Consider the following 113,498-nt stretch of genomic DNA (forward strand, 5'->3'; position numbering starts at 1 on the left):
TGGGGTTCCTGGTCACGTTCGTCTTCGGCGGCCTCACGGGCGTCATGCTCGCCTCACCCCCGCTGGACTTCCCGACCTCCGACACCTATTTCGTGGTGGCGCACTTCCACTACGTGGTCTTCGGCACCGTCGTCTTCGCGATGTTCTCCGGCTTCCACTTCTGGTGGCCGAAGTTCACCGGCAAGCTGCTCGACGAGCGGCTCGGCAAGATCACCTTCTGGACGCTGTTCATCGGCTTCCACGGCACCTTCCTGGTCCAGCACTGGCTGGGCGTGAACGGCATGCAGCGCCGGATTCCGGACTATCTGGCAGTCGAGGGCCTGACGACGCTCAACTCGCTGTCGAGTGTCTTCTCTTTCGTGCTCGGCCTGTCCTTCCTCCCCTTCTTCTACAACGTGTGGAAGACGGCCAAGTACGGCAGACCGGTCGGCGCCGACGACCCGTGGGGCTACGGCCGCTCACTGGAGTGGGCCACCTCCTGCCCGCCCCCGCGCCACAACTTCGTGGCACTGCCCCGGATCCGCAGTGAGTCCCCCGCGTTCGACCTGCATCATGCCCCCTCACCGGCAAGGGAGTTGACGGCCCGGTGAGCCACGACACCCGCACACTCCTCAACGACATCGAAGGTCACCTCCTCCTGGCCGCCACCCGCGTGGAGGGACGCACCGCCGCCACACGCTTCACGGCTCCGCTCCACTGGCTGACCGACGCCCAGCGGGAGGAGGTGGAGCGCCGCTTCGAGACGGAGTACCTCACCCTCGCCCACACCTCGTGGCAGCGCACGGCGACCCGCGCCGCGGAGCTGAGACACGAGTACGAGAACACCTACCGCGGCCTCCGACGCCGTCTGCTGGCCTGCTGCCTGCTGGGCGGCGCCGCCATGACCGCGATGACCGTCGCGCTGCTCCTGATGTGATCATGCCGGGCGCGACCGGCGTGAAGTCGCCGTGGAACACGGGTCTTTCGCGCGGGCGGGTGCCTTGAGACGCCATACTGACCGGCGTGCGCGTAGCGATCATGACGGCGGGATCCCGGGGCGACGTGGCCCCCTACACCGGCCTGGGGCACGGTCTGGCCCGCGCCGGACACGAGGTCACCCTGGTCACCCACGCCCGGTTCGAACCGCTGGCGGCGCGGTCCGGGCTCCGGTTCCACCCGTTGCCGGTGGACCCGCGGGCCGAGCTGGAGTCCTCGCGCGGGCGGGGGCTGCACCGCAGTGCGACCGGTGCGGGCAAGCTGGTGCGGGTGGTGGCGATGGCACGGGCGCTGGCCGGGCGGATGACGGACGACCTGGTGGCGGCCGCCCGTACGAGCGACGCGCTGCTGATCGCCGCCTCCCTCGGCCCGCTGGGGCACACCATCGCCGAGGGGTTGTCGCTGCCGAGCATGGGCGTGCACCTCCAACCCCTCTCCCCCACCCGGGAGTTCGCTCCTCCGATGCTGGGCGTCGGCTCCTGGGGTGCCGTCGCCAACCGCGTCGCCGGAGCGGGGGTGAGCCTCGCCCTCGAACAGGTATTCGCCGCGGCCGTGCCGCCCTTGCGGACCAGGCTGGGACTGCCCCGCGCGCGCACGACCGCGGGACTGCGGGCCCGGGAGCGGCAGGGCTGGCCGGTGCTGCACGGCTTCAGCCCGCTGGTGGTCGCCCGGCCGCACGACTGGCGGGCGGGGCTGGACGTCACGGGCTACTGGTGGCCGTACGACGGCCAGGAGCGGCTCCCGTCGAAGCTGGAGGAGTTCCTCGACGCCGGGCCACCGCCGGTCTTCGTGGGGCTGGGCAGCGCGACCGTACCGGATCCCGGACGTCTCGGCGCCGAGATCGTGCGGGCCTTGCGGGCGGCGGGCCTGCGCGGGGTGATCCAGCGGGGCTGGGCCGGACTGGAAGCCTCCGGCGACGACCTGCTGACCGTCGACGAGGTGCCGCACTCCCTGCTCTTCCCCCGCACTGCGGCGGTCGTCCATCACGCCGGGGCGGGCACGACGGCAGCCGGACTGCGGGCGGGCGTGCCGGCCGTGCCGGTGCCGATCCAGTTCGACGAGGCGTTCTGGGCGGCGCGGCTGGTCGGCCTGGGCGTGGCCCCCCGCGCCCTGCCACTGCGCCGCCTCACCGCCGACACGCTCGCCGCGGCGCTCGGAGAGGCCATCCGTGATCGCGGGTACGGGCAGCGGGCGCGAGAGCTGGGGGAACGCATCCGGGACGAGGACGGGGTGACGCCGGTGGTGGACGCGGTGAATCGGCTGGCCGGCTAGGCGACTCGCGCCCTGCGCCACCCGGCGAGCATCCGGACTCGCCCCGACGCCTCGACGCGGACTGGTACGGACGGCGTCAGATCTCCTGCGGCCCCCACCCCACCGGCTGCAGAATGCCCAGCAGCTGCCGGACCAGTTCGTCGACCACCTCGTCCAGGGTGGCCTCCACCCACCCCGCGTTCCAGTCGTGCAGCAGGCCGTTGACACTGCCGATGAAGGCCGTCGCCGCGAGCTGGTAGTCACGGGGCGCCGCCTCCCCGCGCGCGACGGCCGCCTCCGCCTCGGCGCACACGAGCCGGACCCAGCGGGCGCGCCGGGCCAGCCGCTGTTCCTCCAGGCGCGGGCTGACGCCGATGATCTCGACGAAGGTGATACGGACACGGCGCGGGTCGGCGGTGACGTTCGCGGCGTACGCGCGGAAGATCGCGGCGGCGCGCTCGGCAAGCGGCAGGTGCTCGGCGCCGGTCACCGCGGCGATCACGGCCTGCTCGGCCCAGTCGTTGACCTGGAGGTGCAGCGCGGCCAGCACGTCTTCGAGGGTGCGGAACTCCTCGTAGAACTGGCGGGTGGACAGTCCGGCGGTCTCCGAGAGCGCGGCGACGGTGGTGGCGCGGTATCCCGGCACGTCGCCGAAGAGCTGGAGCGCGGCGTCCAGGAAGCGGCGCCGCCGCTCGGCCTGGCGCTGCTCGGCCGTCTTACCGCCGTAACGGCCGGTCGGGGCCTTGAGCCTGCCCGCCACCCGTACCTCCCTCTCCCGCCCCGAGTCCGATCATCCGCCCCACCGCCAATTTTGTCGTGTACGCAGTCTTGTGGAGAAGGGCACCCCCTCCTTACTTTGCAGTAAGTTGAATCTGAATCCAACCGTGTTCAGATCCTCCGCACCGATTTCGCCTGCGTTTTGGCATGTCCCACTCATGCCGTCATGTCCCCCATGCCCCCATCTCAGAGGAGAGAGCAGTCATGCCTGCTATCAGACCCAGGCACCTGTGCTCTGTGGCCGCCGCCCTCGTCCTGACCGTCACCGCTCCCGCGACCTTCGCCGCCGCCTCGGACAGCTCGGCCGCGGCCCTGCGCGAGGTGATGTTCGTCGGCAACAACTGGGACGGCACCGCCGACGTCATCAAGTCGACCGGGGACTTCGCGAAGGTCGGCCGGATCAACGTCATCCCCGACAAGGACCAGCGGATGGCGGAGATCAACGCCGATCCGATCAAGTGGATCTACTTCATGGCCATCCGCAACAGCGTCGGCGAGGGCCACGACCAGTTCGTGGACGACATGTACTCCACCCCCGACGGCACGTCGGTCGTTGTCTCGCGGCCGAGCTTCGCGGACGTCGTCTCGATCGACCTGGCCACCGGTGGCATCAACTGGCGTTTCCCCGTGTCGGGTTACCGCTCGGACCACATGGCGGTCTCCCCCGACGGCAAGCGCGTCGCCGTGTCGGCGTCGACCGGGAACAAGGTCCACGTGCTGGACATCGAGACCGGCAAGGAGCTCGGTTCCTTCGGCACGGGCGACAAGCCGCACGAGAACATCTTCACCAAGGACGGCAAGTACATCTGGAACATGGCCATCGGAGACGTCAACACCGACTCCGACGCCCCGTGGCTGGACTGGACGAAGGGCAACCGCCTCATCACCGTCGTGGACGCGACCACCTACCGGCAGGTCAAGGTCATCGACATGCGGCAGCGGCTCGACGCGATCGGCCTCAAGGAGCACTCCGACGCGGTGCGTCCGGCCGTCTTCTCCCCGGACGAGTCCAAGCTGTACTTCCAGGTGTCGTTCTTCAACGGCTTCTTCGAGTACGACATCGCCACCGACAAGATCACCCGGACGAAGACCCTGCCGAAGAACCCCGCGACCAGCGACGACCGCACCACCTTCGTCAACGACTCGCGCCACCACGGCATCTCGATGAAGCCCGACGGCTCCAAGCTGTGCGTGGCGGGCACCATGGACGACTACGCGACCGTCGTCGACCGCGCCACGCTGCAGGAGGGCCCGCTGGTCCCGGTCGCCAAGCCCTACTGGGCGACCGTCAGCGGCGACGGCAGGAGCTGTGTCGTCTCCGAGAGCGGCGCCGACCAGGTCACGGCCATCGACTTCGCCACGGGGCGCAAGACGGTCTCCGTGCCGGTCGGCGACCACCCGCAGCGCGTACGCCTGGGGCATGTGGGCGCGGACTGGACGGGGACGGCCTCCTGACCCGACCCCGCCCTGTCCGACCCGGCGGTTCACCGGCCCATCGACCCTCCCCTCCCGCGGGGCCTCGGCCTCGGCGGAACGGGAGGGTCGTCGGGGTTCAGCCGACCCGCTGCGCCGCCCACGCCGACAGCTCGGTGCGGGCGGCACTCAGCAGGCTCGGCGCGGGGGCCGTGGTCCCGTTGGTCACCAGCGCGTAGTGCAGGACTCCGTCGTCGAGTGCGGTGAGCAGCAGGCGGCGGCTTCCGGTGCCGCCCGGTTCGGGGGCCGTGGCGATGGGGGTCGTCCTGGTGTACGCCGGCGGGGCGTAGGAGGTGCCCAGGTCGGAGACGACCGTGGTGGTGGAGGTCGGGAAGGAGGCAGGCAGGTGCAGTTCGGTGGGCGCCGAGGTGCCGTCCGAGCGCCACAGCAGCAGCCCGTACTGCCCCGAGCCCACCAGCCGGGAGACGTTCGGCAGTGAACTCGGCACCGGGTTCCAGGTCAGGGTCGTGGAGCCGTCGCGGGAGCGGTCCTCGTAGGTGAAGGCCACGGTCGAACCGGCGGTGGCGCTCGGGTAGACGCGGTCCAGCAGCCGGGCGTCCTGGCGCAGCACGGCCGTCCCCGAGTCGTTGAGACCCACGGCCGACAGGTCCTCGTCGTTCCAGGCGTCCCCGGTGGTGAGGACCTTGTCGGGATTGCCGTTCATCAGCTCGTGATGACGCCCGTTGTAGATGTCCCACTGCCACTGCGAACCGGAGAGCACCGGGCCGGACCCCTTCGGGTTCGACCACCAACTCGCCCCCGGCAGGCGGGAGTCGAGCGCCTGGTACATCGCCTTGAGGACGGTCGGTGCCTTGTCGGAGACGTTGCCGGCGAGCGGGTGCCCGAACTCGCTGACGACGGCGGGGGTGTTCGTCGCGGCCGCGCGGTCGCGGACGGTCCCGAAGTCGCCGGCGTACTGACCGTCGGCGGCCTTCCCCCACATGAAGACGCCGGAGATGGCCTTCTGGTCGTAGAAGTGGGTGTTGAAGACGTAGTCCGGGCCGAGCGTGCCGGCGTCGAGGAGTCCGCCCTCCTGCTTCTGGAAGTCGAGGTTGGCGTTCCAGAAGAGGTTCGGCTCCACGAAGGCGGGCTTGTCCTGCCAGCCCGCCGCGTCCATGCGGGTGCGGAACCTCTCGTAGAAGGGCCACAGCACGTCGCGTTCCCAACCGCGGCTGGTCTGGCCGGAGTCGTACACGCCGGCGTGCGGCTCGTTGTAGGGGTCGAAGCCGACGACGCCCGCGAACTGGGCGGGGCTCGCGTTCTGTTTGATGTAGGCCATCGTCTTCTGGGCGGTGGTGAGGAACGCGTCCTGGAGACCGTACGCGTTGTGCCAGAAGTCGTACGTCGCCTGCTTGACGGCCTCGTTCTGGGTGATGTTCTGGCCCCAGAACAGGCAGATCCCGCAGTTCTCGTCCGGGTAGTCGCCGGCCTCCACGGCCCACTGGGGCGCGCCGTCGCCCGTGTACCAGCTGTCCGGATCGAACAGGTGCCGGGAGTACAGGTCCTGATGGAAGTCGGGGTAGACGCGGATGCCGGCGTCGAGGAAGGCCTTGATCTGGGCCGTCGCGGCGGCCAGGTAGGTGGTGCTGACCTGGCCGCGCACGGGTTCGGCGTACGCCCAGGAGAGCAGGAAGCGGACCGTGTTGCCGCCGCCGAGGGCGCGCAGCGCGGTGGCCGACTTCCTCGCGTCGGCGACGGAGGCGAAGGGCAAACCGTTGTTCTCGGCCAGTTTGGTCTCGCCGGAGACGTTGTAGCCGCGCAGGACGACCTCACGGCCTTGGCCGTCGGTGAAGCGGCCGTCCTGCACGGTGACGGCGGTGTCGTCGAACCAGAGGGAGTCGGGGAGGGCTTCGGCGGTGGCGGGTCTCACGCCCGTCGCCGTCAGGAATCCGGAGAGGACAACCAGAACAACGAGCAGACGCGCGCGTATATTCGGCATGTCCATTACAGTCCGGTGATTTCGGGACAACGTCAACACTTCTGACTGTTGAGTAAGTTTCTACTTCGCTGCCCGAAGTCTCACGTGCCCACCCGGCGGGTCACGTTCAGCAGGTACTCCCTGCGGTTCAGCGGGTTGTTGTCCGTGCGCGGCCTGCGCGGCGCGGTGCCGTGTGTGACGGGTTCGTAGTGGTCGAACGCGCTCTCCAGTTCGCCCTCTCCCCGGGTGAGTCCCGGAAGCCGCTGTTCCAGTTCATGTACCCGGTGCGCCGGGACCACACCCTCCAGGACACAGAGCTCGCCACGGGTCTCGGTCGTCCGCGGGACGGCCCGCAGCGCGGCCAGGACCGGCAGCAGGCCGCCGAGGGCGTCCGCCGGGGCCTCGAGCCGGAAGCGGTGCACCGGCTCACAGACCCGGGTGCCCGCGCGCCTGAGCGCCTCGACGAGGACCAGCGGGGTCAGGCCGCGGAAGTCGGCGCCGGTGCTGGACATGCTCTTGTCGAAGCCCTGGTGCGAGTGGCTCTGGCGGGGCCAGTAGCCGCAGTGGGTCATGGTGACCGTGCAGTCGACGACCTGCCAGCCGTCGAGTCCCTGTCCGAGGGTGTCCCGCACGGTGTCCTCGACGGCCTTGAAGAACGCGTACGGCATGGACCCGAGCTCCACCTCCAGGCGGAAGTCGATCCCCGAGCCGGTCGGCGCGGGGTCGACGCGCAGGCCGACGGTGGCGAGGAAGGGGTTGGCGTCCTTCTTGATGAACTCGGCCGCCGCCCCCGTCCCCGCCGGCCGCTCCACGCACAGCGGCGTGGTCTGGCGGAAGGTCACGTCGAGCCCGAACTCGTCGGCGAGGGTGGCCTGGACGACCTCCTTCTGCACCTCGCCGTACAGCGACACGGAGGTCTCCCGCCGTACCTCGTCGTGGCGCAGGCCGATCAGCGGGTCCTGCTCGGCGAGCCGGGTGAGGGCCAGGTGGAGGGCCCCGCCGTCCGTTCCCGGCCCCGGGACGACCACGGTCTCCAGGGTCGGCGGCGCGAAGAACTGCCCGTGCGCCTTGCGGAGTTCACCGAGGGGGTCGCCGATCCTGATGTCGGCGAGGCCCCACACCTTGGCGATCCGGCCGGCGGACACGGTGTCCCGGCGGACGTGGGTGCCGTGGTCGAAGACGCTGATCGCGGTGATCCTGCCCTCCTCGCGGAGGTCCCCGAGGGGGACGTGGGCGCGGGTGCGGAGGGTTCCGGAGAAGATCCGCGCGTACGCGACCTTCTCCCCCGCCGGACCCCGCTCGACCTTGAAGACGGTGCCCGAGAGCGGACCGTCGGGGTCCCCGTCGGCGGCGGGCAGCAGTTCCTTGACCCCGTCGATCAGCTGGTCGACGCCCGCGCCCGTGACGGCGGAGCCGAAGTACACCGGATGGACCACGGCCTGCCGGGTTCCGTCGACGAGGGCGGCACGGAGCCGGGCGCCGGAGAGGGTGCCCTCGACATAAGCGCCGAGCAGGTCGTCGTCCTGCTCGGCGAGGACGTCGAGCGCGGCCGGACCGAGGCCGGGGACGAAGTGCGCGCCGGGGGTGCCGAGCCGGGCGGCAGCGCCCATCGGCACCGCGGAGGGCGTGAGCCGTTCGACGATCGCCCGCAGCACACGGTCACAGTCCGCGCCCCGCCGGTCGATCTTGTTGACGAAGACCAGCGTGGGGATGCGCAGCCGTCGCAGGGTCCGCATCAGGACGCGGGTCTGCGCCTGGACCCCCTCGACGGCCGAGACCACGAGCACGGCGCCGTCGAGGACGCCGAGCACCCGCTCCACCTCGGCGATGAAGTCGGGGTGGCCCGGAGTGTCGATGAGGTTGACCGTCACGTCGTCGACCGCGAACGACACGACGGCGGACTTGATGGTGATGCCGCGCCGGCGCTCCAGCGCGAGGGTGTCGGTCTGCGTGTTCCCGTCGTCGACGCGGCCGATCTCGTCGATCACACCGACCGAGTGCAGCAGCCGCTCGGTCAGGCTGGTCTTACCTGCGTCGACGTGCGCGAGAATTCCGAGGTTGAGCAAGTGCACGAAGCGTCATGTCCTTTGGAGTGAGGGTGATTCCTTCCTGGGCGGACATGAACGGTGCTCGCATTGCTGCTCCTGGATCGTGCGGCGACAAGGTCACCTGAAGTGCACCAGGTGTGGGCTCCCTGCCGCAACGCATTAAGCGCGGGGTCGGTCGTCTCCAGGAGCCCCACCATTCCGTTCGGTGGCCGGAAACGGCGAGCAACCGGATTGCCGGCACGGTGCGGAGGGCTGGTGCGGAGGGCCGGTGCGGAGCGGCTGGGAGCGTGGCAGCCGGTGCGAAGCGGCCAGGAGCGTGGCAGCCGGCGGTGCCCGTGGCCCGGATACGACGCTCGCACCGCCTCGCGCACCACGTGACCTGGGCCGATACGCGCGCAGCCCGACCCCTGGCGGCCGAACTCGCGGCGGCGCTGCCGAGCGTGGACGCTGTGAGGGGAGCCGAAACGGCTTGAGCAGGAGGAGCGGATCGTGCGTGACATTCTCCCGGTGCTGAGCGGCTGGTACGCGGACCGCACGCCCTTCGGCCTGGCCACGGTGGTCGCGGTCAGCCGCAGCACGCCGCGCGATCCCGGTGCGGCCATGGCCGTCGGTCCGGGTGACGAGGTCGTCGGCAGCGTGTCCGGCGGCTGTGTGGAGGGGGCCGTCTTCGAGCTCGCCCGGGAGGTGGTGGCGGACGGGGCGGCGCGCCTGGAGACCTTCGGTTACAGCGACGCCGACGCCTTCGCGGTCGGCCTCACCTGCGGCGGCGAGATCACCTTGCTGGTCCGGCCCGTCACCCCCGAGACCGACCCGTCCTTCGGCGCGGTCGCCGAGTCCGTCGCCGCGGGCCGCCCGGTGACCGTTTCCACGGTGACCGACGGCCCGGCGCCGCGCGGAACCACGCTCGCGGTGTGGCCGGACCGGGTCGCCGGCACCCTCGGCACGCCTGGCCTGGACGCGGCGGTCACCGCTGACGCGCGCGGCGAGCTCGCCCTCGGCGCCACGGGCGTCAGGCACTACGGACCACACGGCGAACGCCGTGAGGACGCGGTCTCCGTCTTCCTGCACTCCTTCGCGCCCCCGCCGCGCATGCTGGTCTTCGGCGCGATCGACTACGCGGCCGCGGTCGCCCGCGTCGGCGACTTCCTCGGCTACCGCGTCACGGTGTGCGACGCCCGCCCGGTGTTCGCCACGCCCCGGCGCTTCCCCGAGGGCGTCGAGGTGGTCGTGGACTGGCCGCACCGCTACCTCCGGGCCACCGGCACCGACGACCGTACGGTGATCTGCGTACTCACCCACGACCCGAAGTTCGACGTACCGCTGCTGGAGGAGGCGCTGCGCCGGCCGGCCGCCTACATCGGGGCGATGGGCAGCCGCCGTACCCACGAGGACCGCATGCGACGCCTGACGGAGGCCTCACTCACCGCGGCCGAGCTGGCCCGGCTGCGCTCCCCGGTCGGGCTCGATCTCGGCGCCCGGACACCCGAGGAGGTCGCCGTGTCCGTGGCCGCCGAGATCGTCGCGCTGCGCTGGGGCGGCAGCGGCGTCCCGCTGACGCGGACCGCGGGAGCCATCCACCCCGCCGACTCATGACCCGGCCCTCAGGCGCCGTGGCGCCGGTGGTCCTCCACCACCGCGTCGAGGTGGCTCAGGGCCGCGGTCACCCGGGCGGGGTCCGCCTGGAAGAACGGGTCGTCCGGCACCGGCAGCGACCCCGCCACCGCCCAGCCGCGGCCGCGCGCCCAGGTCGCGTCGTCCAGGCGGATCTCCTCCCGGAAGGCGTCCCGCGCCGAAGCGGGCAGGAGCTTCCAGGCGGGCAGCAGATCCACCGCGGGATCGGCCACCGCCAGCGTCCCGAAGTCGATCACCGCGCTGAGCCTGCCGTCCACGGTCAGCAGGTTCCCCGCGTCGAGGTCCCCGTGGATCCACACCGGCGGCCGGTCCCAGGCGGGGGCCGCGAGCGCCGCCTCCCACACCTGTGTCAGCGGGTCCGTGTCGACCAGGCCCGACTTCTTCAGCGCCTCGAGCTTGGGCCGTACGCGCGCTTCGGCGGCCAGTGAGTCCCGCTCGTCGCCCATCGGCACCCCGCGGAAGGCGTTGCTGTCCTGGGGACCGGGTCCGCCGGTGGCGTCGACCGACCGCAGGCCCCTGAGGAACCCGGCGAGGTCGCGCGCGGCCCGGACGGGGTCGGCCAGTCCCCCGGTCGTCGCCGTGTCACCCTCCAGCCAGCGGTACACCGACCACGGGTACGGGTAGCCCTCGCCGGGCTCACCCCGCGCGACCGGCTGGGAGACCGGCAGCGGCAGCCGCGGGGCGAGGTACGGCAGCCAGCGGTGTTCGCGCTCCACCTGGCCCGCCCAGCGGGCGTGGCGCGGGAGCCGCACCGACAGGTCGGGCCCGAGCCGGAAGGTGGCGTTGTCCATGCCGGACTGCCGAACCGGGGCGAGGGGCAGCCGCGCCCACTGCGGGAACTGGGTGGCGAGCAGACGGCGTACGAGGGAAGCGTCGATCAGCACGCCGTCCAGTTCAGCGGGACGCCGGGCGAGCGTCCAGCGAATTAGGTGTGTGGGGCCGCTCGGCAGGGGTACGCGGCGCGCAAGGGATGAGGGCAGCGTGCCCTTGTCCGCACCTCCGGCCAGGAAGGAGGTCCGTGGCAACGCATACGCACAGCACCCGGGCCGCTTCCCCTACACGGAGCGGCCCGGACCTACCGCGCACCGCCCCCTACCGCGGGGGCAGGCGGTGCAGTCGTACGTCCGAGAGGCGGCCGTCGGCCACCGCCGCGGTCATGTAGGTGCAGTGCGGCTGACGGCGGCGGTCCGTCGGCGAACCGGGATTGAGCAGCCGCAGTCCGCCGGCGGTGGTGGTGTCCCAGGGGATGTGACTGTGCCCGAAGACCAGCACGTCGACGTCGGGGAACCGGGCGGCACAGCGTGCCTCGCGTCCCTGGGCGGAGCCCGTCTCGTGGACGACGGCGAAGCGCAGGCCGCCGAGTTCGGCGTACGCCACCTCGGGGAGCCGGGCGCGCAACTGTGGCCCGTCGTTGTTGCCGTACACGGCGACGAGCCGGGCGCTGCGGCGCTCCAGCAGGTCGAGCGTGGCCACGTCGACCCAGTCCCCGGCGTGGAACACGGCGTCGGCGCGCGGGAGTTGGGCGAGCAGGGGCGCGGGGAGCTCCTTGGCGCGCCGGGGAAGGTGGGTGTCCGACATGAGGAGGAGGCGCACACCGCCAGGCTACCCGCGCGGGGGCGGCACGGAGGGACACGCAAGTCCGTCACTCGGGGACACGCCGGGCGTCCTCACCGGAGGGCCGAGGCGGGAGAACGGGCCCGGTGGGGTTAGCATCTGCCCACGCGTACCAGCGAAATCACCCACGGCAAGCGACCTGAGGGGGCCCGGAGCCCGATGCCGGTGAAGGTCAGCGTCATCGTTCCCGTTTACAACCCGGGGACATACATCGAGGACTGCGTCGCCTCGTTGCTGAGGCAGTCACTGCCTCCCGACGAATACGAAGTGATCTTCGTCGACGACGGTTCCACCGACGAGACACCCGCCCGCCTGGACGAGGTGGCCGCCGAGAACACTCTGGTGACGGTCGTCCACCAGCAGAACTCCGGCTGGTCGGGCAAGCCACGCAACGTGGGGATCGCCGCCGCCCAGGGCGAGTACGTGATGTTCGTCGACAACGACGACTACCTCGGCGACGAGGCCCTGGAGCGGATGTACGACTACGGAGTCGCCAACGGCGCCGACGTGGTCATCGGCAAGATGGCGGGCAAGGGGCGCCCGGTGCCGGTGGAGCTGTTCCGCCGCAACCATCCGCGCGCCACCGTCGAGAACGCCCCGCTGATCGACAGCCTCACCCCGCACAAGATGTTCCGCCGGGCCTTCCTCGACGACATCGGTCTGCGCTTCCCCGAGGGCCGGCGGCGCCTGGAGGACCACGTCTTCGTCACGGAGGCGTTCCTGCGCGCGGACAACGTCTCCGTGCTCAGCGACTACGTCTGCTACTACCACGTCAAGCGTGACGACGCGTCCAACGCGGGCTTCCAGCGCTTCGACCCGGGCGGCTACTTCAAGAACCTCCGCGAGGCGCTCGACGTCGTCGAGGAATACACCGAGCCGGGACCGCTGCGTGACCGGCTCCTGCGGCGCTGGCTGCGCAACGAGATGGTCGAGCGGATGCGCGGGCGGCGGCTGCTCGCCCTGCCCGCGGACTACCGCAAGGAGATGTTCGACGAGATCCACGGGGTCGTCGTCGAGCGCTTCGGGCCCGGTGTGGCCGCCGGCCTGCAGCCGACGCAGCAGATCGTCGCCGCGCTGATCGCCGCCGACCGGTTCGACGACGTCGTGGCGTTCGCCGAGTGGGAGGCGTCCGTCGCCCTCAAGGCGACGCCCGTCGACGTCCGGTGGGAGGACGGCGCGCTGCGGATCGGCCTGTCCGCCGAGTACACGGTCGGCGGTGAGCCGATGACGTTCCCGGCCGGCCCGGCCGGCACCTCGCCGTCCGGCGCGCCGAAGGACGTGACCGAGGCGGTCGCCCGGGTGGCGGCCGACAGCGTCGCCCGTTTCGGTACGGCCACGGCGGACCTGCTGCTGCGTCAACGCGCCACCGCCGCACAGTACTTCCAGCCCGTCGAGTTCACCCGGGAGATCGTCCCGGTGGAGGAGGGCGGGCGGGTCCGGCTGGTGCTGCGCGCCACGGCCGTCGTCCGTCCCGGCACCGCGGCCGACGGCGCTCCCGTCAACGCGGGCCTGTGGGACTTCTTCGTTCGGGTGAAGCTGGGCGGCTGGACCAAGGAGGGCCGGCTGGGGCCGGTTCGACCCGTTCCCCGCAAGGACCGCACGGCCACCTCCGCCGGTGTGGCGGGCGGCCGCGTGGTCCTGCCGTACTGGACCGATCCGCAGGCCCATCTCGCCCTGGACGTCGACCGCGCCACCAAGCGGCTCGGCCTCGCCGCTGTCACGCCCCAGGACGTCACCGTCAGCGGTGACGGGCTGCGCGTACCGCTTCCGCTGCACGTGCCCGGCGACACGGACGTGCTGCTGCGGCTCACCTCCACCGCCGCCCGTGAGGTCCCCGGCACGCTGTCGCCGGACCCGAACGGCTCCGGGGCGGTGCTGGAGGCCAAGCTGCCGGCCGGTGACCTGGAGGGACCGACCTGGCAGGTCGCGCTGAGCCTCGCCCCGGACGCCGACGAACCGCGTTTCCTCCCGCTGCCGTTGGCCCTGCGGGTCACGGCGGGTGGTGTGCAGGTGGTGCGCCCGGTACGGCCGGTGCGTCCGCCCGGGCCGGGCACCGCGCAGCGACTGGTGCGCAGGGCGCGGCGGGTACTCGGACGCGTCCGCCGGAAGGCGGCCCGTCGGATCAAGGCTTGGAGGGCTTGAGAGCGTGCGATCACTGGGGATCGAAGGGGCCTGGGTGCTGGAGCCCAAGGTCTTCCCGGACGAGCGGGGCACCTTCCACGAGTGGTTTCGTGGCGAGGAGTTCCGTGAGGCCACCGGCTACGACCTGTCGCTGGCGCAGGCCAACTGCTCCGTCTCGAGGCGGGGCGTGCTGCGCGGGGTGCACTTCTCGGACGTGCCGCCCGGTCAGGCCAAGTACGTCAGCTGCGTGCGCGGCGCCGTCCTCGACGTGGTGGTCGACCTGCGCGTCGGCTCACCCTCGTTCGGGCAGTGGGAGGCCGTACGGCTCGACGACGACAACCGGCACGCCGTGTTCCTCGCCGAGGGGCTCGGGCACGCGTTCATGGCCCTGACCGACGACGCGACCGTGGTGTACCTGTGCTCGACCGGCTACGCGCCGAACCGTGAGCACGGGGTGAACCCGCTCGACCCCGCGCTCGGCCTTCCCTGGCCCGAGGGCATCGAGCCGCTGCTGTCCCCGAAGGACGCGGAGGCGCCGTCGCTGGCCGAGGCCGAGGCGTCGGGTCTGCTGCCGTCGTACGCGACCTGCTCGGCCTACTACAAGGACCTGCGCGGCGGACCGCTCGACGACTGAACGTGAGTCGGCCCCCGGCCGCCGACCTGCCCCTTCGGGTGGTCGGCGGCCGGGGGCCGTCTTTGTGGGCCGGCCGGCTCAGCGGCCGGGCGAGACCTGCTCCAGGGCCTTGCGCAGCGGGTCCCAGCCGCGGGAGCGGCGGACACCGAGGTTGCGGGCCTTGGTCAGCGGACCCCAGAAGGGGGCTTCGAGCAGTTCCTTCGCCGGGACCGCCCGTACCCGCTCCAGGACCGCCTCGGGCACCTTCTGCGGGTCCGGCACGTTGAACTCGGCCATGATCTCGTCGTACTTGTCGTGCAGCACCGTGTTCTCCGGGTCGGCGCCGAAGACGACAAGCTGACCGGTGGGCTGCGTGTCGACGTGGACGGTGACCAGGTCCGGCCGGTAACGGTTGAGGATCTCGGCGACCTTGTAGACGTCACCGGTCCAGGCGCCGGTGTGCCGGTCGCGGGCCGCCTCGTCGATGTTGCGGGGCAGCATGTCGTCGAGCACGATCACGCTCGACCAGTCGGAGTGCTTCTCCACGTTCATGAAGTCACGCAGCGCGTACTCGAACAGGTGCATGCCGTCGATGAACGACAGGTCGAGGGTGGTGCGCCGCCAGTAGCCGATCGGGCTACGGCCCCGACGCAGGTTGCGCACGGGGTGGCGGCCGCCCTTGAGGTGACCGAGGGGGTTGTCCCGGGCGAAGAAGTCGTCGCTGGTGGCCTTCACCAGGTGGACGTCGCACCGGATCTCGGTGACCACCTTGAAGGCGGGGTCGATCGCGATGCTGGGGACGCGGGACAGGGTCAGGCTGCGACCGTCGTTGACCCCGATCTCGAGGTAGTTGCGGTTGGCGCTGACCTTGTGCAGCTCCCGCAGGAACTCATGGCGTTTCACGCAGGGGACTCCTTGCGGATCCGGGGAAGGGCTTCGTTCAGGGCGGAACGCCAGTCACGCAGCGGCGGCAGACCGAGCAACTGCCAGCGGCCGTGCGCTAGGGCGCTGTAGGCGGGACGGGGCGCGGGCCGGGAGAAGGCCTCGCTGCCGACGGGGCGCACCCGGTCGGGATCGGCGCCGAGGAGGTGGAACACCTCGCGCGCCAGGTCGTACCAGGTGGCCTCGCCGGAGTTGGTGGCGTGCAGGACACCGCTCGCGTCGCGGCCGATCCGGGGGCCGAGATCGGCGATCCGGGCGGCGACGTCCGCGCTCCAGGTGGGCTGGCCGCGCTGGTCGTCGACGACGTCGACGGTGTCGCGGCGGGCTTCGAGTTCGGTCATCGTACGGACGAAGCTGCGGCCGTGGACGCCGTAGAGCCAGGCGGTGCGCACGACGGCGGCGGCGCCGGGGAGTTCACGCAGCACGGCCAGCTCACCGGCGAACTTGGTACGCCCGTAGGCGGTACGTGGGGCCGGCTCGTGGTCCTCGGGGTAGGGGGTGCTGCGGGCGTCGCCGTCGAAGACGTAGTCGGTGGAGACGTGGACGAGTCTCGTGCCGTGTGCGGCCGAGGCGCGGGCCAGCAGACGCGGCCCCTCGCCGTTGATCAGCAGCGCCCGCTCCTCGTCGGTCTCGGCGTCGTCGACGGCCGTGTACGCGGCGCAGTTGACCACGATGTCGGGCCGGTGCTCGGCGAAGACGCGCTCCACGTCCTCGGAGCGGGTGATGTCCAGCGCGGCACGGTCGAGGCCCGTCACCTGCTCACCGCGTCCGAGGAGTTCGTCGACCATGTCCTGGCCGAGCATGCCGCCCGCCCCGGTGACCAGCCACTTCATGACGTCACCTGCTGTGCGGCGCGGCGCTTGAGCGGCTCCCACCAGGCCCGGTTGTCCCGGTACCAGGCGACGGTGTCGGCGAGGCCGGCCGCGAAGTCGTGCCGCGGCCGGTAACCGAGCTCCTCGCGGATCTTCGTGCAGTCGACCGAGTAGCGCAGGTCGTGGCCCTTGCGGTCGGTGACGTGGTCGACGCGGTCCCAGTCCGCCCCGCAGGCCTCCAGCAGCAGGCCGGTGAGCTGCTTGTTGCTCAGTTCGGTGCCGCCGCCGATGTTGTAGACCTCGCCCGCGCGGCCCCTGGTGCGCACGAGTTCGACGCCCTGGCAGTGGTCCTCGACGTGCAGCCAGTCGCGGACGTTGAGGCCCTCGCCGTAGAGCGGGACGTTCTTGCCGTCCAGGAGGTTGGTGATGAACAGCGGGATGACCTTCTCGGGGAACTGGTGCGGCCCGTAGTTGTTGGAGCAGCGGGTGACGCGGACGTCCAGGCCGTGGGTGCGGTGGTAGGCGAGGGCGAGCAGGTCGGAGGAGGCCTTGGAGGCGGAGTACGGGGAGCTGGGCCGCAGCGGGTGCTCCTCGGGCCAGGAGCCCTCCTCGATGGAGCCGTAGACCTCGTCGGTGGAGATGTGCACGAAGGTTCCCACCTCGTGCCGCAGAGCCGCGTCCAGCAGGGTCTGGGTGCCGACCACGTTGGTCAGGACGAAGTCGTCCGCCCCGGCGATCGAGCGGTCGACGTGCGACTCCGCGGCGAAGTGCACGACCTGGTCGGCCTCGGCCATGAGCTTGTCGACGAGCTCGGCGTCGCGGATGTCGCCCTGGACGAACTCCAGTCGGGGATGGTCGAGTTCGAGGTTGTCGAGGGTGCCGGCGTAGGTGAGCTTGTCGAGCACGGTGATCCGGGGTGCGTCGGATGCCTCGCCCGCTTCGCCCGCGAGCAGGGTGCGGACGTAGGTCGAGCCGATGAACCCGGCGGCGCCGGTGACGAGGAGGTTCATGTGTGGATCTGCACCTTGCTGTGGTCTCCGAGGACGAGTCGGTGGGCGCTGGGCACGTTGGGGGCCGGGGTCACCTCGACGTGGCGGCCGATCAGGGAGGACTCGATCCTGCCCACGCCGTCGATCGAGGAGTTCCGCAGCACGATGGAGAACTCCACCTCGCTGTCGGTGATCCGGCAGTTCTCCGCGATGGAGGTGAAGGGGCCGACGTAGGAGTCGCTGACCAGGGTTCCGGCGCCGATGATGACGGGACCCACGACGCGGGAGCCGACGATGCGCGCCCCCTCCTCCACGATGACCCGTCCGACGGTCTCGGACTTGTCGTCGACCTCGCCGTCGATCCGGCGGTTCATGGTCTCCAGCACCCTGCGGTTGACCTCCAGCATGTCCGCGACGTTCCCGGTGTCCTTCCAGTAGCCCTGGATGACGGTGGAACGTACGTCGGAGTGGACGTCGATGAGGTGCTGGATGGCGTGGGTGATCTCCAACTCGCCGCGCCAGGACGGCTCGATGGAGCGCACCGCCTCGTGGATCGCGGAGGTGAACAGGTACACCCCGACCAGAGCGAGGTCGCTCTTGGGGTTCTCCGGTTTCTCCTCCAGGCTGATCACCTGGCCCTGCGGGTCGAGTTCGGCGACACCGAAGGCGCGGGGGTCGGGGACCCGGGTGAGCAGGATCTGGGCGTCGGGCCGGTGGGTGCGGAACTCGTCGACGAGGCCGGTGATGCCACCGACGATGAAGTTGTCGCCGAGATACATGACGAAGTCGTCGTCACCCAGATAGTCCTGGGCGATCAGCACCGCGTGGGCGAGACCTAGTGGGCGTTCCTGGGGGATGTAGGTGATCTCCAGGCCGAACTTCGAGCCGTCACCGACGGCTTCCTGGATTTCGGCGGCGGTGTCACCGACGATCATTCCGACGTCGGTGATGCCGGCTGCGGCGATCGACTCCAGGCCGTAGAACAGGACAGCTTTGTTGGCAACGGGCACCAGCTGTTTGGCCGAGGTGTGCGTGATCGGCCTCAACCGTGTACCGGCGCCGCCGGACAACACGAGAGCCTTCATCTGCGTCACCTTAGCCCGGTCGAACGGACCATGGCGAGTGCGTGGCTTGCGTGTTACGCCCGGTTGGGCGGTAGGTCAGTCCTCACCCCGGTAGATGTTCCCCTCGGCGGGTGGCTGCACCGCGTGCGGCGTGGCCCCGTCCTCCAGGGCGGGCAGGCAGGTCCGCAGCGGGGGTGCGCCGCGCAGCCGGCGGGCCCTCGACCAGCCCGTCTCGGGCCTGCGGGCTACGGGTTTCTCACTGGTCTGCGCGGTCACTGCGCTTCATCTTCCTTCTGCGTCCGGTCTGCCCTCGGCGCGGTGCGGGTCAGGGGCCCTGTGTCGGGTCGGATCGTGGCTCCGGGTGCCCGGCCCCGGTCCGGTCAAACAGGCGCGCGAGCGGGTACCTCCTGTCGCGGCCCGTTGACCTCAGGTGTTGGGCCTGGCCACGCTGATGTCGCCCAGGGCGGACTCCGGGTCGCGTTCCATGGCCAGGTCGGCGAGGGCGACGATGCCGACGGGATGGCCGTTCTCGACGACCGGGAGCCGGCGTACGGCGTGCTCGCGCATCAGTTCCACGGCGTGTGACAGGTCGTCCTCGGGGCCGACGGTGACCAGGTCGTCGCTGCACGCGCCGATGACGGTGGTCTGATCGGGGTCGCCGCCCTCGGCGAGCGAGCGGATCACGAGGTCCCGGTCGGTGACCAGGCCGCGCAGCTCGTCGCCGTCGGTGACGAGCACGGCGCCCAGGTCCTCGTCCCGCATGATCCGGGCCACCGCCGTCACGGAGGTCCGCGGTTCCACGGTGACGGGTGCGGCGGTCATGATGTCGCTGACGTGCTGGGTCATGACGTCTCCTCTCGGGGTTCTCGTCGCCCGGGTACCCGCGGGGACGCTCCCTGGTCATCCCTCCAGCGAGATCTCGCTCCACACCTGCTTGCCGCCGCTGACGGGCACCGTCCCCCAGGCCGCCGACATGGCCTCGACCAGGAGGATGCCGCGGCCTCCGGTGGCCTCCCAGCCGATGCTGGTGGGCTTGACGGGGGTGCGCGGCGAGGAGTCGGCGACGGCCAGGCGCAGCCGGTGGTTGATCAGGGTGAGGTCGAGCCGGACCGGGCCTTCGGTGTGCACGAGGGCGTTGGTGACGAGTTCGGACACGACCAGGAGGACGGCGTCCATGGCGTCGTCCTCGATGCCCCACGTCCGCAGGGTGCGCCGGGAGAAACGGCGGGCGTGCCGGACGGCCTCCGGGACGCGCCACACCGTCCAGCTCTCGCGCTGTGGGAGGGAGGCCATGCCGTCGTAGCGCATCAGGAGCAGGGCCACGTCGTCGCTGCGGCGGGCGTTGCCGAGCAGGGCGTCGGCGACGAGTCCGAGGTGGGCGGGATCGGAGACGGCCAGCTCGTGGGCGAGGCGGTCGAGGCCCACGTCGATGTCGGCCTCGGTGGACTCGACGAGGCCGTCCGTGGTCAGGGCGAGGACCGTGCCGGGCTGCAGCCTGAGCGGGCTCATCGGGAAGTCGGCCTGGCTCACCACGCCGAGCGGCGGGCCGCCCTCGGACTCGGGGATCTCCGTACCGCCATCCGGGTGACGCACCACCGGCGGGAGGTGGCCGGCGCGCACGAACCAGGCGGATCCCTCCTCCAGGTCGACGTCGACGTAGGCGCAGGTGGCGAAGAGGTCGGTCTCCATGTCCATGAGGAGGCGGTTGGCGTGCGAGACCACCACGTCCGGAGGGTGGCCCTCGACCGCGTAGGCGCGCAGGGCGGTGCGCATCTGGCCCATGAGGGTGGCGGCGCCCGCGCTGTGGCCCTGGACGTCGCCGATGACGAGGGCGACGTGGTTGTCGGGCAGCGGGATGACGTCGTACCAGTCGCCGCCGAGCTCCAGTCCCGCCGTGCTCGGCAGGTAGCGGGCGACGGCGACGGCGCCGGGCAGTTTGGGCAGGCGGCGCGGCAGCAGCTGGCGCTGGAGCATGCCGACGAGTTCGTGCTCGGCGTCGAAGGCGTGGGCGCGCATCAGGGCCTGGCCGGCGAGGCCGGCGGAGGCGGTGAGCAGGGCGCGTTCGTCGGGGCCGAAGTCGTGTGGGGCGTCCCAGCCGATGAGGCAGGCGCCCGCCATACGGCCCACGCCGGGCAGCGGCAGCACGGCGAGGCCGCCGGGGCCGACCTCGGCGAGGGCGGGCTCCAGGGCGGTGCCGGCGGGCCAGATCTGGGCGCGGCCCTCGCGCAGGGCGGCGCCGAGGGTGGGCATGGCGCGCACGGGCGCGTCGGGCCATTCGGAGCGCCACTCCATGCGCCACAGCTCGGGCCAGGACTCCGGTTCGGGCGGGTCGAGGACGGTGACGACGAGCCGGTCGCCCTCCAGCTCCGCGAGGGCGATCCGGTCGGCCCGCAGGGGTCCGCGCAGCGCGGAGACGACGGCCTGGCTGACGTCACGGACGGTGCCCGCGATGGCGAGGGCGGCGGCCAGGCGCTGCACGCGGGCCACGTCAGTGACGTCGGAGCGCAGCTTGGAGGCGTCGCCGACGGTACCCACGAGCCGGGCCGGGCGGCCGTCGCCGCCGGGCAGCATCCGGCCGCGCAGCCTGAGCCATTTGGGGGGTCCGGTCGGCTGCAGGACGCGGAACTCCAGCTCGCGCTCGCCGATCGACATGTGGCCGGCCTCGACCACGGACATCAGCGAGGGGAGGTCCTCAGGCACGGTCAGGCCGAGCAGGGTCTCGACCTTGCCGTCGAAGGCGTCGGGGGCGAGGCCGAACAGTTCCAGGATCTCCTCGCCGACCTCGACGCGGCCGGTGTCCATCGCGAGGCTGAAGGAGCCGGCGGGCAGTTCGCCGGTCTCGACGTTCTCCTGCGGGGTGGGGCAGGCGACGGCGTCGGCGATCAGTTCCAGGCACTTGCGGTCGTCGGCGTCGAAGCCCTGGGCGCCCTCGCCGAGGGCGAGCAGACAGGCCCCGCCGCCGTCTCCGTGCGTGGGCAGGGCGGCCAGGTGGTACTCCCGGGAGGGTGCCCGCCGGGACTCGGCGAAGGCGGCGAGTTCCTCGGGGTGGAGCCACATCGGGCGTCCCTCGCGCAGGGCGTCGGCCACCGGGGAGCGGCCGGAGCGGTCGTAGGTGTCGCGCAGCCCGTACAGCGACCTCGGCACACCGGCGCACCCGACCAGACACAGCAGGTCGCCGTCCTCACCCGGCGCGTACACGGCGGCCAGGGTCGCGCCCGCGAAGACGAGCGCCTGTTCGAGGACGCTGTGGAGCCTTTCCGGTGCGTCCGGACCGTCCGTGAGCGTTTTGAGGGCAACTTCGGCACGCAGCGTTCTCGTTCCGCGTCCCGCAGCGCCCTCACTGACCACGTTGGCCATTACAGCGCTTATGCGGCACCCGCGCAGCCCCTGTGACCGTTCCATGGAGTCCGCGGGCCGTGAACGCTCGAAACCCGTCGAACATGTCTTTACGCATGCGTTCCGCACGGTGATCTCGTGACAGTCGTGACTGTCCGTGGCCGTGCGCCCACTGGAAAGCTCGGTGGCGGTTCCACGGAGGGGGACGCATGGACAAGCGCTACGAGGTGTACGCACTCGCCGACAGACACTTCTACGAGACGCCGGACCGGCTGTCCGTGGCGGGCGGCGAGGCGGTGCCGCTGTACGAGACGGCGCGCCGCGAGGTGCCCGAGGGCTGGGGCTCGGCCCGGATCGGCGACTGGCTGACGCTGACGCCGCTCACCGAGGACGGCACGCCGCCCTCCGGTCCGGCCCAGGGCTGGAAGATCCACGCCTCGGCCACCCGGGCGAACGCGGAGCAGATCGCCGCGATCGTGTGGGACTACTGCGTGCCCCGCCGCATCCCGTTCAAGTTCGTGCCGGGCCCGCACCTGCTGCACCTGCGCAACACCAAGTACGCGGGCCGTGACGGCAGCGGCAAGTTCGTCACCCTCTACCCGGCCGACGAGGAGCAGCTGCACGAGGTGCTGTGCGAGCTGGGCAAGCTCCTGGAGGGCTTCGAGGGGCCGTACGTCCTGACCGACCTGCGCTGGTACGACGGTCCGCTGTACGTCCGCTACGGCGCCTTCGCGCGCACCTTCGTCGTCGACGAGCGCGGCTCGCTCGTGCCGGCGGTACGCGACGGCGAGGGGCGGCTGGTGCCGGACCGCCGGGCACCCTCCTTCCAGGTGCCTGAGTGGGTGACGCTGCCGGAGTTCCTCAAGCCGCATCTGGCCGCCCGGAACACCACGACGGTGGGCGAGCTGCCCTACCGGATCGAGAAGGCACTGCACTTCTCCAACGGCGGCGGCGTCTACGCGGGCACCGACATCCGCGACGGCAGCAAGGTCGTCCTGAAGGAGGGGCGGCCACACGCGGGCCTGGCCTCCGACGGAGCCGACGCGATCGCACGGCTCGAGCGGGAGAAGTACGCCCTGGAGCAGGTGTCGGGGACCGGCGTGGTGCCGGAGGTGCGGGACTGGTTCACGCTCGGTGACCACCGGTTCCTCGTCATGGACTTCCTGGAGGGGCGACCCCTCAACTCCTTCTTCGCCGAGCGGCATCCGCTGCTCACCCCGGATCCCGATCCGGAGGCGGTGGCCGCCTACTCGGCGTGGGCGGTGCGGATCCACTCGGCGGTGGAGCGGGCCGTGGCGGCGGTGCACGCCCGCGGGATCGTCTTCAACGACCTGCACGTCTTCAACATCATGGTCGGTCCCGACGAGGAGTCGGTGTCCCTGCTCGACTTCGAGGCCGCGGCGCCCGTCTCCGAACAGGGCCGGCAGGTCGTCGCCCACCCCGGGTTCTTCGCCCCGCCGGACCGCACCGGCGTCGACGTCGACCGGTACGCGCTGGCCTGCCTCCGCCTCGCCCTGTTCCTGCCGGTCACCACGCTGTTCGTGGTGGACCGCGGCAAGGCCGCCCACCTGGCGGAGGTCATCGCCCGTCAGTTCCCGGACGTACCGAAGGAGTTCCTCGACGAGGCGGTCGCGGAGATCACGCGGGACGTGGCGGTGCGCCCCGCCGCGCCGCCGGTGTCCTTCGTGGAGCCCGGGGACTGGCCCTACAGCCGCGACTCCATGGTCAAGGCGCTCCTCGCCTCGGCCACCCCCGAGCGCGACGACCGGCTCTTCCCCGGCGACATCACCCAGTTCTCCGACGGCGGCGGCCTCGGCCTCGCCCACGGCGCGGCCGGTGTCCTGTACGCGCTGGAGGCGGTCGGCGCCGAGCGGTACGACGAGGGCGAGCGCTGGCTCCTCGACCGCACCGCCCCGCCGCCGGTCGGCACACCGCTCGGTTTCTACGACGGCCTCGCCGGCGTCGCCCACGTCCTGGACCGGCTCGGCCACCGGCAGCGCGCCCTCGACCTGGTCGACGGGATCCTGAGGGAGCGCTGGCAGAACCTCTCCTCCGACCTCCACGGCGGGCTGGCGGGGCTCGGCCTGGTCCTGGGCGGCCTGGCCGACACGACCGGCGAGAAGGACCTCGCCGAGCGGGCCGCCGAGGCCGCGCGGATCCTCGTACGGCGACTCGCGGAGCCGCTCGCGGACACGCCCCGGCGGCGCGCCGGACTCCTGCGGGGCTGGAGCGGGCCCGCGCTGTTCCTGCTGCGGCAGTACGAGCGGACCGGCGAGCCGGAGTTGCTCTCGGCGGCCGGCACGGCGTTGCGCCGCGACCTCGCGTGCTGTGTGACCCGCGAGGGCGGTGCGACGGAGGTCGACGAGGGCTGGCGGACCATGCCCTACCTCGGCGACGGCAGCGCGGGCATCGGGATGGTCCTCGACGACTACCTCGCCCATGCCGACGACGACACCGGGGAGTTCGAGCGCGCCCGCGCGGGTGTGCTGATCGCCGCCACCTCCCGCTTCTACGCCCAGCCCGGCCTCTTCCAGGGCCGCGCCGGGATGATCCTGCACCTCGCCCGCACCACCGCGCCCGGCGCCGGAGCCGAACGGCTCGGCCGGCAGATCGCCGGGCTCGGCTGGTTCGCCATGTCCTACCAGGGCCAACTGGCCTTCCCGGGACACCAGATGATGCGGCTGTCGATGGACCTGGGCACCGGAACGGCAGGGTGCCTGCTCGCGCTCGGCGCGGCCCTCGACGACCGGGCGAGCGCTCACCTGCCGTTCCTGCCGCCGCTCCGGCGGCCCACAGAACGCGGCTCCGCAATCTGACGGAGTCGTGACCCAACCCCGTCCCCACGGTGGACGACACCCAGAGGAAGGAAACGAGATGGCACTTCTCGACCTGCAGACGATGGAGTCCGACGAGCACACCGGCGGCGGCAACAGCACGCTCAGCCTGCTGTCCTGCGTCAGCGCGGCCAGCATCACGCTCTGTCTCTGACGAGTAGCGAGCCACCGCGGCCCCGGGCTGTCCGCTCCCTCGGGGGCGGGCCGCCCGGGGCCCTGTGCACCACCCCGGATGTGAGGCCGCATGACCACCTGTGCCGAAGACGACCTGGCGGCGTCGGCCGCCCGGCACAGCATCCTCCACTGCGTGGTTCTGTGCCTGGCGAGCACGGCCGCGACCGGCGCCGGTCTGCTGCTGCCGGCCGCGCTGGGCCGGGCCCTGGACCTGCTGCTGGCACACGACCCGGCGACCCGCTGGGTGCTGTACTGCGCCGGACTGGTCCTGCTGCTCGCCCTGCTCGACGCCTGCCAGACCGTACTGAGCGGCGCGGTCGACGCCCGCACCACCGCCTGGCTGCGCCGCCGGCTGACCGGGCACGTCCTGGACGTGGGCCCGCGGGCCGCCGCCCGCTTCGGGCCCGGCGACCTCGTCGCGCGTCTGGTCGGCAACGCCGCTCAGGCCGGTACGGCACCGGCCGCCCGCGCCACGCTGGTCGCCGCGCTCGCCGGACCGGTCGGCGGCGTCGTGGCACTGTGCCTGATCGATCCGTGGCTCGCGGTGGTGTTCCTCGCCGGTGCTCCCGTGCTGGCCCTGCTGCTGCGCACGCTGTCCCGGGACACCTCGCAGTGCGTGGCGCACTACCAGGAGGTGCAGGGACGCATCGCGTCCGCGCTCGCGGAGGCCGTCGCCGGCCACCGCACCGTCGCCGCGGCCGGCACGACGGACCGGGAGACCGCGCGGATCCTGCGACCGCTGCCCGAACTGTCCCGGGCCGGCCACCGTATGTGGCAGGTGCAGGGGCGCGCGGCCGGGCAGGCCATGGCCGTCGCACCGCTGCTCCAGCTCGCGGTGGTGGCCGTGGCCGGGGTGCTGCTCACCCGCCACCGGCTGTCGGTGGGCGAGGTACTGGCCGCCTGGCGGTACGCGGTCCTCGCGGCCGGCGTCGGCGTGCTGGTCGGACAGCTCGCGGGACTCGCCCGGGCCCGGGCCGCGGCCGGACGCCTCGGGGAGGTCCTCACGGAGCCCGCACCCGCCTACGGCCGGCGCCGACTGCCTCCCGGCCCCGGCCGGTTGGAGCTGCGCGGGGTGACCGCCCGGCGCGGCGGACGGACCGTGCTCGACGGCGTCGACCTGGTCGTGCCCGGCGGAACGACGCTCGCCGTGGTCGGCCGGTCGGGCGCGGGCAAGTCGCTGCTCGCCGCGGTCGCCGGACGACTCGCCGACCCGGACGCCGGCGAGGTTCTGCTCGACGGGGTGCCGCTGCCCGAACTCACCCACGACGCCCTGCGCCACGCGGTCGGCCACGCCTTCGAACGCCCCTCGCTGCTGGCCGGCACCGTCGAGGACACGATCGGTTTCGGCCTGCCCTCCCCCTCCCCCGCCCGTATCCGGGAGGCCGCCCGCACGGCCCGCGCGGACGACTTCGTGCGCCGCCTGCCGCATGGATACGCCACCCCGTGCGCCGACGCCCCGCGCTCGGGCGGCGAATCCCAACGCCTCGGTCTGGCAAGGGCGTTCGCCCACGGCGGCCGCCTGTTGATCCTCGACGACGCGCTCTCCAGCCTCGACACGGTGACGGAGGCCCACATCACGAAAGCGCTGGTGACCGGTGGTCCGGGCAGCACCCGGCTGCTGATCGCCCACCGGGCGGCCACGGCGGCGAAGGCGGACGCGGTCGCGTGGCTGGACGGAGGGCGGGTGCGAGCGGTGGGACCCCACCAGGAACTGTGCCGGGAGGCGGGATACCGGGCGGTATTCGGGGAGTTGGCGCCGGAGGCCGAGGAGGGGGCCTCGTGACCGGGCCGGCCGGAGGGGGGACCGGGGCGCCCGCCGTCGGCGCCGAGGTCCCCTCCGCCGGTGCCGAGGGAGTCAGTCGGCTCGGGGTCCGTTTTCTGCGGGAGCGGTGGCGGGTTCTCGTCCGGCTGGGCGGCTGGTCGGTGCTGGAGACCGGGCAGACCTTTCTCACCGGGTACGCGCCGGCCCGGGCTCTGGACGACGGGTTCCTCGCCGGGCGGCCGGAGACCGGGCTCGCCTGGCTCGGCGTCGCCGGGCTCGGGGTCGTCGTCGGCGCGTACGGCACCGCCCGCGTGTACGCCGCGGTGGCCGCGCTGGTGGAAGCACTGCGCGACCGGCTCGTCGCCCGGGTGGTCTCGCGTGGGGTGCGGGAGGCGGACAGGGGGGCGCTGTCCGGGCTCACCCAGCAGGTGGAGATCGCCCGGGACACGTTCGCCGGGCTGGTGATGGTGTCGCGGTCGTTCCTGTTCACCTCGGTCGGCGCGCTCATCGGCCTGTTCTCGCTCGACCCGCTGCTGCTGCTCGTCGTCGGGCCGCCGCTGCTCGCCGGGGTGGCGCTCTTCGCGGCGACGCTGCGGCCGCTGGCCCGCCGGCAGGAGGCGTTCCTCGTCGCCGACGAGGCCCTGGCCGACGATCTCGGGACCGTCTGCCCGGGGCTGCGGGACATCACCGCCGCCGGTGCGGAACAGCGGACCGCCGCCGACACCGGGCGCCGCATCGACGCCGAGCTGCGGACCGCGCGCTCCCTCGCCCACTGGAGCGTGCTGCGCGTGGTCTCCCTCGCCGTCGGCGGTCAGCTCCCGATCGTGCTGCTGCTCGCCGCCGCTCCTTGGCTCCTCGCCCACGGCGTCACCACCGGCGCCCTGGTCGGCGCCCTCACCTACGTCACCCAGTCCCTGCTCCCCGCCCTGCGCAACCTGGTCCACGGGCTGGGCACCAGCGGCTCCCGACTGGTGGTGGTGCTCCGGCGGCTGGTGCGCGGCAGCCCGGCGGGAAACGGCCCGGAGGACCACCGCGCCCCGAGTCCCGCCGGCCGGCACGAGGCAGGTGCCCAGGACGCCGGGCGCGGGACCGGCCCGGCCGTCCCGCCCAGCCCGGAGACGGATCCCGGCCCCGACCACACGCCCTGCCCCGCTGCAGCGCGCGAAGCCGACGGCAGGGGGCGCGAGGGGGCGCCCGTCGCCGGGACGACTCCGTCACCCCGGAACCCCCGCCACCGCTCTGCCCCCGGCCCCGACTCCCCCGCGCCCCGCCCCGCCCCCAAGACGTCCACCGACCCGGCGGACAACGCCCCCGTCCTCTCCCTCTGCTCCGTCACCTTCGCCTACGGCCCTTCCGCAGCCCCCGTCATCGACGGCCTCGACCTCACCCTCCCGCCCGGCGCCCATCTGGCCGTCGTCGGCCCCAGCGGGATCGGGAAGTCCACGCTCACCGCGCTGGCCGCCGGGCTGCTGGAGCCGCGGGCGGGCACGGTCAGGGTGTGCGGGCTGCCGGTGGCGGAGGCGGGCACCCGGCGGGTGCTCATCCCGCAGGAGGCGTACGTCTTCACGGGCACCCTCGCCGAGAACCTCGGGTACCTGCGGCCGGAGCCGGTGCCGGAGGCGGAGCTGCTCGCCGCGGCGGAGACGGTCGGGCTCGCCCCGTTGCTCGAAACGCTGGGCGGGCCCGCGGGCCGGGTGGATCCGGCGGCCCTCTCCGCGGGTGAGCGCCAGCTCATCGCGCTCACCCGGGCGTTTGTCTCGTACGCCCCGCTGGTCCTGCTCGACGAGGCGACCTGCCACCTGGACCCGGCGGCGGAGGAGCGGGCCGAGCGGGCCTTCGCGGCCCGGCCGGGCGGCACTCTGGTCGTCGTCGCCCATCGGATCAGTTCGGCCAGACGGGCCGACCGGGTGCTCGTCATGGACGGCCACCGCACGGCGTACGGGACGCACGACCGGCTGCTGCGGGACTCCGCGCTCTACCGTGATCTCGTCGGTGGCTGGGCACCCGTACCGTCCGGCCGGTCAGAGCCAGCCCTCGCCCTGCGAGATGCGGATCGCGTCGATACGGTTGCGGGCCCCGGTCTTGCGGGTGATGGCCGCCATGTAGTTGCGCACCGTCCCGTGGGACAGGTGCAGGCTCCCGGCGATCTCCGCGATGGAGGCCCCCTCGGCGGCCAGGGATAACACGCTGAGCTCTCTGTGGGTCAGCGGCATCTGCGCGGCCTTGAGGAACCCGAAGCCCAGCGAGTCGTCGACGAAACGTTTTCCCTCGGCGACCCGGCGGATCCCGGTCACCAAATTCTGCGGTGAGCCCTCCTTGTCCACGTAGCCGAGCGCTTCCGCCTCGACGGCCCGTTTCAGCAGGCCGGGCCTGCTCGCGGCAGCCAGCACCAGCAGCGAGGGCCGCACCGGGTCCGGGCCGTGCGTACGGAGTTCCCCCAGCGGCGGGATGCCGTAGGTGTCCACGCACTCCAGATCGGCCGCGCAGACGTCCGGCCGTACGGACCTCACGTGTCCGGGCGCGCCGCGCCACGGGGTGTCGTACACCCTCAGGTCGGGTTCCCCGCGAAGCCACTCCGCCAGGACCGATCGCACCAGACACGCGTCATGCACCAGAAGCACCCGGATCACTGCCACCCCTTCAGCTCGCCGTACGCCGGTTCTCGGTGTAAGCGCGTGCCCCATTGTTCGCTTCCGTGACCGTCCGCGGGCGCGGAGAACCGGCCATCGGGATGCGCGGGGGCGCACGCGAGGCGCCCGTACGCTGCGCCGCGCTTCGACTGAGGGGGCATGATCGCGGACGGGCTGGGTACACAGCCGGCTTCGCCGTGCCGCGGGCATTCGTGTGCCCTGAGCGGCCCTAGGGCAGGGCCCTAGGCCCGTCCCCGGGCCGCTCGCCGTGCGCGATGCGCCGCCAGGGGGGAGATTTGAGCTCTGGGACAGCCGCCGCTCGGCCCGGCGAGGAGGTGGTCGGCATGTCCGACGGGCACATGTCCGCACATGCGCCGGCGGCGGGCCGCACGCGCGTCGGCCGGCCGCTGCTGTCGCTGGCTCTGGCGTCGATGATGGACGAGGTGCACGCGCACTCCGGGGCGGTCTACCTGCTGGCGGACAACGCGCCGGTGCTGGAGATGGCGGTGATGGCGGGGCTGCCCCGGGCGTTCGCGGCACCCTGGGAGCGGGTCGGGCTGAGCGCGCCGATCCCGGTCGCCGAGGCGGTGCGCGAGCGGCGGCTGGTCTGGGTGGGCGGCGAGGAGGAGATGGCACGCCGCTACCCGCGCATCTCGGTCGTGCTGCCCTACCCCTTCGCGCTGGCTGCGGTACCCGTCGCGACCGAGTCCACCGAGTACGGCGCGGTCTTCGTGACCTGGCCCGGATCGCATCCGCCGGAGCTGTCCGACCGGGAGCGGGACCACCTCACCGCCGCCTGCGACCGGCTGGCGCTGCGGCTGGAGCGCGCCGCCGAGGACAGCATCCCGCTGCACGCCGAACCCGATCTGCTCGCCGCGGCGACGGTGGGCGGCGTGAGCGGTGTGGCCGGCACGCTCGGGACGGTGGAGGCGGCGCGGATGGTGGCGCGGCTGCCGTACGGGCTGTGCTCGCTCGATCTGCACGGGCGGGTCGGCTTCGCCAACCCGGCCGCCACCGAGCTGATGGGTGTGCCGGTGAGCGAGTTGCTCGGCTCCCATCTGTGGGGGGCGGTTCCCTGGCTCAACGACCCGGCGTACGAGGACCGCTACCGGGCCGCGCTGCTCAGTCAGCACACCACGTCCTTCGTGGCCCTGCGTCCGCCCGGCGACTGGCTGTCGTTCCGGCTGTATCCGAGTACGACCGGTCTGAGCGTGCGGATCAGCCGGGCGCGGGCGGTGGCTGAGATGAACCGGGCCGGGCCGCAGCCCGGTGACGCCCCGTCCCGGCTCGTGACCATCTCCCAGGTGCTGAGTCTGGCGGGGGCGCTCACCGAGGCGGTGAGCGTGCAGGACGTGGTGCAGCTGGTCGCGGACGAGATCGCGCCTGCCGTCGGCAGCCAGGCCCTGGTCGTCCTCGGTTCCCGGGCCGGCCGCCTGCACGTCCTGGGCCACCGCGGATATCCGGATCCGCACCTCGTGGAGCGGTTCGACGGGCTGCCACTGCTCGCGCAGACGCCGGGCGCGCACGTCCTGACCAGCGGGGTGCCCGCGTTCTTCGACTCGCAGGAGGAACTGGAGCGGCTGTATCCGGCGCGGCACGAGACGCCCGACGGCTTCGCGTCCTGGGCGTATCTGCCGCTGATCGCCTCCGGCCGTCCGGTGGGCACGTGCGTGCTCGCCTACGCCGAGCCGCACCCCTTCCCCGCGGACGAGCGGGCGGTGCTGACGAGCCTGGGGGGTCTCATCGCCCAGGCTTTGGAGCGGGCGGTGCTCTACGACGTCAAGCACCAGTTGGCACACGGTCTGCAGGAGGCGCTGCTGCCGCACTCGCTGCCGCTGCTGCCCGGCATCGAGGCGGCCGCGCGCTATCTGCCGGCCACGCAGGGCATGGACATCGGCGGCGACTTCTACGACCTGGTGCCGACGCAGGGGCTGGCGGCGGCGGTGATCGGGGACGTGCAGGGCCACAACGTGACCGCGGCCGGGCTGATGGGGCAGATCCGTACCGCCGTGCGCGCGTACACGACCGTCGGGCAGGAGCCCGAGGAGGTCATGCGCAGCACCAACCGGCTGTTGATCGACCTCGGTTCCGATCTCTTCGCCAGCTGTCTGTATCTGCGGCTCGATCCGGGCCGGAGGCGGGCCGTGATGGCCCGGGCGGGGCATCCGCCGCCGCTGCTGCGCCGGCCCGACGGGCGGGTGCGGGTGCTGGATCTGGCCGGCGGCCCGCTGCTGGGCATCGACGGCTCGGCCACCTATCCGACGACGGAGGTGGATCTCGCTCCCGGCAGTGTGCTCGTCCTCTACACCGACGGACTGATCGAGTCACCCGGCGTCGACATCGAGGACGCGCTCGCGGCGCTCGGGCGGCGGCTCGCGGAGGTCGGGGACCGGCCCCTGGACGAGCTGGCCGACGAACTGGTGCGCCACAGCGCGGCCACCCAGGAGCGCATCGACGACATCGCGCTGCTGTTGCTGAGGGCGCGGCCCGAGAGCTGACGCGGGCCCGCGCGGGCGGGAACGAAACGGTCCGGCCCTCCCGCCGGAGGGCCGGACCGGTCTACCGCCGACCGGACCACGAGGGGCCGGACGGCGGGTCCGCGTCGGCTGCCGAGCCGACGCCGACGTCTTCGTTCCCGAAGGTGTACCGGCGCGTCGAGAGCGGCTCAGTGGGGGCGAACCGCTCTCGACGCGGGACTCAGTGGGTCTCGGTCAGGCCGGAGCCGTCCTCGACACCCGTTCCGGTGTCCTCGCCGGCTCCGGCTTCCTCGCCGCCGACCTCTTCACCGGCGCCTGCCTCTTCGCCGCCGACTTCCTGACCGGCACCGGCCTCCTCGCCGCCGACCTCCTCGCCGACGCCCGCTTCCTCACCGGCGCCGGCCTCCTCGCCCGCGCCCGCTTCCTCGCCGGCACCGGCCTCCTCGCCCGCACCGGCCTCCTCGCCGCCCGCGGCGTCACCGGCGCCGAGTGTGGCGCCGACCGCGGCCAGCGCGGTGGTGACCGGCTGGAAGAAGGTCTCGCCGCCGACCGTGCAGTCGCCGCTGCCGCCCGAGGTCAGGCCGATCGCGAGACCGTCCTGGGTGAACAGGGAGCCGCCGCTGTCGCCGGGTTCGGCGCAGACGTTGGTCTGGATGAGCCCGGTGACGGTGCCCTCCGGGTAGTTCACGGTGGCGTCCAGACCGAGGACCTCGCCGTCGCTGAGCCCGGTGGTGCTGCCCATCCGGATCACCGCGAGGCCCACCTCGGCGTCCGCGGCCTGGGAGATCGCGACGGTCTGGCCGTCGCCGGTGTTGACGTCGCTGGGTGCCTCGGTCGCCGGGTCGTCGTACTTGACGAGTGCGAAGTCACCTTCACCCGGGAAGGTCGCCTGGTCGACGGTGGCGATCGGCTCGCCGCCCTCCGCGTCGGCCCACGCCTCCTCCGCGACCCCGCAGTGACCGGCCGTCAGGAAGGCGGGGCTGCCGTCGCCGGCGGTGACGTTGAAGCCCGCCGAGCAGCGGGCACCGCCGCCGAAGATGGCGTCGCCGCCGGAGAGGAACGTCTTGAAGGTACCGGCCGACTTCTTGATGGTGGCCATGCCCGAGCCGAGGCTGTCGACGGTCGACTCCAGGGTGTCCCACTTGTCGCCGGTGACGGTGCTGTCGGCGGTGACCAGGATCTTGTTCGTGCGGGGGTCGACGGCCCACGCCGTACCCGGAATGGTCGCCTCGGACTTCAGCGTCTGGGCGCCGGCCTCGAGTTCGCGGATGCTGTTGTCGACCTCGCGGACGGCTACACCCGCCTTCTTCGCCTGGACGATCACGTTGTTGTTGTCGCCCGGTACGACGTTGACGACGAGCTGCTGCTGGTCGGCGTCGTAGTAGGAACCGGCGAAGGCGTCACCGAGCAGCCCGGCGAGCTGCGAGGCGAGATCCGGCGCGTCAGCCGCCTTGAGGGTCTTGGGGGCGGCGGCCGCGCCGCCCGAGGCGCCGTCCTGGGAGGCGTTGGCGTTCGGCAAGAGGATCGCCGCCGCTCCGAGCGCTGCGATGCCGCCTGCCGCTATCGCGGCCTTGCGCTTCGGAATTCGCTTGTGACTCAAACTTCTCGACCTCCTGAGGGACCGGAGTCTGCTGCCGCCGTGCGGCAGTTGATGGGGCGCCTGGATGGCAGTGGGTACGCACGGTGTGCGCGGGGCGTTCAATTCCGTTTCGGCGCGCGCCGCGTTCGAGACCGAATCGGCCACGGCCGGCTCCCTGCGGGCCGGCGCGGGGAACAATCCCCCATATGACGATGACCACCGCCGAAGCCGACAAGATCCTCGCCGACAACTTCGCCCCTTGGGTCCTCGAACTGGGCCTGCGTGTAGCGGCGTTGGGAGACGACCGCGCCGCTCTGCGTCTTCCCTGGTCGGACCGCCTGTCGCGGGAGGGCGGCGGGCTGTCGGGACAGGCCCTGATGGCCGCCGCGGACACGGCGACCGTGATCGCCGTGTCCGCGGCCCGGGGTGCCTACGGGCCGATGACCACGGTGCAGCAGTCCACGTCCTTCCAGCGCGCGGTGACCGGTTCGGATGTCCTGATCGAAGCGGTCGTCACCAAGCTGGGCCGCCGGATGGCCTTCGCCGACATCGTGATGACCGACGAGGGGTCCGGACAGATCGCCGCACGGGCGAGCACGGTGTACGCCCTGCTGGGGTGACACGGTGAGCGACCGGCCCGTGGCTTTGCGTCGCGAAGAGCGGTCTGAATCCTGACTCCAGGGAATCTGCACATCGACTGCCCAGGGCGGGCACCTCGTGTGAAGGACCTGCGCAAGCCGAGGTGCCCCCGCACGTCATTGGCGCGGAGTGTCGGATTCGCCGTCGCTCCGACGGGGGTCCTTATCTGCACATCGCTGTGTCACATGCGAAGAAGTCGCCACCATGGCGTGCGCAACCCTGCACGCTTGGGTGCGCATGAGGCACAAGTGCCCAGGTGAGACGGGTGTTTGAGTGGAAGCCCGGACCCGCAGCGTGCTTTGATCCATCGCACCGCAGGGGCCGCCCAGGGCTTTCCGGCAACGGGAGCCCGGCACCTGCGGAGGCGGCCGTCCGTCTGTCCCCCAGAGGGGGCCGCTCCCCCCTTGAGAAATACCCATATGAAGGGAAGTTCCATCATGAACTCCACCCCCCAGGTTGAGACCGTCGAGATCGCCGACGCTGACCTCGACAACGTCTCCGGCGGCCTTGCCGTGAACGCCCTCGGCACCGTCACCGGCCTGGTGGACGGCATTGCCCCGGTTTCCGGCCTGGTCAACACGGCCGTCGGCACGGTCGAGGGTGCGACCGGCCTGAACACCGCCCCGGTCACCAGCCTGGTCGCCGGTCTCTGACCGCACCTTTTTGTGATCGTTGAGTCCCGGAGCCGTACTCGGCTCCGGGATTCTCGGTTGCCGTAGACCACCCGGCTCACGTGAGCCGGTCCTTCCTCGTGCGCAGGTGAGGGAAAGTTCCGTGCAGTTCCGCCAACAGGCCCTCGCCAAGCTCCAGTCGCCTGAGGAGCTCGACCTTCCGGTGCGTTTCGCCCGCCCGCAGGGCTGGCTCGTGCTGTCCGTGACGGTGATCGTCATGGCCGCCGCGTCCGTGTGGGCGGTGACCGGCTCGGTCGCCTCCACCGTCAGCGCGCCCGCCATCCTCACGCACGGGCAGGGCAGTTACATCCTGCAGAGCCCGGTCGCGGGCCAGGTCACCACAGTCGTGGCGAAGCAGGGCGAGCGGCTGCCCGCGAACTCCCCGGTACTGAAGGTCCGTACGGCCGAGGGCGAGACCGTCGTCCGCACGGTCGCCGCGGGCCGCGTCACCGCGCTCGCCGCCACCATCGGCCAGATCATCCAGACCGGCGCGAACGTCGCCGCCGTGGAGAAGGTCGCCAAGGCCTCGGACCCGCTGTACGCGACGGTGTACGTCTCCGCCGAGAACGCGGCCTCCATCCCCTCCGACGCCGCCGTGGACCTGACCGTCCAGTCCGTGCCCACCCAGGAGTACGGCGTGCTGCGCGGCCATGTGAAGACGGTGGACCGCTCCGCCCAGTCGGCGCAGCAGATCACCGCGTTCCTCGGGGACAGCCAGCTCGGCGAGCAGTTCACCAAGGACGGCCGGCCGGTCGCGGTGCTGGTGAGGCTGGACAAGTCGTCCGGCACGAAGAGCGGTTACCAGTGGTCCTCCAAGGACGGGCCGCCCTTCGCCCTCACCTCCATGACGATGGCCGACGGTTCGATCCGGCTGGCCGATCAGCGCCCCGTCGATTGGCTGCTGCCGTGAGTGCCGCCCAGGACACCAGAAGCAGGCGCCGCGCCGCCCCGCCCAAGCGCCCGGTCCCCACGGGGAAGGCGAAGACCGTCCGCACACCCACCGTGCTCCAGATGGAGGCGGTCGAGTGCGGTGCCGCGTCCCTGGCGATGGTGCTCGGCCACTACGGCAAGCACATCCCGCTGGAGGAGCTGCGCATCGCCTGCGGTGTCTCCCGGGACGGCTCACGGGCCAGCAACCTGCTCAAGGCGGCCCGCAGCTACGGCCTGACCGCCAAGGGCATGCAGATGGACACGGCGGCCCTCGCCGGGGTGAAGACACCGGCCGTCCTGTTCTGGGAGTTCAACCACTACGTCGTCTACGACGGCATGGGGCGCCGCTTCGGCCGGCGCGGGGTGTACATCAACGACCCCGGCAAGGGCCGCCGTTTCGTGCCCATGGAGGACTTCGACGGCAGCTTCACCGGTGTCGTCCTGGTCATGGAGCCCGGCGAGGACTTCACCAGGGGCGGGCGCAAGCCGGGCGTGCTGGGCGCGATGCCGGCCCGGCTGCGGGGTACGGCCGGCACGATGCCGGCGGCGGTTCTGGCGAGTCTGCTGCTGGTGCTGGTCGGCGCGGCGGTACCCGCGCTGAGCCGCACCTACATCGACATGTTCCTGATCGGTGGCCAGACCTCCCTGCTCGGCGTGCTGTTCGCGTCGATGGGTGCGTCCGTGCTGCTGACCCTGGTGCTGACCTGGCTGCAGCAGGCGAACCTGCTGCACGGCCGGATCATCTCCTCCACCCTGTCCAGCGCCCGCTTCCTGCGCCATCTGCTGCGGCTGCCGGTCACCTTCTTCTCCCAGCGCAGCCCGGCCGACCTGGTGCAGCGCCTGCAGTCCAACGACCAGGTGGCCGAGACGCTGGCCCGCGACCTCGCGGCGGCGGGCGTGGACGCCGTGGTCGTCGTCCTGTACGCGGTACTGCTGTACACGTACGACCCCCAGCTCACCTATCTCGGCATCGGCGTGGCCCTGCTGAACGTGGTGGCCATGCGGGTGGTCATCCGGCTGCGCGCCACCCGGACCGCGAAGCTGCGCGCCGACAGCGCCCGGCTCACCAACACGGCGTACACCGGCCTGCAGTTGATCGAGACGATGAAGGCGACCGGCGGCGAGGACGGCTACTTCCGCAAGTGGGCCGGGCAGCACGCCACCACGCTGGAGGAGCAGCAGCGGCTCGGGGTGCCCAGCGCCTGGCTGGGCGTGGTCGCGCCGACGCTGGCCTCGCTGAACAGCGCACTCATCCTGTGGATCGGCGGGATGCGGGCGGTGGAGGGCGGTATCTCGGTCGGCCTGCTGGTCGCCTTCCAGGCCCTAGTCACCCGCTTCACCGCCCCGATCACCCGCCTCAACGGTGTCGCGGGCCGTATCCAGGACTTCGCCGCCGACGTGGCCCGGCTCAAGGACGTGGAGAACTTCCAGGCCGACCCGCTCTACGGCCGTCCCGGCTCCGCCGACTCGACGCGCCGTCTGCAGGGCCACGTCGAGCTGCAGAACATCACCTTCGGCTACAACCCGCTCGACAAGCCCCTGCTCACCGGCTTCGACCTGACCGTCGGCCCGGGCCGGCAGGTCGCGCTGGTCGGCGGTTCGGGCAGCGGCAAGTCCACGGTGTCCCGGCTGATATCCGGCCTGTACGCGCCCTGGGAGGGTGTGATCCGGATCGACGGGCAGCGCATCGACGACATCCCGCGCGGGGCGCTGGCGGCCTCGGTCTCCTTCGTGGACCAGGACGTCTTCCTCTTCGAGGGCTCGGTCCGCGACAACGTGGCGCTGTGGGACCCGTCGATCCCCGACGACGCCGTGGTGGACGCGCTGCGGGACGCCGCCCTGTACGACGTGGTGACGCGCAGGCCCGGTGGCATCCACAGCAGGGTCGAGCAGGACGGCCGCAACTTCTCCGGCGGTCAGCGCCAACGCCTGGAGATCGCCCGGGCGTTGGTCCGCAGGCCCAGCATCCTGGTCCTCGACGAGGTCACCAGCGCCCTGGACGCCGAGACCGAGCTGGTCGTCATGGACAACCTGCGCCGGCGCGGCTGCGCCTGTGTGGTGATCGCACACCGGCTCAGCACGGTGCGTGACAGCGACGAGATCGTCGTACTGGACCACGGCACGATCGTGGAGCGCGGACGGCACGAGGAGCTGGTGGCGCGCGGCGGCGCGTACGCCGAGCTGGTCAGGGAGCGGTGAGATGACGACCGCACACGAGGGAGACCTCGTTCTGGGCGCGCTCGGGTCCATGGGCAGGCCCGTCGACTGCGCAGGCCTCAACCGGATCGACCTGGAGGGCCCGCAGGTGCTGTGGCTGGTCGCGGCCGGTGCCGTGGACCTGTTCGCGGTCGGCGCCGAGCAGCAGGGCCACTGGCACCATCTGGGCCGGCTGGAGGCGGGCTCGCTGCTGCTGGGACCGGTCGCTGGCCCCGAGCACACCCTGGTCGCCCGCCCGCTGCGGGACTGCGTGGTACACCGGATCGGTCTCCGCGAGCTGTACCAGCCCGCGGACACCCAGACGTGGTCCTACGACGAGTACGGCAACCCCCAGTACGTACCGCCGACGACGAGCCCGCTGGAGTACGCCCTCGCCCTGGGCGTCGGCCGTTCGCTGTCCATCCTCTTCCAGGCGCCGATGGCCACCGACCGGGCGGCCGCTCCCACGGACGACGACGTCTTCTGGATGCAGGTCCCGCCGGGCAGCGTGCAGTACGGCTCGCTGTACGGGGCGGAGGCCGCGGCCGACCTGCTGATGGACCCGGCCGTGTGGCAGAGCATGGTCGACCAGCAGTACCGGCTGCTGACCACGCTCGACCGGTGGATCGAGCAGCTGGAGCACACGCACGAGACGCGCACGGCCGCCGGGATCAAGGCCGGTGAGGCGGTGCGCGTCCAGGCCGACCAGACCCTGCTGGCGTCGATCGGCAAGCGGTCCTCGCAGCGGGCGACGGCCGCCGACGCGGACGCCAGTCACGCGGCCTGCAGGCTGGTCGCCCAGGCGGCCGGGATCCGGCTCATCGAGACCGCCGGGGCCGGCAGCGAGAGCGACCGCCTCGACCCGGTCGAACGGATCGCCCTGGCGTCCCGGGTGCGGACCCGGTCCGTGCGGCTGGAGGGCCGGTGGTGGCGGGACAACGTCGGTCCGCTGGTGGGTCACCGGGCCCTGTCCGGCGCGCCGGTCGCACTGCTGTGGCGGCGCGGCGGCTATGTGTCCGTGCACCCGGCAACCGGGCGTGAGACCCCGATCGAGAAGGCCAACGCGGAGGAGTTCGAGCCGCGCGCGGTGATGTTCTACCGCCCGCTGCCCGACCGCGGCCTCAGCCCGCTGGGGCTGCTCCGCTTCAGCATGCGCGGCACTGCGGGCGATCTGTCGAACCTGATGATCAGCGGGCTGGTGACGGTGGCGATCGGGGCGTTGGTGCCGATCGCCACCGGCAAGGTGCTCGGCGAGTACGTGCCGAAGGCCCAGAGCGATCTGATCGTGCAGGTCTGTCTGGCCGTGATGATCAGCAGTGTGGTGGCCGCGGCCTTCATGCTGATGCAGAACCTGACCATCCTCCGACTGGAGGGCCGGATCGAGTCGACGCTCCAGCCGGCGGTCTGGGACCGGTTGTTGAGACTGCCGACGAAGTTCTTCACCGAGCGCTCGACCGGCGAGCTGGCGAGCGCGGCGATGGGCATCAGCTCCATACGCCGGATGATGGCGGGCATCGGCCCGGTGGTCGCCCAGTCGGTGACCGTGGGCGCGATGAACCTGGGGCTGCTGTTCTTCTACAGCGCCTCGATGGCGATGGCGGCGATCGGCATGCTGGTCGTGATCGCGGCGCTCTTCCTGGGGCTCGGGCTGTGGCAGGTGCGCTGGCAGCGGCGGCTCGTGGTCCTCGGCAACAAGCTGAACAACCAGGCGTTCCAGACGCTGCGCGGTCTGCCCAAGCTCAGGGTCGCGGCGGCCGAGAACTACGCCTACGCGGCCTGGGCCTCGGAGTTCGCGCGCAGCCGTGAGCTCCAGCAGAAGGTGGGCCGCATCAAGAACCTCACCACGGTGATGGGCGCGGTCTACCTGCCGCTGTGCACCCTGGTGATGTTCATGCTGCTGGCGGGCCCGGCCCGTGGGGCGATGTCGGCGGCCGCGTTCCTCACCTTCAACACCTCGGTGACGATGCTGCTGACGGCGGTCACCCAGCTGACGGGTGCCTTCGTCTCGGCGGTGGCCGCGCTGCCGCTTTTCGAGGAGATCAAGCCGGTGCTGGACGCCACGCCCGAGGTACGCACGGCGAGCACCCGGCCGGGTCTGCTCTCCGGGGGGATCGAGGCCCGGCGCCTGTCGTTCCGCTACTCGGACGACGGCCCGCTGGTCCTCGACGACGTGTCGTTCGACGTACGGCCCGGCGAGTTCGTGGCGATCGTCGGCCCGAGCGGCTGCGGCAAGTCGACCCTGCTCAGGCTGCTGATCGGCTTCGACCGTCCGGTCTCGGGCAGTGTGCTGTACGACGGCCAGGACCTGGGCGCCCTCGACCAGTCCGCCGTGCGGCGGCAGTGCGGGGTGGTGCTCCAGCACGCGCAGCCGTTCACCGGCTCCATCCTGGACGTCATCTGCGGCACCGAGCCGTACACGCCGGAGGAGGCGATGGCGGCGGCCGAGATGGCGGGGCTCGCCGAGGACATCCGGCGGATGCCGATGGGACTGCACACCATCGTGTCGGGCAGTGGCGCCATCTCGGGCGGTCAGCGCCAACGTCTCATGATCGCGCAGGCGCTGATCCGGCGGCCGCGCATCCTCTTCTTCGACGAGGCCACCAGCGCCCTCGACAACGAGACACAGCGCACGGTCATCGAGAGCACCAAGGCCCTCAACGCCACCCGGATCGTCATCGCGCACCGTCTGTCCACCGTGCTGGACGCGGACCGTGTGATCGTCATGGAGGACGGCAAGGTCGCCCAGCAGGGGCCGCCCGCCCAGCTTCTGGCGGACACCGGGGGCCGGCTGCACGAGCTGGTCCGGCGCCAGATGGCGTGACCCGCGGACGGCCGCCCCACCAGGTGGGGCGGCCGTCGTCCAGGTCCAGTCCAGGTCCAGGCCCAGGTCGGGTGGGTGCCCACTGCGCGTCCTCAGCGAAACTTTGCCGTTTCGCTTGATGTGGTCTAATCTCGACGTGTACGAAACCGTTTCGTTTACGTACTCGTTACCTTCGGACGACTTTCCCTGGAGTGGTTCCCCATGTCCCAGAAGACTCTGACCCCGAGCGGCCCGGAGGACGCCGAACTGGCGTCGTCCGAGTCCGGCTCCAAGCGGTGGTGGATCCTCGCCGTCGTCGCACTCGCCCAGCTGATGGTGGTCCTGGACGCCACCATCGTGAACATCGCGCTGCCGTCCGCCCAGGCCGACCTCGGGTTCTCCGACGGCAACCGGCAGTGGATCGTCACCGCGTACGCCCTGGCGTTCGCCTCCCTGCTCCTGCTCGGCGGCCGGATAGCGGACCTCTTCGGACGCAAGCCCGCCTTCCTCATCGGTGTCGTCGGCTTCGCCGCCGTCTCCGCCCTCGGCGGTGCCGCGACCAACTTCGAGATGCTGGTCACCGCGCGCGCCCTCCAGGGTGCCTTCGGCGCACTCCTCGCGCCGGCCGCCCTGTCCCTGCTCAACACGACGTTCACCGACGCCACCGAGCGGGCCAAGGCGTTCAGCGTCTACGGTGCCATCGCCGGCGCCGGCGGCGCGGTGGGCCTGCTGCTCGGCGGCATCCTCACCGACGCGCTCGACTGGCGCTGGACGCTGTACGTCAACGTCGTCATCGCCGTCGTCGCCTTCGCGGGCGGCTGGCTGCTGCTGTCCAACAAGCGCGACGCCGCGAACTCCAAGCTGGACGTGCCGGGCACCGTCCTGGTCGCCGCCGGTCTGTTCTCCCTGGTCTACGGCTTCTCCAACGCCGAGACCCACGACTGGGACTCCCCCGCCACCTGGGGCTTCCTGATCGCCGGCGGTGTCCTGCTGGCCGCGTTCACCTGGTGGCAGACCCGTGCCGCGCACCCGCTGCTGCCGCTGCGCATCCTGCTGGACCGCAACCGCGCGGCCTCCTTCCTGGCCGTGCTGATCTCCGGCGCGGGCATGTTCGGGGTGTTCCTCTTCCTCACCTACTACCTGCAGCTGAACCTGGGCTTCAGCCCCACCAAGACCGGTGTGGCGTTCCTGCCGATGGTCGCCGCCCTGATGGTGGCGGCACAGCTCAGCACCACGATGCTGGTGCCGCGGATCGGACCGAAGGCGGTCATCCCGCTGGGCTTCGCGGTCGCCGCCGTCGGCATGGCCTGGCTGACCGGGATCGGTGTCGGCTCCGACTACGTGTCCGCCGTGCTCCCGCAGCTGATCGTCATCGGCGTCGGCCTCGGTCTGGTCATGCCGCCGGCCATGCAGCTGGCCACCGGCGGGGTCGCGGCCGAGGACGCGGGTGTCGCGTCCGCCACGGTCAACGCCATGCAGCAGGTGGGCGGTTCGATCGGTACGGCCCTGCTGAACACGCTGGCCGCGAGCGCGGCGACCGACTACCTGACCGGCAAGGACGCCACCAGCAAGCTGGTCCAGGCCCAGGCCACGATCGAGAGCTACACCACCGCCTTCTGGTGGTCGGCCGGCTTCTTCGCCGCCGGCGCGCTGATCGCCTTCCTGCTCTACCGGCGCGGGGTGCCCGAGCAGGACCCGGACGCGGCACCGGTCGTCCACATGTGATCCGGCTCCACTGAGCCGCGCGCAGGACCGAGGGGCCGCCGTCCGCAGGGAGACGGCGGCCCCTCCGCGCTGCCCCGGCCATGCCGGCCGGGGCAGCAAGCTGCCGCCGTGGGACGACGGTCCGGCACCGGTGCCGGTCGGCACCGCGCTGCCTACGTGCCGTGCCCGCCGGTGGCCGCGGATCAAGTCATGGCACGGGCGCTGAAGTTGGGCCGTCCGCCGACTGGGTACGCACGAACCATGCGAATCAGCGTGGTGGACGTGGGATCCAACACGGTCAGACTGGCCGTCGCGGACGCGAAGGACGGGGTGCCGCTGCCGGTGCACACCGCCAAGTGGCGGCTGAGGCTGTCCGATCAGGTGAAACCCGGTGGGCCGGTGCCGGAGGAGGCGGTCGAACGGCTCGTGGGGGCGGTCGCCGAGGCGAGCAGGACCGCGGCCCGCTGGGGCGCGGCGGCCCCGCTGGCCTTCGCGACCGCGGTGGTACGCGGCGCCCCCAACCGTGAGGAGGTGCTGCACACCGTACGAACCCGGACGGGAGTGGGCCTGTGCACCCTGCCCGGCGAGGTGGAGGCGGAGCTGTCCTTCCTCGGGGCACGGCGCTGGATGGGCTGGCGGGCGGGGCCGCTCGCCCTGCTGGACATCGGGGGCGGCTCGCTCGAAGTGGCCTTCGGGCGCGGCCGGATGCCGGACTTCGTGGCCTCGCTGCCGCTCGGCGCGGGCCGGCTGACCCATGAGTTCTTCGAGGGCCAGGACCCGCCGGACCCCGACCGGGTCCGGGCGCTGCGCCGCAAGGTCCGCCATCAACTACGGGACGTGGCGGCGCGGATCCGGTGGGAGGGACCGCACACCGCGGTGGCCACCTCGCGCACCTTCCAGCAGCTCGGGCGCCTGTGCGGGGCCCCGCCCGGACGGCACGGGCCTTTCATGGAACGGCAGTTGCACCGGGACGACCTGCGCGACGCGGCCCTGCGTCTGGCCACCCTGCCCGCCGCCGAACGCGCTCTGCTGCCCGGCATCTCCGCGCCCCGCGCCATGCAGAGCCTGGCCGGAGCGGTGGTCGGGCACACGACGATGAAGCTCACCGGGATCAACACGCTCACCCTCTGCCCGTGGGCGATCCGCGAGGGCGTACTGCTGCGCCACATCGAGGACGGCGCGTCATGGTGGGCGGAGATCATGCGCCGCAACGAGGAGACCGCTCCCCTGGACCCGGTGCCGCTGCGCATCGCGAGTGCGACGAACTGACCGCGCGGGACGGAAGCCCGGGGAGCCGAGCCAACCCCGGAGAACAGGAGAGGACCATGTCCGACGCCCGGAAGCACGACCGTGGCGACGCCAAGCACCACAGCCGGACCGACGAGCCGCCGCGGACGGCGCTCGAAGAGGTCCTGCGCGAGGTCGAGGACGCCGAGGCCCGTACGCACGACTCCGCCGGGCAGCGGCGGCACCGGGGCGAGGCCGCCGAGGCCGTCACCCCGAACACCCGCGCCCAGGAGGAGTCCGAGGGCGAGTGACCTGCTCCGGCGGCGCGCCCACCGGGCGCGCCGCCAGGGTGTTCGGCCATAGCCCGCCCGGCCCGGACCGGCGAGCCCCAGCCCGGCGAGCCCCGGCCCGGCGTTGCCACCATGAGGATCACTGCCCGGAGCACACCCCACCCCGAGTTCAACGCGCGTGGATGGCAGGTGACGCCCGGGGTACCCGGGGCGCATGCCACACGTGAGCCAGGAACCACGGCTGCCCTCCGCCCGCGGGCCGGTGTCGGCCGCCGTCGCCGAGTATCTGCGGGGCAGCGGGCCGCTGCCGGGCCATGCGGAGATCGCGGACGCCGCCGCGTACGGCGACGACCTCCAGCTCGCCCTGTACCTCTGCTACGAGCTGCACTACCGCGGCTTCGACGGCGTCGCCCCGGACCTCGAGTGGGATCCGGACCTGCTGCGCACCCGGGCCGCTGTGGAAGACCGCTTCCTGTCCGCCCTGCGCGCGGACACCGCCGTACACGAGAGCGTGGACGCCGCGATCGCGGAACTCCTGGTGGAACCGGTCGACGGCAGCGGCGTCAGCCACTACCTGCGCAAGGAGGGCGAGCTGTGGCAGGTGCGCGAGTACGCGGCCCAGCGCTCCCTGTACCACCTCAAGGAGGCCGATCCGCACGCCTGGGTGCTGCCGCGCCTGTGGGGCAGGGCCAAGGCGGGAATGGCGGCGGTGGAGTTCGACGAGTACGGCGGTGGCCGTGCCGACCGGGTGCACGCGAAACTCTTCGCCGACCTGATGACGGACCTGGGCCTGGACACGACGTACGGCCGCTACCTCGACGCCGCCTGCGCCGAGCTGCTGGCCACGGTGAACCTGATGTCCCTGTTCGGGCTGCACCGGTCCCTTCGGGGCGCGCTGGTGGGCCACTTCGCGGCGGTCGAGATCACCTCCTCGCCCGGCTCACGGCGGCTGGCCGAGGCGATGCGACGCACCGGCGCGGGGCCGGCCGCCGAGTTCTTCTACGACGAGCACGTCGAGGCCGACGCGGTGCACGAGCAGGTCGTACGCCACGAGGTCATCGGCGGGCTGCTCGCCGAGGAACCACAGCTGGCGGCTGACGTGACCTTCGGGATCGACGCGACGGGCCACGTCGAGGACCTGCTGGCCGCCCGCCTGCTCTCGGAGTGGCGGGCCGGGCGGTCCTCCCTGCGGTCTCCCGTTGACATGGAAAGTCCTCATATCTCCTGAATGTCGGGGTACCCGGGCCAGGTGAATCCACTGGTACTGCCACTGGTCCTCCCAGGTGTGTACGCCCCGCAGGAGGACACCGCCCTACTGGCCGGAGCCCTGGCCGAAGAGCCGCTCGGGCCGGGCGCCGACGTCCTCGACGTGGGCACCGGGTCCGGCGCTCTGGCCGTCGAGGCCGCGCGCCGCGGCACCCGGGTGACCGCGGTGGACGTGTCCTGGCGAGCGGTGTGGACGGCACGGCTGAACGCCCGGCGGGCGGGCGTAGCGGTGAGCATCCGGCGCGGGAACCTCTTCGAGCCCGTTCAGGACCGGTTGTTCGACCTCATTCTGGCCAATCCGCCGTATGTGCCGGCCCCCATGGGCGTGCGGTTGCCGCGCGGCCGGGCCCGGGCCTGGGACGCGGGTCGCGACGGGCGTTTCGTGCTGGACCGGATCTGCCGGGAGGCACCCGCCCTGCTGCGGCCCGGCGGCGTCGTCCTGATCGTGCACTCCGCACTGAGCGATCCCGGCCGGACGCTGGAGCATCTGCGCTCGGCCGGGATGAAGGCGTCCGTGACCCGGCGGCGGCACATCGCCTTCGGTCCGGTGCTGCGGTCGCGGGAGGGCTGGCTGCGCGAGCGCGGGCTGCTGTCCCCCGTCGAGGAGAAGGAAGAGCTGGTGGTGGTCCGTGCCGAACTCCCCGTCTGACCGGCCGCGCCGGATCACCGTGCAGCGCCGGGGCCCCCTGTTGGTGGAGGGCCCGGTGGAGGTGGAGCTGGAGGACGGCACCACGGTCTCCTCCGACCGCTTCCGCGTGGCGCTGTGCACCTGCCGCCGCAGCCGGCGGTATCCGTGGTGCGACACCAGCCACCGCGACCGGCCGCACCAGCGCGACGCGTGAAGCACGACGCGTGAAGCACGACGGCGCGCGCATGACCTGAGGGGACGGCGGGCGGCCCCACTCCGCCCGCCGGCCCCCCGGTGCGGGATCACAGGTTCTCGCGAGCAGGGGCGGCACTCCCCATCTGCGGGCCCCTCGGGACACTCACGGGAACGTGCGATCCCGGTCTCAGAAGGTGAAGACGCTGTTCCCGTGGGAGCTCTTCACGCACTCGTTGGCGAAGGTCCGCTGATACGAGACACGCTGGCCGCGCCAGACGCCGTCCACGGTGACCACCACCGGGTCGTACTCCCTCGTGCACAGGACGTCGTCCCGGGCCGCGAGGGCGTCGAAGTCCCCGTCGGCGGCACGCAGTTCCGCGCACGCGGAGGCGGCGGCAGGGTGGGTGCCGGAGGGAGTGGGGGCGCAGCTCAGGGTGACCGCGCGTTCCGGAGTTATGGTGGCGGCGCTGTCGCCGTGACCCGTGGTGAGCACCAGGGCCGAGGGGGCGTAGAGCGAGGCCGGGGTGGCGGGTTCGGCGAGGGCGGCGCCTGCCAGGGGGCCGCAGACGGCGGTGGCCGTCAGACCCAGAATCGCTGCCCAGCGCGCGGTGTTCCGCATTGTGTGCATCCTTCCGCTCGGTTCGACGAGATGTCGGTACGCCGCGATCCGGCTCGATCGGTGCCGGTGCGGCGAGCGCGAGTCTGCCGAGTCCGGCACCGAAACTCACATCGACCCCACCGCTTTCAGTAACATTGCGTATTGAATCAGTGGCGTGAAGTAACAGAATTCGAACGCCTCAAGCCTGTAATCGCACGGGTCTTGATCGCGGGATCCGGCCGAATGGCCGGTATCCCCTCGCCGGGCAATAGGCCTGAAACATTCCGCTTCAGCCGTGGGCGCACTCCTGCTCCGCCCCTTGCGTTCCCTCTCGAACGGAGTAATCGTGATTACATGATTACAACAGAGCAGCGAGAAGAACTGCGCGGCTGGTTCGCCGGCCGCCTGCCGGACGACCTCTTCGAGGCGCTGGTCGAGGTCACGGCCGACCGCGAGGAGATCACCGTCATCGGCCGCGTCCCGGTCCCCCGGTCCGCCGACGACGTCTCGGACGCCGAGCGGGAGGCGACCGTGCAAGGGCGCGTCCAGGAGTTCCGGGAGCGCACCCGGGAGACCCGGATCGCCGTGGCACGGGAGGCCGAGCACCGGTTCGGGCGCAAGGTGTCGTGGGGCGTGGAGTGCGGCGGCCGGCGGGTGCTGTTCACCCATGTGGCGGCGCCCGTGATGACCCGGCTGCGCCAGCCCGAACGCCAGGTCCTCGACACCCTGGTCGCCGGCGGCGTCGCCCGCAGTCGCAGCGACGCCCTCGCCTGGTGCGTCCGCCTGGTCCAGCGCCACACCGACGACTGGCTCGCCGAACTGCGCGACTCCCTCGAACACGTCCAGCGGGTCCGCGCGCAGGGACCGGACACCGAGCCCGCGGATTCCACGACGGACACCGAGTGAGAGGGGGGCGGATGACGCGGGCCTGACCCTCCTCGTCCCCGGCGGGCGAGCCCCCGCGTACCGGCCGGTATGGTCGGGGCGACGCGGCTCGGCGAGGAGAGGCGGGGCGGTACGCATGGGCAAGCACTGGGCGGACTTCCAGTACGAGATCTACCTGAACGGGATGTCGGGCGCCGTACCGCGCCTGCCCACCGATCTGACCCGGCTGGAGGAGCTCACCGAGCAGCGGCTCGGCCCGGGCCCGGTCGGCTACGTGGCGGGCAGTGCGGGCGACGGCAGTACGGCCCGCGCCAACCGGTCCGCTCTCGAGCGCCGCCGGATCGTGCCCCGCATGCTGCGGGACGTGCGCGAACGGGACCTGTCCGTCGAGGTGTTGGGCCGCGCCCTGCCCGCGCCGCTGGCTCTCGCGCCGGTCGGGGTGCTGTCCATCATGCATCCGCAGGCCGAGCCCGCCGCCGCCCGGGCCGCGGCCGCGCAGGGCGTGCCGTACATCCTGTCGTCGGCGTCCAGCACGCCGATGGAACAGGTCGCCGAGGCGATGGGGGACGCCGAGCGCTGGTTCCAGCTGTACTGGCCCAAGGACCCCGAGGTGGCCCGGAGTTTCCTGGACCGGGCGAAGGCGGCCGGGTTCACCGCGCTGGTCGTCACCCTCGACACGCCTCTGCTGTCCTGGCGGCCCCGCGACCTCGACCAGGCGTATCTGCCGTTCCTGCACGGCGTGGGCACCGCCAACTACTTCTCCGACCCGGCGTTCCAGGCGGGCCTGGCCAAGCCGGTGCACGAGGACCCGAACGCGGCGGTGATGCACTTCGTCGGCATGTTCTCCGATCCCGGCAAGACCTGGCCGGACCTAGCGTTCCTGCGGGAGCACTGGGACGGGCCGATCGTCCTCAAAGGCGTGCTGCACCCGGACGACGCACGGTTCGCCGCCGACGCGGGGATGGACGGCGTGGTGGTCTCCAACCACGGCGGCCGGCAGGTGGCCGGCTCGGTCGCGGCGGCCGACGCGCTGCCACGGGTCGCGGCAGCGGTCGGCGACCGTCTGACCGTCCTGTTCGACAGCGGCGTCCGCACCGGGGACGACGTCTTCAAGGCCCTGGCTCTCGGAGCCGAGGCGGTACTGCTCGGACGGCCCTACGTCTACGGCCTCGGACTCGACGGCCAGGCGGGCGTCGAGCACGTGATCCGCTGTCTGCTCGCGGAGTTGGACCTCACGCTGGCCCTGGCGGGCCACGCCACCCCGGCGACGGTCGGGCCCGAGGACCTCAACGAGGAGCCCGCCTGAGCGTCGGGGTGGCGGTTTACACCCCCTAGGTCCGGTCGGACAGTTCCGCCGGCCGGGCGCCGGGGGTCTTCGTCCCGGTGACCGACAGCGAGCCGGGAGTGGCCGTCGAGGCCGGACCGGCCAGCCAGCGCTGCTCGGCGGAGCCGTCGCGGACCTTGACCACGATGTCGGCACCGGGGTCGCCGGAGGTGGCGGCGAGCGCGAGCTGCTCGTCCCAGCGGGGCAGCAACTCGCCCTGCACGGTGAGGTCGTAGCGCACGTCGTCGGCGCGCTTCGTCTTCTCGCCGGCGCAGGTACCGAGGACGACCACCCCGGCGTCGGCGTGCGAGTCCAGGCAGAGGTCGGGGTCCGCCACGCTGCGCAGCAGCCCGTCGCTCTCGTACGACCACTGCTGGGCGGGCGCGGACGAGCAGGCCGCCAGTTCGGTCCCGGCCCCGGACCTCGGTTCGCCCTCGACGGCGAGGCACAGGTCGGCGTCGATGTTGCGCAGCGTGGTGCGCCCCGGCGCGGTGGGGAGCTGAGCGGTGCCGGAGGAGGCGCCCGGCGGGGCCTGCGAACCGGCTCCCGGCGCAGCGCCCACGCCGCCGTTGGCGCTGGTGGAGGCGGCGGGGTCGACGCCGTCCTCACCCGACAGACCGGCCACCAGCACGGTCGCGAGGAGTCCGGCGGAGGCCAGGCCCGCGCCGGTCAGAAGCGTTCGTGAGGAGCGCAGGCCGCGGGGCATGCGGCGGCCCGCGGCGGAAGGCCCCGGCAGCAGCCGCCGGCGTCCGCCGCCGTGCCGGGCGGAGCCGCGGGTGTCGGACGACTCCTGGCTGCGGCCCGGCCGGGTCTCGAGATAGCTCCCGGCACCCCAGCCGAGCACCGCCTCGGCGAGCAGTGCTCCCAGACCGCCCTCGAAATGGCTCAGTTGTTCCGCGGCGTTTCGGCAGAAGCGGCACTCCCCCAGATGCTGCTGGACATCCGGCAGCAGGGCCCCGCCCCGGCGAATCGGCACATCGAGGAGTCGGTTGTAGAAGCGGCAATCCTTGGTCGGCGCGAGTTCCCGATGGGCGAGTACACAACCCTCGCGGAGTTTTTCACGCGCCTGTTCGAGAGCCGCCGACGCGGTGTCGGTGTCCAGGCCCAGGAGAGCTGCGGGGACTCCAATACCCTCCGCCTCCACCTCGACGTGCCACAGCAAACACCGGGCGAGTCCGGGAAGGGCGTGGAATGAACGCTCCGCCAACTTGCGATGTTCGGGCGTCATCGACTTGGCCGCGCGCATACCGCGGCCCCCGGAGGGTTTCCCCAACTCGGGCAGCAGCCCGGATATCCGGTCCTCGGCCGCCCACTGTCTGGTCAGGTCCCGTACGGTCACGAGTAAGCGCGGACGCAGCGCCACGGCGGGCTCGCCGAGGGTGAGGCGGTCGAGGACCTGGTGGAAGGCCGCGGCGGTGACCATGGAGGCGGTCTCCCCCGGGCCGTCGACGCAGATCGCCGCGTACTCGTGGGCGGGCTGCCAGTGCCGCGTCATGAGCAGCGCCACAGACTGGCCGACCTCGACATCCGGCCGGCCTCTCAACGCGACGCCGAGGCTTTCGTCCGATTCCTCGGGAACCCCGCCGGGCGGGGGGTAGGCGGGACGAGGGGGGTGGGGGGTGGGCACTGAGCGGGTTCCTTCCCACGCGCGTGGAACACAGAAGTTCTGGTTGCCGGAAAGGAGCCCGGACCGGCGCGTACCTTTCGGGCGTGGGCGTGGGGAGTGTGAATTCACCGACTTCGTCCGCCCCGGTTCCCCACGGGGTGAATGCGGGCCGGCCCTTACCCCCCACACCGGTTGTTCACCCTTGCACAAGTCACTCACGACCAACAAGGCGCCCGGGCAACATCCACATCATTGAAGGAAAGTCAGATTCGGCCGCGGGCCCGGGCGACTCTCCGGGGTTCGTATCGCCTTTCGCTCCCCGCATGCGCCCCGTGTGAATCACGCGCACACGCCGAAGCGGTACGCACTCTTCCTGCGCACACCTCCGAGCAGTGCACTGGAACCGGCCTTTCCTCGGAGGCCCCGCGCAGGACTGCGGCTCTCCTGCGCGCAGCAGGCCGCCGGCCCCGTTCCTCCGCCCTCGGCCGGCGGCCCCGGGGTGGGCGGGGGGGGGTGCGACGCCCCGGGGAGCGTCAGATCTGCCAGGAGCGCAGCCGGTCGGCCGCGCCGTACACGTCCGTCTTGCCGGAGATCAGGTCACGGGCGAGGTCCACGAGCGCGCCGTACGGCGGGTCCATGCCGACGCCGCTGACGAACATGTACGCCACCGCCGTCGCGCAGGCGAAGCGGGCGTTGGCCGACGGCAGCGGCTTCAGCAGGGCCAGGGTGTGCAGCAGCGCGGCGGCCCGCCAGGCCGGGTCGGAGTCCACGCCCAGGCGCGGCGGGTCGACGCGGTGCCGGGCGACGGCGGCGACCAGGGCGGAGAAGTCGTTGATCGTGGGCTGGTCGGGCAAAACCTCTTCGTGCCGCTGGAGCAGCCAGGGCACGTCGATATGGACGACAGCGACCATGGGTCAGGCGACCCGCCCCTCGCTCTTGACCGGCGACTCGTCGTCCGGGAAGGCCTCGGCGAACTCGTCGGCATGGGACGCGAAGAAGCGGCGGAACGCCTCCGCGCCCTCCTGCAGCGCACGGTGCCGGGCGATGTCGGCGGCGGCCGCCTCCCGGACGAGGGCCTTCATGGACGTACCGCGCTCCTTGGCGATCTGCCGCAGGTCCTCTAGCTCGCGGTCGCTGAACTCCACGTTGAGAGCTGGCATGCCCCTACGGTACCGCGAGGGTACTTATGCGTAAATACCCGCAGGTCAAGCACACTACTGTGTGGTACCGACGGCACCGGGAAGCCGGGCCAGGCACCCGCCGGGCGAGAAACCGGAATCGTCTTGGACCACGGCCGGTGAGGGGCTCCATGACCGCGCTCATGGAGCCCCCGCTACCGCTTGGCCCGGCGGCTACTCCTGGTCCGCCACGAAGGAGGCCATCCGGGTCAGGGCCGAGTTCCAGTTGATGGTGTGCTCGTTCGTCGACCACGACTGGATGTCGTCGATGTAGCAGAACTGGCCGACGCAGCCCTGGAGTTTGCCCTGCGCGAAGGGGTCCTGGATGCTCGAGTTCGGTCCGCCCGCGAGGGTCCCGTCGGGCGGGGCCGGCAGGCTCGGGTCGAGCTGGCGGGCGTACCAGCGGCTGTGCTGGTTGTGGGCGGCGACCTCGCCGTAGCCGGTCACGTACGACATGTTCAGCGCGTTGCGTCCGAAGACGTAGTCCATGCTCTGGACGGCCCCGTCCCGGTACTTCGCGGCGCCGCTGATGTCGTACGCGGTGGCGATGACGACCGCGTTGTGCAGGATCTGGTGGTTGGAGCCCCAGTCGTAGAGGTTGTCGGCGGGGGCGTAGGGCATGCCGTACGGCTGAGCTTTCAGGGTGGTCAGATAGCGGTCCGCGCCCTTGATCACCGACTGGCGCACCTTGTCGCGGCCGGGCAGTCCGCTCGGCACCGTCGCGAGGTCGAGGCGGGCCGCCGCGGCCGTCCTGGCCCAGTCGTAGCCGAGCGGGCCGAAGATGTCGGCCGTGTGCACGGGCGAGGCGAGGACGTGGTCCGCGAACGCCTTCTCCCCCGTGGTCAGGTACAGCTCGGCGGCCGCCCAGTAGAACTCGTCGGTGGCGTCGGAGTCGGCGTAGGCACCGCCGCCGATGCCGTCGTTCGGGTCGGCGTACATCGCGGGGTGCGCCCGGGCCGCCGTCCAGGCCTTGCGGGCGGCCGCGAGGGCCTTCGCCGCGAACGCCTTGTCGTAGGGCCGGTACAGGCGCGCCGCCTGCGCGGCCGTCGCCGCCAGGTTCAGGGTGGCCTGGGTGCTCGGCGGGTGCAGTTCGCGCTTCTGCGGGTCCTCACCGGGCAGCAACGGCAGGCCGGTCCACTGCTCGTCGTGCACCTTGTGGTGGGCCATGCCGGCCAGTGGCTGTCCTTCCGGCACCTGCATCTTCAGCAGGAAGTCGAGCTCCCAGCGGACCTCGTCGAGGATGTCCGGCACCTTGTTGCCGCTCTCCGGGATGGCGAGGGAGCCGTCGCCCAGCTTGGCCGGCTGCCCGGTGCGGGCGATGCGGGACCGTTCGTAGGTGCTCAGCAGCTCCCAGGTGGAGATGCCGCCGTTGACGACGTACTTGCCGTGGTCGCCGGCGTCGTACCAGCCGCCGGTGACGTCGAGCGTGTAGTCGCAGACGCCGGGCTGACAGGGCACGTTCGAGTCGCCCTGGTTGGGCGCCACGTCGACGTGTCCGGCCGCGCGGCCGTAGCCCGGACGCAGGTCGTCGCGGATCGCGATGCCGCTGCGCTGGGGGTAGTAGTACTTCACGGCGTCCAGGCGCAGCTTCTCGTAGGCGCCCGTACCGATGTCGAAGGGGTGGCTGGTCTCGCCGTCGGCGACCAGGGTGAGGCCGGTGCCCCGCTTCTTGTAGGCGCCGAAGTCGATCGAGTGGACGTTCTGTCCGGAGGAGGCGTCGGTGCCGCGCGGCACGGTCGTCCCGTGGGCGACCACCGCGCCGCCGGAGTTCTTGAGCTGCCAGGGCAGTTTCGCACTCGCGTCGGTGACCAGCGTGGCGTTCTTCGGGCCGGCGGGCAGATAGGCGACCTGGTTGACCCGCACCCGGGGCCCGGTGTCGGGCTCGTAGACCTCGGGCGGGACCCCGCCCAGCAGCGACACGTCGTCCATACAGAAGCGGAACGGGTCGGCGCTGCCGCCGAGTTGGAAGCCGACCTGGCCCTGAGCGGTGTCGACGGGCGAGGTGAACGTGTAGGAGTAGGAGTTCCCCGACACGCTGAGCTGCGGGGTCACCTCGAAGTAGGTGTCGTACGGCGCGACCGACAGGCCGACGATCGCGCGCACGACGTGTCCGTCGGGCGTGCCGTTGGCGGTGAAGGAGAGCTTGTACGACTCGCCCTTGACCAGGGTGAGGTCGTTCTGGCCGACCGCGGCGTCCCAGCGGTTGGCGGTGCCGCCCGGCACGTCCGCGCACAGCTGCCCCTCGGACAGACCGGCGGTGACGTTGCTGGACGCCCACCAGGGGGCGGTGGTGGTGTCGAAGGTGCCGTTCTCCAGCTGCTCGACCTCGTCGGCGGCGGCGCCGGGGGCGGGGAGGCCCACGAGTGCCGTCGCCACCAGGGCGGTCAGGGACAGCAAGGCGGTTCTGCGTCGTTTCACGTCTGGGCTCCTCGGGGGAGGTGCGGGGTGACGCTCGTCGTGGGAGCGCTCCCAGAAGCGGACGCAGGCCATGTTTGTTCCAGGCATGACACCCCGTCAACGGTCCGGACGGGACTGGTTTCCCGTCCGGGCCGTGATGTCACCGGTTCAGCCGGCCGGCACCTCCAGCCTGCTGATGCGTATCCCTCCCCGGGCTTCGCCGGGATGGGCGCTGGTCAGCGTGAGGCGCAGCCGGGAGCCGCGGGCGGCGTCGAAGGTGATGACCGTCGGTTCGTCCGAGGCCGTGCCCCAGTCGACGGACGCTCCCTCCACGGGCAGATACCGGTCGCCGTCCCACACCTCGGCCTCCACGGAGGCGGGCAGGCTGTGGGCCGCGCCCAGGGTGAAGGAGACCTCCGCCCGCGCGAAGGTGCGGGTCCGTCCGAAGTCCACGCAGACCCAGTCCTCGGCCCGGGCGCCGCTGAACGCGGGCAGCAGGGCGGTGGCCGCCTTGCTGAAGGCGTTGGACCAGCCGGTGGCCGGGTCGCCGTCGAGCATCGCGGCGGGCAGCGTGTCGGGGCGCCCGGAGTAACTGGCGTCGGCGTGGGGGTGGTTCGGGGGCGCCGGGTGGTCGGGCTCGAAGGCGGACGCCGGGGTGGTGGCCGCCGACCGGGCGTGCGTGGTGCGCACGGTGGCGGTGTCCGGCCGAAGGCCCGCCACGCGGGCGGTGACCTTCAGGGCGCCCGGTTCGGTGCCGGACCGCACGATCGCGAGGGCCTTGCCGTTGAAGGCCGTGCGGGTGCTCGCCTGGTAGCGCTCGGCGCTCTCCTCGCGTCCGTTGTCGAGCCCGGCGAGTGAGCCGCCGCGCACGGTGAAGGAGATCAGGTGCTCGGCGTCGGGCACCACCACCCCGCGGGCGTCGACGATGTCAGCGGTGACGAAGAGCAGTGAACGGCCGTCGGCGGGAAGGGACTTGCGGTCGGCGGTGAGCCGTACGGCGTGCGGTTTCCCGGCGGTGCGCAGGACGTCGGTGGCGACCACCTTGCCGCCCCTGCGTGCCACCGCCTTCAACTCGCCCGGCCGGTAGGGCACCTTCCAGGTCAGGTGGAGTTTGCCCGCGCTGCCGTTCGGGCTGGTGTAACTGCCCGGATAGGGGCCGTCGATGAAGGTCTTGTCGTCGCCGGTGGCTTCCGTGGTCTCCAGGTAGGCACGGCCGTCGGTGGTCTTCTTCGTGTCGAAGTTCCGGGTGCCGAGGGACCTGCCGTTGAGGAACAGCTCGACGGTGGCGACGTTGGAGTACGCCCACACCTCGACGGTGTCGCCCTCCTCGTGGTTCCAGGTCATCGGCAGCAGATGGACCATGGGCTCGTGCGTCCACTGGCTCTGGAACAGGTAGTACATGTCCTTCGGGAAGCCGGCGGTGTCGACCGCGCCGAAGAAGGACGCCTTCACCGGGAAGACGTCGTAGGGCGTGGGTTCCCCGATGTAGTCGATGCCCGACCACAGGAACTCACCGGTGAACCACTTGCGGTCCCGGTCCTTCTTGTGGCCGTACTCGCCGCTCATGGTCCAGGAGGCGAGGTTGTTGTCGTACGACGAGGTCGCCCGCCGGCCAGGCGTGTGGTTCTCGCCGGTGTTGAGGCGCTCCGGCTCCTGGTAGGCGCCTCGGGTGGAGGTCTCCGAGGACGACTCGGACTCGAAGAGGAACAGGTGCGGGTAGCGGGCGTGCAGGGCGTCCACCGACTTGGCGGTGTTGTAGTTGAGGCCGAGGCCGTCGATCTTGGCGAGGATCAGGTCGCCCGGGGAGCCCTCGGCGGGCACCGTGCGGTGCCGGTGGGAGCCGATCACGACCGGGCGGGTGTCGTCCGACGCCTTGACCGCGGCGATCAGCCGGTCGGCCATGGCGAGGCCGGAGGTCGAGGTGAACTCGGAGATCTCGTTGCCGATCGACCACATGACGACGGCCGGCGAGTTGCGGGCGGCCAGCACCATCTCGGTGATGTCCCGGTGGGCCCACTCGTCGAAGAACCGACCGTAGTCGTAGCGGGTCTTGGGGCTCTTCCAGCAGTCGAAGGCCTCCACCATCATCACGATGCCCAGCTCCTCGCAGACCTCGATCATCTCCGGGGAGGGCGGGTTGTGGGAGGTGCGGAAGGCGTTGACGCCCATCGACTTCATGATGGTCATCTGTCTGCGGATCGCGTCGATGCTGACGGCGGCGCCGAGCGCGCCCAGATCGTGGTGCAGGTCGACGCCCTTGAGCTTGGCGTAGCCGCCGTTGAGGTGGAAGCCCTCGTCGGGGTCGAGGCGGAAGGTGCGGATGCCGAAGGGGGTGCGGTAGGTGTCGACGGTCTTGCCGCCGACCCGCAGTTCGGTCTCCAGGGTGTAGCGGTGAGGGGCGGCGAAGTCCCAGAACTCGGGTCTGGGGACGGTGAGTTCGTGGGTCTCGGTCGCCTCGGTCTCGACGCCGACCGTGGTGGCCGTACGGGCCACCGTACGGCCCGCCGGGTTTCTGATCCGCGAGCGGACCTCGACCTCGCTCGCGGTGCCGGTCCCGTTCAGCACGGAGGTTCGTACCCGGACGAGCGCCCGCTCGTCGGTGATGTCCGGTGTGGTGACGTACGTGCCCCAGCGCGCCACCCGCACCGGTTCCGTGACCACCAGGCGGGCCTCGCGGTAGATGCCGCTGCCCGAGTACCAGCGGCTGCTGGGGAGCCGGTTGTGCACCTTGACCGCGATCACGTTCTCGGTGTCGCCGTCGGTGTGCAGCAGGTCGGTGACGTCGAAGGCGAACCCGGTGTAGCCGTAGGGGTGACGGCCCACCTCGGTGCCGTTGCAGTAGACGTGGGAGTCCATGTAGACGCCGTCGAACTCCACCGATATCCGCTTGCCGGCCAGGGCGGGCGGCAGCGTGAAGGCGAGGCGGTACCAGCCCAGGCCGCCGGGGAAGAACCCGGTCCCGCTGGTGGTGCCGTGCTGCGTGGTCGGCGCCAGCTCGATGCTCCAGTCGTGCGGCACCGCCACCTCGCGCCACGCCGAGTCGTCGTACCCCGGGGCGGCGGCATCGGCGTACTCACCGGTCGGATCCGTGATCCCGCCCGGGTTGACCAGCGCGAAGCGCCAGCCGTCGCGCAGCGCGACCGTGCGGCGGCCGGACGCGGCCCCGGAGGCCTCGGCGGCCGACGCCGCCGAGGTGCCCAGGAGCGCTCCGGTCGCCGGAGCGGCGGCGGAGGCGAGCAGAAGCGATCTGCGAGTGACCGTCATGACGGCTCTCCCTCATCAGGGCCCAGAAGTACTCACAACTGATCGTGAACAAACAGATTCTGACGTGATGCCACGCGAACCCGTCAAGGGTGCGGTGAGCCGCTTCCGCCCCAGGCGTCACATCGGCCGGATTTCCCCCTTGACCACCGCTTTCCGGCAGATCCCGCCCGCACAGGGGTTCCGGTCCGCGCGAGAGCGCGACCCACTAGGCTGGGAACGATGTGGCGCGCCTGTTCACTGTGAGTGTCCGCGATGGAGTGGCGACGATGAGTCCGGTGTATCCGTTCGACGATGCCGCGACAGCGCGGGCTGTCATCGACGACGCGGGCACGCTGGTCGAGTGGAACGAGGGCGCGCGCCTGCTGCTCGGCTGGCCGGCCGTCGAGGTCGTGGGCCGCCCGGCGACGGACCTGCTGGTCAGCACCGGCCAGGACGCCGTGCGGATGCCCGAGCGGGCTCGCTGGGACGGCACCCTCACCCTGCGTCACCGCAACGGCTCGACGGTGGCCGTCTGGCTGCTCGCCCACCACAAACACGCGGCGGACGGCTCCCGCCACTGGCTGGTGGTCACCCCGCTGACCGGCGACGGCCCGCACGCGCCCGACGACCCGCTCGACCGGGCCGAGCTCGTCCAGTCACCGTGCGCCGTGGCGATCTACGACGAGCGGCTGCGGCTACGGCGGATGAACAGCGCCATGGCCGAGGTCCTCGGACTGCCCGAGGAGCGGGTGCGGGGGCTGCGGGTGCCCGAGATGAGCGGCCGCCCGCAGAGCGACGACATCGAGCAGCACCTGCACCGGGTGCTCGCCACCGGCCGGGGCCACGACGTGCGCACGTACGTGCCGATCGGCGGGGACGGCCGGATGAACGCCTGGCTGGCCCGGGTGGCCCCGATCACCGACGTCAAAGGACGCGTGCGGGGGGTGTGCGTGGCCGCGCACGACTTCACCGACCAGTACCAGGCCCAGGAGCGGCTCCAACTCGTCAACGAGGCCAGCGTCCGCATCGGCACCACCCTCGACGTCACCCGGACGGCCCAGGAGCTGGCGGACGTCTTCGTCCCCGCCCTCGCCGACTTCGTCAGTGTCGACCTGCTGGACCCGCCGGAGGCCGGGGGTGAGCCCTTCACCGGCCGGCCGACCGCCCCGGTGCGGCTGCGCCGGGCGGCCCACCGGTCCGTGAACCCGGGCAGCCCTGAGGCGGTGGCCAAGCCGGGCCAGCTCGAGGTCTACCCCACCCCCTCCCCCCAGGCCGACTCCCTGGAGGCCGGCCACACCATCGTGGCGTCGACGGAGACCCGCGACCTCGTCGAGTGGCTGGCCTGGGACCCGGTGCGCGCGGACCGGGTCAGGGAGTACGGCATCCACTCCACGATGTCCGTGCCGATCCAGGCCCGCGGCCAGACCCTCGGCGTCGCCGTGCTGACCCGGTTTCGGCGTCCTGACTCGTTCACGCCGGACGACGTCCTGCTGGCCGAGGAGGTCACGGCCAGGGCGGCCGTCTGCATCGACAACGCCCGCCGCTACTCCCGCGAGCGGGAGACCGCCCTCGCCCTGCAGCGCAGTCTGCTGCCCCGCTCGCTGCCGAGCACCGCCGCCGTGGAAGCCGCCTCGCGTTATCTGCCGGCCGCCCGCGCGGGCGGTGTGGGCGGCGACTGGTTCGACGTGATCCCACTGTCCGGGATGCGGGTCGCGATGGTCGTCGGGGACGTCGTCGGCCACGGCATCCAGGCCTCGGCCACGATGGGCCGGCTGCGCACCGCCGTCCGCACCCTCGCCGACATCGACCTGGCCCCGGACGAGCTGCTGACCCACCTCGACGACCTCGTCGTACGGCTGTCCGCGGAGGCCGGCGGCGACGGCAGCCCCGGCGAGGTCGGCGCCACCTGCCTGTACGCGGTGTACGACCCGGTGTCGCGGCGCTGCACCCTGGCCCGGGCCGGGCATCCGGCACCGGTCATGCTGCCGCCGGGCGGGCCGCCCCGGGAGGTCGACCTGCCGCCGGGGCCGCCGCTGGGTCTGGGCGGGCTGCCGTTCGAGTGCGCGGAGCTCGAACTGGCCGAGGGCACCGTGCTGTCGCTCTACACCGACGGGCTGATCGAGACCCGCGACCGGGACGTCGACGCCAGCCACGCGCTGCTCCGCGACGCCCTCGCGGCGCCCTCCGGATCGCTGGAGGAGACCTGCGACCGGGTCCTGCACGGCCTGCTCCCGCCGGGCGGCGCGCTGGACGACGTGGCGCTGCTGCTGGCCCGCACCCGGGGGCTGCCCGCCTCCCAGGTCGCCACCTGGGACATCCCTGCCGACCCGGCACTCGTCGCGCCGATCCGCAAGCAGGTCGTCGCCCAGCTCGCCCGCTGGGACCTGAGCGAGGTGACGTTCACCGCCGAGCTGGTGGTCAGCGAGCTCGTCACCAACGCCATCCGGTACGGCGCCCGCCCCATCAGGCTCCGGCTGATCCACGACGAGACCACCCTGATCTGCGAGGTCTCGGACACCAACCACACGGCTCCGCATCTGCGCCGCGCCAAGACCTGGGACGAGGGAGGCCGCGGTCTGCTGCTGGTGGCCCAGCTCACCCAGCGCTGGGGCAGCCGGCACACCACCGACGGCAAGACCATCTGGTCGGAGATCTCGCTCGTCGACGAGGAGTGAGCCGGGCCCCGGCGCCCGCGGTGTCCCGGGGCCCGCGGTGTCCGGGGCCTGCGGTGTCCCGGGGGCACCGGCGTGTTCACCTCGTGTGACGGGATACCCGGGTGACGGGATACCCGCGTGCGAGCTTCCGGGAGTGTGGACGGACATGGCGAACACGTCCCAGGGTGTGCGACGGGCGGCACTGCTCGCGAGCGCGGCCGCCGCGCTCGGCCTGCTGACCGCATGCGGCGGCGAAGACGGCACGGGGGGCACCGCGCAGAGGGTGGCAGGTACGCCCGCGGCCGAGAACCCGTCGCCTTCCGTGAGCCCCCGCTGTCACACCTCGCAGCTGCGCGCCTTTGTCGGGCGCAACGACCCGGGAGCCGGGCAGTGGAACTTCCCGATCGTCCTGACCAACACCTCCGGCCGCGGCTGCACCGTGCGCGGCTACCCCGGCGCCGCCTTCCTCGACGCGTCCGGCAAGCAGCTCGGGCCGGACCCGAGGCGCTCCCCCGCCACTCCCGTGACGGTCACGCTGGCGCCCGGGGCGAGCGCCTGGGCCGGGCTGACGTTCTCCCACCCGGAGGTCAGCGGGGCACGGTCCGCCACACCGGCATCGCTGCTGGTGACCCCGCCGGGCGAACGGGAACCGCTCAAGGTCGCCTGGACGGCCGGGCGGGTACCCGTGTCCGGCAACGCCTCCACGGTGTTCCTGACCGCCTTCTCCCCCGGCACGGCTCCCTGAGCCGGTGAAGCGGGCAGCACCAGGGCCCGGCGGGCCGCGGGCGGGCACCCGGACCCAGGCGGCGGCCTCTTACCATCGCCTGGTTTGATGGCCCGGCCCCATTTGGTCAAGCATTGAAGGATCAAGCCCTGAACGCCCCGCTCGCCGAAGCCCTGTCCGTCATCCTGCTCGTCGCCGTCCTCGCCTGGGCGGTAGTGCGCCCCTTCGGCTGGCCGGAGGCGGTGATGGCGGTTCCCGCGGCGGGAGTGGCCATCGCCACCGGGGCGATCTCCCTGGAGCACGCGCGGGCGGAGGCCGAGCGGCTCGGCCCGGTGGTCGGATTCCTCGCCGCGGTACTGGTGCTCGCCCACTTCTGTGACGTCGAGGGTCTCTTCCAGGCATGCGGGGCATGGCTCGCCCGCCGGGCGGCCGGGTCACCCGGGCGGCTGCTGACCGGGGTGTTCGTCCTGGCCTCGACGATCACGGCCGTGCTCAGTCTGGACGCCACCGTCGTGCTGCTGACGCCGGTGGTGTTCGCCACCGCCGCCCGCATGGGTGTCCGGGCCAGGCCGCACGTCTACGCGTGCGCGCACCTGTCCAACACGGCCTCGCTGCTGCTGCCCGTCTCCAACCTCACCAACCTGCTGGCGTTCACCGCGAGCGGGCTGAGCTTCACCCGGTTCGCGGCGCTGATGACGCTGCCCTGGCTGGTCGCGATCGTCGCCGAGTACGCGGTCTTCCGGCGCTTCTTCGAGGCCGACCTGTCGGAGGTGGTCCACACCCCCGACACCGCCGAGGCACCCGAGCTGCCGGTGTTCGCGCTGGTCACCGTCGCCTGCACGCTGGCCGGGTTCGTGGTGACCTCCGCCCTCGGCGTCGAACCGGCCTGGGCCGCGCTGGCGGGGGCGCTGGTGCTGGCCGGCCGGGCGCTCCTGAGGCGCAAGGCCGGGCCGCTCAACGTGGTGCGGGCGGCGGCGCCGGGGTTCCTGGCGTTCGTGCTCGCGCTCGGTGTCGTGGTGCGCGCGGTGGTCGACAACGGCCTCGCCGACGCGCTGCGGCAGGCGCTGCCCGACGGGACGGGCCTGCTCGCGCTGCTCGGCCTCGCCGTGCTGGCCGCCGTCCTGGCGAACCTGATCAACAACCTGCCCGCGGTGCTGGTCCTGCTGCCGCTGACCGCCGCCGCCGGGCCCGGCGCCGTCCTCGCCGTGCTGCTCGGCGTGAACATCGGGCCCAACCTGACGTACGCCGGTTCGCTGGCCACGCTGCTGTGGCGGCGCATCGCGCACGAGCAGGGACACGACGTCCGGTTGCAGGAGTTCACCCGGCTGGGCCTGCTCGCCACACCGGCCGCGCTGGTGTCCGCCGTGGTCGCCCTGTGGGCCTCGCTCCAGGTCGTCGGGGCCTGACCGGGCCGGCCCCGAGAGCGGAGGCCGGGGCGTCGGTCAGCGCCCGCCGGGGCCGGGCCCGTAGCCTCCCCAGCCGCCGTTCTGGCCGCCCCCCGAGCAGTAGTACGGGTTGTAGTAGCAGGGCCCGTCCGCGGGGTAGGGGTACGAGGGCGTCGGCGTGGGCGAGGCCTCGGGGGACGAGGGTGTCGCGGACGGCGTGGGCGAGGCCTTCTTCGGAGTCGGCGTCTTCGAGGGCTCGGGCGCGGGCTGCGGGGTGTCGACGGGCCTGCTGTCCGCGCCCCAGTTGACGACCTCCATCTGGAGGTCGGTCTTCGAGGTGTCGATCACCCAGCGCTGGGCGGGGGCGTCGTCGCGGGACTTCAGGACCAGCGAGCCGCCTCCGTCGGTGGCGGCGGGGGTCAGGGCCAGGTCCTGGTCCCAGCGCGGCACCAGGATGCCCTGGAGGGTGAAGTCGTAGCGGACGTCCTTGCCGTCCGTCTCGGCCGTGCCCCGGCACGGGGCCAGCCGCACCGAGTAGCCGAGGTGGGAGTCCAGGCACAGGTCGGGGGCGTCCGCGTTGCGCAGCAGCCCGTCCGGCTCGTACCGCCACTGCTGGGCGGCCTCCGAGGAGCAGTCGGTGAGCTCGGTCTCCGCGCCCTCGACGGCCTTCTCGCCGACGACACCCACGCACAGCCCGGACGCCACGTTGTGCAGTCGGCCGCGCAGGGTTCCCTGCTCGGCGTCGGCGGCACCGGCCCAGGACGGGTCGGCGGTCGCGCTGCCCGGGTCGGCGTCGGGCGCCCCCGAGGTGCGGTCTTCGTCGGCCTGGCCGGTGCCGTCGGAGGTGCCGAGGGAGGACCACAGGACCAGGGGAAGGACGACCAGGCCGCTCACGGTCAGGACGGCGGCGCCCAGGTTGCGTCGGGCCGCGCGACGGGCGGCCTTGTGGGCGGAACGCCGGGAGGCGGTACGGGGACCGGCCGGTGGTGCGGAGGGACGGGACGGGGCGCCGGGGACGGTCGAGGGGTCCGGGCCGGGGCCGGCCGGGGGCGCCGGGGTCGCTCGAGCGGGCGTCTCGAAGGCGTCGAAGGCCACGGTCGCGGGGGCGGCGGCGTCGCCCTGGGCGGCCGGGGCCGGGGCGGCTTCCGTCGCCGGCATGAAGGACTCCCCCACGAAGGGCGGGCGCTGGGCCAGGGCCTCCGCCTCCCTCTCCGTGTCGTCGGGAACGTCCTGCGCGCGTGCGCGTGCCTCCACATAGGCGTGGGCCGCCCAGCCGAGGACCGCCTCGGCCAGGGCCTCGCCCAGGCCCTGGTTGAACTGGTGCAACTGGTCGGCGGTGTACCGGCAGTGCTTGCAGCGCTCCAGGTGCCCGCGCAGATCGGTGTCGATGTCGGCACCGCCGCGCCGGTAGGTCACGTCGAGCAGCCGGAGGTAGTGGCGGCACTCCTGCTCCGGGGCGAGTTCGCGGTGGACCTGGAGGCACTCCTCACGCAGGCGCTCGCGGGCCCGCCCCAGTTCGACGCGGGCGTCCTCCTCCTGCAGGCCCAGCAGTGCGGCCGGTACGCCGAGCGGTTCGGCCTCGACCTCGGTGTGCCACAGCACGCAGCGGGCCGTCTGGGGCAGCCGCTGGAAGGCGCCGGACAGCAGGCGGCGGTCGGCCGGCGGCAGCAGCCGGGCGGCGGCACGCTCCCCACCGCCGGCCTCGGTCCGCAACTCCGGGTGCAGCAGCTCGCGTCGGCGGTCGGTGTCCCACTCCGCCGCGATGCGGCGCACGGTGACGAGAAGCCGGGGGCGCCAGGCGGACGTCGGCCCGTTGTGCCGCAGCGTCTCTCCGAAGAGCCGGGTGAAAGCGGCGGTCGTGAGCATTCCCGCCGGGCGAGCGCCGTCCGTGCACAGCCGTGCGTAGGCGAAAGCCGCTTCCCAGTGCCGGTCGAGGAGTTCACCGACGGGCTGGAGCGCGGGTGTCGCCCCACTCCACTTCCTGAGCTCGGCGCTCAGTTGCTCGTCCGTGGCGTCGGAGGGACGAGCAGGAGTCGGGGAATTCGACAGGCCTGCGTCATTCACGGCGGCATTCCTCCCGAGGGCGTGCAGCATAAAGTCCATACCAAGGGGTATGCGGTGCCGCCGACGAAGCGCCGGGGTCCATCCGCACCGGTGTCGGCATCTCGAACGCCCGCCAAGGGCAGCTCTTTTGAAGCGTGGGGAGCGTACAGGAGTGGCCTCGTGCGCACCGGAGAGCGTCATTGTCCGTGCGCCGACAAGGCACACCTTTGCACAGGTCATCGAGATGTAACAAGGGACCCCTGGGTTTTGTGCATTGCGTGACCACCGAGAGTATTTGACGAACGGTCAAGGTCGGCGCCTTTACGACCGCTTTGCGTACGCCGCACTTTCGGCACCGTAAATGGTAACGGTATTCACTTGGCCCGGCGGTGACTTCCGGCCAACCATTGAACGGCCACTCCACCGCGCATTCGACCGGTCTCCACCGTTCAGCCGTCAACCATTGGGCCACCCGACCGGTAGGCGCCGGGCGGCAGGCCGTAGCGCTCACGGAAGACCCGGTTGAAGTGGAACGGACTGACGAACCCGGATGCCGCGGCCACGCGCTCCACGGGCAGGTCGGTGCTCTCCAGCAGCCGGGCGGCGTGGTGCAGGCGGGCCTCGCGCAGCGCACGCATCGGCGACCGGCCGAGCTGCTCGGTGAAGAGGTGGGCGAACCGGGAGGGGGACAACCCCACACCCGCGGCGAGCGATTCGACGGTGTGCGGTGCCCCGGGGTCGGCCGCGACCATCTCCTGGGCCCGGCGCACCCGCGGGTCGACGCCTGGACGGGGCGACGGCGTGCGCGCGGTGCCGGCGGTGAGTAGGACGACCTCCTCCAGCGCGCACAGCGCGAGTTCACGGGCCGCGGCGCCGTGCGCGACGGCGACCTGCTCCCGGTCGGCCGCCGGTCCGGGCGGCGTCCCGGTGCCCGTCCAGCGGGCGGCGGTGAGCATCCGGCCGAACGCCGCCTCGATCCGGGCGTGCGCGTCGGCCGGGGTCGGAGGAAGGACGTACATGCCCTCGCCGACCTCGAACGGGCCGAGCCAGGCGGCCCAGGACGGTCTGGCCTGGCAGTGCGCCCACCAGAACCGCCAGTGCGGGGCGGCCCCCTCGACCCCGTAGTCGTGACGGACGCCCGGGGCGAGCACGACCAGGTCCCCGACCCCGGCCCGGGTGTGGGCCGCCCCCTGGCGCAGTTCCCCCCGCCCGCCGGTCGTCCAGGTGAACAGCCAGCTGTCGGCGCCGCGGGGCCGGCTCACTCCGTACCCCGGCGGCTGGTCGAAGTGTCCGACCACGACCAGGCCGGGCGGTGGGCCCGGATCGGCGGGTGCAGCAGTCCTGGGCAATCCGTCAGCGGTCACGGGCATCCTCCTGTGCGGCGCGGCGTCCTAGCGTGTCGTACCGAAGGCACCCGACCGAGGAGTGAACGCATGACAGCCATGGACATCGGCGCCTTTGGTGCTCCCATCCTGCCCGAGGACGGACTGCGGCGGTTTCGCGAGGACGGTTTCACCGTCGTGCGCGGGCTGTTCGGCCATGACGAGATCGAACGGCTGCGTGCGGAGTTCACGGCGCTGCACGCGGCCGGACCGGTGCCCGGGCACTTCGAGCCGCGCCCTTCGGCGGATCCGCTGCACCGTTACCCGAGGGTGATGTTCCCGCACGAGTTCCACGCGTTGTCACGGCGTGTGCTGCTGGATCCGCGGCTGCGCGGCGTGCTGGAGACGCTGCTGGGCGAGGAGGTGCTGGCCGCGCAGAGCATGTTCTACTTCAAGCCGCCGGGGGCGCGGGGGCAGGCGCTGCACCAGGACAACTTCTACCTGCGGGTGGAGCCGGGCACCTGTGTGGCCGCCTGGATCGCCTGTGACGTCATCGACCGGGACAACGGCGGACTCGAGGTCGTCCCCGGCACCCACCGGATGGACCTGTTCTGCCCCGAGGAGGCGGACGCCGAGGTGTCGTTCGCCCGGGAGTTCGTGCCCCCGCCGCCGGGCCTCACGGCCGTACCCGTCGACATGGAGCCGGGGGACGTCCTGTTCTTCAACGGCAGCCTGGTGCACGGCTCGCAGCCCAACCACAGCGCCGACCGGTTCCGCCGCTCGTTCATCGGCCACTACGTCGGCCGTTCCGCCGAGCGCATCGGCCAGCACTACCGCACGCTGTCGATGTCCGGCGACCGGGTGCCGTTGGCGGAGAGCGAGGGCGCGGGCCCGTGCGGCACGGAGTTCGCGCCGCACGGGCCGCACTAGGCACGCCTTTGGTGGACGTCCCTTTGGTGGATCATCCGTGCCCGACGATCGGGTGCGGGGCGTAGGGCCGCTCCAGTTCCTCGATCTCCTCGTCGCCGAGTACGAGTTCGACGGCGGCGACCGCGTCCTCGATGTGCCGGTCCTGGCCGCGCCGACGATCGGTGCGGCCACCGTCTCCCGCTGCAGCAGCCAGGCGAGGGCCACCTGGGCACGTGGCACGCGCCGGTCCCCCGCGATGCGGGTGACGGCCTCGACGATGGCGCGGTCGCCGTCCGGGTAGAGACGGCTGCCGAAGTCGTCGTTGGCGCTGCGCTCGGTCACCGTGCCCCAGTCCCGGGTGAGGCGTCCGCGGGCCAGCGGGCTCCACGGCAGCACGCCGACGCCCTGGTCCGCGCAGAGCGGCAGCATCTCCCGTTCCTCCTCGCGGTAGAGGAGGTTGTAGTGATTCTGCATGGACACGAACTTGGTCCAACCGTGCCGCTCGGCCGTGTACTGCATCTTGGAGAACTGCCAGGCGTACATCGAACTCGCCCCGATGTAGCGCACCTTGCCCGCCTTCACCAGGTCGTGCAGGGCCTCCATGGTCTCCTCGACCGGGGTGTGCGGGTCGTAGCGGTGGATCTGGTAGAGGTCGACGTAGTCGGTGCCGAGGCGGCCGAGGCTGTGGTCGATCTCGGTCATGATCGCCTTGCGGGACAGGCCGTGCGCGTTGGGTCCCGGCCGCATCCGCCCGTTCACCTTGGTCGCGAGCACGATCTCGTCACGCCGGGCGAAGTCGGCGAGCGCCCGGCCGACGATCTCCTCGCTGGTGCCGTCGGAGTAGACGTTGGCGGTGTCGAAGAAGTTGATCCCGGCCTCCAGCGCCTGCCGGACCAGCGGGCGCGAGGTCTCCTCGTCGAGGGTCCACTCGTGCACGCCCCGGTCGGGCAGACCGTAGGTCATGCAGCCCAGACAGATCCGCGAGACGTCCAGGCCCGTCGAACCGAGCTTCACGTACTGCATCGTTGCCGCTCCTGCCTTCGGGATGGGTTCCAGGGGAGCGTAACGACCCCGCCCGCGACCGGGGCCCGGCGGCGACGCCCGTCGGCCACAGCACCCGGCTCCCCCGCGAAACCCGCCGCACGTCCCGGTCCCACTCACCCCAGCAGGTCCAGTGCCCTCTCCCACCCGAAGTCGGGCCGGGTTCCGTCCTGCCCCGGCTCCCCGGAGTACGGCTCGCCGAACCTCACGCCCATCCCGCGCAGCCGTATGAGGCTGTCCTGGTAGGCGGGGTGGGCGGCCAGCGCGTCGGACACGCACGGCAGTGCGGCGACCGGGACTCCCAGTCCGTACGTCTCGCACAGGGTCGCCACGGCGAGGGTGTCGGCGAGCCCCGCCGCCCACTTGTTGACGGTGTTGAAGGTGACCGGGGCGGCCACGACGGCGTCCGGCGGCGGGAAGGGGCGCGGGTCGCCCGGGCTGCGCCAGGCCGAGCGGATCCGCCGCCCGGTCTGCGCCTCCACGGCTGCGGTGTCGAGGAAGCCGTTCGTCGCGACGGGTGTGGCGATCACGCCGACCTCCCAGTCGCGCTCCTGGGCGGCGGTGATCAGCTTGCTGACGTCCGCCGCGATCCCGGCGGCGCAGACGACGACGTAGAGAAAGGGTTTCCCGGCCTGCTCGGTCATCCGCGCACCCTACTCAAGCGGGAAGGACCGTCCGTGTTCCGCCGCCGGCCGCGGGCCGTGGATGCGCCGCTGCCGCTCCTCGATCCGCACGTCGTCGATGCTCGCCTCGCGCCGGGTCATCAGGCCGTGCTCGTCGAACTCCCACAGCTCGTTGCCGTACGACCGCCACCAGCGGCCGTCGCCGTCACGGCACTCGTACTGGAAACGGACAGCGATGCGGTTGCCGTCGAAGGCCCACAGGTCCTTGCGCAGCGCGTACTCGTGCTCGCGCGCCCACTTCGCGGTGAGGAACTCGACGATCTGGGCGCGCCCGGTCACGAAGGTGTCGCGGTTGCGCCAGACCGAGTCCGCCGAGTACGCGAGCGCCACCCGGTGCGGGTCACGGGTGTTCCAGGCGTCCTCGGCGGCCTGTACCTTCTGGGCCGCCGTCTCGCGGGTGAAGGGCGGCAGGGGCGGTCGGGTGGTCATGTCATCCTCCGTGGCCGGCAGGGAGAACGTGCGTTCTCCGGTACGCTGGCCACCGTAGGAGAACGCTCGTTCTCGCGTCAAGGAGAGGTCGCACATGGACAACGCAGTCGCCCGTGAGCGGGTGCTGGACGCCGCCGAGGAGCTGTTCTACGGGCGGGGCGTCCAGTCCGTCGGGATGGACGAGGTACGGGCCGCCTCCGGGGTCTCGCTGAAGCGGCTCTACCAGCTCTTCCCGGCGAAGGAGCAACTGGTCAGGGCCTACCTGGAGCGACGGGACGGGCGCTGGCGCGGGCGGCTCGCCGCGTATGTGGAGCGCGAGGAGGAGCCGCAGCGGCGCGTCCTGGCGGTCTTCGACTGGCTGGAGGAGTGGTTCGGCGAGGACGGGTTCCGCGGCTGCGCGTGGATCAACTCGTACGGCGAACTGGGAGCGACGTCGCCGCTCGTGGTGGCCCGGGTCCGCGCGCACAAGGAGGCGTTCGGCGCCTACCTCGCCTCCCTGGTGGCCGGTGCGGGACGGCCCGCCGCGCTGGCCGCCCCGCTGTTCCTGCTGGCCGAGGGCGCCATGGTCACGGCGGGCATCACCGGGAGCACGCGGCCGGCCGCCGAGGCGCGCAAGGCGGCGCGGCTGCTCATGGAGTCCGGCTGAGGGCCGGGCGGCGGGCGCTCAGCCCACCGTCCGGGACACCGTGACGGCGGTGACCGGACACGCCCGGGCAGCCTCCCGGACCATGGGGTCGCCGCCGCCGTCCTCCCGGCCGGGCAGCAGCGTGCTGTAGCCGTCGTCGTCCTGGGTGAAGACGCCCGGAGCGGCCAGGGCGCACTGGCCCGCCCCGATGCAGACGTCCTTGTCGATGTCGACGTGCATGACCGGAGCCTCTTGGGGCGACGGCAAGTTCGGCCAGATCGGTGCCATCGGCGATTTGGCCGAGGCTCGACGCCCGAGGGACGCGCACCGGACGGCCCTGGTCCCCGCCCGCCCGGACCGGTACGCCGTGGCGCGGGAAATTCGGTTGTCCCGGCGGGGCGGCCGCCCTCAGGATCTGGCCATGCTGAAAACCGACGCCCCGCTGCCGCCGACCGCCACCGCCGCACGTCCGGTGCGTGTCCAGCAGCAGCCCGGCCGGCCGTGGAGGCCCGCGCTGTCGCGCTCATGACCGCCGCGCTCGTCGCGGGACTGCTCGCGGGGTACGGCATCGCCGTGCCCGTCGGTGCGGTCGGCGCCTACCTGGTCTCCCTCACCGCGCGTACGTCCCTGCGGACCGGTGTCTGTGCCGCGCTCGGCGTGGCGGCCGCCGACGGGCTCTACGCCCTGGTGGCCACCCTCGGCGGCTCCGCCCTGGCCGGCGCGCTGCGGCCGGCGCTCGGTCCGCTGCGCTGGGCCTCCGCCCTGGTGCTGGTGGCGCTCGCGGCCCTGGGCGCCGTCACAGCCGTACGGCAGTACCGCGGTCACCGGCTCGCCACCCGGGTCGACCCGCCTCCCCCGAGTCCGGCGCGGGCCTTTCTGTCGCTGCTCGGGATCACCCTGCTCAACCCGACCACCGTGATCTACTTCGCGGCGCTGGTGCTCGGCACGCGGGCCGACACGGCCGTAAGCCCCCTGGCCCAGGGCGTGTTCGTCCTCGCGGCGTTCGCCGCCTCCGCGAGCTGGCAACTGCTGCTCGCCTCAGGGGGCGCCCTGCTGGGCCGGGCCCTGACCGGACACCGGGGGCGGCTGGCCACGGCCTTGCTGTCGAGCGGCGTGATGACCGCGCTGGCGGTGCGGATGCTGGTGGCTCCGTAGGACCGTCGGTACGCCTTGCGGGAACGCGGCGTGGATGAAAGTCGTTCCCACCGGTGTTGAACCGCGTTACCAGCAGGCAGTAGTCGACGACGATGGGACGGATGCCATGCCTCTCGAGGGCGAGTACGAACCCAGCCCGACGGACTGGGTGCGCAAGCAGGTGGAGCAGTACGAGAGCTCCGGCGGCACGAAGGGCACCACCATGATGGGGATGCCCGTCATCCTGCTCACCACCCGCGGCGCCAAGAGCGGCAGGATCCGCAAGACTCCGCTGATGCGCGTCGAGCACGAGGGGCGGTACGCCGCGGTCGCCTCCCTGGGCGGGGCGCCCAAGCACCCGGTCTGGTACCACAACGTCAAGGCCGATCCGCACGTCGAGCTTCAGGACGGCCCGGTGAAACAGGACATGACGGCCCGTGAGATCACCGGGACGGAGAAGGCCGAGTGGTGGGAGCGCGCGGTCGCCGCGTACCCGCCGTACGCCGACTACCAGAAGAAGACCGACCGGGAGATACCGGTGTTCGTGCTGGAGCCCGGGGACGGGAGCTGAACTCTCCGGAAAAAACTCCGGTCGACAACGCATGGGCCCCGATCCGCCGGGCACCAGAGTCTCAGGCCCCGCCGCGCTCCCCCGTCGCGGCGGGGCTTTCGCGTGCCTCCTCGGCGGGCCGGTCGGTCACGTCGAGGAAGATCTGGTCCGCGTCCGGCACGGTACTGGCGATGGACCGCTTGATCCGCACCGCGACCTCCTCCACCCGCTCGCTGTCCATTCCGGGCACCAGGTCGATCCGGGCGGCCACCAGGAGTGAGTCCAGACCCATCTTCATCGTGAACAGCGCCTCCACGCTGTCGATCTCGGGCTGCGCGTCCAGCAGCGCCCGGATCCTGCCGCTGGACTCCGGGTCCGCGGCCTCCCCGATCAGCTGGTCGCGGGCCTCTCGGCCGAGGCGGTAGGCCACGTAGACGAGCAGGGCGCCGATCGCCAGTGACGCGGACGCCTCCCACACGACCTGCCCGGTGACCATGTGCAGCGCCATCCCGGCCATGGCGAGGGTGACGCCGAGCACCGCCGTACCGTCCTCGGCGATCACCGTGCGCAGGGCCGGGTCGCGCAGGCCCTCCATGCCGCCGCCCTGCCGGCGCACCTGGTAGAGGGCCCGGACCAGTGAGGCACCTTCCGCGAGGAGGGCGACGCCCAGCACGACCAGGCCCGCCACATACCCGCCCAGCTTCTCCTCGGCGCCGTTCCTGAGCGCCTCGACACCCTGGAAGAAGGAGAAGCAGCCGCCCATCACGAAGATCCCGACGGCCGCCAGGAGCGACCAGAAGAACCGTTCCTTGCCGTAGCCGAAGGGGTGACGCCGGTCGGCGGGGCGGCGGCTGCGGCGCAGCGCGGCCAGCAGGAAGACCTCGTTCATGCTGTCGGCCACGGAGTGCGCGGCCTCGGACAGCAGCGCCGGCGAAGCCGCGAGGAGTCCGCCGACGGCCTTGGCGACCGCGATCACCAGATTGGCCGCCAGCGCCACCAGCACGGTGACCCGTGTCCTGCGGTCGTCCTGCCCGCGCTCCGTCCCGTCCGTCCCACGATCCGCCTGCCGGCCGGATCCCTCACTCGCCCTTCGGCCCTCCTCCCCCTCGGACGTCCCGTCCGCCTCGCTGCCGCTCACCTGGTGCGGCACCCGCGGTGCCGTCCCGTCCGCCTTCTGGTTTGACGATGTCCCTGTCACCTCCGCCGACTGCCCCGGCCGGTACCGCTCACACCGTGCCGTCGGCGGAAAACGGGGAACGCGTTCACCAGGGCACCCGCACACCGGGACGAGCCCACAGCACCGCAGCCGCAGAGCAAGGAGGAAGCATGGGTGCCGGAGAGGACGGCAACGCCGGGTACGGCCAGAAGCGCTTCAGGCGGTCCAAGAGCCACTTCGCGGACCGGATCACCGCCGACGGCCGGGACGGCTGGCCGGTGGAGGCGGGCCGCTACCGGCTGGTGGTCAGCCGTGCCTGCCCGTGGGCGAGCCGCGCGCTGGTCTCCCGGCGTCTGCTCGGCCTCGAGGAGGCCCTGCCCCTCGCCGTCGCCGACCCGATCCAGGACGACCGCAGCTGGCGCTTCACCCTGGACCCCGACGGCCGTGACCCCGTCCTGGGCATCCGCTACCTCAGCGAGGCCTACGACCGGCGCGAGTCCGACTACCCGGGCGGGGTGAGCGTGCCCGCGATCGTGGACGTGCCCAGCGGGAAACTGGTCACCAACGACTACCAGCGGATCACCCTGGACTTCGCCACCGAGTGGACGGCCCTGCACCGGGAGGGCGCGCCGGACCTGTATCCGCGCGCGCTGCGCGAGGAGATCGACAAGGTGATGGCGGAGGTCTACGAGGACGTCAACAACGGCGTGTACCGGGCCGGCTTCGCCGCCGACCAGGAGGAGTACGACGCCGCGTGCGCAGGCGTCTTCTGGCGTCTGGACCTGCTGGCCACCCGGCTCGCCCGGCAGCGCTATCTGGTGGGCGACACGATCACCGAGGCGGACATCCGGTTGTTCACCACTCTGGTCCGTTTCGACGCCGTCTATCACGGTCACTTCAAGTGCAACCGCTGGAAGCTGGCCGAGAACGAGGTGCTGTGGGCTTACCTCCGCGACCTCTACCAGACGCCGGGTTTCGGCGACACCGTCGACTTCGACCACATCAAACGGCACTACTACCAGGTCCACACTGGCATCAATCCGACCGGCATCGTGCCGATCGGGCCGGACCTGTCGGGCTGGTCGGCCCCCCACCACCGGGAGGAACTGGGCGGCCGGCCGTTCGGCGACGGGACGCCGCCGGGGCCGGTACCGGCGGCGGAGGCCGTTCCCGCACACCATCGACCCAGTTGCTGAGCAAGGAGATTCACGTGGCAAAGAAGAAGAAGCTGCCCCTCGCCTACAAGCCCATCGGTTTCATCCTGGGCTGGACCAGCGGAACCCTCGCCGGCATGGCCTTCCAGAAGACCTGGAAGGCGATCCGGCACGAGGACGACGCACCCGACGCCCTGGACCGCGACCGCCGCTGGGGAGAGATCCTGCTGGCGGCCGCGGTCCAGGGCGCCATCTTCGCCGTGGTGCGCAGCGCGGTGGACCGCGCCGGCGCCACGGCCATCGAGCGGTCCACCGGTGTCTGGCCGGCCGGTGAGAAGGGTGGCCGGGACTGACCCGTTCGGCGGTGTCGGCGGCGCTCAGCCCTGCTTGGGCGCCGTCGAGGGAACGAGGCGGAGTGTGAAGGAGTGGCCGGCCGGATCGGCGTAACCGCGTTCCTCGTACGGTCCGGAGGCGTCCTTGGTCTCCAGGGGCCGGCCGCCGAGGCCGACGATCTTGCGCTCCGCCTCGTCCAGGTCCTCCACCACGAAGTCCAGGTGGGCCTGGAGGGCGTTCTCGGGGCGGGGCCAGCTCGGCGGGGTGGCGTTGACGTCGCGGCGGAAGCCCAGGCGGATGCCGTCGGCACCCCTGATCTCGACCCGGTTGGCACTCTCGTGGGTCTGCTCGGCGTCCAGCAGCTCCTTGTAGAACACGGCGAGCTTCTCGGGCTCCGCGCAGTCGAGCACCACGACGCCCGCTTTCACCAGTGCCATGTCTCCTCCGAAGGTCCGGGGCGCGGAACGGTGGTGTCCCGCCGCCCTGTTACCTAGCGGATATCCCGGCCGGGCCGATTCAGTCGGTTCCCAACCGGGCGGCCGCCGCGTCGAGCAGCAGGTCCAGTGCAGCCGGGTAGGAACTGTCCCGCATGTCCACGACGAGGTGACGGGCGGTCGCGGCGATGTGCGGATGGGTCTCGGCGGGCAGCCGGGCGTACGTCGCCCGCCAGACCACCGCCTCCGCCTCCCGGGCCGCCTTCGGCATCGCCGCGCTCGCCGCGTCGAGGGCGCCGAAGGCCAGTGCCTGGTCGACGAAGGCGTGGCAGATCCGCACCGCCTCCTCGTCGGGGAATCCGGCGTCGCGCAGCACGCCGACGATCGCCTCGACTGCGGCCGTCCAGCACTGGATCAACGGCAACCACGAGTGGGCGCTGGTGTCGGGCCACCACGCGGCGGCCGAGGACGGCCCGGCGGCCGCCGCCGAACTGGCCGGGCGGGGCTCGCTGGACGACCCGCTGGCCGTGTGACGAACCGGCGCTGCCCGGTCGGTGATCCGACCGGGCAGCGAAGGAGAGCGGGCCGCGGCCTACACGGGGAACTCGACCGGCAGGCTGTCCAGCCTGGACTCCCACGTGGAGCCCGTCGAGCCGAGGTCCTCCGGCGGGACGGACAGGCGCAGACCGGGCAGCCGGTGCAGCAGGACGTCCACACCGATCTCGATGATGGACTGGCCGATGCTCTGCCCGGGGCACTCGTGCGGCCCCGCGCTGAACGCGAGGTGCGACTGGTTGCCCTGCACGGAGACCTCCGGGTCGGGCCTGACCTCGGGATCGGCGTTGCCCGGCGCGAGGCCGAGGATGAGCAGGTCGCCCTCCTGGATGTGGTGTCCGCCGAGTTCGAGGTCGGTGGCGGCGAACCGCCCCGGCAGGACGGCCAGCGGCGGCGAGTTCCACATGACCTCCTCCACCACCGCGGTGATGTTCAGCTGACCGCTGACCAGGCCTGCCAGCCGGGAGGCGTCGGTGAGGACCAGTTGCAGCACCCGGGCCAGCAGGTTGCTGGTCGTGGTGTGCGCGGCGAGCAGGACCAGCCGCAGATGGCTGACGACCTCTTCCGGGTCGAGACCGGCGGGGTGTTCGAGCAGGGCGGTGGTGAAGTCGGAGCCCGGCTCGAGGCGCTTGCGCTCGGCGAGTTCGCCGAGGATCTCGATGATGCGGTCGTTGTGCGCGAGTGCCTGCTCGCCGCCCTTGAGGACCTGGGCGCAGGACTCGACCAGGCTGCGCCCCTCCGCCGCGGGGAGCCCGAGGATCCGGGTGAGCACGAGCATCGGCAGGTACTCGGCGTAACCCGCGACGAGGTCGGCCTCCCCGTCGTCGACGAACGCGTCGATCAGCTTGTTCGCGAAGTGCGTGGCATGGCGGCGGACGCCACGGCTGGACGCCGCGTACAGCCCGTCGGTGACCGCGCCGCGCAGCCTGCGGTGCGGCTCGCCGTCCTGCGAGATGCAGTCGGGACGCCAGCCGATCATCGGGATGAGCGGCGAGGTCTCCGCGACCCGGCCGTCGAGCCAGTCCCGCCAGATCCGTGCGTCCCGGCTGAACTGGCGGGGGTTGTCGAGCACTCGGCGGTTGTCCCGGTAGCCGAGCACCAGCCAGGCGGGAACGTCCCCTTCGAGAAGCACCGGCGCGACGGATCCGTGTTCCTTGCGCAGCCGTTCGTAGACGGCGTGCGGGTCGGTCGACACCTCCGGGCCGTACAGCCGGGCGAGGTCCGCCCCGGCGTGGGCGACGGGGCAACCGCGCGGGGCGTCGGGACCGTTTAAGGTCTGGTCAGTCATCGGGGCTCCAGTGCGACGGCGGAGCGATCCTTCAAGTGACGTATCAGGGCGACGAGTACGTCACGGCTGGAGGCCCGGTCGCGGGCGTCGCAAGCCACGATCGGGGTGTGGGGTGAGATGTCCAGGGCGTCCCGGATCTCTTCGATCGGGTGCTGCTGGGAGTCGGGGAAGACGTTCAGCGCGATCACGAAGGGGACGTTCTGCCGCTCCATCTCCTCGATCGCCCGGAAGCTGGAGGCCAGCCGGCGGGTGTCCACCAGGACGACCGCGCCTAGCGCGCCCTTGAACAGGCCGTTCCACAGGAACCAGAAGCGTTCCTGACCCGGGGTGCCGAACAGGTACAGCACCAGCTGCTCGTTGATGCCGATCTTGCCGAAGTCCAGGCTGACGGTGGTCTGCGTCTTGTCCGCGACGCCGATGAGGTGGTCGACGTCGGCGCTGGCCTGGGTGAGGGTCTCCTCGGTGGTGAGCGGCTTGATGTCGCTGACCGAGCGGACCATCGTGGTCTTCCCGGTTCCGAACCCGCCGGCGATCATCACCTTCACCGAGCGGGTGCCCCCGGCGTCCGGGCCGCCGGGATGGTCAAAGCCTTTGAAGTCCACTGAGTACCTCCTCAAGGAGCGCGAGGTCTGGCCCGCGACCGGCTTCGTGCGCCGGAATGGGGTCACGGGCTTCGACGCGGCCTGCCTCGAGCAGATCCGCCAGCAGCACCGCGAGAATGTTGAAGGGCAATCCGAGGTGGGCGCCGAGTTCGGCCACCGAGAGCGGATCGCGGCAGCGCCGGAGGATCTCCTCGTGCTCGTGCTGCATGCCCGGTTCGGGGGCGGTGCGGGAGACGATGAGGGTTGCCACGTCGAGACTCGACGCCGAACCGCCCGGTCCGCTACGTCCTCCGGTCAGGACGTAGTAGCGCTCGAGACCGGACGGGTCCGTGGGCCGGCGGGGAGCACTCATCCAGAGTGCTCCTCCAGGCGCGGAGTGGTGCCGAGGAGCTCACCCATCCGGCGGGCCAGATCCCTCATCTGGTGTCCGAGCAGTCCCTGGTCGAGGCCTTCCCTGGCGAGGACGCCGAGATACGTCTCGACGCCCGCGCGCACGACGAAGAGGTGTCCGCCGTCGACCTCGATCATCGCCAGCCTGAGCTGCCCCGCGTACTTGGGGAACTGCTCGGCGACCGGCTGGGCCAGCGCCTGCAGGCCGGCCACCACAGCCGCGAAACGGTCCACGTCGTCGGGGTCTTCGGCGCCAAATGAGGTGATCGCCTTGCCGTCGCTGGAGGCCACGAGGGCGAAGCGGATCTCCGGGATGGACTCCACCAGATCCCGGAGCGCCCAGCTCACGTCGGTTCCCTGTTGCGTCATGGGACTAGTCGCTCTCTTCAGTGCGGTGCTCTGCGGACGCGCGGCCGTCGGCCGGCCCGTCCGCCTCGATGGACTCGCGCCCGGCGGTGGCGAACGCGGCCAGGCCGGTGAAGGAGGCATCGGGCGGGACGGCCAGGACGCCGGTGTCCTCGGTCCGCTCGGCGCGCTCGGCCGGCTGGGGCCGCACCGTCTCGCTCCGCTTGCTTCTGCGCCGGGGCAGTCCGCCGGGCGTGGTGTCCACGGCCTCGGTCTCCTCCGCCTCGGACCCCGCGGCGGCCTGGGCCTTGGCCTGGGGCGCCGCGGCGGCCTGGACCACCGGGGCTGCCGAGGCCGCCGGGGCCGCGGTGGTGGCCGCGGGCAACTGGCTGAAGTACTTGTGCGGGACCACGACCACCACGGAGGTGCCGAGCCAGGGCGAGTCCGCGAAGGTGACGCGGATGCCGTAGCGGCGGGCGAGGGCGCCGACGACCCGGAGGCCGAGGTTGGCGTCCTCCGAGATGCCACCGAGGCCGGGTCCGGCTCCGGTGCCCGCCAGGGCGTTCTCGGCGTCCCGCTTCTTCTCCTCGCTCAGTCCCTTGCCGGAGTCCTGGATCTCGATACCGACGCCGTTGGGGACCTCCTTGCCGGAGACGACCACCGGCTCGGTGGGCGGCGAGTAGCGGGCCGCGTTGTCGAGCAGGTGGGCGAAGATCAGCGTGAGGTGGTCGACCAGACCGCCGTCGACGCCGAGTTCGGGCAGGTGGCGCACCTGGACACGGTGGAAGTCCTTGATGCGACCGATGCCGCCGCGCACCACGCTCAGCAGCCGCTGCGGTTCCTGCCACTGCCGGCCGGGCCGGTCCGAGCCGCCGAGCACGCCGATGCTGGCGGCGAGACAGTCGGCGGGGCCGATCTCCTGGTCGAGCTCCATCAGGCCGCGGGCGACGGCCGGCAGCCGGCCGTGCTCGCCCTGCATCTCGTGCAGGCGACCGCGCAGCTTGCTGGTCAGCACGTGGATGCGGTTGCCGATGCTGATCACGGCCTGCTCGGCGGAGGTCGAGCGGTTGAACTCCTCCTCGACGCCGATCAGGGCCGTCCTGAGGATCTTGCGGAGTTCGGCCTGGAGGTCGGCGCCGACCTTCGCACACTGGTTGGTGGCAGGCAGCAGGTCGTCGATGGCCTCGCCGTCCCGCAACCGCGTCAGGGCGTCTGGCAGCTGCTCGCCGGCTAGTCGCGCGATCGCCTCCTGCTGGTGCGTCAGCTGCTCCTTCCAGACCTCGGCCTGGTCGGTGAGCTGCGCCTCGTAGGACGTGACCTGGTCGGCGAGGCGGCTCTCGTAGGCGGTGGTCTGCTCCGCGAGCCGTGCCTCGTACGCCGTGGTCTGTTCGGCCAGCCGTTCCTCGAAGGTCCGGGTCTGCTCGGCCAGCTGCGCCTCGTAGGCGCCTGCCTGGTCGGCGAACTGGGCCTCCTGGGCGGCACGCTCGGCCGAGAACTTACGCTCCAGACCTGCCACGTGCTGCTGCCACTGCTGGGAGTGCTCGGCCTGCGAGGTACGGAAGGAGCCCTCCGCCCGGCGCAGTTCGGACCGAGTACGGAGCAGGACGCGGACGCACACGGCGCCGGCCGCCGTCGCGGCGATGCCCGCGACGGCCGTGGTTATTCGCTCCGAGCTCATGAACGTGGCGGCTACCGTCCCGCCTCCTAAAGCCAGCGGCATCAGCCACCAGCTGTACCAGGCGACAGGGGCCCGCGCCGCCGGGGGCGGAGTGGCGAGTTCCATCTGCATCCTTCGAAGCAACACGTTCGAACAGGGGGGGTGTTCAAGGGGGTGTTCAGTGGGTGTTCAAGGGGACCGCACTCATGAGTACGCACCGCGAGGTGACCGATCGAGATCGCGTCAACTCGCTGCGCCGATCGGGAGCTTATCGGGTTTGAAGCCGAAAGGATCAACTGCGACCGTTCGGTGGAGGTGAGGGTTCCGTCACTCTCCGACAGGAACCAACACATCGACAAATCCCTTTACGTACCTGCGGAGTTGCTCCGGAGTCATCGGGCTCCCCAGCCGCGCAGGACCGGGCAGAGCGGGTCCGCCCTACGGTGATTTCCTGGACGGGTGTCCAGCTATAGTAGACACCCGTCCAACAAGCCCGCGAGAAAAAACTTGAGGAAATCATGGAGATCCTTGCGAACGTGCTGGTCGGCCTGGTGGCCGCGTTGCATCTCTACATCCTGGTGATGGAGGTGTTCCTGTGGCAGAAGAAGCCCGGTAAGGCGTTGCACGGGTTCGATCGGGAGATGGCCGCGGCGACCGCGCCGATGGCCGCGAACCAGGGGCTCTACAACGGGTTCCTGGCGGCGGGACTGGTGTGGGGACTCGTCGCCTCGGATCCCACCGGCTTCCGGGCGCAGGTGTTCTTCCTGGTCTGTGTCGTGGTCGCCGGTGTCTTCGGTGCCTTCACCGCGAACCGCCGCATCCTGTTCGCACAGGCGCTGCCGGGCGCGATCGCCCTGGCCGCCGTGCTGATCGCCGGGTGAGCCGCGAACGGGCCGAGGACCCGCGCAGCGCACGCACCCGGGCGCGGCTGCGGCAGGCCCTCCTCGACGAGTGCGCCGAACGTCCCCTGTCGGAGGTCGGTGTGGCCGCGCTGGTGCGCCGGGCCGGGGTCGGACGGGCCACGTTCTACGTCCACTACGACGGCCTGGAGGCGCTGGCGGTCGACGCCTGCGCGGACGTCGTGAGGGAGGCCGTGGAGGCGCTGCACGCCTGGCGGGGCCGGCCCGACCCGGTGCACGCGCCGCCCGCGCTGGCGGAGTTCTTCGACTCGCTGGCCCCGCGCGCGGCGCTGTACCGCGTACTGCTGACCCCTGGGGGCGGCGGCCCCCTGGGGCAGGTGCTGCACCGGGATCTGCGCGCCTACAGCCTGCGCGAGCGCGAACTCGCGGGCGCGGCGGACGCTCCGCTGGTCGCCTCGGCCGTGGCCGCCACCTTCGCCGGTGTCCTGGCCGACTGGCTGCACGGGCTCCTGGACGCCGCCGCCCACGACGTCGCCGACCAGGTCTGGCAGTTGCTGGTCGCCCTGCATGCGAGCCGTTGACGGCTCACGCGCAGCCCACCGTGTCCTTCGTCATGGGCCACGCCTCCACACCGGTGGTGGTACGGACGTAGGCGATCGACCGGTCGTCCGTCAGCCACAACTGCTTCTCGTCCAGGCGGTATCCGGTGTCGTGGGCGTCCCCGGGCAGGCGGACGTCCCCGTCGTAGGGGGCGGTGAGCAGGTCCGTCTCGAACGTCGCGTCGGGATCGCGGACGTACTGCCGTGCGTCCGCGCCGCGGCCCATGGACAGGAAGTGCACGCTCTGCCAGTCGCAGTGTTCCGGTCCGACGTGGCTGCTGAGGACGGTGGTGGCGATCCGCCTGCCGTCGCGGTCGGTCCAGACCTCGATCTTCCTGGCGTCGGTGAAGGCGGCCGGGAGTTCGGCGGGGTCGCAGGAGGCGTTGGTCTCCGGGCCCCAGCCCGGCCGGTGCTTCTGGTCCTTGGCGACGACGACCGCGACCTTGGTCCTGCCGCGGACGTCGAAGGAGAAGAGGGCGCGGTCGCCCTCCTCGCGTTCCAGGCGGTAGCCGGAGCGGGGCAGGTCCGGCTGGTCGATGTCGAAGTAGAGCTCCAGTCCCTCCTCCGGTGTCGAACCCCCTTCGCTCTGCTGCCACGTCTCGCCCTGGCCGCCCGAGTAGACCTCCCCGTCGCACTCCAGCGCCCGTCCGGCGGCCCCCGACTCGACGAGAGCGGCCTCCTCGCCGTCCTCGTCGAGGTCCTTGGTGGGCACGTACAGCGGTCCGTCGTAGGGCGTGGCCGGCGCCGTGCCCTCGACGACCAGGTCCACGTCCTGCTCGGCGCCGCACCCGGTCGCCACCGTGGCCGCCGCCAGCACGATCGCCGTCACGAGCCCTCTGCGCATTCCCGCCCCCTGCTTCCCGCCCCTGATCACTTCCCGGTCACTCCGACGCCGCAGGGGCACGAAACGTTCAGCGGGCCGCCGCCGTCTGGAACGTGCGGCGGTACGCCTGGGGCGAGACCCCGATGGAGGCGTGCAGATGCTGGCGCAGGGAGGCGCCCGTGGCGAAGCCGACCTGTCCGGCGATCTGGTCCACCGACAGGTCGCTGGCCTCCAGCAGACGGCGGGCCCGGGCGACGCGCTGCTGGATCAGCCAGCGGCCGGGGCTGAGGCCGACCTCGTCGCTGAAGCGGCGGGCGAATGTGCGCAGGCTCATCCGGGCGTGGCCCGCGAGGTCGGCCAGGGTCAGGGCTTCCTCCAGCCGCTCCAGGGCCCAGGCCCTGGTCGCGGCCGTGCTCGCGGCGCCCTGCTCGGGGACGGGCTGCTCGATGTACTGGGCCTGGCCGCCGTCGCGGAAGGGCGGGACCACACAGCAGCGGGCGACGAAGTTGGCCAGTTCGCTGCCGTGGTCCTCGCGGACCAGGTGCAGGCAGACGTCGATCCCGGCGGCGGCCCCGGCCGAGGTGAGGATCCGGCCCTCGTCGACGAACAGCACGTCGGGGTCGAGGGCGACGTGCGGGTACATCCGGCGGAACAGGTCGGTGAGGTGCCAGTGGGTGGTGGCCCTGCGGCCGTCGAGGAGTCCGACCGCGGCGAGGACGAAGGCGGAGGTGCAGATCGACACGATGCGCGCGTCGGGGCGGATCAGGGCGAGGGCCGCCCTGACCTCGTCCGGGACGCCCGCGGTCACCCGGTTCGGCGCGATGGACGCGATCACCACGGTGTCGGCCGTGGCCAGGACTTCGGGGCCGTGGTCCACGGTGATCGAGAAGTCCGCGTTGCTGCGCACCGGACGCCCGTCGACGGTGCAGGTCAGCACCTCGTACCGGCCGCCCGCCGCTCCGAAGATCCGACTGGGGATGCCCAGCTCGAAGGGGTACACGCCGTCGAGGGCCAGCACCACGACCCGCTGGACCCGCTCCACCTCGCTCATGGCACGATCCTATCGAAGGTTGGCAATCATGCCATCCCGGTCGGGCGGGCCCGGGCAGGCTGGGTGACCATGAGCCATGTGAAGACCATGCGAGCCATCAGCCAGGACGTCCTCGGCGGACCCGAGGTCCTGCGGGAAGTCGAGGTGGAACGCCCCGAGCCGCGTCCCAACCAGGTGCTGGTCCGGGTCCGCGCCGCCGGCGTCAACCCCACCGACTGGAAGCACCGCGCGACCGGGGGTTTCCTCGGACAGCCGCCCTTCGTCCTGGGCTGGGACGTGTCCGGGGTGGTCGAGGCGGTCGGCATCGGTGTCGCCACGTTCAAGCCCGGTGACGAGGTCTTCGGCATGGTGCCGTACCCGTTCGGGCACGGAACGCACGCCGAGTACGTCATCGCCCCGGTCCGCGCTCTCGCGCACAAGCCGTCCCTGATCGACCACGCCCAGGCGGGAGCGCTGCCGCTGGTGTCCCTGACCGCGTGGCAGGCCCTGGTCGAGACGGCCGAACTGGAGCCGGGCCAGCGGGTGCTGATCCACGCGGCGGCCGGCGGGGTCGGGCATGTCGCCGTGCAGATCGCCAAGGCGCGGGGCGCGTACGTGATCGGCACGGCGAGCGCCGGCAAGCACGACTTCCTGCGCGAGATCGGCGTGGACGAGCCGATCGACTATCGGGAGACGGACTTCGCGGAGGCCGCCAAGGACGTCGACGTCGTCCTGGACACGCTCGGCGGTGAGACGTCCCTGAAGTCGCTGCGCGTGCTGCGTCCGGGCGGCCTCGTGGTGTCGATCCTGCCGGTCGGCTCGGACGAGCTCCACGAGGAGGCCGAGCGGCTGGGCGTCCGGGCCCTGCGGATGCTCGTGGACGCCGACCGTGCCGGGATGAGGGCGATCGCGGACCTGGTCGAGCAGGGGCGGCTGCGCGCCACGGTCGCCAGGACCTTCCCGCTGGCCGATGCCGCCCAGGCGCACGCGCTGGGCGACACCGGCCGGACCACGGGAAAGCTGGTGCTGCTGGTCGACTGACCTCGGAGGGTCAGAACGTCAGCACGGGCTTGATCGCCTTGCCCGCACCCATGTCCCGCACCGCCTGGTCGATGTCCGCGAACGGATAGGTGCTGATCAGGCGGTGCAGCGGGAGCCGCCCCTCCTTCACCAGCCGGACCAGGGCGGGGATGAAGGCCTGGGTCTCGGCGTCGCCCAGGGTGAGGCCGACGACCTGCTTGCCGCCGAGCATCCCGTTGACGTCCAGGGCGACCTCGGTGCCGAACGGCGGGGCGCCGACGATCACGAGGGTGCCGCGGGCGGCGAGCGCGTCGACGCCCTGGCGCAGGACGGCGACGTTGCCGGTGGTCTCCACGACACCGTCAACGCCCTGGCCGCCGGTGATCTCCGCGAGGGCCGCACCGAGGTCGGCCTCACCCGCGTTGACCGTGTGGGTGGCACCCAACTCCCTTGCCAGCTCCAGGCGTTCGCCGACGCGGTCGACGGCGACGATGGTGGTGGCGGGGGTGAGGGCGGCGGCCATCACCGCCGAGAGGCCGACGGCTCCGGCGCCGAGCACCACGATGGTGCTGCCGGTGGCCGGCTTCAGCACGTTCCACACCGCCCCCACCCCGGTCTGTACTCCGCAGCCCAGCGGGGCGATCGACGCCAGCGGCACGTCCGCGTCGACCTTGACCAGGCTGCGCTCGTCCACCAGCGCCCGCTCGGCGAACGAGGACTGACCGAAGAAGTGCCCGCCGAGCGGCTCCCCGGCGCGGCTGATGGTGCTCGTGCCGTCGGCGCGGCGGCCGCCGATGAGGTTCAGCGGCAGCCAGGTGGCGCAGTACGCGGGGTGGCCGCCGTCGCAGTTGCGGCAGTCCCCGCAGGAGGTGAAGGACAGCACGACGTGGTCTCCGGGCGCCACGCCGGTGACGTCCGAGCCGACGGCCTCGACGACACCGGCGCCCTCGTGGCCCAGCACGCCGGGCAGCGGGAAGGGCAGACCGCCGCTCGCCACGCCGAGGTCGGTGTGGCACAGACCGGCCGCCACCATGCGGACGACGGCCTCGTGCGGACCGGGCTCGTCCAGCTCGACGTCGGAGAGGGTGAAGGGCGCTCCGCCGGACTCGACGACGGCTGCGCGGGTGGTGATGGACATCGGACGAACTCCCTGCGGTACGCGCTCAGTCGAGCGAGACGACGACGGACTTGACCCTGGTGTAGGCGGCGAGCGCCTCGGTGCCGTACTCGCGGCCGAAGCCGGAGTCCTTGACCCCGCCGAAGGGGACGGCCGGGTCGAGCATCGCCCAGTCGTTGATCCAGACGATGCCCGCCTGGAGGCGGTCGGCGATGCGGTGGGCGCGGGCGAGGTTCGTCGTCTGGACGCCCGAAGCCAGGCCATACGGCGTGGAGTTGGCGAGCTCGATCGCCTCCTCCTCGGAGTCGAAGGGCTGCACGGTGAGGACGGGGCCGAAGATCTCCTCCTGGACGACCCGGGAGTCGTTGGACAGGTCGGCGATCACGGTCGGCTTGTAGTAGTAGCCGCCGTCGAGGTCGAGGCGCTCACCGCCGCAGACGATCCGGCCGCCCTCCTTGCGGGCGAGCTCGACGTACTCCTCGACCTTCTTGAGGTGCTTCTCCCCCGCCATCGGGCCCACCACGGTCTCGGGCCGCCGGGGGTCGCCGAGCGGTACGCCGGGCACGGCCTCGGCGAGGATGCCGAGCAGGGTGCTGTACACGGGGCGGGCCACGAGCAGCCGGGGGCCGCCCATGCAGAACTGGCCGGTGTTGAAGACGAAGCCCTTGATGACCGCGCCGACGGCCTTCTCCAGGTCCGCGTCCTCGAAGACGATGTGGGCCGCGTTGCCGCCGAGCTCCATGGTGACGGGCTTCAGGTTCTCCCCGGCGACGCTCGCGGCGTGCCGGCCGACGGCGGTGGAGCCGGTGAAGGCGATCTTGTCGACCCCACCGTGCCTGAGCAGGGCCTCGCCGGCCACCGGGCCGGAGCCGGTGACGACGTTGACCACCCCGTCCGGGACACCCGCCTCGCGCAGCAGCCGGGCCATGAAGAGGGCGCTGAGCGGGGTCTCGTCGGCCGGCTTGTGGACGACGGTGTTACCGGCCGCGAGCGCCGGGGCGATCTTGGATCCGGCCAGGATCAGCGGGAAGTTGAAGGGGGTGATCGCCGCGACCACGCCGAGCGGCTCGCGCTTGGTGTACGCGAGGGCGTTCATCGGGGTGTCGCGGGTGGCGCCGTCCAGTGAGTAGGCGAGGGCGGCGAAGTGCTCGTAGTCGTTGGCGGCGTTCGTCACGTCGACGGCCTGGCACAGGCTGATCGGCTTGCCGACGTCCAGGCTCTCCAGGGCGGCGAGCTCGTCGGCGTTCTCACGGATCAGCTGGGCGACCCGATGCAGGACCCGGCCCCGCTCGCGGCCGCTCAGTCCCGACCACCGGCCGCCGTCGAAGGCCTCGCGGGCGGCTCGTACGGCCGCGTCCACGTCGGCGGCGCCCGCCTCCGCGACGGTCGTGACGACCGCACCCCGGGACGGGTCGACCACCTCGGTGCGCGCTCCGTCGGCGGCCTCCTGCCACTGCCCCCCGATGAACAGCCGTCCGGGTTCGATCTCGATGGTGGTCATCGCCACTCCTCAGCCTCATCGCCAAGATTTCAACAAACAGGATTCCTGTTGGTTCGCAGTCTCATTACAGACAGGTTTCCTGTCAATGCTCTAACCTGAAGTCATGCTCGACACTCAGGCAGTCAAGGCACCTCCGTCGCTCCTCTACATGGTGAAGCAGGTGGAGCTCGTCGTGCGATCGAAGCTGGATGAGCTGGTCAAACCCTCCGGGATCACCGCACTGCAGTACACCGCGCTCACCGTCCTGCAGCGACACGACCAACTGTCGGCCGCCCAGCTGGCCCGGGACTCCTTCGTCACCGCCCAGTCCATCGCCGATCTCGTGCGGTCACTGGAGAACCGCGGGCTGGTGCGCAGGGAGCGCAATCCGCGCAACCGCCGGGAGCTGCTGATCCTGCTGAGCGAGGCCGGCCGGGCTCTGCTCGCGCAACACGAGGGGCCCGTAAGGGAGTTGGAGGAGCGGATGGTCCGGGAACTCACGGCACACCAGACCGAGCAGTTCCGCCAGGCGCTCACCAAGGCCTGGCACGCCCTGTCGTAGCCCCGTCACGCACGCCACGGCACGTCTCGGCCGCAATTCGAAGACATATGTCAATCGAACATGCTCAAATTCGGTCCACGGAGGGTAACTTGCAGTCCGGGGACGGATGCGCGCGCACGCGGAGCCCCCACCATCGAGGAGCCGGTTGGAGGCGATGTCGTCGTGCAGCAGGAAGCGTCGCCGACCCCGCACCTGCGCGTCCTCCAGGACCGCGGACACACGGTCCTGGAGCTGCGCGGAGAGGTGGACATCGCCGCGGCGATGGAGATCATCCCCCACCTGGACCGGGTGACGGCGCATCCCGGCGTCCGCCTGGTGGTCGACCTCAGCAGGGTCGAGTTCTTCGACTGCTCGGGCCTGCGCCTGCTCTACCGCGCCCGCGGCCGGGTCCTGGACCAGGGCGGCGAGCTGCTCCTGGTCTGCACGCATCCGCTCACCCTGCGCGTCCTCAAGGTGACCGGCCTGGCCCGCCTGCTGCCGCCGATGCCGACGCTGGACGCGGCCCTCGGCCGGCCCGAGGCGGCCTCCGGCTCGGTGTGACCCCGCCGTCTCCGCTCCTCGCGGCCTAGTCGGTCCGCGGGGCGTCGAACAGGGCGCTGACGGACTCACCGTTGTGAATACGCCGTACGGCCTCCGCGAGGGCCGGGGCCACGGTCAGGATCCGCAGCTTGTCGGTGCGCTCCTCCTCCGGCACCGGCACGGTGTTGGTGCACACGATCTCCAGTACGTCGGGCTGCTCGCCGATCCGCTTCAGCGCGCCGTCCGCGAACAGTCCGTGCGTGCAGGCGACCCGGATCGAGCGCGGGCCCAACTCCCGCAGCCGGTCGAGGAGTTCCAGCACCGTGCTGCCCTTGGCGATCTCGTCGTCCAGCACGATGACGTCCCGGCCGGCGACCTCGCCGATGACGGAGTTGATGCTCACCCGGTCGTCCGCGAACCGCTGTTTGGCACCGGCGGCCACCTGGGCGCCGATCAGACGGGCGAAGGCGGCGGCCTCCTTGGCGTTGCCGAGGTCGGGCGAGACGACGGTGGTCTGGGACAGGTCGTAGCGCCGGAAGTGCGCGGCCAGCTCGCGCAGCGCGTGCAGGTGGTCGACCGGGACCGAGAAGAAGCCGTGCACCTGCGGCGAGTGCAGGGTCATCGCCAGGACGCGGCTCGCGCCGGCCGCCACCATCAGGTCGGCGACCAGCCGTCCGCCCAGCGAGATCCGGGGTGCGTCCTTCTTGTCGGAGCGGGCGTAGGAGTAGTGCGGCATGACGACGTTGATCCGCCCGGCCGACGCCCCGCGAGCCGCGTCGCACATCATCAGCAGTTCCACGAGGTGCTCCTGCACCGGCCTGACCAGCGGCTGGATGAGGAAGACGTCCCGCTCCCGGCAGTTGGCCTGGAGCTGTACCTCCAGACAGTCGTTCGCGAACCGGCTGACCCTGGTGGGACTGAGCGGCACACCGAGATGCGCGCAGACCTCCTGGGCGAGCTCGGGGTGGGCGCTCCCGCTGAACACGGCGATGTCTCGCACACTCTGCTCCTCGCATGATCATTCCGGCTGCGGGGCTCATGCTACGGGCCTGGCGAAAAACCGGTTGCGGGCCGCCCGCCCGGGCACGCAATGATGGGGCCGTCCGTGTTCTCTCACGTCAGGGTCCCTCGCATGCGCCGACTCCTCGAAACCACCCCGCGCCCACTCCGGCCCACGGTTTACGAGGACACGTCCACCCATGCGCACCCTGAACATCGGCATTCTGGCCCACGTCGACGCAGGTAAGACCAGCCTCACCGAGCGGCTGCTGTTCGACCACGGAGCGATCGACCGGCTCGGCGGCGTCGACACCGGTGACACCCGCACCGACGACGGGGCGATCGAGCGGCAGCGCGGCATCACCATCCGCTCCGCCGTCGCCGCGTTCACCGCAGGTGACACACAGATCAACCTCATCGACACCCCGGGGCACTCCGACTTCATCGCCGAGGTCGAGCGCGCCCTGGAGGTCCTCGACGGCGCGGTGCTGCTGCTGTCCGCCGTGGAGGGCGTACAGGCACAGACCCGCGTGCTGATGCGGACCCTGCGGCGGCTGCGGCTGCCCACCCTGGTCTTCGTCAACAAGATCGACCGGCCGGGCGCCCGCTCGGACGCCCTGCTCGCCGACATCCGACGCAGGCTCACCCCGCACGTCGCACCGCTCACGGCCGTGACGGACATCGGCACCGCGCGGGCCGGTGTGGTGCCGCTCCCGGAGGGGCGCCGGCTGGCAGAGGCCCTCGCCGACGTCGACCCGGACGTCCTGGCGGCGGTCGTCGACGGCCCCGAGCCCACCCCGGACGACCTCCGCGGGGCCCTGGCGGCCCGCACCGCCGACGGCTCCTTCCACCCCGTCCTCTTCGGCTCGGCCCTCGGTGGCCAGGGCGTCGCCGGACTGGTCGAGAACGTGACGCGGCTGATCCCACCCGCGCCCGTGCCGCCCGGCTCCGTGGCGCCCGGCTCCGAGCCGCGCGGCACGGTCTTCGCCGTACGGCCCGGTCCCGGTGGCGAACGGACGGCGTATCTGCGCCTGTACGACGGACGGGTGACCGCACGGCAGCGGCTCACCTTCCGGCGGCGGGAGGCAGACGGCCGGACGACCGAGGTCCGTGCACGGGCGACCCGCGTGGACGTCGTCGGCGGGGCCCGGACGCTCACCGCCGGGAACATCGCGGCGCTCACCGGCGTCGCGGGCATCCGAGTGGGCGACCGCCTCGGCGAACTCGGCGACCGCGCACCGCAGTTCGCCCCGCCGACGCTGGAGACCCTGGTCGTGGCGCGTCACCCGGAACAGGCGGCGGCGCTGCGCACCGCACTGCTCTGGCTCGCCGACCAGGATCCCCTGCTCCACGCCCGCCCCGCCACCGGCGGTGCCACCACGCTGCTCCTGTACGGCGAGGTCCAGATGGAGGTCCTCGCCGCCACCCTCACCCAGGACTTCGGCATCGAGGCGGACTTCGAGCCGGGCCGGGTGCGGTTCCTGGAGCGGCCGGCCGGTGTCGGCGAGGCCTCGGACGAGCTTCCGTGGCACGACCTCACCCGCTACTGGGCGACGATCGGCCTGCGGGTGGAGCCCGGACCGCGCGGCTCGGGCGGGGCGTTCGCGTACGAGACGGAACTGGGCGCACTCCCCCGCGCCTTCCACCAGGCCATCGAGGAGACGGTCCACGCGACCATGGCCACCGGCCCGCGCCAGACCCCCGTCACGGACTACCGCGTCACCCTCACCCGGTCGGGTTTCTGCGCGCCGATCAGCACCGCGGCCGACTTCCGCGGCCTCACGCCGATCGTGCTGCGCAGGGCGCTGGACCGGGCCGGGACCCGGTTGTACGAGCCGTATCACGCCTTCGAGGCGGAGGTCCCGCCGGACGCGCTCGCGCCGGTGACGGCCCGGCTGGCCGCGTCCGGTGCGGAGTTCACGGGGACCACGGGCGGGGACACGGCCTGGACGATCACCGGGGAGCTGCCGGCCCGCCGGGTGCGCGAGGTCGAGCTGCGCCTGCCCGGGCTGACACACGGAGAGGGGATGTGGTGGTCGTACCCGTCGGGCGACCGTGAACTGAGGCCGCACTGAGGGGACTTGCGGATCCCCTTCACCGGGCGCACCGACGGGACCCGCCGAAGCCGCTCACCGGGCGCACCGACTGGACCCGCCGAAGCCGCTCACCAGGACACCGGCAGCCGGCGCGGGCCACGGGTCATCCCGCCCTCCCGCCACTCGATGGTCTCGGGGGTGAACTCCGCCCGCAGGCCGGGGAAACGGGCGGCCAGGCGGTGCAGGGCGAGTCCGAGTTCGAGACGGGCCAGCCAGGCACCCAGGCAATGGTGGGGGCCCGCGCCGAAGACCACGCTGGGCGAGGCCGGCGGCGCGAAGAGGTCGGCCGGGCCGGGCGGGAAGACGGACGGATCACGGTTGGCGGAGTTGATCTGGACGGCGACCACCGCGCCCGCCGGAATGGTCACGCCCCCGACCTCGACGTCCTCGACGGCACGGCGGATCAGGCCCGGCAGCACCCGGCCCTCGCTGAGCGGCACGGTACGCAGCAGCTGCTCGACCGCCGCCGCGGCCGCCTCCTCGCTCCCGGCGAGGCCCGGCCAGGCGGCCCGCCCGTCGGTGAGCAGGCGGACGAGGATGTTGCCCAGGGCCGTCATGGTGGTCTCGTGTCCGGCCACCACCAGACCCACGACCAGGGTCACCAGCTGCCGCTCGTCGATCCCCAGGGCGTCACCCGCCGCCACCAGCCCGCTGACCAGGTCGTCACCGGGGTCCTCGCGCCGCTCGACGACCAGTCCGGCGGCGAAGGCACCGAACTCCCGCATGGCCACGCCGACCTCCTCCGCGGTGTGGGCTCCGCCGGACAGGGCGTGGTCGGCCCAGTTCCGGATCCGCTCCCAGTCCACGTCGTCCAGGCCCATGAGACGGGAGACGACCGAGACGGGCAGCGCGCGGGTGAACCCCTCGATGATGTCCGCCGGCCGGGGCTGCCGGGCGAACTCGTCGAGGAGTGTCTCCACCACCGCGGCCACCCAGGGGCGCCAGCGGGCGATCGCCCGGGGCGTGAAGGCCCGCTGGACCGTGCCGCGCAGCCGCTGGTGGCCGGGGCCGTCCTGGTTGAGGAGGCCGTCCGGGGCGTCCAGCAGGTTCGGCACCACGAGCAGCGGCGGGGCGTCCCCGGCCATCAGGGACCGCCGGTCGAAGCGGGGGTCCATGAGCACCCGCCGTGCCTCGGCGTACCGGGTCACGAGCCAGACCGGGGTACCGGTGGCGAGGGTGCTCAGGCGGGGCGGTCCGGCCTCGGGGAAGACGACGTGGTGCATGGGGCGAAGGGTCCGGGAGGTGCTGTCTGCGCTCATCCGGGTCTCCAGGTGCGCCGGTGGGAGGGCGTTTCACGCCGGCCCTTCACGCTAGTGCGCCGTCCTTGCCTCCGTCAGCGGTCTCAATCGGCCAACGGGACGGTCTGCCGAGGCCTTTGGTGGGAATTCGAACAGTAGGAAGGAGGGCCGTCGCCATGACGACTCCCATCAGGCGCGTGTCCAAGCGCATGCCCGGCTGGGCGAAGGCGGTGAGCGCCGTAGTGCTGGTGCTCGTCGTGTTCTTCGCGGGGATCCGGCTGAGCGTGCTGCCGGGACTCAAGGACCTGTTCGGCACGGAGACCCACGACCGCTCGGGTCCCGCACTGCTCGAGTCCATCCAGGACATCAGCCGTTACGACGCCGCCTCCGGCAACTTCCAGGTCGTCGTGGACCTGGAGAAGGACGCCAAGTTCCTGCCCGACGCGATCCGCGGGACCCGCACCCTGTACGTCGGGGCGGGCACCGTCGACGCCTACGTCGACCTCGGCAAGGTCGGCAAGAACGACGTGACGGTCAACGACGACCGTACGTCCGCCATCCTGCGGCTGCCGCACGCACAGCTCGGCAAGGCCGCCCTCGACGCCGACCGTTCCTACGCCGTCTCCAAGCAGCGCGGCTTCCTCGACCGTCTCGGGGACCTCTTCTCGGACAACCCCAACAGCGAGCAGGCCGTGCAGAAGCTCGCCGTGCGGCACATCACCGACGCGGCGAAGGAGAGCGAGCTGACCACGCGGGCCGAGACCAACACCACCAACATGCTGGAAGGCCTGCTGGGCTCCCTCGGCTTCAAGAAGGTGGAGGTGAGCTACGGAACATGATCAGACCGAGACCGGTCGTCTCGTAGGCGCCTCCGGCGCCGTCCCCGTCCGTGTCCGGGAACGGCGCCGGAGGCGCGAGCGCTCCGACACGGCATTCTCCGGCGGTTCCCGGGTAACCGCCCTACGACGCAGAGACGTTGAAGACTGGAGGAACGACGCATGGCTCGTGCCGCTGCTCGCCCGCTTGCCGCTCTGCGCCTACGCACCGCCCGGTCCGAGAGGACTTCCAAGACCAAGGACAGGCCTGACAAGACCGACAGGCCCGTGAAGCCCGCCAAGAGCGACAGGGCGGCCAGGACCGGCAAGGGCGCCAAGGGCGAGCGGCGCCCGCTGCCCTTTCCGCTCCGGTTCCTGGCGATGCTGTGCGCCTTCGTGGTGATGGTGGCGTTCGCCGTGGTGCTGGCCCGTCTGACCCTGGAGCCCTCCCCCGCCTCCGAGGCGCTGACGCACACCAACATGCGGCCGGGGCGGTCCCTGCGGGCCTATCTGGACCAGCCCGCGCTGCGGGACGCCGTCAAGCAGATCGGCGGGAACCTGCTGCTGGGCATCCCGTTCGGCGTCCTCGTACCCGTGGTCGCCCCACGGACCCGTGGGATCCTGCGGGTGCTCCTGCTGACCGCGACCGTGATGCTCCTGGTGGAGTTCGCCCAGGGCGCGCTGATCACCGGCCGGGCCTTCGACATCGACGACGTGATCCTCAACACGAGCGGAGCCCTGGTGGGTTACCTCCTGCTGGGACGGCGGCTGAGCCGGGCCGTGCACAGCTGAGACCACCGACGTCCGGTCGGCCGGTCGGTCAGTGCCGGGTCCAGGTGAACTTGTCACCGCCCACCCAGCGGACGACGTCCGGATCGTCCAGGTCGTGGACGGTGATGCCGAACGCGGCGGCGGCCTCCAGGACGTCGGTGACGCTCTTCGCCTCACCGACCATCTGGCCGTCGATCTCCACGATCCGGAAGGGCGGACTGGTCGGCTGTACACCGAGCACCATGATCCGCGGGCGGGCGATGTAGGGGCTCGCGATTTCGGTCATGCATAGAGCGTAGAACGCAACCCGCGACGCGGCTGCGCGCACGTCACGCGCCCGGCAGGTCGCGGACCGCGGCCTCCACCGCGCCTCGGGCGGCCGGTCACCCGTCGCCCTCGTGTTCACCCGGCCGGGTGAACACGAGGGCGACGGTCCGGCCCTGCCTCAAGGCCGCCGCCAGCCGTCGTCGCCCAGGTGCGAGCCGGCCTGCGGGCCCATGCGGAGCATGCCGCCGTCCACACTCCAGGAGGCGCCGGTGACGTACGACGCTTCGGGGCCGGCGAGGAAGGCGATCACCGCGGCGACCTCGCGGGCGTCGCCGGGGCGCCCGAGCGGGACGCCGGGACGTCGCTCGGTGTGCGGGTCGGAGTCCTCCTGCCCGGTCATGGGGGTGGCGATCTCGCCGGGTGCGACCGCGTTGACGGTGATGCCGTGCTCGGCGAGTTCCAGTGCCATGACCTGGGTGAGCAGACCGAGGCCGCCCTTGGCCGCGCAGTAGGGGGCGGCGCCGACCCGGGGCTGGTGTTCGTGGACGGAGGTCACGTTGACGATCCGGCCGCCGCCGCCCTGCCGGATCATGTGCCGGGCCGCCTTCTGGCCGCACAGGAACGGTCCGATCAGGTCGACGTCGATGACCTCGCGGACGACGTCGAGCTCCAGGTCGAGGAAGGGCGTCATGGTCCCCGTACCGGCGTTGTTGACCAGGACGTCGACGCGGCCGAACCGGTCGTGGAGCTCGTCGACGGTGTCGGCGGCGGAGGGCAGCCGGGTGAGGTCCATCTGCGCCACGGCGGCCCGCTGCCCGTGGGCGCGGACCTCCTCGGCGGTCTCCTCGGCGCCCGCGAGGTCGCTGTTCCAGGTGATGCCGACGTCCATCCCCGCCCGGGCCAGGCGGACGGCGGTGGCCCTGCCGATGCCGGAGTCGGCGCCGGTGATCACGGCCACCTTGCTGTGGGGTGCGGTGGGGGCGGACATGCGGGCCTCCTCGTGGGCGGGGGCGGTGACGAGGCATCGCTGTACCCGGCCGCGTACCGGACAAACGCCGTGATCCGCCGTGCGGCCCCGGTGGAGCTGGGGAACTCTGGAGGTGGAGGTGGCGATGGATCCCGTCGAGGCCCTGGACCGGATCGCCTTTCTACTGGAGCGGTCCCTCGCGCCCACCTACCGGGTGCGCGCCTTCCGTACGGCCGCCCGTGTACTGTCCGCGCTGCCCGACAGCGAGGTGCGGGAGCGGGCGGAGGCCGGGACGCTTGAGTCGCTCAAAGGCGTCGGTCCGAAGACGGCGCAGGCGGTGCGCGAGGCGTTGGACGGCCGGGTGCCCGGCTATCTGGAGAAACTGCAGGGCGAGGCCGCCGCCCCGCTGGCCGAGGGCGGCGAACGGCTGCGGGCGCTGCTGCGCGGGGACTGCCATCTGCACTCCGACTGGTCCGACGGCGGCAGCCCGATCGACGAGATGGGCCGGGCGGCGGCCGCACTGGGCCACGAGTGGGCGGTGCTGACCGACCACTCGCCCCGCCTGACCGTGGCCCGGGGCCTGTCTCCCGAGCGGCTGCGCAGGCAGTTGGACGTGGTGGCGGAACTCAACGAGACCTGGGCGCCGTTCCGGCTGCTGACCGGCATCGAGTGCGACATCCTCGACGACGGCTCGCTCGACCAGGAGCCGGAGCTGCTGGACCGGCTGGACGTCGTGGTGGTGTCCGTCCACTCCAAGCTGCGGATGGACGCCCGCTCGATGACCCGCCGCATGGTGGCCGCCGTACGCGATCCGCACGCGGACGTCCTCGGGCACTGCACGGGACGGCTGGTGACGGGGCGGGGGCGGCCGGAGTCGGCGTTCGACGCGGACGAGGTGTTCGCCGCGTGTGCCGAGTCAGGTACGGCCGTGGAGATCAACAGCCGGCCCGAGCGGCTCGATCCGCCACGGCGGCTGTTGCGCCGTGCCGTGGACGCCGGCGTGCTGTTCTCGATCGACACCGACGCGCACGCGCCCGGGCAGCTGGACTGGCAGGTCCACGGGTGTGCCCGGGCCGAGGAGTGCGGGGTGCCCGCCGAGCGTGTCGTCACCACCTGGTCCCTGGAGGAGCTGCTGGTGTGGAGCCGGGAGGGCAGGGTGCCGGACCGAGTGGGGAGCGCCTGACGTGGTACTAGTGCGCACAGACAGCACAGGAAGGACGGGCGAATGGAACGGGCGGCCGTGTTCGACGTCGACGGGACCCTCGTCGACACCAATCACCTGCATGTGACGACCTGGTGGGAGGCCTTTCGGCAGGCGGGCCACCGGGTGCCGATGCACGCGATCCACCGGGCCGTGGGTCTCGGCTCCGACGACCTGATCGAGCATCTGCTGGGTGAGGACCGCGACCAGGACCGGGACGCGGAACTGAGCGCCGCCCACAAGGCCCTCTACGGCCAGTACTTCGACCGGCTGCCCGCACTCCAGGACGCCGGACGGCTGCTGCGGCGACTGGACCAGCGGGGCTGGCGGGTGGTGCTGGCGACGTCCGCGAGCGGCGCGGAACTGGGCGCCCTGCGACGGGCGATCGGCGCGGACGACGCGATCGCGGCCACCGCGAGCGCCGACGACGTGACGGAGGGCAAGCCCGCGCCCGAGCCCGTGGAGCACGCCCTGGAGCTGGCCGACGTGCCCGCCGAACGGGCCGTCTTCGTCGGCGACACCGTCTGGGACATGCAAGCGGGCAGCCGGGCCGGGGTGCGCTGCGTGGGAGTCCTGTGCGGCGGCATTCCACGCGCGGACCTGGAGGAGGCGGGGGCGTCGGCGATCTACGCCGACCCCGCCCATCTGCTGGCGTCGCTGGCGGAGAGTCCACTCGGCTGAGGCGGGGCCCGCGACCGCCGCGCCGGTTCCGCGTCGAGACGACGCCCCACCTGCGCGGAGGCGCCCTGGCGTGAGGTGCCGGACAGCGACTGCGGGGTGAATCGGCGCCCGGCCGGGATACCCACCGCATATGACCCCTGTGACAGATGCGGTACGAGCGCACGCCGTCAGCCCGGTCGACACGCTCCGGCGCGAGGCACACGCCGTAGGCCGGGCCGCGCGGGCGGTGTGGCGCGGCCCCGGGCGTGAGCGGGACCTGGTCGTACAGTCGATGAAGGCGGCCGCGGCGGCGCTGCTCGCCTGGTACGTCGCGAGCTACTGGCTGGGCGACCCGATGGCCCTGATGGCGCCCTGGGTGGCGCTGGTACTGGTGCAGGCCACCGTCTACAGCTCGCTCCGCCAGGCCGGACAGCAGTTCACGGCGATCTGCGTCGGCGCCCTGCTGGCGTCGGGGGCGCAGTGGCTGACCGACGACACTCTGGGAGCGCTGGCGCTGTCCCTGCCCGTGCTGATGCTCCTGTCGAACTGGTCCCGCTTCGGCGACCAGGGGATCTACGGGGCGACCACCGCGGTGTTCACGATCGCCTCGGGCACCGTGTCGGCCTCGGCGGTGGGGCACCGGCTGGGGCAGGCGGCGCTAGGCGCGGTCATCGGGATCGCCGTCAACGCGCTCGTCCTGCCCCCGATCCACCTGCGGGACGTACGGGAGAACCTGGCGGCGCTCGCCCGGGAGGCGGGCGACCTGCTGCACACCGTGGCCGGTGACCTGCGGGAGACCGAGTGGGACGAGCAGTCCGCCGCCGGCTGGTCGAGCGGGGCGGCCCGGCTGGAGCGGCGCCTGGAGGCGCTGCGGTCGGCGCGCGGCTGGAGCATCGAGAGCCTGCGCTTCACCTCGGGCCCGCTGCGGGCGCTGCACCGGGTGCCGACATCCCTGCCGTCCACGGAGGAGGACGAGCGCTGGAGCCGGGTGACCGGGCACGTCAGGGCGCTGACCCGGACCCTGGTGGTGGCGAGCGACGAGGACCGCACGCCCACCGCGCCCGAAGGCCCGGCGCTGCGTTCGTACGCCCGGCTGCTCGAGCTGATCGGGGACGCCTGCCGGGCGGAGAGCCGCCGGCTGCTGGACGCCCCCGAGGGCCCGGGCCGGGCCGACGAGACCGAGGAGGCGATACGGGACCTGCACGGGCAACTGCAGGACGGTCTGCGGGAGCACGCCGCGCAGGACGCGGCCCGGGCGGCCCTCCTGGGCACGTTGGTGTTGCAGGCGGAGAACATCTGGAGCGATGTCGTGCCGCGCGCCTCCAAGCGGTGACGCGGATCACCCCGCCGCGCGGTGAACCCCGGAACAACCACAGGTGGTTGCCCGTTGAACAGACCGTGGGTGTGGATGGGACAGTGTCCCCGGGCCTCACCTTTTGCCCACAGGGACGATCGTTCGGCTGAAGCCCTGTGGAGCCTTTCGCCGAGAGGCGACCGCCATCCGCACCCACACCTGAACCAGCCCCGACCGTGATTCCCCCGTCCGGTCGGGGCTTTCCCCTGTCCGGCGAGCGAAGGGGGCGCGGCCAGTTGACCGGGAGCGGGCTCCCGGCCCTGGCCGCGATTCCGGGTCAAGCCCTGAACGTCCACAGCGGGTTGGTGCTGTCCTGCCACGCCCGCTGCTTGCCACTGTTGCGTGGTATCGCCGTTCCAGGCCTTCTGCCGGACCGGGTCGCCGTTGCCGGTGGCGCCCGTCCAGCACCAGGCCGCTCGTGACGTTGCCCAGGCGGAAGTACGTGGCCGGGTTGGACGTCACCCTCAGCGAGGCGATGGCGTCGTTGTCACCGGTCACCCCGAGGCCAGGGCGCGTCAGGCCAGTGCCCACCAAGCGAAGATCTGCAGGGCCGCCTCGATCTTGGCTTTCGTGGCGTCGTCGGGTGCTCCGCCGATGCCGACGAAGACCACGCTGGAACCCGGGTCGGCCGCGACGAACAGGGTCAGCGGCACCCCGCCCGACAGCGGGTAGTCGTACCAGGCGGACCGCTCGACGTCGGTCTCGGGCAGGGCCGTCTCGACGGCCTGCCAGTCCGAGTCGTCGAAGTCGTATCCCGCGAACGCGGCGACCGACTCGCAGAACGGCCGCAGGTTGGTGTCGATGATCCAGCCGCCGCCGAAGGCGCTGTCAGGACCCGAAGTGGTCATCTCTCGGCTTTTCGCTCTCTGACCGGCGCCCTGCCACGGCCACGAGCTCCATGGTCGGACACGATCCGGGCCACGTCGAGTTCTTTCGGACCGTAGAGCGCGGCCAAGGCGCCGGTGAGCAGGGCCCAGTAGCGGTCTCCGTCCGCCGCAGGTGGACCTCGGCCCCGTGGGAGTCCACGTGCTTGCGGTCGTCGAACAGGAGAGACTCTCGCACGTCCACCAGCGGCTCACCGCACTCCTCGACGGGAACGGCGGCGACCCGGGCGTCGGACATCAGGATGATCTCGGTCATGGAGTGATCGTCTCGCATCCACAAGGAGGTGCCGCGTGCGTTCCCGGGGGCGGGGGTACTCGGGCAGCCCCGTCGGACCCGCGGGCGAGAGGAGACGAAGGTGAGCAGCACAACGGGCAGCAGGATCGTGGTCACGGGCGCCACCGGCAACGTAGGCACCAGCCTGGTGCGCCTCCTCTCCGAGGATCCGAAGGTCGGCTCCGTACGGGGGCTGGCCCGCCGGCTCCCCGAGTGGGAACCGCGGAAGACGGAGTGGTCGGCGGTCGACCTGGCCTCCGACCGAAGCGATCTGGTCAGGGAGTTCGAGGGCGCCGACGCTGTGGTCCATCTGGCGTGGGCGTTCCAGCCCACGCACGACCCGGCGGTTACCTGGCGCACCAACGTCCTCGGTTCCATCCGGGTGTTCGACGCGGTGGCCACGGCCGCCGTGCCGACGCTGGTGCACGCGTCGTCGGTCGGGGCCTACTCCCCCGGGCCGAAGGGACGCGCGGTCGACGAGTCCTGGCCGACCCACGGCTGGCCGGACGCCGCGTACTGCCGGGAGAAGGCCTATCTGGAGCGCGCGCTGGACACCTTCGAGCGCGACCACCCCGGTGTCCGGGTGGTGCGGATGCGGCCCGCGTTCCTGTTCAAGCGGGAGTCGGCGAGCGAGCAGCGCCGCATCTTCGGCGGCCGTTTCCTGCCGGGCACGCTGGCCCGGCCCGATCTGCTGCCCTTCCTCCCCGACATCCCGGGCCTGCGCGTCCAGGCGCTGCACACCGACGACGCGGCGAAGGCGTACGCGCTCGCTATGCGCACCGACGTCGGCGGACCGTTCAACCTGGCGGCCGAACCGCCCGTCGACGTGGAGCTGCTCGGCGAGATGCTGGACGCCCGTCCCGTACGGCTGCCGCGCACCGCGGCCCGCTCGGCGATCGCCGCGGCGTGGGGCCTGCACCTGCTGCCCGCCTCCCCGCATCTCTTCGACGCCGTCCTCAGGCTCCCCCTGATGGACTGCACCCGTGCCCGCACGGAACTCGGCTGGCACCCGGCCCACACGACACCGGAGGTCCTGGAGGAGTTCCTGCTGGGCCTGCGACAGGGGGCGGGTGCCGACACGGAGCCCCTGCGGGGACGCAAGGTGGGCTGACGGGCGCCGAGGCCCGGCACCGGGGGCAGCCGCCAAGCCCGGACCACAGCGGGGAGGGCGGATCAGTCCGCGGGCTCGTCCGGCACCGGCTGCTCGGGGTGGACCGCGCCCGACCGGGGCGCACCCTCCCTGCCGGTGCCCGCCTCGTCCGTGTCGGGGACGTCGGCGCCGGACTCCCCGGAATCGGGTTCCGCGGACTTCGCGGCCTCGGTGGTGTCGACGGTGTCTCCCTGGGCGCGGCCGGCGCCGACCTCCCAGGGGTCCTCGCCCTCGTGTGCCTGCTGATCGGGCAGGTCGCGCGGAACGGGCACGCCGTTCTCGCCTGGTCCTTCGCTGCGGTGGTCCACGGCGTAGCTCCCTTCCTGGAGTTCGGGGCGCCCCGCGAGTACCTCCGCGACGATCGGCGAAACGTCAGTGCGGCACCCGCTCCTCCAGCGCCGTGCGCCAGGCGGGCGCGGGCCCCTCGGGTGCCGGTTCGGGGCGCCGGCCGCCGCGCGCGAAGAATCACGCCCTGAACCAAGCGGAAGCGAGCTCTTCGATCTCCTTCAGAGCCGTGACGAGCTCGGGGACGACGGTCTCCTGCACCCATCGGTCCTGGTCGGCGTCGACCGCCCGCGGAACGGTCTCCGCGACCATGATCAGGTAGAGGTAGGTCCGGTAGAGGGCGAGGCGGAGGCGGGCAGGCGCGTCGAACTCGGCCCGTCCTCCCGCTTCCCGGTAGCCCGCGAGGAACGCCTGGTCACGCCTGATGTCGCCCAGCAGCGCCAGGGAGACGAAGTCGGCCAGCGGGTCGCCCCAGAACATGCGCTCCCCGTCGATGAGCCCACCGATGCGGGGCCCCTGTCCGGCCGGGCGGTCCACGAGGATGTTGCCGTTCCACAGGTCGAAGTGGACCAGACGGGGGGTGGTGACCTCGTCGAGCGCGGGGAGGGCCGCGCGGACGGTCCGTGCCACCTCGTCGGCGGGCCGCGGCAGCCGGGCACGGTAGCGGCGGGCGTCCTCCAGGACGGCGTCGACCATGCCGGCGAAGGCGGTCCGCCAGTCGGGGGCGAGCGGCCCGAGGGCGCCCGACGGATAGCCGAAGCCGGGCCCGGTCACGGTGTGCAGACGGGCCACCTGGCGGCCCAACTCCGTGCGCAGAGCTAAACGTTCGGGTTCCGTCAGGGAGCCGTTCCAGGGTTCGCCCGGGCAGGCGGTCATCAACACATGCGGTACGGCGGTGTCGTCGCCGAACGCCACCACCCGCGGGGCGGTCACGCCGGCCTCGGCCGCCGCCCGGTAGAACTCCGCCTCGGCGACCAGGAGTCGGGACTCGTACCGCAGGGCGGGCGCGGTCGCCTCGGGGGCGACCTTCAGCACGTACCGGCTGCCGTCGGCGAGGAGGAGTTCCTCGACGGTGTTGTAGGTGCCGCCCGTCAGCGGCCGGACCCGGGTGAGTGTGCCGGCGGGCAGGCGCGCGCCCTCCAGGACCTGCCGCGCCCGTTCCCAGGAATGCATGGAGTCCCCCACCCGTGTCCGCCTCTCGTCCGGTCAGCCCGCCACGTACACATCCTCGACGTAACGCCCGGCCTCCACCAGCCCGCCCAGCCACCGCTCGGCGGCCGCCTCGTCGGCGTCCGGCGTGCGCTCCCGGTACAGGGTACGGAACGCCTCCCGCACCCCCGGCGCCATCCGTGCACCGTCACCGCAGACGTACACCCGGGCGCCCGCGTCGAGGAGTTCCCACACCTCGTCGGCCTCGGCGGCGATCCGGTGCTGCACGAAGGTCATCCCGCCCTGCGGGGCGGCGCTGAAGGCCGGGCGGAGCCGGACGGCTCCGGCGACCTCCGCGGCACGGAGTTCGTCGGCGTGCAGGAAGTCGGCGTCCGGGGCGTCGCAGCCGAAGTAGCAGAGTGCGGGCGGCAGTTGCTCACCCCTGGCCAGAGCGGCCGTCCGGTCGGCGACGGCGCCGCGGAACGGGGCCAGACCGGTGCCCGCCGCGATCATGACGACCGGCCGGGAGTGGTCGACGCGGAAGGCCTCCCGGCAGGGCTGGATGCGGGCCGGCACGGTGTCCCCGGCATGGACGCCGGCGAGGTACGCGGAGCCGACACCCCGGTAGGTGCCGCTGCCGGAACGCGCGGGCGCCTCCAGGAGGGAGACCATCAGGTCGATGTGCCCGGGGTCGGTCGCGGGCGAGGACGAGACCGAGTACTGGCGGGGGCGCATCGAGGTCAGGAGGTCGAGCAGGGCCGGCCAGTCGAGGGCACCGCGCAGGGCCGGGTGGGACTCGAAGATCTCCACGAGGGTGCGTGGGTCGTCGTCGCCCAGGGCCGCCAGCCGGGCCCGTTCCGGCGGGCACGGGTTGGCGGCGGCCAGCACGGACAACTGTCCGGCGGTCGGACGCTGCTGCAACTCGACGTGCCGGGTGAGTAGCTGACGTACGGTCAGGGGTCGGTCGACGGCGAGGCCGTCGCGGCGCGGGCGGGCGGGGCGGATGTCCAGTACGGCGTCCAGGTCGACGCCGAGAGCGGCGGCGGCCCGCTCGACGAGGACCTTGTCGTTGGCCGGGAGCACGGTGACGTGGTCGGCCGTGCGGTAGGTGGTGCCGGACGGCAGGGCGAGCCGTACGAACCGCTTGAGGCGGGGATGGCCGGGGGCGGTGAGGTCGTAGGCCTCCGTCACGGTCATCGGGACCAGGTCGTGCCGCTCGGCCAGGGCGTCCAGCGGACCTCCGGTCAGCGTCCGGACCTCGTAGGCGGCCGTGGGCTCGGCCTCGGGGACCTCGGTGGCGTCCGGGTCGCCGTACTCCTCGAGGAGCGCGGCGCGCAGGCGGGCGATGAAGGCGCGGACGGTGCCGGTGAGGTCACCGGAGGCGTCGCCGGAGGCGCGCTCCAGCAGACGCGTGCCGCCGAGTTCGGCGAGGCGCTCGTCGACGCGGGTGGGGACGTGCTGGTAGGTGGCGGCCCAGTTGCGGTCGCCGACGCCGAGGACGGCGTAGGTGACGCCGGTCGCGTCGGTGGCTTCGTCCAGCCAGGCGGCGAACTGCCGTGCGTCGTCCGTTGGTTGCCCGTTGTAGGAGGCGGCGGTGATGACGACGGGGCGGTCCGTGGGCAGACCGTCCGGGTACGCGTCCAGGGGCGCGACCTCCGTCTCGCAGCCCAGGGCGGCGGCCTCGTCGGCGAGTTGGCCGGCGAAGTCGCGGCACGTGCCGTAGTTGCTGCCGTGCAGGAACAGGGCGCGGGTGCCGGGGAGCACCCGGGCGGGAAGGGCCGCGTCGGCGGTCGTGGTGTCCGGGGCCGCCTGGAGACCTCCCGGCAGGGGGGTGTGGGCGCGGTCGGCGGCGGTGCGCGGGGTCAGGGTGAGGGTGAAGCCGTCCGGCTTGAGGGTAAGTGCCTCCTTGACGGTGAGCCGGTAGTCGGCGTGGTCGTGCAGGCGGTAGCGGTGGACGAGCAGCGCGAGCAGCATGGTCGCCTCGTGGAGGGCGAACTGCCGCCCGATGCAGGCGCGTTCACCGGTTCCGAAGGGCTTGAAGGCGTGCGGCGAGCGGGCGGCCTCCGCCTCGGGCGTGAACCGGGAGGGGTCGAACAGCCCGGGGTTGTCGCCCCAGACCGGCTGCCGGTGCAGCATCGGGGCGACCACGGTCAGGGCCTGTCCGGCGCGCAGCGGGATCCGGCCGCCCAGCACGGTGTCCTCGCGGGCCTGGCGGCTGAAGGCGGCGGCGGTGGGCCACAGCCGGAGCGCCTCGTTGAGGACCTGACGGGTGTAGGTGAGCCGTCCGACCTCGTCGAAGGTCGGCTCGGGGTCGGCGGTGTCGCCCCACATCGCGTCCACCTCGCGCTGTACCAGCCGGAGCACGGCCGGGTGCTTGGTGAGGTAGTACATCGCGAAGGACATCGCGCCGGAGGTGGTCTCGTGCCCGGCGATCAGGAAGGTGATCACCTGGTTGCGGATGTTGGTGGTGTCGAGGGTGGTGCCGTCGGCGGGGTGGGTGGCGCTGAGCATGAGGCCGAGGAGGTCGTCGGTGCCGGTCTCGCCGGCGGCCACCCGGGCGCTGATCACGTCGTCCACGACCTGCGCGAGGTGGGCGGCGTCCGTGCGGAAGGCCTCGTCCTGGGCCGCGTAGTCTCCGCCCGGCGTGCGGGCCAGGCGGGTCATCGCCCATTCCAGGCAGCGCACCATCGACTCGACGAAGGGGTGGGGCTCGTCCCGGTCGAAGGAGCCGAAGTCGTAGCCGAACCCGGCGAGGCCGATGGTGTCGAGCGTCATCCGGGTCATGTCGTCGGGGATGTTCACCGGCCGCCCGCCGCCCGCGGCCCGGTCCCAGGAGCCGATGAGCCGGCGGGCGACGTCCAGCATCACCGGGTGGTAGGTGCGCATCGAGCCCAACGCGAAGGCGGGCATCAGGATGTCGTGGGCCTTGGCCCAGTTGGGCTCGTCGTTGTACGCGGTGAACAGTCCGTCGGCGGCGAACTCACGCACGTTCTCCAGCGCGGGGCCGACGGCCTTGGCGAACCGGCTCTCGTCGGCGAGCTCCGTGACGAGGTCGAGGTCGGCGACGAAGGTGACGTCCCGTCCGTGCAGCCGCCGCGTGAGCACGGAGCCGTGCTCCCGCATCAGCCCCATGATCTGCTGGAGGGGCGTGCGGCCGGGGCCGGTGGCGGAGATGTCGACGAGGGGGACGCCGGGGAGGGAGGGTGCGGTCTGCGCGGTGGGGGGCATGGCGCGACAACTGCCTTTCGCGGTACGGAAGTACTGCGTCCAGGTTGGTCCACCGGCCCTGCCGGTCCGCGCCGCTCCCCTACATGATTGTGTAGTACATCCGGGCGCGCAGGCCTTGCGGCGGGTGGCCCGCCGTGGCAGGAGGTACGGGTGGAGGGGGATCGGCGGGAGGCCGTGACCTGGCGCAACCGCGCCCTGATGCTCTTCGACCGGGTCTCGGTGCCGGTCGCGGTGTGCGACGTGTACGGCGCCGTCCTGCTGGCCAATCCGGCGATGGCGGCGGAGTGCGGGGTGGCCCCGGGGCGGCTGCGCGGCCGGGACGTGCTGGAGGTGTTCCGCCCGCAGCAGGCGACGCAGGTGGAGCGGATCGCACAGGCGCTCAGGCTGCGGCACCGGTCGCGCTACCAGGTGTCGGTGTGCTGGGCGGCGCCCGGCGGTGCGCAGCGCTTCGGGGAGCTGACGGCGGACCCGGTGAGCGACACGGTCGAGGAGACCCCCGCGCTGCTGGTGATGCTGCGGGTGCTGGGCGAGCGCGAGCCGCATGCGCCCGCGGAGGCGCCGGCCCGGGTGACGTCGGCGGAGGCCCGCATCCTGGCGCTGCTCGCGGGTGGCGCGACCACGGCACGGGTGGCCCGCGAGACCGGGCTCACGACCGACGGCGTCACCTACCACCTGCGGCGCCTGTCCGCCCGCTGGGACGCGGCGAACCGAACGGAACTGGTGGCCCGGGCCTACGCGTTGGGCGTACTGGCCTCGGGCACGTGGCCACCGACGCCTGCGCTTGCACCGTCGGCGGACTAGGGCCTGTCGTTCGGATCATGCCGACCAGAGCGGGGCGGTGCCTCCCAGCCGGCCTGATCCAGACAACAGGCCCTGGCCGGCTCCGGAAACGTCCCGATTCCACCCGAACACGCCGGGCCCGCAAGCTCCGGCGCTCCCGGCACCAGGCCTCCCCGGCGCCTCACGTCCCGCACCGGCGCCGACCGGCCGCAGCCCAACGGCTCGGCTGCGCGCAGCACGGAGCGCAGCCGGGCACGCGCAGCACGGAGCGCAGCCGGGCAGCCGAGCCGTTGGGCAGAGACCCCCTCCCCCTCCCTCCGGCCCGTCGCGCGTCCTCCGCCCCGCGCCCTCCGGAACCGCCGGAACACACCTCGCCCCCGCGCCCCCGGCACCCCCAAGACCACTCCTACGCCACAGGCCGCCCGACACGCTCCGCCCCGCCACCGACACAGGCCGTCCCCGCCCCCTCCGGCGCCCCGAAGCGGGCCAGGGTGTGCCAGATCATCTTCAGGTCCTGAAGCTCGTAGCGGCCCGTGCGGGCCGCGTCGCCGATGATGCGCGGGTCCAGGTGGCCGTCCTCGGCGAGGTGGGCGCCGAGGTCGGCGTACCGCTGCCCGCGGTAGTCGGCGTGCTGGTGAAGCCGTGCCACGGTGATCCGGTAGCCGGGGTGCCATTCGACGGCACAGGGCAGCAGGCGGGCCGCCGACTCGACGGGAGTGCCGCGGTAGCTCGCGTCGAGGACCAGCGCCTCGACGTCCCGGACGAGGTCGACGCCGCCGTGCACCTGGGTCTCGACGTAGTCGTTGAGGGCGTCCTGTGCGTCGGCCTCGGCCAGCGCGATCAGGGACATGCCCGCGGCGACTCCGAAGTCGGCCGGCTCGGCCGCGCTGTCGGGGTAGCAGAAGGTGGCGCGGGCGAGGGTGGCGCCGGTGAGACGGAAGTGGGAGGAGCCGAACCTCGGGGCCGCGCCCACGACTTGGCGGCGGAAGTCGAGGGCGCCGTACACCGGCCGGTCCAGGGCGGGGGCGTCGTCGTAGACCCCGCCGAAGATCCGGCTCTCCCAGCGCCACCGGTCCCCGCCCGGGGGCGCGGTCAGACCGCCGTTTCCGGTGCCCGTCACGAACTGCGAGTGATACGCGCCGTCCTGGGCGAGCGCCCGCAGGATGGGCAGCCCGCGCCCGAGCCGGTCCGGGTGGAAGTTCAGCGTGATGCGCAGATCGGATGGGACGGGCGGCCCCTCGGAGCGTGCCGCCACATGCAGCAGCGCGGCCCGTGCCCGCGCCGAGCCCACGTCCTGGAAATCCACTGGCCTCTCCCCCTCGCGCCCGCCTACCCTGGCGGCCAAACCTAATACCCCTAGGTTTCAGCTTGCGACACCCAGGAGACTCACCATGAGATCACTCACCGAGCACGACATCCGCAACTCGTTCGTGAACTGCTCGAAGGGCGAGGCGAAGCGGCTGGCCGTGCCCCGGGATCTCGACGAACGCCCGTGGGACGACCTGGACTTCCTCGGCTGGCGTGATCCGGGAGCCCCCGACCGCAGCTTTCTCGTCACCGAGCGGTCCGGCGAACTCGTCGGCGTCACCCTGCGGTTCCCGTCCTCCAGGCGCGGCTTCCTGCACCGCAGCATGTGTTCCCTGTGTCTGACCACGCACCCGGGCGGCGGTGTCTCGCTGATGACCGCCCGCAAGGCCGGCACGGCGGGCCGCGAGGGCAACTCGGTGGGCGTCTACATGTGCACCGACCTGGCGTGTTCCCTCTACCTGCGCGGCAGGAAGGCCCTGGAGTCCGGGTCCCGCTTCGAGGAGAGCCTCACCCTGGAGCAGCAGATCGACCGGACGAGGGCCAATCTGGCCGCCTTCCTGGACACGCTGTACGCCTGACCCGTCGGCTACCGGTCCCGCAGCCGCGCCGCCGCCACCTCGTGCAGGTGGACCAGGACGTCGTAGCTGCGGGCGAGCGCGATGTCGTACGGGCCGTCGGGATAGGCCGTGCCGATGCCGCGCGTCGGCCGGGCCCGGCGCAGCCACTCCCCGGCCGGTGATCCGGTGACGCGCAGGTCGAGTACGTAGTCCCGGTGCCCTACCCGGTCCAGGGTCCGCTCGTTGCTTCCGGGGCCCGCCGGGCCCAGCGTCCAGCGTCGGACGACGGTGTCGTCCCGGCCGGTGGCCAGGAACGACCCGTGGTCGAAGCTCAGGCCCACGTTCACGTACCTCGCGCCGAGGCTGTCGCGCAGGAAGGCGCCCTGCACCTTCGGGATGGCGGCGGGGTTCTCCGGTACGTAGCCGACGTGGTTGTTGTGCGCCGACAGCAGGACCTTGCCGCCGGTGTGCCGGTGCCACCAGACGACGTTGGCGGCCATCGCCCCGTCCCGATAGCGCATGGCCTCGGCGATCTGCGCGGGGTCCTCGAAGTCGAAGGCGTACTGCCGGGCTGTCTGATCGATGGCGGTGGCGCTCTGCAGAGCCCGGTCGTACGCCCGTCGGCCGCTCCTGCCCGGCCCCTGATCTCCGATCAGTCGCAGCGCCTCGCCCGTGCGAGCGGCCCTCTCCATGCGCTCGGCGTACGGCGCGTCCAGGTACTGCTCGATGTACGTCCCCGTCGGCACGGTGGGCCGCAGGCCGCGGTAGAGCTCGGCGAGGCGGGCACTCGCCCCGGGATGCGCGGCGGCCACGTACGCCTCGACCGCGTCGTAGGACTCGGGGCCCGACCAGGCGATGTCGTCGCCCATGAAGCGGACGGGGTCGCCCGGGTGGCGGACGTTGTAGGTCCGCATCCACTCCACGAGCCTCAGGTAGTCGGTGTTGTTCCACCACTGGTAGTCGCGCTGGAACTCGTCGCGCATGATGCGCCGTGGGTCGCCCTCGCCGTTCAGGACGTAGCGGTCGAGGCGCAGGCCGGTGCTCCAGGGGACCTCCAGGGCGAAGGTGCGGAAGCCCTTCTCCTCGACCAGGTGCCGGAAGACGCGGTCCTTCAGAGCGAAGAAGTCGTGCGAGCCGTGGGTGGCCTCGCCCAGGCCGACGACCCGGGCGTCGCCGATCATGCGGCCGAGGGAGCGCAGATCGCGACTGTCGCCGCCCGGTTCGACGGTGCGCAGGGGGTGGGCGGCGCGGTCGAGTGCCCCGACCACGGCCGAGGCCGGGGCGGTGGTCGCGGCATTCGCCGTGGCCGGGGCGCCGGCCGGCACGACGGTGCCGAGGGTGACGAGCAGGGTCAGGAGTGAGCCGGTCCGTTGCCATGTCATGGTCCAAGGCTGTGCGTCACCGGCGGGCCGGGACCATCCGGCGGTCCACCGGATCGGGGGTGCGGACAGCCACGGGGCGCGCGGGGGGTTTTCCTCATGATCGGGCACCCTGCCCGCCCGGCGGCGAAGCGGAATGACAAACTACGTTTCCTTGCGGACAGTTGCAGTCCTCAATGAGTACCGTCGGAACATCCGTGGAAGGGAACAGCGCGACGATGCGAGACGTACGTGAATGGACGACGCCCCTGGTGCGCTTGGCGAAACGGCACCGGGACCCCGTCGTCGTCCAGGCGCTGCGTTCGTCGGCGGCGGCGACCCTCGCGTACGTCATCGCGCTGCGCCTGAGCCCCGAGGCGGCGCCGCTCACCGCGCCGCTGACCGCGCTGCTGGTCGTCCAGGTCACCCTCTACTCCACCCTCACCACCGGTATCCGCCGGGTGAACTCCGTGGTGGCGGGCGTTCTCGTCGCCATCGCCTTCAGCCTGCTGGTGGGACTGACCTGGTGGAGCCTCGGGCTGCTGATCGTGGCGGCGCTGGCCGTCGGGCATCTGGTGCGGGTCGACGAGTTCGTGCCCGAGGTGGCGATCAGCGCGATGCTGGTGCTCGGTGTGACGACCGTCGGGGACACCGCCTGGGCGCGGGTGCTGGAGACGCTGATCGGCGCGGTGGTCGGCCTCGGCTGCAACCTGCTGCTCGCTCCTCCGGTGTGGGTGGGCGAGGCCGGGGAGTCCATCGAGGGGCTGGCCCGGCGGATGCGGCAGCTGATGCTGAGCATGGGCGAGGAGGCCGCGGGCCGTACCCCCGTCGAGTCGGCGACGGCCCGGCTGTACGAGGCGCGCCGGCTCGACCACGACATCGTCGAGGTGGACGCGGCGCTGCGGCAGGCCGAGGACAGTCTGCGGCTCAATCCGCGTGTCAAGGAGGGGCTGCTGCACCGGGTCGTGCTGCGCACCGGCCTGGACACGCTGGAGATCTGCACGGTCGTCCTGCGGGTCCTGGCGCGCACCTTCACCGACCTCGCGAAGGAGCGCGATCCCGATGCCCTGTTCGCGTCGGAGACGGGCGCCGCCGTGGAGCGGCAGCTGTCGGAGATCGGCGACGCCGTGGTCAGTTTCGCGGTCCTGGTCACCACCCCGGTGAGTGTGAACGCCGATGCGGCGGAGTCCCGGCTGACCGCCGAACTGCGACAGGCCGCCGCCACCCGCGACAAGCTGGCACAGCTCCTCCTGGACGAGGCCCGGCGCGACGCCGGGCAGTGGCAGCTGCACGGCGCCGTCCTCACCGAGGTGAACCGGATCCTCGACGAGCTCGACACCGAGCACCGCTCGCGCCGCCTCCTGGAGGAACTCGACCGCGTCTCCCGTGAGCAGCGCGAACGCATGCCGCGGCTCACCCGGCTGCGGGAGAGCCTGCGCGTGCCCGCGCAACTGCGACGGAACCGCGAGGCCACCGAGCGGCGTTCAAGGTGACGAGTCCACTCGAGGCGTCGTGCCTCCGGGGACCGGCGAAGGGGGCGGGACAGTGACGGACACGACCGTGCGGATCGACGGGACCACACTGCGGCTGCCGGGCGGAGTGGCGGTGCGGTTCGTCCGCACGCTGCGGCTGCCCGAGACGGGCACGCATCCGCTGCCTCCCGGGCTCGGCGAGTTCCCCGTCCGCCGGGTGCGCGACTACCCCGGCACCGTCCCCGAGCAGTGGCGGGCGCGGGGCGGTGTGATGCTGCCGGTGTACCTGCGCGAGGCGATGTGGCTCAGCTTCTCGGGCACGCGGGAACCGGCCGCGTTGCAGGTCGGGGTGGGCAAGGTGTGCGCGGTCTCGGGCCTGCCGTGGAGCGACCGGCTCGCCCGCGATCCGCAGAACTACGTCGTGCTGCCCCGTCAGCCGTGGCTGGACGGCATCAACTCCGGGAAGGGCACGGTCCGCCAGTTCGTGGCGGTGCCGCTGGGGCTCGGCGCGACGGTCGAGGGCCAGGTGACCGGCGAGGAGGTCTGGGGCGGCGTACAACTGCAGTCGTTCGCGCTCAACGACGGGCCGCTGGCCCGGTGGCGGGAGGAGGAGCGGCGCCGGGCGGAGCGTGCCAGGGCGATGCCTCCGCCGAGCGGGGGCTACGGAGCGGCCATGTCCATGGCCGCGGCGCCCCCCGGTGGCCCGGTGCCTGCGCCGGCCTCGGCTCCCATGGCCCCGGGCCGGGCGGCCGCGGCCATGGGTCTCGGGGTCGGAGGTTCGATGCGTCAGGAGGTCTACCGGGACGACCGCCCGCCGTCGGACTGGGCCGAGCTGCCCGCGGGGCGGGTGTTCGTGCATCTGGTGACGCCGCCCGAGTGGCGCCGGATCACCGGCGAGGCGCCGCCGCCGTCGCCCGTGGACCGTGCCGCCTACACCAGGGCCGGGCTGCCCTGGTTCGACTACTACGACCAGGACGCCGGGGATCTCGCCCCCACCGACCCGCTCCAGCAGGTCAAGCCGGTCGGCGACTGGCTCGGCGACGACCACGCTCCCTGGCACCAGCCCGTGCCGCCCCAGGTGCACCCGCTGGGCGACGCACCGGGCAAACCGGTCCAGGACGGCGACTGGTAGCCGCCCGGAACGGCGCGGAGACCCGAGTCCGGGCGGGCAGGCGTTGCCCGCTGCGCGACGCCTGATGCCGCTGTTGCATCCGGCGGGTGATCCACGTCAAGGTGGTCGCGGCGGGACGAGCGACGACCTGAGGTGTACAGATGGGCAGTGAGGGCTTGAGCAGGCGCCGATTCGTCGGCGCCCTGGCGGGAACGGGCGCGGCGGCCGCGCTGCCGGGGTGTGACGACGCCCCGTCGCCAACCGGCCCGACGGGCGCGGAGGCGAGCAGGGCACCGTCGGGGAGCCGCGCCCCCTCGTCCTCCGCCCTCACCGGCCCCCGCCCGCTCTACCTCGGCACCTACACCTCCGTGGAGGGCGGCGGCAAGGGCATCGCTCTCGCCACCTACGACGCCGCGAGCGGCCGTGTCACCGGGACCGGCACGCTCACCGGCGTCGAGAACCCGTCCTACCTCGCCGCGCATCCGAACGGGCGGACGCTGTACGCGGTGAGCGAGCGTGAGGACGGCGCGGTGACCGCCATCCGCACGGCCGACCGCGAGGTGCTGGGCAGCCGGAGCACCGGTGGCGCGGGACCCTGCCACCTGTCCGTGCACCCCGGGGGGCGCTGGCTGCTCAGCGCCAACTACACCTCCGGCAGCGTGGCCGTGCACCCGGTCGACGCCTCGGGGGCGCTGGGTGAACGCACCGACCTGGTCACCCACTCACGTCCGGCGCCCGGCCCCGGACAGGAGGGCCCGCACGCCCACCAGTTCGTGACCAGCCCCGACGGCGGCCATGTGCTCGCCGTCGACCTGGGCACGGACACCGTGTACACGTACCGCCTGGACGAGAGGACGGGCCGGCTGACCGAGGTCGCGCAGGCCCACACCCGGGCGGGCGCCGGGCCGCGCCACCTGACCTTCCACCCCGGCGGCCGGCACGCGTACCTGGCCGACGAGGTCGACAACACGGTGACGGTCTGCGGGTACGAGCCGAGGACGGGCCGGCTGACGGTCGGCGACCCCCAGTCGACGGGCACGGGCTCGGGCACCAGCTACCCGGCGCAGATCCTGGTGACGTCGAACGGCGCGTACGCGTTTCTCGCCAACCGGGGCCACAACAGCCTCACGCGCTACGCGGTGGAGGCGGACGGCGCCCGGCTCCGGCTGCTGGACACGGTCCCGGTGGAGGGTGACTTCCCGCGGCAGATCGCCTTCTCACCGGACGGGACGCTGCTGTTCGCGGCGAACCAGAAGTCGAGCACCGTGAGCGTCTTCCACGTGGACGAGGACAGCGGTGAACTGCGGCTCGCGGGCGAGCCGTTCGCGTCACCCGTCGCCGTCTGCGCGCTGCCGCTGTAGGGCCCGCGGGCAGGCTGCGGCGGCCTGGGTGAGCAGGACGTGCATGCGCTCCGTGAGCTGGGCGACGTCGTCGGCGGGCCGGTGGAAGGCCAGCCGTACGTCGCCGTGGGCACGGGCGCGCTCGATGCGCAGCGTCAGTCCGTGCCGGTCGACCGCGAGGGGCTGGACGCGGACCGCGCCGTGCAGGCTGTCGGACTCGACCAGGCGGGTCAGCCGCTCGACCGCGTCGCCATGGCAGTCGGCGAGGTGGGTGAGCAGCCGGGCCTCGGCGGTGGCCAGCGGATCGGGTGCGGCGGCGGCGAACTCGTCGAGGTCGACGACCACCGCGCCGGACGGCAGGCGCAGCACCACGCGCGTGGCCCGGAACGCCAGGTGGCCGTCCTCGTGGACGAACCATCCGGCGATCCACAGCCGGGCGCGGATGCGGTTGCGCACGGGGACGGGCGCCACGTCGGCGAACTCCAGGACGGCGGACGGCTCCCCGCGGGGCGCGCAGATCGCGGCCGCGACCAGGGTGCTGTCCTCGGGCACGTGCAGCAGCACCCGACCGTCCTCGGTGACGGTGTGCGCGCCGACGAACTCCTCGCGCCCGCCCTCCGCGGTCACCGCGCAGGACCACGCGGCGGCGAGCACCGAGCGGGCCCTTTCCGCCGCGGAAGGCGCGACCGTCCAGGTCTGGCTGTCACCCATCCCAAAACCTCCTTAGGTAAGCCTTGCCTAACCTATCGAAGATCGGGGTCGAAGCCAACCACGGGCTGCCATGAATGTCGTCGATTCGGATCGGCGGGCACGGGCCAGGCGCCCAGCCCTCGGCCGCGTCGAGACGGCCGCGGCCGGCAGGCCGTCTACGTGTACGACACCCGCGACCACGCGGGCCGGCACTGTGCGACGCAGAGGAATAGAACCCTGAGTATCCACAGACAACGACGTCGGGGACGGGGGAGCCGGCCCACCGGGTGACCCCGAAGCCGATCACGCCCGCCAGGACGGCTCGCCATGCCGAGCACGGCCGGCGTGAGCAACAGGAGGTGTTCCGCTACCGGCGTCCGGATTCAGAGGACGCCCAGCAGCGCCCGGGCGCACAGGTCGCGCACCTGCTCCCGGGAGAGCTCCGCGTCACGCAGCCACTCAAGGCTCACGGCGGTGGTGAACGCCAGCCAGCCCCGCACGGCCAGCCGCAGCTCAGGCCGCTCCAGCGCGCGCGGGCCGAACTCCGGGTCGGCGGCGAGCGCCGCGAGGATCTGCCGCTCCTGCGCGGCCAACGCCCGCTGATAGACCTTTCGTACGGCCTGGTCGCCCGCGGCGTCGGCGCGGTGGAAGGCCCGGTAGCCGTGCGCGTGGGCGCGGACGTGCTCCAGATACGTGTCGAGGCCGGCGGCGAGTTGTTCGCGTACCGGCACACCGGGCACGGCCGCCGACATCCGCAGCATCCGCTCGCTCTCACGCTCGACGACGGCCGCGAAGAAGTCCCGCTTGGTCGGGAAGTAGTGGTAGAGCAGCCCGCGCGAGACCCCGGCGATCTCGGCGACCTGCTCGATCCACACCTCGTCGTAGGGGCTCTCCGAGAACAGCCGGGCACCCACCGACAACAACTGCTCCCGGCGCTCCCCGGTGCTGAGCCGACGGCGTACGCGTTCGCCCTGGTTCGCGGCCATGCCCGCACTTTACTTGACGCCGGTTCAACAGCGGGACCAGACTGGAACGCGTTGTTGAACCGGCGTACAACACGCGCAACCTGCCGCTGTATCAAGGGAGATGGGGCATGGCGGAGACCACGACGAAGGCCGCGCTGCCCGCCGGATTCCGCGGCGCCGAACAGGGCTGGCCCGAGCTGCACCGCATCCCGCACCCGCCGTACCGGCTCCCCGTGCTCGGCGACGTCGTCGGGGCCGGCAGGCACACCCCGCTGCAGGACACGCTGCGCTACGCCCGGCGGCTGGGGCCCATCTTCCGGCGCAAGGCCTTCGGCCGGGAGTTCGTGTTCACCTGGGG

At 72.3% G+C, this 113,498-nt stretch carries 100 protein-coding genes and 4 pseudogenes (1 of these 104 running past the window's edge); 53 read left to right on the forward strand and 51 right to left on the reverse strand.

Features of this window, described 5'->3' with window-relative positions; all coding sequences use genetic code 11:
- The 3 genes from AQJ84_RS21320 to AQJ84_RS21330 form a co-directional block, all read left to right on the forward strand.
- The coding region (locus AQJ84_RS21320) for a cytochrome c oxidase subunit I (protein ID WP_211276880.1) at window positions 1-590 on the forward strand (590 nt) is incomplete at its 5' end.
- Window positions 587-916, forward strand: coding sequence for a hypothetical protein (locus tag AQJ84_RS21325; protein WP_030045356.1), 330 nt, complete (start codon window positions 587-589; stop codon window positions 914-916). The genes AQJ84_RS21320 and AQJ84_RS21325, both read left to right, overlap by 4 nt.
- 101 nt (window positions 917-1,017) lie before the next feature.
- Window positions 1,018-2,247 (forward strand): glycosyltransferase, encoded by a 1,230-nt coding sequence (locus AQJ84_RS21330; protein WP_053193656.1) that lies wholly within the window; start codon window positions 1,018-1,020, stop codon window positions 2,245-2,247.
- A 76-nt stretch (window positions 2,248-2,323) separates the two neighbouring features.
- Here the strand turns inward: AQJ84_RS21330 and AQJ84_RS21335 are convergent, their stop codons facing one another.
- Window positions 2,324-2,986, reverse strand: coding sequence for a TetR/AcrR family transcriptional regulator (locus tag AQJ84_RS21335; RefSeq protein ID WP_030045353.1), 663 nt, complete (start codon window positions 2,984-2,986; stop codon window positions 2,324-2,326).
- Between the two features lie 221 nt (window positions 2,987-3,207).
- Here AQJ84_RS21335 and AQJ84_RS21340 point away from each other — a divergent pair, with 221 nt between their 5' ends.
- The gene (locus AQJ84_RS21340) at window positions 3,208-4,458 is read left to right on the forward strand and encodes a YncE family protein (RefSeq protein ID WP_030045352.1); all 1,251 of its coding nucleotides are present in this window, start codon (window positions 3,208-3,210) and stop codon (window positions 4,456-4,458) included.
- Window positions 4,459-4,555: 97 nt separating this feature from the next.
- On the opposite strand, the gene AQJ84_RS21345 is transcribed toward AQJ84_RS21340, so the two are convergent.
- Both AQJ84_RS21345 and AQJ84_RS21350 read right to left on the reverse strand, forming a co-directional pair.
- A complete protein-coding gene (locus AQJ84_RS21345; RefSeq protein WP_078632451.1) occupies window positions 4,556-6,415 on the reverse strand; it encodes a cellulase family glycosylhydrolase in 1,860 nt (619 codons plus the stop codon).
- 80 nt (window positions 6,416-6,495) lie between these two features.
- Window positions 6,496-8,466, reverse strand: a complete 1,971-nt coding sequence (locus AQJ84_RS21350) for an elongation factor G (RefSeq protein ID WP_053193661.1) — start codon at window positions 8,464-8,466, stop codon at window positions 6,496-6,498.
- A 465-nt stretch (window positions 8,467-8,931) separates the two neighbouring features.
- Here AQJ84_RS21350 and AQJ84_RS21355 point away from each other — a divergent pair, with 465 nt between their 5' ends.
- Entirely contained in the window at window positions 8,932-10,035 is a 1,104-nt protein-coding gene (locus tag AQJ84_RS21355; protein WP_030045348.1) for an XdhC family protein, read from the forward strand.
- Window positions 10,036-10,043: 8 nt separating this feature from the next.
- On the opposite strand, the gene AQJ84_RS21360 is transcribed toward AQJ84_RS21355, so the two are convergent.
- Both AQJ84_RS21360 and AQJ84_RS21365 read right to left on the reverse strand, forming a co-directional pair.
- Entirely contained in the window at window positions 10,044-10,958 is a 915-nt protein-coding gene (locus tag AQJ84_RS21360; protein WP_053193664.1) for an aminoglycoside phosphotransferase family protein, read from the reverse strand.
- Window positions 10,959-11,166: 208 nt separating this feature from the next.
- A complete protein-coding gene (locus AQJ84_RS21365; RefSeq protein WP_030045345.1) occupies window positions 11,167-11,667 on the reverse strand; it encodes a metallophosphoesterase family protein in 501 nt (166 codons plus the stop codon).
- Window positions 11,668-11,847: 180 nt separating this feature from the next.
- On the opposite strand from AQJ84_RS21365, the gene AQJ84_RS21370 reads away from it, so the two are divergent.
- Together AQJ84_RS21370 and rfbC are read left to right on the forward strand one after the other, a co-directional pair.
- Window positions 11,848-13,830, forward strand: coding sequence for a glycosyltransferase family 2 protein (locus AQJ84_RS21370; RefSeq protein WP_053193666.1), 1,983 nt, complete (start codon window positions 11,848-11,850; stop codon window positions 13,828-13,830).
- 4 nt (window positions 13,831-13,834) lie between these two features.
- Window positions 13,835-14,443, forward strand: a complete 609-nt coding sequence (gene rfbC / locus AQJ84_RS21375) for a dTDP-4-dehydrorhamnose 3,5-epimerase (RefSeq protein WP_053193669.1) — start codon at window positions 13,835-13,837, stop codon at window positions 14,441-14,443.
- A 78-nt stretch (window positions 14,444-14,521) separates the two neighbouring features.
- On the opposite strand, the gene AQJ84_RS21380 is transcribed toward rfbC, so the two are convergent.
- From AQJ84_RS21380 to AQJ84_RS21410, 7 genes are all read right to left on the reverse strand, one after another.
- Window positions 14,522-15,325, reverse strand: coding sequence for a class I SAM-dependent methyltransferase (locus AQJ84_RS21380; RefSeq protein WP_030045342.1), 804 nt, complete (start codon window positions 15,323-15,325; stop codon window positions 14,522-14,524).
- On the reverse strand, window positions 15,322-16,197 hold the full coding sequence (rfbD, locus tag AQJ84_RS21385) for a dTDP-4-dehydrorhamnose reductase (protein ID WP_030045341.1): 876 nt from the start codon (window positions 16,195-16,197) through the stop codon (window positions 15,322-15,324). Before rfbD ends, AQJ84_RS21380 begins: the two co-directional genes overlap by 4 nt.
- Window positions 16,194-17,186 (reverse strand): dTDP-glucose 4,6-dehydratase, encoded by a 993-nt coding sequence (gene rfbB, locus AQJ84_RS21390; RefSeq protein WP_030045340.1) that lies wholly within the window; start codon window positions 17,184-17,186, stop codon window positions 16,194-16,196. Before rfbB ends, rfbD begins: the two co-directional genes overlap by 4 nt.
- Entirely contained in the window at window positions 17,183-18,250 is a 1,068-nt protein-coding gene (locus tag AQJ84_RS21395; protein WP_030045339.1) for a glucose-1-phosphate thymidylyltransferase, read from the reverse strand. The genes rfbB and AQJ84_RS21395 overlap by 4 nt, the downstream gene beginning before the upstream one ends.
- 75 nt (window positions 18,251-18,325) lie before the next feature.
- The gene (locus tag AQJ84_RS21400; protein ID WP_030045338.1) at window positions 18,326-18,505 is read right to left on the reverse strand and encodes a hypothetical protein; all 180 of its coding nucleotides are present in this window, start codon (window positions 18,503-18,505) and stop codon (window positions 18,326-18,328) included.
- A gap of 150 nt (window positions 18,506-18,655) precedes the next feature.
- Window positions 18,656-19,075 carry a CBS domain-containing protein gene (locus tag AQJ84_RS21405; RefSeq protein WP_030045337.1) on the reverse strand — a complete coding sequence of 140 codons (420 nt, stop codon included), beginning with the start codon at window positions 19,073-19,075 and terminating at the stop codon, window positions 18,656-18,658.
- Between the two features lie 54 nt (window positions 19,076-19,129).
- Complete coding sequence (locus AQJ84_RS21410; protein WP_053193674.1) at window positions 19,130-21,577, reverse strand: SpoIIE family protein phosphatase; 2,448 nt, start codon at window positions 21,575-21,577, stop codon at window positions 19,130-19,132.
- A 197-nt stretch (window positions 21,578-21,774) separates the two neighbouring features.
- Between AQJ84_RS21410 and lanKC the strand changes: the two genes are divergently transcribed.
- The 4 genes from lanKC to AQJ84_RS44985 all read left to right on the forward strand — a co-directional run bounded on the left by lanKC (window position 21,775) and on the right by AQJ84_RS44985 (window position 28,518).
- Window positions 21,775-24,381 (forward strand): class III lanthionine synthetase LanKC, encoded by a 2,607-nt coding sequence (gene lanKC, locus AQJ84_RS21415; protein ID WP_053193672.1) that lies wholly within the window; start codon window positions 21,775-21,777, stop codon window positions 24,379-24,381.
- 58 nt (window positions 24,382-24,439) lie between these two features.
- On the forward strand, window positions 24,440-24,553 hold the full coding sequence (locus AQJ84_RS21420) for a SapB/AmfS family lanthipeptide (protein ID WP_030045333.1): 114 nt from the start codon (window positions 24,440-24,442) through the stop codon (window positions 24,551-24,553).
- Window positions 24,554-24,643: 90 nt separating this feature from the next.
- Window positions 24,644-26,356, forward strand: coding sequence for an ABC transporter ATP-binding protein (locus tag AQJ84_RS21425; RefSeq protein ID WP_037804816.1), 1,713 nt, complete (start codon window positions 24,644-24,646; stop codon window positions 26,354-26,356).
- Window positions 26,353-28,518: an ATP-binding cassette domain-containing protein gene (locus tag AQJ84_RS44985; RefSeq protein ID WP_059198851.1), complete on the forward strand. Its 2,166-nt coding sequence runs from the start codon at window positions 26,353-26,355 to the stop codon at window positions 28,516-28,518. Before AQJ84_RS21425 ends, AQJ84_RS44985 begins: the two co-directional genes overlap by 4 nt.
- Here AQJ84_RS44985 and AQJ84_RS41125 read toward each other — a convergent pair.
- A pseudogene (locus tag AQJ84_RS41125) lies at window positions 28,441-29,175 on the reverse strand (LuxR C-terminal-related transcriptional regulator); the annotation flags it as partial. The gene AQJ84_RS44985 and the pseudogene AQJ84_RS41125 sit on opposite strands and share 78 nt — an antisense overlap.
- A gap of 134 nt (window positions 29,176-29,309) precedes the next feature.
- Here AQJ84_RS41125 and AQJ84_RS21435 point away from each other — a divergent pair.
- Window positions 29,310-31,463 carry a SpoIIE family protein phosphatase gene (locus AQJ84_RS21435; protein ID WP_053193850.1) on the forward strand — a complete coding sequence of 718 codons (2,154 nt, stop codon included), beginning with the start codon at window positions 29,310-29,312 and terminating at the stop codon, window positions 31,461-31,463.
- Window positions 31,464-31,662: 199 nt separating this feature from the next.
- Here the strand turns inward: AQJ84_RS21435 and AQJ84_RS21440 are convergent, their stop codons facing one another.
- Window positions 31,663-33,042 carry a S1 family peptidase gene (locus AQJ84_RS21440; protein ID WP_030045325.1) on the reverse strand — a complete coding sequence of 460 codons (1,380 nt, stop codon included), beginning with the start codon at window positions 33,040-33,042 and terminating at the stop codon, window positions 31,663-31,665.
- A gap of 185 nt (window positions 33,043-33,227) precedes the next feature.
- Between AQJ84_RS21440 and AQJ84_RS21445 the strand changes: the two genes are divergently transcribed.
- The 11 genes from AQJ84_RS21445 (at window position 33,228) to AQJ84_RS21495 (ending at window position 45,586) form a co-directional block, all read left to right on the forward strand.
- A complete protein-coding gene (locus tag AQJ84_RS21445) occupies window positions 33,228-33,641 on the forward strand; it encodes a PaaI family thioesterase (RefSeq protein WP_030045324.1) in 414 nt (137 codons plus the stop codon).
- Window positions 33,642-34,097: 456 nt separating this feature from the next.
- Complete coding sequence (locus AQJ84_RS21450) at window positions 34,098-34,313, forward strand: hypothetical protein (protein WP_030045323.1); 216 nt, start codon at window positions 34,098-34,100, stop codon at window positions 34,311-34,313.
- Window positions 34,314-34,434: 121 nt separating this feature from the next.
- Window positions 34,435-35,241: an HlyD family efflux transporter periplasmic adaptor subunit gene (locus AQJ84_RS21455; protein ID WP_030045322.1), complete on the forward strand. Its 807-nt coding sequence runs from the start codon at window positions 34,435-34,437 to the stop codon at window positions 35,239-35,241.
- Window positions 35,238-37,460 carry an NHLP family bacteriocin export ABC transporter peptidase/permease/ATPase subunit gene (locus AQJ84_RS21460; protein ID WP_030045321.1) on the forward strand — a complete coding sequence of 741 codons (2,223 nt, stop codon included), beginning with the start codon at window positions 35,238-35,240 and terminating at the stop codon, window positions 37,458-37,460. Before AQJ84_RS21455 ends, AQJ84_RS21460 begins: the two co-directional genes overlap by 4 nt.
- Before the next feature lies 1 nt (window position 37,461).
- Window positions 37,462-40,278 carry an NHLP bacteriocin export ABC transporter permease/ATPase subunit gene (locus tag AQJ84_RS21465; RefSeq protein ID WP_053193853.1) on the forward strand — a complete coding sequence of 939 codons (2,817 nt, stop codon included), beginning with the start codon at window positions 37,462-37,464 and terminating at the stop codon, window positions 40,276-40,278.
- 201 nt (window positions 40,279-40,479) lie between these two features.
- Window positions 40,480-41,982, forward strand: coding sequence for an MFS transporter (locus tag AQJ84_RS21470; RefSeq protein WP_053193858.1), 1,503 nt, complete (start codon window positions 40,480-40,482; stop codon window positions 41,980-41,982).
- 240 nt (window positions 41,983-42,222) lie between these two features.
- On the forward strand, window positions 42,223-43,230 hold the full coding sequence (locus tag AQJ84_RS21475; protein WP_030045318.1) for a Ppx/GppA phosphatase family protein: 1,008 nt from the start codon (window positions 42,223-42,225) through the stop codon (window positions 43,228-43,230).
- A gap of 56 nt (window positions 43,231-43,286) precedes the next feature.
- Window positions 43,287-43,499, forward strand: a complete 213-nt coding sequence (locus AQJ84_RS21480) for a hypothetical protein (protein ID WP_030045317.1) — start codon at window positions 43,287-43,289, stop codon at window positions 43,497-43,499.
- Window positions 43,500-43,692: 193 nt separating this feature from the next.
- A complete protein-coding gene (locus tag AQJ84_RS21485) occupies window positions 43,693-44,706 on the forward strand; it encodes an iron-containing redox enzyme family protein (RefSeq protein WP_053193861.1) in 1,014 nt (337 codons plus the stop codon).
- Complete coding sequence (locus tag AQJ84_RS21490) at window positions 44,707-45,393, forward strand: HemK2/MTQ2 family protein methyltransferase (protein ID WP_030045315.1); 687 nt, start codon at window positions 44,707-44,709, stop codon at window positions 45,391-45,393.
- Window positions 45,374-45,586 (forward strand): CDGSH iron-sulfur domain-containing protein, encoded by a 213-nt coding sequence (locus AQJ84_RS21495; RefSeq protein WP_030045314.1) that lies wholly within the window; start codon window positions 45,374-45,376, stop codon window positions 45,584-45,586. Before AQJ84_RS21490 ends, AQJ84_RS21495 begins: the two co-directional genes overlap by 20 nt.
- A gap of 168 nt (window positions 45,587-45,754) precedes the next feature.
- On the opposite strand, the gene AQJ84_RS21500 is transcribed toward AQJ84_RS21495, so the two are convergent.
- Window positions 45,755-46,186 (reverse strand): protease inhibitor, encoded by a 432-nt coding sequence (locus AQJ84_RS21500; RefSeq protein ID WP_030045313.1) that lies wholly within the window; start codon window positions 46,184-46,186, stop codon window positions 45,755-45,757.
- Window positions 46,187-46,519: 333 nt separating this feature from the next.
- On the opposite strand from AQJ84_RS21500, the gene AQJ84_RS21505 reads away from it, so the two are divergent.
- Window positions 46,520-47,071 carry a hypothetical protein gene (locus AQJ84_RS21505; protein ID WP_030045312.1) on the forward strand — a complete coding sequence of 184 codons (552 nt, stop codon included), beginning with the start codon at window positions 46,520-46,522 and terminating at the stop codon, window positions 47,069-47,071.
- Between the two features lie 115 nt (window positions 47,072-47,186).
- The gene (locus tag AQJ84_RS21510) at window positions 47,187-48,356 is read left to right on the forward strand and encodes a lactate 2-monooxygenase (protein ID WP_030045311.1); all 1,170 of its coding nucleotides are present in this window, start codon (window positions 47,187-47,189) and stop codon (window positions 48,354-48,356) included.
- 25 nt (window positions 48,357-48,381) lie between these two features.
- Here AQJ84_RS21510 and AQJ84_RS21515 read toward each other — a convergent pair whose 3' ends face one another.
- From AQJ84_RS21515 to AQJ84_RS21535, 5 genes are all read right to left on the reverse strand, one after another.
- Complete coding sequence (locus tag AQJ84_RS21515; protein WP_059198852.1) at window positions 48,382-50,001, reverse strand: RICIN domain-containing protein; 1,620 nt, start codon at window positions 49,999-50,001, stop codon at window positions 48,382-48,384.
- A 512-nt stretch (window positions 50,002-50,513) separates the two neighbouring features.
- A complete protein-coding gene (locus AQJ84_RS21520; RefSeq protein WP_053190470.1) occupies window positions 50,514-50,891 on the reverse strand; it encodes a toxin Doc in 378 nt (125 codons plus the stop codon).
- A gap of 3 nt (window positions 50,892-50,894) precedes the next feature.
- Window positions 50,895-51,140 (reverse strand): hypothetical protein, encoded by a 246-nt coding sequence (locus AQJ84_RS21525; RefSeq protein ID WP_030045792.1) that lies wholly within the window; start codon window positions 51,138-51,140, stop codon window positions 50,895-50,897.
- A gap of 192 nt (window positions 51,141-51,332) precedes the next feature.
- Complete coding sequence (locus tag AQJ84_RS21530; protein ID WP_053190468.1) at window positions 51,333-53,576, reverse strand: glycoside hydrolase family 9 protein; 2,244 nt, start codon at window positions 53,574-53,576, stop codon at window positions 51,333-51,335.
- 147 nt (window positions 53,577-53,723) lie between these two features.
- Window positions 53,724-56,819 carry a glycoside hydrolase family 2 TIM barrel-domain containing protein gene (locus tag AQJ84_RS21535; protein WP_030045788.1) on the reverse strand — a complete coding sequence of 1,032 codons (3,096 nt, stop codon included), beginning with the start codon at window positions 56,817-56,819 and terminating at the stop codon, window positions 53,724-53,726.
- A 266-nt stretch (window positions 56,820-57,085) separates the two neighbouring features.
- Between AQJ84_RS21535 and AQJ84_RS21540 the strand changes: the two genes are divergently transcribed.
- The 3 genes from AQJ84_RS21540 to AQJ84_RS21550 all read left to right on the forward strand — a co-directional run bounded on the left by AQJ84_RS21540 (window position 57,086) and on the right by AQJ84_RS21550 (window position 61,582).
- Complete coding sequence (locus AQJ84_RS21540; protein WP_053190466.1) at window positions 57,086-59,473, forward strand: SpoIIE family protein phosphatase; 2,388 nt, start codon at window positions 57,086-57,088, stop codon at window positions 59,471-59,473.
- A gap of 145 nt (window positions 59,474-59,618) precedes the next feature.
- A complete protein-coding gene (locus AQJ84_RS21545) occupies window positions 59,619-60,197 on the forward strand; it encodes a DUF4232 domain-containing protein (RefSeq protein WP_030043889.1) in 579 nt (192 codons plus the stop codon).
- Window positions 60,198-60,325: 128 nt separating this feature from the next.
- Window positions 60,326-61,582 (forward strand): arsenic transporter, encoded by a 1,257-nt coding sequence (locus AQJ84_RS21550; RefSeq protein WP_198536271.1) that lies wholly within the window; start codon window positions 60,326-60,328, stop codon window positions 61,580-61,582.
- Between the two features lie 36 nt (window positions 61,583-61,618).
- On the opposite strand, the gene AQJ84_RS21555 is transcribed toward AQJ84_RS21550, so the two are convergent.
- Together AQJ84_RS21555 and AQJ84_RS21560 are read right to left on the reverse strand one after the other, a co-directional pair.
- Window positions 61,619-63,625, reverse strand: a complete 2,007-nt coding sequence (locus AQJ84_RS21555) for a ricin-type beta-trefoil lectin domain protein (RefSeq protein ID WP_030043891.1) — start codon at window positions 63,623-63,625, stop codon at window positions 61,619-61,621.
- Window positions 63,626-64,053: 428 nt separating this feature from the next.
- Window positions 64,054-64,974 (reverse strand): helix-turn-helix domain-containing protein, encoded by a 921-nt coding sequence (locus AQJ84_RS21560; RefSeq protein ID WP_078632316.1) that lies wholly within the window; start codon window positions 64,972-64,974, stop codon window positions 64,054-64,056.
- 63 nt (window positions 64,975-65,037) lie between these two features.
- Here AQJ84_RS21560 and AQJ84_RS21565 point away from each other — a divergent pair, with 63 nt between their 5' ends.
- Window positions 65,038-65,856, forward strand: coding sequence for a phytanoyl-CoA dioxygenase family protein (locus AQJ84_RS21565; protein ID WP_030043893.1), 819 nt, complete (start codon window positions 65,038-65,040; stop codon window positions 65,854-65,856).
- A 31-nt stretch (window positions 65,857-65,887) separates the two neighbouring features.
- Here AQJ84_RS21565 and AQJ84_RS41130 read toward each other — a convergent pair.
- The 3 genes and pseudogenes from AQJ84_RS41130 to AQJ84_RS21585 all read right to left on the reverse strand — a co-directional run bounded on the left by AQJ84_RS41130 (window position 65,888) and on the right by AQJ84_RS21585 (window position 67,988).
- Window positions 65,888-66,858 (reverse strand): annotated as a pseudogene (locus AQJ84_RS41130) (aldo/keto reductase).
- Between the two features lie 134 nt (window positions 66,859-66,992).
- On the reverse strand, window positions 66,993-67,520 hold the full coding sequence (locus AQJ84_RS21580) for a flavoprotein (protein ID WP_030043896.1): 528 nt from the start codon (window positions 67,518-67,520) through the stop codon (window positions 66,993-66,995).
- 9 nt (window positions 67,521-67,529) lie between these two features.
- Window positions 67,530-67,988 (reverse strand): nuclear transport factor 2 family protein, encoded by a 459-nt coding sequence (locus AQJ84_RS21585; RefSeq protein ID WP_030043897.1) that lies wholly within the window; start codon window positions 67,986-67,988, stop codon window positions 67,530-67,532.
- A gap of 94 nt (window positions 67,989-68,082) precedes the next feature.
- Between AQJ84_RS21585 and AQJ84_RS21590 the strand changes: the two genes are divergently transcribed.
- Complete coding sequence (locus tag AQJ84_RS21590; RefSeq protein ID WP_030043898.1) at window positions 68,083-68,634, forward strand: TetR/AcrR family transcriptional regulator; 552 nt, start codon at window positions 68,083-68,085, stop codon at window positions 68,632-68,634.
- 18 nt (window positions 68,635-68,652) lie between these two features.
- On the opposite strand, the gene AQJ84_RS21595 is transcribed toward AQJ84_RS21590, so the two are convergent.
- The gene (locus AQJ84_RS21595; protein ID WP_030043899.1) at window positions 68,653-68,853 is read right to left on the reverse strand and encodes a ferredoxin; all 201 of its coding nucleotides are present in this window, start codon (window positions 68,851-68,853) and stop codon (window positions 68,653-68,655) included.
- On the opposite strand from AQJ84_RS21595, the gene AQJ84_RS21600 reads away from it, so the two are divergent.
- From AQJ84_RS21600 to AQJ84_RS21610, 3 genes are all read left to right on the forward strand, one after another.
- Window positions 68,852-69,142 (forward strand): hypothetical protein, encoded by a 291-nt coding sequence (locus tag AQJ84_RS21600; RefSeq protein WP_030043900.1) that lies wholly within the window; start codon window positions 68,852-68,854, stop codon window positions 69,140-69,142. The two genes, AQJ84_RS21595 and AQJ84_RS21600, sit on opposite strands and share 2 nt — an antisense overlap.
- The gene (locus AQJ84_RS21605; protein ID WP_053190465.1) at window positions 69,139-69,768 is read left to right on the forward strand and encodes a LysE family transporter; all 630 of its coding nucleotides are present in this window, start codon (window positions 69,139-69,141) and stop codon (window positions 69,766-69,768) included. The genes AQJ84_RS21600 and AQJ84_RS21605 overlap by 4 nt, the downstream gene beginning before the upstream one ends.
- A gap of 106 nt (window positions 69,769-69,874) precedes the next feature.
- On the forward strand, window positions 69,875-70,318 hold the full coding sequence (locus AQJ84_RS21610; protein WP_030043904.1) for a nitroreductase family deazaflavin-dependent oxidoreductase: 444 nt from the start codon (window positions 69,875-69,877) through the stop codon (window positions 70,316-70,318).
- A gap of 61 nt (window positions 70,319-70,379) precedes the next feature.
- On the opposite strand, the gene AQJ84_RS21615 is transcribed toward AQJ84_RS21610, so the two are convergent.
- Window positions 70,380-71,435, reverse strand: coding sequence for a cation diffusion facilitator family transporter (locus AQJ84_RS21615; RefSeq protein WP_107082647.1), 1,056 nt, complete (start codon window positions 71,433-71,435; stop codon window positions 70,380-70,382).
- Between the two features lie 188 nt (window positions 71,436-71,623).
- Here AQJ84_RS21615 and AQJ84_RS21620 point away from each other — a divergent pair, with 188 nt between their 5' ends.
- Together AQJ84_RS21620 and AQJ84_RS21625 are read left to right on the forward strand one after the other, a co-directional pair.
- The gene (locus AQJ84_RS21620; protein ID WP_053190464.1) at window positions 71,624-72,649 is read left to right on the forward strand and encodes a glutathione S-transferase family protein; all 1,026 of its coding nucleotides are present in this window, start codon (window positions 71,624-71,626) and stop codon (window positions 72,647-72,649) included.
- A gap of 14 nt (window positions 72,650-72,663) precedes the next feature.
- Window positions 72,664-72,960 carry a DUF4235 domain-containing protein gene (locus AQJ84_RS21625; RefSeq protein WP_053190463.1) on the forward strand — a complete coding sequence of 99 codons (297 nt, stop codon included), beginning with the start codon at window positions 72,664-72,666 and terminating at the stop codon, window positions 72,958-72,960.
- Window positions 72,961-72,984: 24 nt separating this feature from the next.
- Here AQJ84_RS21625 and AQJ84_RS21630 read toward each other — a convergent pair whose 3' ends face one another.
- The 7 genes and pseudogenes from AQJ84_RS21630 to AQJ84_RS21660 form a co-directional block, all read right to left on the reverse strand.
- Window positions 72,985-73,377 (reverse strand): VOC family protein, encoded by a 393-nt coding sequence (locus AQJ84_RS21630; protein ID WP_030043907.1) that lies wholly within the window; start codon window positions 73,375-73,377, stop codon window positions 72,985-72,987.
- A gap of 79 nt (window positions 73,378-73,456) precedes the next feature.
- A pseudogene (locus tag AQJ84_RS21635) lies at window positions 73,457-73,771 on the reverse strand (TetR/AcrR family transcriptional regulator); the annotation flags it as partial.
- 195 nt (window positions 73,772-73,966) lie between these two features.
- The gene (locus AQJ84_RS21640; RefSeq protein ID WP_053190462.1) at window positions 73,967-75,217 is read right to left on the reverse strand and encodes a cytochrome P450; all 1,251 of its coding nucleotides are present in this window, start codon (window positions 75,215-75,217) and stop codon (window positions 73,967-73,969) included.
- Entirely contained in the window at window positions 75,214-75,819 is a 606-nt protein-coding gene (locus tag AQJ84_RS21645) for a GTP-binding protein (protein WP_030043911.1), read from the reverse strand. The genes AQJ84_RS21640 and AQJ84_RS21645 overlap by 4 nt, the downstream gene beginning before the upstream one ends.
- Complete coding sequence (locus AQJ84_RS21650) at window positions 75,800-76,171, reverse strand: DUF742 domain-containing protein (protein WP_030043912.1); 372 nt, start codon at window positions 76,169-76,171, stop codon at window positions 75,800-75,802. Before AQJ84_RS21650 ends, AQJ84_RS21645 begins: the two co-directional genes overlap by 20 nt.
- Window positions 76,168-76,578: a roadblock/LC7 domain-containing protein gene (locus AQJ84_RS21655; RefSeq protein ID WP_030043913.1), complete on the reverse strand. Its 411-nt coding sequence runs from the start codon at window positions 76,576-76,578 to the stop codon at window positions 76,168-76,170. The genes AQJ84_RS21650 and AQJ84_RS21655 overlap by 4 nt, the downstream gene beginning before the upstream one ends.
- 4 nt (window positions 76,579-76,582) lie before the next feature.
- Window positions 76,583-78,337, reverse strand: coding sequence for an ATP-binding protein (locus tag AQJ84_RS21660; RefSeq protein WP_053190461.1), 1,755 nt, complete (start codon window positions 78,335-78,337; stop codon window positions 76,583-76,585).
- 392 nt (window positions 78,338-78,729) lie between these two features.
- On the opposite strand from AQJ84_RS21660, the gene AQJ84_RS21665 reads away from it, so the two are divergent.
- A complete protein-coding gene (locus AQJ84_RS21665) occupies window positions 78,730-79,092 on the forward strand; it encodes a DUF1304 domain-containing protein (RefSeq protein WP_030043916.1) in 363 nt (120 codons plus the stop codon).
- Window positions 79,089-79,652 (forward strand): TetR/AcrR family transcriptional regulator, encoded by a 564-nt coding sequence (locus tag AQJ84_RS21670; RefSeq protein ID WP_030043917.1) that lies wholly within the window; start codon window positions 79,089-79,091, stop codon window positions 79,650-79,652. The genes AQJ84_RS21665 and AQJ84_RS21670 overlap by 4 nt, the downstream gene beginning before the upstream one ends.
- 4 nt (window positions 79,653-79,656) lie before the next feature.
- On the opposite strand, the gene AQJ84_RS21675 is transcribed toward AQJ84_RS21670, so the two are convergent.
- Both AQJ84_RS21675 and AQJ84_RS21680 read right to left on the reverse strand, forming a co-directional pair.
- Window positions 79,657-80,514 carry a hypothetical protein gene (locus tag AQJ84_RS21675; protein ID WP_030043918.1) on the reverse strand — a complete coding sequence of 286 codons (858 nt, stop codon included), beginning with the start codon at window positions 80,512-80,514 and terminating at the stop codon, window positions 79,657-79,659.
- Window positions 80,515-80,581: 67 nt separating this feature from the next.
- Complete coding sequence (locus AQJ84_RS21680; protein WP_030043919.1) at window positions 80,582-81,544, reverse strand: GlxA family transcriptional regulator; 963 nt, start codon at window positions 81,542-81,544, stop codon at window positions 80,582-80,584.
- Window positions 81,545-81,613: 69 nt separating this feature from the next.
- Between AQJ84_RS21680 and AQJ84_RS21685 the strand changes: the two genes are divergently transcribed.
- Window positions 81,614-82,564, forward strand: a complete 951-nt coding sequence (locus AQJ84_RS21685) for an NADP-dependent oxidoreductase (protein WP_030043921.1) — start codon at window positions 81,614-81,616, stop codon at window positions 82,562-82,564.
- A gap of 10 nt (window positions 82,565-82,574) precedes the next feature.
- Here the strand turns inward: AQJ84_RS21685 and AQJ84_RS21690 are convergent, their stop codons facing one another.
- Window positions 82,575-83,681, reverse strand: a complete 1,107-nt coding sequence (locus tag AQJ84_RS21690) for an NAD(P)-dependent alcohol dehydrogenase (RefSeq protein ID WP_053190460.1) — start codon at window positions 83,679-83,681, stop codon at window positions 82,575-82,577.
- A 25-nt stretch (window positions 83,682-83,706) separates the two neighbouring features.
- Complete coding sequence (locus AQJ84_RS21695) at window positions 83,707-85,161, reverse strand: aldehyde dehydrogenase family protein (protein WP_030043922.1); 1,455 nt, start codon at window positions 85,159-85,161, stop codon at window positions 83,707-83,709.
- Between the two features lie 103 nt (window positions 85,162-85,264).
- Between AQJ84_RS21695 and AQJ84_RS21700 the strand changes: the two genes are divergently transcribed.
- On the forward strand, window positions 85,265-85,702 hold the full coding sequence (locus tag AQJ84_RS21700; RefSeq protein WP_030043923.1) for a MarR family winged helix-turn-helix transcriptional regulator: 438 nt from the start codon (window positions 85,265-85,267) through the stop codon (window positions 85,700-85,702).
- Between the two features lie 162 nt (window positions 85,703-85,864).
- A complete protein-coding gene (locus AQJ84_RS21705) occupies window positions 85,865-86,242 on the forward strand; it encodes an anti-sigma factor antagonist (RefSeq protein ID WP_225889116.1) in 378 nt (125 codons plus the stop codon).
- Window positions 86,243-86,267: 25 nt separating this feature from the next.
- Here AQJ84_RS21705 and AQJ84_RS21710 read toward each other — a convergent pair whose 3' ends face one another.
- Window positions 86,268-87,221 (reverse strand): ribose-phosphate diphosphokinase, encoded by a 954-nt coding sequence (locus AQJ84_RS21710; RefSeq protein WP_053190459.1) that lies wholly within the window; start codon window positions 87,219-87,221, stop codon window positions 86,268-86,270.
- A 199-nt stretch (window positions 87,222-87,420) separates the two neighbouring features.
- On the opposite strand from AQJ84_RS21710, the gene otr(A) reads away from it, so the two are divergent.
- Window positions 87,421-89,295 (forward strand): tetracycline resistance ribosomal protection protein Otr(A), encoded by a 1,875-nt coding sequence (otr(A), locus tag AQJ84_RS21715; protein WP_030043927.1) that lies wholly within the window; start codon window positions 87,421-87,423, stop codon window positions 89,293-89,295.
- 89 nt (window positions 89,296-89,384) lie between these two features.
- Here the strand turns inward: otr(A) and AQJ84_RS21720 are convergent, their stop codons facing one another.
- A complete protein-coding gene (locus AQJ84_RS21720) occupies window positions 89,385-90,575 on the reverse strand; it encodes a cytochrome P450 (RefSeq protein WP_053190458.1) in 1,191 nt (396 codons plus the stop codon).
- Window positions 90,576-90,730: 155 nt separating this feature from the next.
- On the opposite strand from AQJ84_RS21720, the gene AQJ84_RS21725 reads away from it, so the two are divergent.
- Window positions 90,731-91,393, forward strand: coding sequence for a DUF4230 domain-containing protein (locus AQJ84_RS21725; protein ID WP_053190457.1), 663 nt, complete (start codon window positions 90,731-90,733; stop codon window positions 91,391-91,393).
- Between the two features lie 159 nt (window positions 91,394-91,552).
- Window positions 91,553-92,161 (forward strand): VanZ family protein, encoded by a 609-nt coding sequence (locus tag AQJ84_RS21730; protein WP_078632319.1) that lies wholly within the window; start codon window positions 91,553-91,555, stop codon window positions 92,159-92,161.
- Window positions 92,162-92,189: 28 nt separating this feature from the next.
- Here AQJ84_RS21730 and AQJ84_RS21735 read toward each other — a convergent pair whose 3' ends face one another.
- On the reverse strand, window positions 92,190-92,426 hold the full coding sequence (locus AQJ84_RS21735) for a hypothetical protein (RefSeq protein ID WP_030043930.1): 237 nt from the start codon (window positions 92,424-92,426) through the stop codon (window positions 92,190-92,192).
- 159 nt (window positions 92,427-92,585) lie between these two features.
- On the reverse strand, window positions 92,586-93,395 hold the full coding sequence (locus tag AQJ84_RS21740) for an SDR family oxidoreductase (protein WP_051870189.1): 810 nt from the start codon (window positions 93,393-93,395) through the stop codon (window positions 92,586-92,588).
- Window positions 93,396-93,519: 124 nt separating this feature from the next.
- Between AQJ84_RS21740 and AQJ84_RS21745 the strand changes: the two genes are divergently transcribed.
- From AQJ84_RS21745 to AQJ84_RS21755, 3 genes are all read left to right on the forward strand, one after another.
- On the forward strand, window positions 93,520-94,557 hold the full coding sequence (locus AQJ84_RS21745; protein ID WP_053190456.1) for a PHP domain-containing protein: 1,038 nt from the start codon (window positions 93,520-93,522) through the stop codon (window positions 94,555-94,557).
- Between the two features lie 42 nt (window positions 94,558-94,599).
- Window positions 94,600-95,256: an HAD family hydrolase gene (locus tag AQJ84_RS21750; RefSeq protein WP_030043934.1), complete on the forward strand. Its 657-nt coding sequence runs from the start codon at window positions 94,600-94,602 to the stop codon at window positions 95,254-95,256.
- Between the two features lie 130 nt (window positions 95,257-95,386).
- Window positions 95,387-96,568: an FUSC family protein gene (locus AQJ84_RS21755; RefSeq protein ID WP_030043935.1), complete on the forward strand. Its 1,182-nt coding sequence runs from the start codon at window positions 95,387-95,389 to the stop codon at window positions 96,566-96,568.
- Window positions 96,569-97,104: 536 nt separating this feature from the next.
- On the opposite strand, the gene AQJ84_RS21760 is transcribed toward AQJ84_RS21755, so the two are convergent.
- Entirely contained in the window at window positions 97,105-97,437 is a 333-nt protein-coding gene (locus tag AQJ84_RS21760; RefSeq protein ID WP_030043936.1) for a hypothetical protein, read from the reverse strand.
- Between the two features lie 145 nt (window positions 97,438-97,582).
- A pseudogene (locus tag AQJ84_RS41140) lies at window positions 97,583-97,729 on the reverse strand (M15 family metallopeptidase); the annotation flags it as partial.
- Between the two features lie 100 nt (window positions 97,730-97,829).
- Between AQJ84_RS41140 and AQJ84_RS21770 the strand changes: the two are divergent.
- The gene (locus AQJ84_RS21770; RefSeq protein ID WP_030043938.1) at window positions 97,830-98,858 is read left to right on the forward strand and encodes an SDR family oxidoreductase; all 1,029 of its coding nucleotides are present in this window, start codon (window positions 97,830-97,832) and stop codon (window positions 98,856-98,858) included.
- A 62-nt stretch (window positions 98,859-98,920) separates the two neighbouring features.
- Here AQJ84_RS21770 and AQJ84_RS21775 read toward each other — a convergent pair whose 3' ends face one another.
- The 3 genes from AQJ84_RS21775 to AQJ84_RS21785 form a co-directional block, all read right to left on the reverse strand.
- Window positions 98,921-99,205: a hypothetical protein gene (locus tag AQJ84_RS21775; protein ID WP_030043939.1), complete on the reverse strand. Its 285-nt coding sequence runs from the start codon at window positions 99,203-99,205 to the stop codon at window positions 98,921-98,923.
- A gap of 157 nt (window positions 99,206-99,362) precedes the next feature.
- Window positions 99,363-100,355 (reverse strand): phosphotransferase family protein, encoded by a 993-nt coding sequence (locus AQJ84_RS21780; RefSeq protein ID WP_053190473.1) that lies wholly within the window; start codon window positions 100,353-100,355, stop codon window positions 99,363-99,365.
- A 33-nt stretch (window positions 100,356-100,388) separates the two neighbouring features.
- Window positions 100,389-103,559: a bifunctional cytochrome P450/NADPH--P450 reductase gene (locus tag AQJ84_RS21785; RefSeq protein WP_053190454.1), complete on the reverse strand. Its 3,171-nt coding sequence runs from the start codon at window positions 103,557-103,559 to the stop codon at window positions 100,389-100,391.
- A 198-nt stretch (window positions 103,560-103,757) separates the two neighbouring features.
- On the opposite strand from AQJ84_RS21785, the gene AQJ84_RS21790 reads away from it, so the two are divergent.
- Window positions 103,758-104,360 (forward strand): helix-turn-helix transcriptional regulator, encoded by a 603-nt coding sequence (locus AQJ84_RS21790; protein ID WP_198536270.1) that lies wholly within the window; start codon window positions 103,758-103,760, stop codon window positions 104,358-104,360.
- A 385-nt stretch (window positions 104,361-104,745) separates the two neighbouring features.
- Here the strand turns inward: AQJ84_RS21790 and AQJ84_RS21795 are convergent, their stop codons facing one another.
- Entirely contained in the window at window positions 104,746-105,645 is a 900-nt protein-coding gene (locus AQJ84_RS21795) for a DUF3626 domain-containing protein (RefSeq protein WP_053190453.1), read from the reverse strand.
- An 85-nt stretch (window positions 105,646-105,730) separates the two neighbouring features.
- On the opposite strand from AQJ84_RS21795, the gene AQJ84_RS21800 reads away from it, so the two are divergent.
- Window positions 105,731-106,225 (forward strand): FBP domain-containing protein, encoded by a 495-nt coding sequence (locus tag AQJ84_RS21800; protein WP_030043944.1) that lies wholly within the window; start codon window positions 105,731-105,733, stop codon window positions 106,223-106,225.
- An 8-nt stretch (window positions 106,226-106,233) separates the two neighbouring features.
- Here AQJ84_RS21800 and AQJ84_RS21805 read toward each other — a convergent pair whose 3' ends face one another.
- Complete coding sequence (locus AQJ84_RS21805) at window positions 106,234-107,586, reverse strand: erythromycin esterase family protein (RefSeq protein WP_030043945.1); 1,353 nt, start codon at window positions 107,584-107,586, stop codon at window positions 106,234-106,236.
- 215 nt (window positions 107,587-107,801) lie between these two features.
- Between AQJ84_RS21805 and AQJ84_RS21810 the strand changes: the two genes are divergently transcribed.
- From AQJ84_RS21810 to AQJ84_RS21820, 3 genes are all read left to right on the forward strand, one after another.
- Window positions 107,802-109,055: an FUSC family protein gene (locus AQJ84_RS21810; protein ID WP_030043946.1), complete on the forward strand. Its 1,254-nt coding sequence runs from the start codon at window positions 107,802-107,804 to the stop codon at window positions 109,053-109,055.
- 52 nt (window positions 109,056-109,107) lie between these two features.
- Entirely contained in the window at window positions 109,108-110,166 is a 1,059-nt protein-coding gene (locus AQJ84_RS21815; protein ID WP_030043947.1) for a hypothetical protein, read from the forward strand.
- 140 nt (window positions 110,167-110,306) lie between these two features.
- Window positions 110,307-111,506, forward strand: a complete 1,200-nt coding sequence (locus AQJ84_RS21820) for a lactonase family protein (protein WP_053190452.1) — start codon at window positions 110,307-110,309, stop codon at window positions 111,504-111,506.
- Here the strand turns inward: AQJ84_RS21820 and AQJ84_RS21825 are convergent.
- Together AQJ84_RS21825 and AQJ84_RS21830 are read right to left on the reverse strand one after the other, a co-directional pair.
- On the reverse strand, window positions 111,474-112,196 hold the full coding sequence (locus tag AQJ84_RS21825; RefSeq protein WP_030043949.1) for a DUF2470 domain-containing protein: 723 nt from the start codon (window positions 112,194-112,196) through the stop codon (window positions 111,474-111,476). The genes AQJ84_RS21820 and AQJ84_RS21825 overlap by 33 nt on opposite strands.
- 362 nt (window positions 112,197-112,558) lie before the next feature.
- On the reverse strand, window positions 112,559-113,161 hold the full coding sequence (locus AQJ84_RS21830) for a TetR/AcrR family transcriptional regulator (protein WP_030043950.1): 603 nt from the start codon (window positions 113,159-113,161) through the stop codon (window positions 112,559-112,561).
- Between the two features lie 107 nt (window positions 113,162-113,268).
- Here AQJ84_RS21830 and AQJ84_RS21835 point away from each other — a divergent pair, with 107 nt between their 5' ends.
- Window positions 113,269-113,498 carry the start of a cytochrome P450 gene (locus AQJ84_RS21835; RefSeq protein WP_053190451.1) on the forward strand. Its footprint extends 1,318 nt past the window's final position, so the window shows 230 of its 1,548 coding nt (coding positions 1-230); the start codon lies at window positions 113,269-113,271; the stop codon falls past the right edge of the window.

This window comes from Streptomyces resistomycificus (assembly GCF_001514265.1).
Classification (GTDB): Bacteria; Actinomycetota; Actinomycetes; order Streptomycetales; family Streptomycetaceae; genus Streptomyces; species Streptomyces resistomycificus.

Coding starts and splice junctions, on each gene's coding strand:
- AQJ84_RS21330 (WP_053193656.1), top strand. CDS start 1,018: ATGACGGCGGGATCCCGGGGCGACGTGGCCCCCTACACCGGCCTGGGG.
- AQJ84_RS21340 (WP_030045352.1), top strand. CDS start 3,208: ATGCCTGCTATCAGACCCAGGCACCTGTGCTCTGTGGCCGCCGCCCTC.
- AQJ84_RS21345 (WP_078632451.1), bottom strand. CDS start 6,415: ATGCCGAATATACGCGCGCGTCTGCTCGTTGTTCTGGTTGTCCTCTCC.
- AQJ84_RS21370 (WP_053193666.1), top strand. CDS start 11,848: ATGCCGGTGAAGGTCAGCGTCATCGTTCCCGTTTACAACCCGGGGACA.
- rfbD (WP_030045341.1), bottom strand. CDS start 16,197: ATGAAGTGGCTGGTCACCGGGGCGGGCGGCATGCTCGGCCAGGACATG.
- rfbB (WP_030045340.1), bottom strand. CDS start 17,186: ATGAACCTCCTCGTCACCGGCGCCGCCGGGTTCATCGGCTCGACCTAC.
- AQJ84_RS21395 (WP_030045339.1), bottom strand. CDS start 18,250: ATGAAGGCTCTCGTGTTGTCCGGCGGCGCCGGTACACGGTTGAGGCCG.
- AQJ84_RS21405 (WP_030045337.1), bottom strand. CDS start 19,075: ATGACCCAGCACGTCAGCGACATCATGACCGCCGCACCCGTCACCGTG.
- lanKC (WP_053193672.1), top strand. CDS start 21,775: ATGGACAAGCGCTACGAGGTGTACGCACTCGCCGACAGACACTTCTAC.
- AQJ84_RS21420 (WP_030045333.1), top strand. CDS start 24,440: ATGGCACTTCTCGACCTGCAGACGATGGAGTCCGACGAGCACACCGGC.
- AQJ84_RS21425 (WP_037804816.1), top strand. CDS start 24,644: ATGACCACCTGTGCCGAAGACGACCTGGCGGCGTCGGCCGCCCGGCAC.
- AQJ84_RS21435 (WP_053193850.1), top strand. CDS start 29,310: ATGTCCGACGGGCACATGTCCGCACATGCGCCGGCGGCGGGCCGCACG.
- AQJ84_RS21445 (WP_030045324.1), top strand. CDS start 33,228: ATGACGATGACCACCGCCGAAGCCGACAAGATCCTCGCCGACAACTTC.
- AQJ84_RS21450 (WP_030045323.1), top strand. CDS start 34,098: ATGAACTCCACCCCCCAGGTTGAGACCGTCGAGATCGCCGACGCTGAC.
- AQJ84_RS21465 (WP_053193853.1), top strand. CDS start 37,462: ATGACGACCGCACACGAGGGAGACCTCGTTCTGGGCGCGCTCGGGTCC.
- AQJ84_RS21470 (WP_053193858.1), top strand. CDS start 40,480: ATGTCCCAGAAGACTCTGACCCCGAGCGGCCCGGAGGACGCCGAACTG.
- AQJ84_RS21475 (WP_030045318.1), top strand. CDS start 42,223: ATGCGAATCAGCGTGGTGGACGTGGGATCCAACACGGTCAGACTGGCC.
- AQJ84_RS21480 (WP_030045317.1), top strand. CDS start 43,287: ATGTCCGACGCCCGGAAGCACGACCGTGGCGACGCCAAGCACCACAGC.
- AQJ84_RS21485 (WP_053193861.1), top strand. CDS start 43,693: ATGCCACACGTGAGCCAGGAACCACGGCTGCCCTCCGCCCGCGGGCCG.
- AQJ84_RS21490 (WP_030045315.1), top strand. CDS start 44,707: ATGTCGGGGTACCCGGGCCAGGTGAATCCACTGGTACTGCCACTGGTC.
- AQJ84_RS21500 (WP_030045313.1), bottom strand. CDS start 46,186: ATGCGGAACACCGCGCGCTGGGCAGCGATTCTGGGTCTGACGGCCACC.
- AQJ84_RS21505 (WP_030045312.1), top strand. CDS start 46,520: ATGATTACAACAGAGCAGCGAGAAGAACTGCGCGGCTGGTTCGCCGGC.
- AQJ84_RS21510 (WP_030045311.1), top strand. CDS start 47,187: ATGGGCAAGCACTGGGCGGACTTCCAGTACGAGATCTACCTGAACGGG.
- AQJ84_RS21520 (WP_053190470.1), bottom strand. CDS start 50,891: ATGGTCGCTGTCGTCCATATCGACGTGCCCTGGCTGCTCCAGCGGCAC.
- AQJ84_RS21525 (WP_030045792.1), bottom strand. CDS start 51,140: ATGCCAGCTCTCAACGTGGAGTTCAGCGACCGCGAGCTAGAGGACCTG.
- AQJ84_RS21535 (WP_030045788.1), bottom strand. CDS start 56,819: ATGACGGTCACTCGCAGATCGCTTCTGCTCGCCTCCGCCGCCGCTCCG.
- AQJ84_RS21540 (WP_053190466.1), top strand. CDS start 57,086: ATGAGTCCGGTGTATCCGTTCGACGATGCCGCGACAGCGCGGGCTGTC.
- AQJ84_RS21545 (WP_030043889.1), top strand. CDS start 59,619: ATGGCGAACACGTCCCAGGGTGTGCGACGGGCGGCACTGCTCGCGAGC.
- AQJ84_RS21560 (WP_078632316.1), bottom strand. CDS start 64,974: ATGCCCGTGACCGCTGACGGATTGCCCAGGACTGCTGCACCCGCCGAT.
- AQJ84_RS21565 (WP_030043893.1), top strand. CDS start 65,038: ATGACAGCCATGGACATCGGCGCCTTTGGTGCTCCCATCCTGCCCGAG.
- AQJ84_RS21580 (WP_030043896.1), bottom strand. CDS start 67,520: ATGACCGAGCAGGCCGGGAAACCCTTTCTCTACGTCGTCGTCTGCGCC.
- AQJ84_RS21585 (WP_030043897.1), bottom strand. CDS start 67,988: ATGACCACCCGACCGCCCCTGCCGCCCTTCACCCGCGAGACGGCGGCC.
- AQJ84_RS21590 (WP_030043898.1), top strand. CDS start 68,083: ATGGACAACGCAGTCGCCCGTGAGCGGGTGCTGGACGCCGCCGAGGAG.
- AQJ84_RS21600 (WP_030043900.1), top strand. CDS start 68,852: ATGACCGGAGCCTCTTGGGGCGACGGCAAGTTCGGCCAGATCGGTGCC.
- AQJ84_RS21595 (WP_030043899.1), bottom strand. CDS start 68,853: ATGCACGTCGACATCGACAAGGACGTCTGCATCGGGGCGGGCCAGTGC.
- AQJ84_RS21605 (WP_053190465.1), top strand. CDS start 69,139: ATGACCGCCGCGCTCGTCGCGGGACTGCTCGCGGGGTACGGCATCGCC.
- AQJ84_RS21610 (WP_030043904.1), top strand. CDS start 69,875: ATGCCTCTCGAGGGCGAGTACGAACCCAGCCCGACGGACTGGGTGCGC.
- AQJ84_RS21620 (WP_053190464.1), top strand. CDS start 71,624: ATGGGTGCCGGAGAGGACGGCAACGCCGGGTACGGCCAGAAGCGCTTC.
- AQJ84_RS21630 (WP_030043907.1), bottom strand. CDS start 73,377: ATGGCACTGGTGAAAGCGGGCGTCGTGGTGCTCGACTGCGCGGAGCCC.
- AQJ84_RS21640 (WP_053190462.1), bottom strand. CDS start 75,217: ATGACTGACCAGACCTTAAACGGTCCCGACGCCCCGCGCGGTTGCCCC.
- AQJ84_RS21650 (WP_030043912.1), bottom strand. CDS start 76,171: ATGAGTGCTCCCCGCCGGCCCACGGACCCGTCCGGTCTCGAGCGCTAC.
- AQJ84_RS21655 (WP_030043913.1), bottom strand. CDS start 76,578: ATGACGCAACAGGGAACCGACGTGAGCTGGGCGCTCCGGGATCTGGTG.
- AQJ84_RS21660 (WP_053190461.1), bottom strand. CDS start 78,337: ATGGAACTCGCCACTCCGCCCCCGGCGGCGCGGGCCCCTGTCGCCTGG.
- AQJ84_RS21665 (WP_030043916.1), top strand. CDS start 78,730: ATGGAGATCCTTGCGAACGTGCTGGTCGGCCTGGTGGCCGCGTTGCAT.
- AQJ84_RS21675 (WP_030043918.1), bottom strand. CDS start 80,514: ATGCGCAGAGGGCTCGTGACGGCGATCGTGCTGGCGGCGGCCACGGTG.
- AQJ84_RS21680 (WP_030043919.1), bottom strand. CDS start 81,544: ATGAGCGAGGTGGAGCGGGTCCAGCGGGTCGTGGTGCTGGCCCTCGAC.
- AQJ84_RS21685 (WP_030043921.1), top strand. CDS start 81,614: ATGAGCCATGTGAAGACCATGCGAGCCATCAGCCAGGACGTCCTCGGC.
- AQJ84_RS21690 (WP_053190460.1), bottom strand. CDS start 83,681: ATGTCCATCACCACCCGCGCAGCCGTCGTCGAGTCCGGCGGAGCGCCC.
- AQJ84_RS21695 (WP_030043922.1), bottom strand. CDS start 85,161: ATGACCACCATCGAGATCGAACCCGGACGGCTGTTCATCGGGGGGCAG.
- AQJ84_RS21700 (WP_030043923.1), top strand. CDS start 85,265: ATGCTCGACACTCAGGCAGTCAAGGCACCTCCGTCGCTCCTCTACATG.
- AQJ84_RS21720 (WP_053190458.1), bottom strand. CDS start 90,575: ATGAGCGCAGACAGCACCTCCCGGACCCTTCGCCCCATGCACCACGTC.
- AQJ84_RS21725 (WP_053190457.1), top strand. CDS start 90,731: ATGACGACTCCCATCAGGCGCGTGTCCAAGCGCATGCCCGGCTGGGCG.
- AQJ84_RS21730 (WP_078632319.1), top strand. CDS start 91,553: ATGGCTCGTGCCGCTGCTCGCCCGCTTGCCGCTCTGCGCCTACGCACC.
- AQJ84_RS21735 (WP_030043930.1), bottom strand. CDS start 92,426: ATGACCGAAATCGCGAGCCCCTACATCGCCCGCCCGCGGATCATGGTG.
- AQJ84_RS21740 (WP_051870189.1), bottom strand. CDS start 93,395: ATGTCCGCCCCCACCGCACCCCACAGCAAGGTGGCCGTGATCACCGGC.
- AQJ84_RS21745 (WP_053190456.1), top strand. CDS start 93,520: ATGGATCCCGTCGAGGCCCTGGACCGGATCGCCTTTCTACTGGAGCGG.
- AQJ84_RS21750 (WP_030043934.1), top strand. CDS start 94,600: ATGGAACGGGCGGCCGTGTTCGACGTCGACGGGACCCTCGTCGACACC.
- AQJ84_RS21755 (WP_030043935.1), top strand. CDS start 95,387: ATGACCCCTGTGACAGATGCGGTACGAGCGCACGCCGTCAGCCCGGTC.
- AQJ84_RS21760 (WP_030043936.1), bottom strand. CDS start 97,437: ATGACCACTTCGGGTCCTGACAGCGCCTTCGGCGGCGGCTGGATCATC.
- AQJ84_RS21780 (WP_053190473.1), bottom strand. CDS start 100,355: ATGCATTCCTGGGAACGGGCGCGGCAGGTCCTGGAGGGCGCGCGCCTG.
- AQJ84_RS21785 (WP_053190454.1), bottom strand. CDS start 103,559: ATGCCCCCCACCGCGCAGACCGCACCCTCCCTCCCCGGCGTCCCCCTC.
- AQJ84_RS21790 (WP_198536270.1), top strand. CDS start 103,758: ATGCTCTTCGACCGGGTCTCGGTGCCGGTCGCGGTGTGCGACGTGTAC.
- AQJ84_RS21800 (WP_030043944.1), top strand. CDS start 105,731: ATGAGATCACTCACCGAGCACGACATCCGCAACTCGTTCGTGAACTGC.
- AQJ84_RS21805 (WP_030043945.1), bottom strand. CDS start 107,586: ATGACATGGCAACGGACCGGCTCACTCCTGACCCTGCTCGTCACCCTC.
- AQJ84_RS21810 (WP_030043946.1), top strand. CDS start 107,802: ATGCGAGACGTACGTGAATGGACGACGCCCCTGGTGCGCTTGGCGAAA.
- AQJ84_RS21820 (WP_053190452.1), top strand. CDS start 110,307: ATGGGCAGTGAGGGCTTGAGCAGGCGCCGATTCGTCGGCGCCCTGGCG.
- AQJ84_RS21825 (WP_030043949.1), bottom strand. CDS start 112,196: ATGGGTGACAGCCAGACCTGGACGGTCGCGCCTTCCGCGGCGGAAAGG.
- AQJ84_RS21830 (WP_030043950.1), bottom strand. CDS start 113,161: ATGGCCGCGAACCAGGGCGAACGCGTACGCCGTCGGCTCAGCACCGGG.